We start from the raw sequence: 111,771 nt of genomic DNA on the forward strand, positions 1-111,771 counted from the left end.
GGCCGGCTGTGCATGCGCCGCGTGGTCACCGACTCCACGACGGCGACGACGGTCACCTCGGCGTCGTGCGGCAGCACGGCGATGGGGGTGAGCTCGCCGCGCTCGATCCAGCGGCGCGGCACGTGGTCCAGCAGGTCCCCGACCGTGGTCAGCCCGAGCTCCTTCTCGAGGCGGGCGGGCAGCTTCCCGCCCAGCACCTCGGACAGGGGCAGCTCGGTGACGGGGGCCTCAGCGGCCATGGCACCCGTCCGGTGCGGCGTCGCCGTGCGACGGCCCGGCCAGGTCGGTGACGGCCAGGCCCTCGACGTCGCCGGCGGCCCGCAGGGGGCCGATCGCGTCCTCGGCGCGGGGCACGTGCACGTGGACCCGCCACGGCACCCGGCCGTGCGCGTCACGGGCGGTCCCGACGGGGGCCAGGATCACGGCGTCCCCCACCTCCGTCAGCCGACGGCGCAGCTCGGCCGCGGCGAGCGGGGTGAGCGTCAGGGTGCCCATCACCTCGACGGCCCCCTCGGCCGGCGCCTCCGCCGCGGCGGCAGGCTCGGCCTCCGCGGCGTGGGCGCCCTCGCCGTAGCCGGGGAGGGCGGTGGCCAGCTCCTCGTCCACGGGCGTGCCCGTCACGACGGCGCGCAGCGCCTCGAACACCCAGAGCAGCCCGACGGCGCCGGCGTCCACGACGTGCGCCCGGGTCAGCGGGGCGAGCAACGACTCGGTCTCCTCCACGGCCTGCACGCAGTCGGCCAGCATGAGGGTCACGGCCGGGCCGAGCCGCACGGCCGGGTCCGCGTCCCCGGCCACCGCAGGCGTGTCGGGGGCCTGGGTGGACGAGCGCGCGAGGCTGCGGGCGGCCGCGGAGAGCACCGTGAGGATCGTCCCCTCGCGCGGATCCGACAGGGCCTGTCGGGCGGCCCGGTCGGCGGCTCCGAACGCCGCCGCCAGGGCGAACGCGTCGACGCGCGCCCGGCCGCGCAGGGGCTCGGCCATCCCCGCCAGGCTGACCGCGAGCAGCATGCCCGAGTTGCCCCGGGCGGAGTCCAGCGCGGCCGCGCCCGCGTGCGCGAGCACGGCGCCGGCGTCGTCCTGTGCGGGGCAGGCGTCGGCCGCGGTGCGGGCCGCCGTCAGCGTGGCCAGCATGTTCGTGCCCGTGTCCGCGTCCGGGACCGGGAAGAGGTTCAGGGCGTCGAGCCGCGGCGCGGCCCGGCCCACGAGCTCCTCCGCGAGCGCGAGCCAGTGCGGCACCAGCGACGGCCGGGGCGGCGTGCTCACGGCGCCACGGCCTCCCCCAGGGTGCCGGTGCGGATGCCCTCGCCCAGGCGGGCGATCGCCGCCCAGTCCGGCCACACGACGTCCTCGCCGGTGTCCGTGTAGCCCACGCCCACGGACGGCACCGTGCTGGTCACGATCGGGGCGTCGCGCGCGTCGCGCAGGGACCACGCCAGGTTCGCGAGGGTGCTGGAGTCGAGCTCGTCGTCGAGGGTCAGGAACGGGGCGAACTCCTCGACGGCGGCCTGCACGCGGCTCGGGTCCGAGAGGGTGTCCCGCGAGAGGAACGCGGCCACGATGGCCTTGACCAGGCGCTGCTGGTTCTCCACACGGTCGAAGTCGCTGCGCGGCAGGTTGTACCGCTCCCGCGCGTAGGCCAGGGCCTTGTCCCCGTCCATCTGCACGGTGCCCGCGGGGAAGTCGATGCCGCCGGTCGAGACGAAGGCGCTGGGGTTGTCCACGCTGACGCCGCCCAGGGCGTCCACGAGGCCCTTGAAGCCGGCGAGGTCCACGGCGATCACGTGGTCCACGCGTGCCTGGAACATGTTCTCCGCGGTGGCCACCGTCAGCGGGATGCCGCCGTACTGGTAGGCGGCGTTGACCTTGTGGTCCCCGTGTCCCGGGATCGGCACCCACATGTCGCGCATGATGGACATGACCTGGATCTCGCTGCGGTCCCCGGGCACGTGGACCCACATGAGGGTGTCCGACCGGCCGGCGGAGTCACGGCCCTCCGCGCCCGCGTCCTCGCCGACGAGCAGCACGTCGAGGGCCTGCTCGTCCGCCTTCTCGTCCGCGTCCGGGGCGACGGGGCCCTGGGCGCCTTCGGCGGCCTGGTCCGCGTCCATGCCGGGCGGCGGCGCGGTGGGCTGCTGGGCGGACGCCCCCGCGGCGCCCGGGCGGCCCGACTCGGCGGGGAACGCGCCGCCGTCGAAGCGCTGGGTGTCCTGGTCGATGATCCGGGCGATCCCGCCGACGTACACCGCCGCCGCGATGCCCACGGCCAGCAGCGCCACGAGCACCACCGCCAGGGCGATCAGCCACGGGCGGCGACGACGACGGCGCCGCCCGACGGCGACGTCCTCCTGCGGGGGGCGGGGGCGGGGGTCCGCGGTGCTGCTCACGTGGGCTCCTGAGGCGGGGACGGGAACGGTCCCGCCCATGCTAGGGCACGGGCCCCCGCGGGTCCCGGCGCCGCACGTATCCTGGGCGGATGGAATCCCGCCGTCTGCGTCGTCTCGTGCCCCTCCTGACCGCGATCGCCCTCGGCGCCACGGCCTGCACCGGACGGGTGGCCACGGTGGAGGCCGCGCCCCACGCCGCTGACCCGGCGTGTGCCCCGGCCATGGTGGCCATGCCCGACGCCCTGGGCGACCTCGACCTGCGCCCCACCGACAGCCAGGCGACGGCCGTGTGGGGTGACCCGGCCGCCGTCGTCCTGCGCTGCGGCGCCGAGGTCCCCGGCCCCACCACGGACCGCTGCATCTCCGTGGACGGGATCGACTGGGTCATCCGGGACGAGGACGAGAACTGGCGGATCACCACCTACGGCCGCGACCCGGCCGTGGAGGTGCTGTTCGGCAAGGACCAGGCCAGCTCGGACACCGTGATGGTGGGCCTGTCCTCGGCGGTCGCGCAGATCGAGTCCAGCGGCGGCTGCGTCAGCGTGCAGGACGCCACACCCGTCGGCTGAGACCGGCGCGGGCCGCGTCAGTGCAGGCCGACGCCCCGCTCGAGGGCGAGGTCCAGCAGCTCCGAGATCAGATCGTCGTAGGACAGGCCCGTCCGCTCCCACATGGCCGGGTACATGCTGATGGGCGTGAAGCCCGGCATGGTGTTGATCTCGTTGACCACCCAGCGCCCGTCCGGGGTGAAGAAGAAGTCGCAGCGGCCGAGGCCGGACCCGTCCACGGCCTCGAAGGCGCGGATCGCCAGGGCGCGCAGTCGCTCGATCTCCTCCTCCGGCAGCTCGGCCGGGCAGGACAGCTGGGTGCTGCCGGTGTCCTGGTACTTCGACTCGAAGTCGTAGAACTGCGTCTCACCCTCGTCGTGGGCCACGACGATCTCCCCCGGCAGCGAGGCGCGCGGGGCGGCGGCGCCGTGCCCGTCGAGGACGGCGCACTCGATCTCGCGGCCGACGATGCCCGCCTCCACCACGACCTTGGGGTCGAAGCGACGGGCCTCCTCGACGGCGGCGCGCAGACCCGCGGGCTCGGTGACGCGGGTGATGCCGAAGGACGAGCCGGCGCGGGCGGGCTTGACGAACAGCGGGTAGGCGAGCGCCCCGGCGCGGGCGAGGGCCGCCTCCGGATCGCGCGCCCAGTCGCGGGCGGTGATGGTCTCCCACGGGCCGACCTCGAGGCCGGCGGCCTGGAAGGCGACCTTCATGAAGTGCTTGTCCATGCCGACCGCGGAGGCGAGCACGCCGCAGCCCACGTAGGGCAGACCCAGCGACTCGAACATGCCCTGGAGAGTGCCGTCCTCGCCCCAGGGGCCGTGCAGCAGCGGGAACACGACGTCCACCGGGCCCAGCGAGGAGCCGTCGGCCGCGGTCAGCTCGACGGTGCCGTCCGGCAGGGCGCGCAGGCTCACCGGGGCCTCGGGCTCCGGCACCTCCGGCAGGACGTCGCCGTCCAGGCGGAACGAGGCCACGTCCAGCTCGTCGTGCGACCACAGGCCGGAGCGGGCCACACCCACCGGCACGACGTCCCAGCGCTGACGGTCGGCCGCGTGCAGCACGCCCGCCGCGGTCACGCAGCTGATGGGGTGCTCGCTCGAGCGCCCGCCGAAGAGCAGGAGCACGCGGGGACGCGCGCCGGCGGCGGCCTCCGGGGCGGGGGTGGCGGTCATGCGGTGCGTCCTTCCGACTTCAGGTCACGGGCGAGCAGCAGCTCGGCGAGGCGGTCCACGGCCACGTCCCCGGCGACCACCCGGTCCATCAGCTCGCTGATGGGCATCTCCACACCGTGGGCGCGGGCGGCGTGCACGATGGCGGAGACGGACTTGATGCCCTCGGCCGTCTGGCTCATGGCGGCCACCGCCTCCTCCGCGCTGAGGCCGGTGCCGATGTGGCGGCCGGCCGTGCGGTTGCGGGAGAGGGGCGAGGCGCACGTGGCCACGAGGTCGCCCAGGCCGGCGAGCCCGGCCATGGTGGCCGGGTCGCCGCCGAGCGCGACGGCCAGCCGGGTGGTCTCGGCCAGGCCCCGGGTGATGACGGAGGCCTTGGAGTTGTCCCCCAGCCCCTGCCCGTCGCAGATGCCCACGGCGAGCGCGATGACGTTCTTCACCACACCGCCGATCTCCACGCCCACGACGTCGGTGTTCGTGTAGGGCCGGAAGGTCCGGCCGGCCGTGAGGGCGGCGATGCGCTCCGCCGTCGCGCGCGAGGCCGAGGCGACCACCGTGGCGGTGGGCTCGCCGCGCGCGATCTCGAGGGCGAGGTTGGGTCCGGAGACCACCGCGAACCGGTCCGGGCTGAGGCCCAGCTCCTCCGCGCAGACCTGCGACATCCGCGCGTCGGTGCCGCGCTCGAGGCCCTTGACGAGGGAGACCACGACGGCGTCCGGGGCCAGGTCGGCGCGCACGGCGTGCAGGGTCTCGCGCACGTGCTGCGCGGGCACGGCCACCACCACGACGCCGGCGCCCCGGACCGCCTCGGCGGCGTCGGTGACGGCGCGCACGCAGGTGGGCAGCGTGATGCCGGGCAGGTACTCGGGGTTCTCGTGTCGCTCGGTGATGGCCTCGGCGACCTCGGCCCGCCGGGACCACATCACGATCTCGGACGCGCGGGCGGGCTCGGGGCTGGTGCTCAGGCCCAGGACGCGGGCGAAGGCCGACCCCCAGCTGCCGGCCCCGAGGACGGCGACGGTGCGCGGATCGCTCATGCCCCGGCCACCCGCGCTCCGGCCGTGGGATCCCAGCGGCCCTCCGGGGCCGGTTCTCCGCGCAGCTCGGCGACCAGGTCGGTGATCGCGCCCATCATGCGGCCGGTGCCCTCGCGCAGGGTCCCCGCCGTCACGGGGCGGTCCCGCAGGTCCGCGAGGTCGACGGGCGCGCCGACCCGGATCCGGGCGGTCTTGCGCGGGAGGACGCGGAGGGAGCGGCCGCCGTACGGCAGCAGCTCCTGGATGCCCCACTGACCGACGGGGATGAGCGGGGCGCCGGTCTGCAGGGCGAGGCGCACGGCCCCGTTGCGCCCGGCCATGGGCCAGCCGTCGGGATCGCGGGTGACGGTGCCCTCCGGGTAGACGATGATCGCCCGGCCCGTGGCGACGGCCTCGCGGGCGGCGGCGAGCGAGCGGCCGCCGTCGCGGGTGCGCTCGACCGGGATCATGCGGGTGGCCTCGAGGACCTGCTTGAGCACGGGCACCTTCCAGAGCTCGGCCTTGGCGAGGAAGGTCGGCAGCAGGCCCTGGTTGTAGACCATGTGGGCCACGGAGAGCGGGTCCACCTCCGAGATGTGGTTGACGGCGAGGATCGCGCCGGTCTCGGGCAGGTGCTCGGTCCCCTCCCACACCTGGCGGACGAGGGCCCGCATCGCCGGTCGCACGATCACCCCCGGGATCACGTAGGGGGCCCGCGCGGTACGCGTCGGACGACCCCCCGCGGCGGCAGGGCTCTGCGCGTCCACGCCGCTCACCGGTCGCGTTCGGTCAGCTCGACGTCGGCGCCGAGGCCCTCGAGCTTCGCCATGAAGTGCTCGTAGCCGCGGTTGATGATCTCCAGGCCCGTCGCCGTGGAGGTGCCCTCGGCGGTGAGGGCGGCGATCAGGTGGGAGAAGCCGCCGCGCAGGTCCGGGATGTCGAACTCGACGCCATGCAGCGGCGTCGGGCCGGAGATCACGGCCGAGTGCAGGAAGTTGCGCTGACCGAAGCGGCACGGCACGGAGCCGAGGCACTCGCGGTGCAGCTGGATGGAGGCGCCCATCCGCACGAGGGCGTCGGTGAAGCCGAAGCGGTTCTCGTACACGGTCTCGTGCACGATGGAGACCCCCTTGGCCTGGGTCAGCGCCACCACGAGGGGCTGCTGCCAGTCGGTCATGAAGCCGGGGTGCACGTCCGTCTCGAGCACGAGCGGGTTGAGATCGCCGCCGGCGTGCCAGAACCGGATGCCGTCGTCGACGACGTCGAACTCGCCGCCGATCTTGCGGTAGGTGTTCAGGAACGCCGTCAGGTCGCGCTGCTCGGCGCCGCGGACGTAGATGTCCCCCCGGGTGGCCAGGGCGGCGGAGGCCCACGAGGCGGACTCGTTGCGGTCGGGCAGCGCGATGTGGTTGTAGCCGCGCATCTCGCTCACGCCCTCGATGCGGATGGTGCGGTCCGTCTGCACGGTGATGATCGCGCCCATCTTCTGCAGGACGGCGATGAGGTCGTGGATCTCCGGCTCGACGGCGGCGCCCTTGAGCTCGGTGATGCCCTCGGCCTTCACAGCGGTCAGCAGCACCTGCTCGGTGGCTCCGACGGAGGGGTACGGCAGCTCGAGCTTGGCGCCGTGCAGGCCCTTGGGGGCGGAGATGGAGATGCCGCCCGGGCGCTTGTCCACGACGGCGCCGAAGTTGCGCAGCACGGCCAGGTGGTAGTCGATCGGGCGGTCGCCGATCTTGCAGCCGCCGAGGTCGGGGATGAAGGCCTCCCCGATCGCGTGCATGAGCGGGCCGCAGAAGAGGATCGGGATGCGCGAGTCGCCGGCGTGGGCGTCGATCTCGGCGGTCAGGGCCGACTTCACCCCGGCCGGGTCCATCGTGATCCGCCCGGTCTCCTTGTCCCACTCCACGGACACGCCGTGGATCTCGAGGAGGGAGCTGACGACGTCCACGTCCTTGATCTCGGGGATGTTCCGGAGCACGGACGGCGAGTTGCCGAGCAGGGCGGCCACCATGGCCTTGGGCACCAGGTTCTTGGCGCCGCGCACGGTCACCTCACCGGTCAGCGGCTTGCCGCCATGGATGGTCAAGAGCTTCGCCATGCGCGTCCTTCCTCAGCGCGGCCGCAGGGCCACGGTCTCGGCCACTCCGCCGGAGCGGGGAGGTCTCTGAACGGGACCGCCCGCCGCGTGCGGCGGGCGGTCCCGGAATCGACTCCCAGCATAGGGCGTCGCCAGGCACGCGCGGCAATGGTGCGCTCCCGGCGCCGGCCGGTCAGCCGGCCGTGCGGGCCGGCAGGGTGGTGGGCTTGTACGCGGGGCGGTCCGCCTCATAGGCATCGATCTCGGCCTGGTGCCCCAGGGTGACGGCGATGTCGTCCAGGCCCTCGAGCAGCCGGCGACGGGTGTCGTCGTCGATCTGGAAGGGGGCGGTCACATCCCCGCACTCGACGGTGCGTGTGACGAGGTCCACGGTGACCGTGGTCCCGGGACGGTTCTCCAGCTCCTTCCAGATGCGTTCGACGTCCTCCTGCTCCACCTGGGCCGCGACGAGCCCCTGCTTGGCGGAGTTGCCGCGGAAGATGTCCGCGAAGCGCGGGGAGATCACGGCGCGGAAGCCGTAGTCCTTGAGCGCCCACACGGCATGTTCGCGCGAGGAGCCGGTGCCGAAGTCGGAGCCCGCCACGAGCACGGTGCCCCCGCTGAACGGCTCGGTGTTCAGGATGAAGTCGGGGTCCTGGCGCCAGCCGGCGAACAGGGCGTCCTCGAAGCCCGTGCGGGAGATCCGCTTGAGGTACACGGCCGGGATGATCTGGTCCGTGTCCACGTTCGAGGCGCGCAGCGGCACGCCGACGCCGGTGTGGGTGGTGAACTTCTCCATGGCTCAGGCCTCCTGGGGGGTGAGGGCGGGCAGGTCGGACGGGCTGGCGAGGCGGCCCAGCACGGCGGTGGCCGCGGCGACCACCGGGGACACCAGGTGGGTGCGCCCGCCCTTGCCCTGCCGGCCCTCGAAGTTGCGGTTGGAGGTGGACGCGCAACGCTCCCCCGGGGAGAGCTGGTCCGGGTTCATGCCCAGGCACATGGAGCATCCGGCGAACCGCCACTCGGCCCCGAAGTCCTCGAACACCCTGTCCAGGCCCTCGTCCATGGCCTGCAGACGCACGCGCGCCGAGCCCGGCACGACCATGACGCGCAGCCCCTCGGCCTTGCGCCGGCCCCGGACGACCTCGGCGAACGCCCGCAGGTCCTCGATGCGGGAGTTGGTGCACGAGCCCATGAACACGGTGTCGACCTCGACCTGCTTCATCGGGGTGCCGGGGGCCAGGTCCATGTAGGACAGCGCCTTGCGGGCCGCCTCCTGGGCCACCGGGTCGGCGAAGTCCTCGGGCGCGGGGACGGTGTCGTTCAGGCTCACACCTTGCCCCGGGTTGGTGCCCCACGTGACGAACGGCTCCAGCGTGTCCGCGTCGATGACCACCTCGGCGTCGAACTCCGCGCCCTCATCCGTGGCGAGGGTGCGCCAGTGCTCGACGGCGGCGTCCCAGTCGGCGCCCTCGGGGGCATGGGGCCGTCCCTTCAGGTAGGCGAGGGTGGTCTCGTCCGGGGCGACCATGCCGGCGCGGGCGCCGGCCTCGATGGACATGTTGCAGATGGTCATCCGGCCCTCCATGGAGAGGTTCCGGATGGCCTCACCGCGGTACTCGAGCACGAAGCCCTGGCCCCCGCCCGTGCCGATCTTCGCGATGACCGCGAGGATGATGTCCTTGGCCGTCACACCCGGGCGCAGCGTGCCGTCCACGGTGACCGCCATGGTCTTGAAGGGCTTCAGCGGCAGGGTCTGGGTGGCCAGGACGTGCTCGACCTCGGAGGTGCCGATGCCGAACGCCAGGGCGCCGAACGCGCCGTGGGTGGAGGTGTGGGAGTCGCCGCAGACCACGGTGAGGCCGGGCTGGGTCAGGCCCAGCTGGGGGCCGACGACGTGGACGATGCCCTGCTCGGCGTCGCCCAACGGGTGCAGGCGCACACCGAACTCGGCGCAGTTGGCCCGCAGGGTCTCGATCTGGGTGCGCGAGGTGGGATCCGCGATCGGCTGGTCGATGTCCAGCGTCGGGGTGTTGTGGTCCTCCGTGGCGATGGTCAGGTCGGGCCGACGCACCGGACGCCCGGCCAGACGCAGCCCCTCGAAGGCCTGCGGGCTCGTCACCTCGTGCACGAGGTGCAGGTCGATGTAGAGCAGGTCGGGGGTGCGGGAGGCGCCCTCGCCCTCGCCGCGCACCACCACGTGCTCGTCCCAGACCTTCTCGGCCAGCGTCCTGGGCCGCGTCGTCGCCGTCGTCATGTGCCGCACCTTCCTGCTCACGCACCTGTCGGTCGTCGCCCGGCGCGGGGCGCCGGTGCTCACGGACCACTGTGGGGCGCGGCGGGGCCGTTCTCGACCGCGCGGCGCGATATTCCATATCGTGAGATTTCGTCTCACATGCCGGACCTGACGCCGGCCGGCCCGGTCACATGCGACGCACACCGACACCCCCGGTCCGTCCGAGCAGTGAGACGACTACGATCACCCCATGACCACCGAGCCCGTGCGCCCGCCCACCGAGGACGACCTCATCGGCCCCTCGCTCCACCGGCATCCCAGCGGCGTCGGCGTGGTGGACAAGTCGGTGGCGATCCTCGACGCGCTCGAGTCCGGCCCGGCCACGCTCGCCCAGCTCGTCACTGCCACCGGGATCGCGCGGCCCACGCTGCACCGGCTCGCGGCCGCCCTCACGCACCACCGCATGGTGGGCAAGGACCTGCAGGGCCGCTACGTGCTGGGCACCCGCCTGGCCGAGCTCGCCTCCGCCGCCGGTGAGGACCGGCTCACCACGGCCTCCGGTCCGGTGCTGCTGTGGCTGCGCGACGCCACGGGAGAGAGCGCCCAGGTGTTCCGTCGGCAGGCGGACTCCCGCGTGTGCGTGGCCAGCGCGGAGCGGCCCTGGGGCCTGCGCGACACCATCCCCGTGGGCGCCCGCATGTCCATGAAGGCCGGCTCCGCCGCGCAGGTGCTCCTGGCCTGGGAGGACCACGAGCGGCTCGTCGAGGGACTGGCCGGCGCCGTGTTCACACCCACCGTCCTCGCGGCGGTGCGGCGGCGCGGCTGGGCCCAGTCCCTGGCCGAGCGCGAGCCCGGGGTCGCCTCGGTGTCCGCACCGGTGCGCGGCCCCAGCGGACGCGTCATCGCGGCGGTCTCGATCTCCGGCCCCCTCGAGCGGCTCTCCCGCCAGCCGGGCCGACTGCACGCGGACGCCGTCGTCTCCGCCGCGACGCGACTCACCGAGCTCATCCGCGCCGGCGAGGCCTGAGGCCCGCCCGCGCCACCGACGGGATGCGCCGCGGAGACACCCCGTTCTTCCCGCGTTCACCCGCGGGGCCTAGCGTCAGCCAGGTCCCCGACCGCCGCCCCCCGCACCACCGAGGAGTCCGCCGTGACCGAGACGACCGCGCCCGCCGCCCCCGCCGAGCAGGAGGCCGCGCCGCGGCTGTCCGTGATCGGCACGGGCTATCTGGGCGCCACACACGCCGCCTGCATGGCCGAGCTGGGCTTCGAGGTCCTCGGCGTGGACGTGGACCCGGCCAAGATCGAGCGCCTGGCCCGCGGCGAGGTGCCCTTCCACGAACCCGGCCTGCCCGAGCTGCTGCGCACCCACGTCGCCTCCGGGCGGCTGCGCTTCACCACCGACGTCGCGGAGGCGGCCCGCTGGGCGGACGTCCACTTCATCGGCGTCGGCACCCCGCAGAAGGTGGGCGAGACCGCGGCGGACCTGAGCTACGTGGACGCCGCCGTCGCCTCCCTCGCCGCGGCGATCGACCGCGACGCGCTGATCGTCGGCAAGTCGACCGTGCCCGTGGGCACCGCGCGTCGCCTGGCCGAGCTCGTGCGCACCGTGCGCGCGGAGGCCGGACTGCCGGGCGAGGTCGAGCTCGCCTGGAACCCCGAGTTCCTCCGGGAGGGCTTCGCCGTGAGGGACACGCTCACCCCGGACCGCCTCGTCATCGGCACGCACGGGCCCCGCGCCGAGGGCATCCTGCGCCGCGTCTACGCGCGGCAGCTCGCGGCCGACACCCCGTGGATCAGCACGGACCTCGAGACGGCCGAGTTGGTGAAGGTGGCCGCCAACGCCTTCCTGGCCACGAAGATCTCGTTCATCAACGCGTTCTCGGAGATCACCGAGAACGTGGGCGGGGACATCGGCACCCTCGCGGACGCGATCGGCCACGACGCGCGGATCGGACGCCGGTTCCTCAACGCGGGCGTGGGCTTCGGGGGCGGCTGCCTGCCCAAGGACATCCGCGCGCTCCAGGCCCGCGTCTCCGAGCTGGGCCTGGACCGGACCATGCGGTTCCTGGCGGAGGTGGACGACATCAACCTGCGCCGCCGTGACCGCGTGGTGGACCTGGCGGTGCAGGTGCTCTCCGCGGCTCGCGACGGCCGGATCCGCCGGGCCGAGGCCTCCGGGCCCGCCCCCACCCCCGCGAGCGTGCAGGTGCTCAACGGCACGCGGATCGCCGTGCTGGGCGTCACGTTCAAGCCGGACTCCGACGACGTCCGGGACTCCCCCGCCCTCGACGTCGCCAACCGTCTCTACACGGCCGGCGCCGACGTCCGGGTGTACGACCCCGAGGGCAACGCCAACGCGGCCGCCCGCTTCCCGCGGCTCGACTACGTGGACTCGCTCGAGGCGGCCGTGGACGGCGCCGAGCTGACCCTGCTGCTGACCGAGTGGCGCCAGTTCCGCGAGATGGATCCGGACGCCGTGGGCGCACGCGTGGCCTCCCGCCTGCTGATCGACGGGCGCAACGTCCTGGACGTCGCCGCGTGGCGCGAGCACGGGTGGGACGTCATCGGCCTCGGCCACCGCTTCGACCCGGAGCGACTCCTCCGCGCGGCCTGACCCGCCCGCGGACCCCGGCCCGGGCGTTCAGCCGGCGAACGGGTCCCAGCCGGACTCGGACAGGGGCCGGTGCCCGGCCGGCGGCCGGGCCCCGGCCGGCACGAGCCGGCCGATCCGCGTGAACCCCCGGGGCAGCTCGGTCTCGGGCCACGCCAGCCCCAGGAGGCCGTAGTCCTCGCCCCCGCCGGTCACGAGCGCCTCCGGGCTGGTCCCGGCCAGGGCGGCCACGCGGCGCAGGGGTGCGGCGGCCTCCGCCAGCCAGGCCTCGTCCAGCCACGGTGCCGGCGCGGGGCCGGCCCCGCCGGTGGCGGCCGCCATGCGGTGCGCGTCCTTGCCCAGGCCGTCGGAGACGTCCATGAGGGTGAGCAGGCCGGCCGTCACCGCGGCGGGCCCGAGGGCCAGCGGCGGGCGGGGTCGCAGCTGGGCGCGGACGGCGCGGGCGAGCTCCCGCGGTGACGGCCGGTCGGCGGCGGGGAGGGCGTCCGCCCGCCGCTCCAGCTCCGCGCGGTCGGTGAGCAGCAGGGTGAGCCCGGCGGCGGCCCACCCCGGCCCCGGGGGCGCGGCGGCCCGGGGACCTCCCGGCACCGCCTGGGCATGGACGAGGTCGGCGCCCTCGGCGAGCACGCGGTCCCGGTCCGCCGCGGCCGGCGTGCGGCACAGCACGCCGCCGGGGTGCGGGTCCCCGAGCACCGTCACCGCGGCGTGGACCCGTCCGCCGGTGCCCAGGTCGCCCCCGGCCACCCGGCAGTCCGGCGCGCCGAGGTGACGCACCGCGCCCACGATGCCCGCGGCGAACGACCGCACCCAGGCGACCGACGTCGTCGGCGGCAGGGTGAGGGCGGTGACGAGCGCGGAGGCGGTCCCGCCCATCGCGTTGACGTCCGAGAGGTTCTGGGCGACGGCCTTCCAGCCGGCGTCGTGGCCGCGGGTGCGGGGGCCGGCGGGCCAGCGGTGCAGGAAGTCCGTGCCCTCCCCCATCGCGTCCGTGGAGATGAGCGTCCCGCGGCGGGGCGCGGGCACGAGGGCGGCGTCGTCGCCCGGGGCGACGGTGCCGGCGGGCCAGTGGCCGTCCCGGGCGGCGGGGGCGAGCCCGGTCAGGACGACCTCCAGCAGCTCGGCCTCTGTGAGGTCGCCGACGGTCGCCCCCGCCGTGGCCGCGGGGTCGCACACCGTCATCGGCGGCCCCGCCGGACCGGGACGCCGGAGGCCCGGGCGAGGGCGTCGCGGAAGGCGTGGAAGCGGTCCACCTCGGCGCGCACCGGGTCGACGACGAGCCGTCGGCCGACGTCGGTGGTCGCCTCCTCGAGGCGGCGGCGCGCGCGGCGTCCCCGCGCCGCGGCGGTCCACCGGGTCAGGGGGATCGCCAGCAGGGCCAGCAGCACGCCGAGCGCGAGGCCGCCGACGAGCAGCAGCGTCGGGAGGGGGAAGCCCTCGACCGTGGGCGCGGGCGGCAGGGGGAACTGCAGGTACCCCGCCAGGGCGAGGACGCCCAGCCAGCCGGCGCCGACGACGGCGGTGAGGAGGGCGAGCCACTGCAGCACGTCCAGCACGGGGTGCCACCAGCTGCCCCGACCGGCCCCGAGGTCGGTGGCGGCGATCGCCTGGTCCACGGCGCCGGGGAGCTCCTCGGCGTGCTCCCGGCCCGCGCGGCGGATGGCGGCGGCCCACGGCTCGGAGGCTCCCGCGCCGGCCGCGGCGGCCAGCGTGCGGACCGCGCCGTCGACGACGGCCCGCTGGGTGCCCGAGCGCTCGGGCAGGGAGGTGCGGTGCAGCGCGGGGTCGCGGGCGACCTCGTCCCGGTCGCGGCGGGGGGCGGCGCTCTCGGGCATCAGGTGCAGGCGCCGCAGGGGGTCCGCGCGGAAGGAGTGCATCCAGCGCAGCACGGGCCAGCTGGTGCGCTTGGCCGAACGCAGCCGGTACGAGCCCTCGACCGCCCGGACGACGGCCGGCACGCCGCCGGCCACGGCCAGCTCGCGCCCGAGCCGCTGCTCGTCCCCGGGCCCGACGCCGGCCGGCTCGCCCTCGCCCGAGGCGGCGGCGAGGTCCGCGGCACGGGCCGCGACGTCCGCGCCCAGGCGCTCGGCGGCCGCGCCGCGCTGGGCGACGATCGCCGCGACCTGCCGGCCGACCTCCTCGAGGCCCTCCCCCGTGCGCGCGGACACGGGCAGCACCCGGACGTCGCCGAGGCCGTGGCCGGAGAGCATCCGGCGCAGCGAGGCCAGCACGACGTCCCGGTCCCGCACCGAGAGCCGGTCCACCTGGTTGAGCAGCACGAGGGTCACGGCCGCGTGCGAGCCCATGGTCGCCAGGAACTCGCGGTGCAGCACGGCGTCCGCGTACTTCTCCGGGTCCACGACCCACACCAGCACGTCCACGTGGCCGGCCAGCCGGGAGGTGATCTCGCGGTTGCCCCGCTCGACCGAGTCGATGTCCGGCAGGTCCAGCAGGATCAGGCCGGTGGCGTCGGCGCCGTCACGGCGGCCGAAGCCGAGGAACCCGGGGCGGCCGTCGTCGAGCACGGGGGCCTCGTCCAGCAGGTGGCGGCGGCGCACGCCGAGCCAGTCGAGCAGGGCGGCCGCGCCGCCGCCCTCGCCGGTGCCGTCGCCGTGCTCCGCGTCCGGGTCCAGCCCCTGTCCCCGGCCCACGCCCCAGACCGCGGCGAGCGGCTCGGACGTGGTGGGCCGGGTGGCGGCCACGCGGGCCAGGTCGCGGCCGGTGAGCGCGTTGAACAGGGAGGACTTGCCGGAGCCCGTCGCCCCGAAGAACCCGACCACGGTGTGCTCCGCGGAGAGTGCCTGGCGCTCCCCGGCCGCGCGCACGACGGCGTCGGCCCCGGCCACGACGTCCTCGGGCAGGCGGCCCGCGGCCAGCTCGGCGGCCTCACCGAGGGCGTCCAGGCGGGGGGCCAGGGCGGGGGTGTCGCGGCGGCTCATCGGGGCTCCTCCCCCGCCTCGGCGGCGGACGGGACGTGCTCGGGCCCGGTCGGGCCGTCGACGCCGGCGGCCACCCCTCGGCGCAACACCGGCACGAGGGCGCGCAGCTCCTCGGTGGCCTGCGGCTCGCGCTCGAGGTGGAGCAGCGGCAGGAAGCGGTCCGCGAGCACGGTCTCGAGGAAGGCCCGCACGCGGTGCTCGAGCAGCTCATCGGCACGCCGGGCCATGCGGCGCACGGCGTCCTCGCCGAAGATCGACTCGAGCAGCTTCTGCCCGACGACGGCGGCGCCGCCGGCGATGCCGACCTCGATGCCCGCGAGTCCGCCGGTGGAGGCGAACGAGATGATCATGAGGGCCACGGCCGCGCCGTTCACGCCGGTGGCCGCCAGGCGGGCGCGCGTGCGCTTGCCCGCGCCCTCCTCCTGGACCAGTGCCAAGACGTCCGACTGCCAGTCCCGCACGACGTCGGCCGCCCGCGCCGACGTGTCCGGCGCCAGGGCGCCCAGGTCGCGCCCGGCCACGAGGGCCCGGCCCGCCGGCTCGGACGCCCAACGCCGCTCGATCTGCTCGGCGGCCGCGGCAGCCGCCTCGACCATCACGGCGTGCAGGCCGGTCTCGAGCGCGGTCTCGACCTCTTCGGGCGGGGCCGGGCGCCCGCGCACCAGGGCGCCGAGGCGGTCCCGCAGCCGGCCGATCGTGGTCTCGACGCCGCGGAAGAACTCCCCCGTGCCGACGAAGTCCTGCCAGCGGGAGAGCACCTCGCCGCGCAGCAGCGTGCCGTCCGAGGTGGCCTCACGGACCCGGCCGACGGCCTGGTCCGTGGAGTCCCCCACGATCCGGGCGAGCAGGTCCGCGGCATGCCGCTGCTCCTCCTCGGCGCGGGCCAGGTCGGCGACGCGGGCGGCCAGCTGGCCCAGCACGCCGTCCACGGTCCGGCGGGCGACAGCGCCGCGCGCCTGGGCGTCGGCGGCGAGGGTCTCGAGCCAGGCGCGCAGGCCCGCGACGTGCTCCTGCGGGAGCAGACCGCGCTCGTCGAAGCGGGTCTCGGGGATCACGTGGATCCGGGCGTCGGCGAGGCCGCGCTCGGTGAGCATGCGCCGCAGGTCCGGGGTGATGTCCTCCGCCGCGCCCTCGGGCACGCGGCCGAGCACGACGGCCACGGTGATGTCGCGGGCGGCGGCCTCGTCCAGCAGCTGCCAGGGCACGGCGTCGGCGTAGCGGTGCGCCGTCGTCGTGAAGATCCACAGGTCGGCGGCTTCGAGGAGCTGCCGGGCCAGCGCGCGGTTCTGGTCCGCCACGGAGTCGATGTCCGGGGCGTCCACGAGGGCGATGCCTGACGGCAGTGCGGGCTCGGCCACGAGCGCGACCGTGTCCATCGCGGACTGGTCGGGTTCGACGGGGCCGGCGGCCGCGTCGCGGTGCACGCTGACGCGGGCGAGGTCGGGCAGCACCCGCGGGCCCGTGAACCAGTGGGCGTCGGCGGGGTTGTGCAGCAGCAGAGGCTGCCGCGTGGTGGGCCGCAGGGCGGAGGAGCGGGAGACCTCATGGCCGACGAGCGCGTTCACCAGCGTGGACTTGCCCGCACCGGTGGAGCCGCCGACGACGGCCAGCAGCGGCGCGTCGAGCGAGTCGAGGCGGGGCAGCACGTAGTCGTCGATCTGGTGCAGGGTGCGCTCGCGCTCGGCGCGGTCCTGCCCCGCAGTGACGGTCTCGAACGGCAGCTCGAGCGCGGCGAGGTGCTCGCGCACGCGGCGGACGGCCGTGTCGACACCGAGGTCTGGGGCGTTCTGATCCGTGTGTGGCACGTGGGCCATCGTCTCACGGCGCGCGCCGACCGCCCATCCCGCCGGCCCGGCGGACGGAGACGACGGAAGCCCGGTCCGCAGGGACCGGGCTTCCTGTCACTCGGGTGACCCCAGCGGGATTTGAACCCGCGTTACCGCCGTGAGAGGGCGGCGTACTAGGCCGCTATACGATGGGGCCGAGCGCGCTGTCCGCGTGTAGCGCGCTGTCCGCGTGTGCGGAAGCGATGCCGTGGAGACCTTCTTCTGCGCCTGCGTCTCCTGTTCAGGCGGCGGATGCGTTCATCCGCCCGTGCCGTTCCGGTCCGAGGACCGGGCGGCGACTGCGTGACCCCAGCGGGATTTGAACCCGCGTTACCGCCGTGAGAGGGCGGCGTACTAGGCCGCTATACGATGGGGCCGTGCGCCACGTCCGAGCGTCTCCGCCCGTGCGCGTTCACTGAGTCCGAAGACTCGCTGGGGTACCAGGACTCGAACCTAGAATGACGGTACCAGAAACCGTTGTGTTGCCAATTACACCATACCCCACTGTCGGTCAAGCATGCCTGACCGATGTGCATCATATTCATGAGCTCGGTGTTCCCGGATCTCTCCGGCAACGAGAAAGAACTCTACACCCTCCGGGCGGTGCGTGCAAAATCGGCGGGTCAGGCCGTCAGCCAGGTCCGCAGCCCGCCGATCGCCCGCATCCGCCAGCATGCGTGCTCCTCGTCCCAGAGCGGCTCCTCCGCCCCGCCGTGGGCGGGGGCGTCGGGGCTCATCCACACCGGAACGAGCCCCGCCGACCGGGCCCCCTCGACGTCGTGACGCAGGCTGTCCCCCACCATGAGGGTGCGTCCCGGGTCCGCGCCCAGGCGGGAGCAGCCGGCCAGGAAGGGGGCCGGGTCCGGCTTCGGGGCCCCGGCCGTGTCCGAGCCGATCAGCACCTCGACCCACTCCAGACCGAGGGCGTCGGCCTTGCCGCGCTGGTAGGTCTCCACGTTGTTCGTGACGATCCCCACGCCACGGCCTGTTCCCCGCACCTCGGCGAGCACGTCGGCGGTCGCGGGGAACAGCGTCCAGTGTCCGCGCACGACCTCTTCGTAGTCGGTGGTCCACAGGCCGTCGAGCGGGGTCGCCGCGTCTTCGGGCACGCCGAGCGTGCGCAGGGCGTCGGCCACGCGGGCCAGCCGCTGCTCCTCGAACGTCAGCTCCCCGGCCACGTAGCGCCCGTAGTGGCCGCCGGTGTCGGACGCGAAGGCCTCGGTGGCCTCGGCCAGCACCGCCTGGTCGACGTCGGCGGCCCCGGCCCACTGCCGGCGCACCGTCGCGTCGAACGCGGCGTGCTGGGCGGAGCGCAGATCCAGCAGCGTGTCGTCCAGGTCGAAGAGGACGGCGTCCCAGGCCGGCGGCGCGGGCGCGCCCGCGGACCCGCCGGCCGGCGTCGTGCTGGCGCCCCGGCTCATGCGTCGGTGGGCTGGTCCTGGTCCAGGCCCTGCTCCGCGGCGAAGCGGTCCAGGCGCGCGCGCGCGGAGTCCCGGCCCAGGATCTCGAGCGACTCGAAGAGCGGCGGGGACACCTTGCGGCCGGTCACCGCGACGCGCACCGGGCCGAACGCCTGGCGCGGCTTGAGGCCCAGGCCGTCGATGAGGGCCGCCCGCAGCGCCGCCTCGATGCGCTCGGTGGTGAACTCGTCCTCGGGCAGGGCGGCCAGCGCCTCCCGGGCCGCGGCGACGGCGGCGCCCAGGTCCGCCGGCATGCCCTTGAGGGCGCCCTCGGCGGTCCGGACGTCCCGGTCCGCCGTGAAGAGGAAGGCGAGCATCTCGACGGCCTCGCCGAGCAGCTGCACGCGCTCCTGCACGAGCGGGGCCGCGGCGGTGAGGACCTCCATCTCCCGCTCCGTCAGGTGCTCGCCCACGAGGCCGGCCGCGTGCAGGTAGGGCGCGAGACGGTCACGGAAGTCGGCCACGTCGAGCATGCGCACGTGCGTGCCGTTGATCGCGATCGCCTTCTTCTCGTCGAAGCGGGCGGGGTTGGCCAGCACCTTGTGCACGTCGAAGTGCTCCACGAACTGCTGCGGGGTGAAGATGTCCTCGTCCGCGGAGAGGGACCAGCCCAGCAGGCCGAGGTAGTTCAGCAGGCCCTCCGGGATGAAGCCGTTGTCCCGGTGCAGGAACAGGTTGGCCTGCGGATCGCGCTTGGACAGCTTCTTGTTGCCCTCGCCCATCACGTAGGGCAGGTGGCCGAACACCGGCATGTACCGGGCGACGCCGATCGCGTACAGGGCGCGGTAGAGCGCGATCTGGCGCGGAGTGGAGGAGAGCAGGTCCTCGCCGCGCAGCACGTGGGTGATGCCCATGAGCGCGTCGTCCACCGGGTTCACGAGGGTGTACAGCGGCGAGCCGTCCGCGCGGACCACCACGAAGTCCGGCACGGAGCCGGCCTTGAAGGTGATCTCCCCGCGCACCAGGTCGGTGAAGGTGATGTCCTCGTCCGGCATGCGCAGCCGCCAGACCGGCGCGCGGCCCTCGGCCTCGAAGGCGGCGATCTGCTCGTCCGTGAGGTCACGGTCGTGCCCGTCGTAGCCGAGCTTGGGGTCGCGGCCGGCGGCCCGGTGACGGGCCTCGGTCTCCTCGGGGCTCGAGTAGGACGGGTAGATGTATCCGCCGGCCTTGAGCTTCTCGATCACGTCCGCGTAGATCTGCCCGCGCTGGGACTGACGGTACGGCTCGTGCGGGCCGCCGACCTCGACGCCCTCGTCCCAGTCGATCCCGAGCCAGCGCATCGCCTCGAGCAGCTGCTGGTAGGACTCCTCCGAGTCGCGCTTGGCGTCCGTGTCCTCGATGCGGAACACGAGGGTGCCGCCGGTGTGCCGCGCCCAGCCCCAGTTGAACAGGACGGTGCGGATCAGCCCCACGTGGGGGGTGCCGGTGGGCGAGGGGGCGAAGCGCACGCGCACGGGGGTCTCGGCGTCCACCTGGGGGACGTCGGCGAAGGGGGCGGGGGCGTTCTCGGACACGGGAGCGGTGGCGTCAGTCATGATGTCCCGAGTCTACGCGGGGGCCCGGACGCCGTCGTCGGGCGGGCGCGTCAGCGGCGGACGACGGTGGCGAGGATGCCGATCCCCTCGACCTCGGCCTCGACGCGCTGGCCCTCCTGGACCGTCCCGACCCCGCCCGGGGTGCCGGTCAGGATCACGTCGCCGGGAAGGAGGGTGAACATCTCCGAGGCCGCGGCCACGAGCTCGCGGACGCCGAAGACCATGTCCGCCGTCGTGCCGTCCTGGCGGGTCTCGCCGTCGAGCCGGGACGTGATGCGCAGGCCGCCGGCCGGCTCCACGTCCAGCTCGGTCTCGATCCACGGGCCCAGCGGGCAGGCGCCGTCGAAGCCCTTGGCGCGGGCCCACTGCAGGTCGGTGCGCTGGGCGTCGCGGGCGGTGAGGTCGTTGCCCACGGTGTAGCCGAACACGACGTCGTCCACGCGGCTCACCGGCACGTCCTTGCAGATGGTGCCGATGACGACGGCGAGCTCGGCCTCGTAGGAGACCTCGTCCGACCAGCTCGGCAGGGTCACCGGCTCGTTCGGCCCCACCACGGAGGTGTTCGGCTTGAGGAAGAACTGCGGCGAGGCGGGCACCTCGTTGCCGAGCTCCTTCGCGTGGTCAGCCCAGTTGCGGCCGACGCCCACGATCTTCGAGCGCGGGATGATCGGGGCCACGAGGCGCACGTCCTCGAGGCGGTGGGTCGTGCCGGTCGGCTGGATCCCATGGAAGAACGGGTCCCCCTGCAGGGCGGTGATGCTCAGCTCGGAGAGGTCGGCGTCCGCCGGGCCCTCCACGATGCCGTAGGTCGGTTCGGCCTGGTCCACGAAACGGGCGATGCGCATGGCCGCCAGCCTAGTGGGTGAGCGGCGGGCGCCGTCGCCGGACACCCCACCCGATGCCGACCCCGCTGACGTCGCGAGCCAGACGATTCGGCCGCGCCCGACGGCCTGAGGAGACCGATTCGTCTGGCTCGCGGGCGGATTCGTCTGGCTCAGCGCGGCGCGGTGCGGGGCGGGTCGAGACCGCTCAGCAGCAGCGGCTGCCCGGATTGGCCTCCTGGCGCGCGTACTCGGCCCGCCAGAACTCCCGCTCGGTCATCGGCGCGCGCTCCGGATGGTGGGCCCGGTGGTGGGCCACGTACGCGTCGTACTTCCCCTCTCCGGAGAGCTGGCGGACCCACCAGCGCACCCGGGCCCACACCCCGGACCGAGACGGGCCGGCCGGGCCCTCCGCGGTGGAGGACCCGGCCGGCGTCGCGCGCGGATCGGCCACGTCAGTGACCCCGCACCGGCTGCCGGTCCGCCGGCAGGGCGTCCCACTGCCGCTGCAGCTCCTTCTCCTCGGCCGTGGCGAACAGCCCGGCCGGGGCGAAGCGCTGCGAGGGCACGTACGGGTCCTGGTGATCGATGACCTCGGTACCGCGGAAGGCGCGCACCGTGGCGAGCACCGACGTCGTGATGACGATCAGCGCCAACACCAGGAAGACGACGGAGAGCGTGCCCTGGATGAAGGTGTTGCGGACCACGGCCTCCATGGCCGGCACGGACTTCGCGGCGCCGAAGCTCGTCTTCCCCGCCGCCAGCGCGTCCTGGAACGCGCGATGCTGCGCCCAGTAGCCCACCGCCGGGATGGAGGAGAAGATCTTCTGGAACGACGCCACGGTGGTGACCACGGTGATGAACGCCAGCGGCAGCGCCACGATCCACAGGCCCCGGAAGTCCCGGCGGCGCGCGACGATCGTCAGGACGACGGCGAGCGCGATCGCCGCGAGCAGCTGGTTGGCGATGCCGAACAGCGGGAACAGCGTGTTGATGCCGCCCAGCGGATCGGTGACGCCCATGATCAGCACGGCGCCCCACGCGGCCACCATGATGGCCGTGCAGACCCACGCGCCCACGCGCCACGAGGTGTCCTTGAAGCGCGGGACCACGTTGCCCAGGGAGTCCTGGAGCATGAACCGGGCCACGCGGGTGCCGGCGTCGACGGCGGTGAGGATGAACAGCGCCTCGAACATGATCGCGAAGTGGTACCAGAAGCCCATGAGCGCGTCGCCGCCCACGAGCTGGCCCATGATGTGCGCCAGGCCGACCGCGAGGGTGGGGGCGCCGCCGGTGCGGGAGACCACGGTCTCCTCGCCCACGAGGTCGGCCAGGTGGGTCAGGTCCCCGGGGGTGAGGTTCACGCCGGCCAGGCCGAGGCCCATGACGAAGTCGACGGCGGTCTCCGGGGTGCCGCCGGTGAGGGCGGCCGGGGAGTTCATGGCGAAGTAGATGCCGCGGTCGAGCGAGACGGCGGCCACGAGCGCCATGATGGCCACGAAGGCCTCCATGAGCATGCCGCCGTAGCCGATGAAGCGGGTCTGCCGTTCCTTCTCCACCATCTTGGGCGTCGTGCCCGAGGCGATCAGCGCGTGGAAGCCGGAGAGCGCACCGCACGCGATGGTGACGAACAGGAACGGGAACAGCGAACCGGGCCACACCGGGCCGGTCTGGCCCGAGGCGAACTCGGAGAACGCGGGGGTGCCGATGCGCGGCTGCACGACGACGATGGCCAGCGCGAGACCCGCGATCACGCCGATCTTCATGAAGGTGGACAGGTAGTCGCGCGGCGCGAGCAGCAGCCACACGGGCAGCACGGCCGCGACGAACCCGTAGATGATCACGGCCCAGGCGATGGTGGTGCGGTCCAGGGTGAACAGGGCCGCGCCCCACTCGGTCCCGGCGACCCAGCCGCCGCCGATGATGGCCGCCAGGAGCAGGACGAACCCGATCACGGAGATCTCGGTGATGCGGCCCGGGCGGATCCAGCGCAGGTACGCGCCCATGAAGAGCGCGATCGGGATGGTCATGGCCACGGAGAACACGCCCCACGGGGACTCGCCCAGGGCGTTGACCACCACGAGGGCCAGGATGGCCGTGATGATCACCATGATCAGCAGGGTCGCGACGATCGCGGCGGTGCCCCCGACGCGGCCCAGCTCGTCCCGGGCCATCTGGCCGAGCGAGCGGCCGCCGCGGCGCATCGAGAAGAACAGGACGAGGTAGTCCTGGACCGCGCCGGCCAGGATCACGCCGACGATGATCCAGATGGTGCCGGGCAGATAGCCCATCTGCGCGGCGAGCACGGGGCCCACGAGCGGGCCGGCGCCGGCGATGGCCGCGAAGTGGTGGCCGTAGAGCACGCGGCGGTCGGTGGCCACGTAGTCCCGGCCGTCGGCCCGGTACTCGGCCGGGGTGGCGCGGGTGTCGTCCGGGTGGACGATCATGCGCTCGACGTACTTCGAGTAGAAGCGGTAGCCGATCGCGAACGTCGCCACGGCGGCGAACACGAACCAGATCGCGTTGATCGTCTCGCCGCGGTGCAGGGCGAGCATGGTCCAGGCGACGCCGCCGAGCAGGGCGACGGCCACCCAGACGGCGATCTTCACGGGCGTCCAGCGGGGCCGGCCGGCGGCCTCGGTCGGCGGGAGGTCTTCCGGCGTCGTGGCCGGGCGTGGGGCGCCCTCGGCGGGCGCGGAGGAGCGGTGCGAGCTCACGGGGGTCTCCGTTCGTGGGGTGGGGTCAGACGAGGCGGTGCAGCCAGCCGTGGCGGTCCTCGACGCGCCCGGTCTGGATGCCCTCGAGCTCGGCGCGGATCCTGAGGGTCACGTCGGTCCCGCCGGCGGACTCGATCACGTCGTCGCCGTCGAGCAGACGCCCGATCGGGGTCACGACGGCGGCGGTGCCGCACGCGAAGACCTCGGTGATCTCGCCCGAGCGGACGCCCTCGGCCCACTCGGCGAGGGTGACGCGACGCTCCTCGACGGTCAGGCCCATGTCCCGGCCGAGCTGGAGGATCGAGGAGCGGGTGACGCCCTCGAGGATCGTGCCGGTGAGTGCCGGGGTGACGAGGCGGCCGTCGGCGTGCACGAAGAACACGTTCATGCCGCCGAGCTCCTCGATCGCGTCGTCGTTGTACTGGTCGAGGAACACGACCTGGTCGGCGCCCTTCGCCGCGGCCTGCAGCTGGGGCAGCAGCGAGGCGGCGTAGTTGCCGCCGGTCTTGGCCGCGCCCATGCCGCCCTTGCCGGCGCGGGCGTACTCGCGCGAGACCCAGATGGTCACCGGCTTGAGCTCGCCGCCGAAGTAGTTGCCGGCCGGGGAGGCGATCACCATGTACCGCACCTGCCGGGCCGGGCGGACGCCGAGGAACGCCTCGGAGGCGAACATGAAGGGGCGCAGGTAGAGGGACTGGCCCGGGCCGGTGGGCACCCAGACCCGGTCCGCCTCGAGCTGGGCCCGCAGCGAGCCGAGGAACAGCTCCTCGGGCAGCTCCGGCAGGGCCAGGCGGCGGGCGGAGCGGTTCAGGCGGGCCGCGTTGGCCTCGGGACGGAACGTCCACACCGACCCGTCCTCGTGCCGGTAGGCCTTCAGCCCCTCGAAGATCTCCTGGCCGTAGTGCAGCACCGCGGCCGCGGGGTCCAGGGACAGCGGTCCGTAGGGCTCCACGCGGGCGTCATGCCACGCGCCGCCGTCCTCGTCCCAGGTCCAGTCGATCGAGACCATGTGGTCCGTGAAGACGTTGCCGAAACCGGGGTCCTGGAGGATCTCGATGCGCTGCTGATCGGACATCGGGGACAGATGCGGTTGCCGCGTGAACACGGTCTCGGACACGGTGGGATCACTCCTCGTGACGGGTGGCGGATGGGGACGGCTCCGGTGCCGGGCACGACGCGCGGGGGCCACGGCGCCGGGCGTGGCACACGCCACAGGCCGTCGCCCCATCCTAGACCCGGCGTCGACGCGCCGGGCCCGCGCGTCAGACCCGCGCGACGACGTCGGCGCCCACCTCGGCGGTGGTGCCCCGCGCGCCCTCCACCCGGTCCCTCAGGTGCGCCCACACCGCGGTGCGCACGCGCGCCGCGGCGCCGGTCTCGCCCACGTGCTCGAGCAGCAGGGCGGCGGAGAGGATGGCGGCCACGGGGTCGGCGATCCCCTGGCCCGCGATGTCCGGAGCGGAGCCGTGGACCGGCTCGAACATCGACGGCGCCGTGCCCTCGACGTTGATGTTGCCGGAGGCCGCGAGCCCGATGCCGCCGGTCACGGCGGCGGCCAGGTCCGTGATGATGTCCCCGAACAGGTTGTCCGTCACGATGACGTCGAAGCGGGCCGGGTCCGTCGCCAGGAAGATCATGGCGGCGTCGACGTGCATGTAGTCCCAGGTGACCGCGGGGAAGTCGGCCGCCACGGACTCCACGGTGCGGCGCCACAGGTGGCCGGCGTGGACCAGGACGTTGTGCTTGTGCACGAGCGTGAGGCGCTTGCGCTCGCCCGCGTCGGCGCGACGGAAGGCGTCCTCGACGACGCGGCGCACGCCGAACGCCGTGTTCACGGAGACCTCAGTGGCGATCTCGTGCGGCGTGTCCACGCGGATCGCACCGCCGTTGCCCACATACGGCCCCTCCGTGCCCTCGCGCACCACGGTGAAGTCGATCTCGCCGGGCGCGGCCAGGGGGCTGACGGCGCCGGGCAGCAGGGTGGCCGGGCGCAGGTTCACGCCGTGGTCCAGCGCGAAGCGCAGCTTGAGCAGCATGCCGCGCTCGATCAGCCCGGACGGGATGCGCTCGTCCCCGGGCGCGGCGCCGACGGCCCCGAACAGGATCGCGTCGTGGCGGCGCAGGGACTCGAGGACCTCGTCCGTGAGCGCCTCGCCGGTCTCGAGCCAGTGCTCCGCACCCAGCGGATACGGGGTGAGCCGGGCCTCCGGACGCCCCTCGGCACGCAGCGCCGCCTGCAGGACGGCGGCGGCCTGGTCGGTGACCTCGGGGCCGATGCCGTCGCCGCCGATGACGGCGATGTCCAAAGGGTCTGCGGAGCTGCGTGTGGTCTCGGTCATGGCCCTCAGGCTACGCGCGGCCCGCGTGAGGACCACATCGTGTGACACCCGGTCTCACCCTCCGGACGGGCTCAGTCCTCGGCGGGCTCCTCGTGCCGCGGGAAGACCGGCTGCGGGGCGGGCAGCGGGGTGCCGGGGACCAGGTCTTCGTGGAACGCGGCGAAGGACCGCGGGCCGGTGCCGGACGCGCCGGTGCGGCCGGCGTCGCCCTCGGCGGGGACGCCGAGCAGGTCCAGCAGCCGCGATGCCGAGTCGGGCATCACCGGCTGCGCGAGCAGGGCCACCCGGCGCACGGCCTGCAGCGTCACGTACAGCACCGTGCGCATGCGCGGCTCGTCCGTCTTGCGCAGCACCCACGGGGCCTGGTCCGCGAAGTAGGCGTTGACCTCGCCGAGCACGCGCCAGGTCTCCTCGAGCGCGTCGTGGAAGTCCTGCACCGCGTACGCGGACCGGGAGCGCTCCAGCAGGGCGTCGACCTGGGCCAGGACGGCGCGGTCCGCCTCGGTGAACTCGCCCGGCTCGGGCACGGCGGCGCCGCAGTTCTTGGCCACCATGGACAGCGAGCGCTGGGCGAGGTTGCCGAGGTTGTTGGCCAGGTCCGCGTTCTTGCGGCTCACCACGGCCTCGTGGCTGTAGGAGCCGTCCGCGCCGAACGGGAACTCGCGCAGCAGGAAGAAGCGGATGGCGTCCAGGCCGTACCGGGCCACCCATTCCCGCGGGTGCACCACGTTGCCCAGGGACTTGGACATCTTGGCCCCGTTGTTGTTCAGGAAGCCGTGGATCATGACGCGGCGCGGCAGCTCGAGGCCGGCCGACATGAGGAACGCGGGCCAGAAGATGCAGTGGAACCGGGAGATGTCCTTGCCGATCACGTGCAGGTCCGCCGGCCAGTAGCGCGCGAACGCCTCCGGGTCCTCGGCGGGCCAGCCCGCGCCGGTGAGGTAGTTCGTCAACGCGTCGACCCAGACGTAGGTGACGTGGTCGGCGCGCCGGTCGGCGTCGGCGGCGTCGGGGTCCGCGGGCGCCGGCAGGTCGATGCCCCACTGGAAGGAGGTCCGGGAGATGGACAGGTCCTCGAGCCCGGCCTCCACGAAGCGGATGACCTCGTTGAAGCGGTACCGGGGGGCGGCGAAGTCCGGGTGCTCGCGGTAGTGGTCCAGCAGCGGCTGCTGGTACTTGGACAGGCGGAAGAAGTAGGACTCCTCCTCCGTCCACGTCACCTCGGTGCCGGTCTCGACGGCGCGGCGCACCCCGTCCTGACCCACCTCGGTCTCGTCCTCGCCGAAGTAGCGTTCGTCCCGCACGGAGTACCAGCCGGCGTAGGAGCCGAGGTAGATGTCCCCGTTGGCCTCCATGCGCCGCCAGATCTCGCGGACGGCCTCGGCGTGGTCCGTGTCCGTGGTGCGGATGAAGCGGTCGTAGGAGATGTCCAGGACGTCGTCGTCCATCTCCTTGAAGACGGCGGCGTTGCGCGTGGCCAGCTCGAGGGCGCTCACGCCCTGCTGCTGCGCCGTCTGCTCCATCTTCTGGCCGTGCTCGTCCGTGCCGGTCAGGAAGCGCACGTCCCGCCCGTCGAGCCGCTGGAAGCGGGCCATCGCGTCCGAGGCGATGTACTCGTAGGCGTGGCCGATGTGCGGCTCGCCGTTCGGGTAGGAGATGGCCGTGGTCAGGTAGTACGGGGCGCGGGCGTCAGTCACAGTCGTCGAGTCTACCGGCGGGGCCGGGGCCCGCGCCGAGGACGACGTCGTCCGCGCCGACGTCCGGGACGCCGTCGGCGGTCACCTGCAGATGGCCCGGCGCAGGCCGCAGGTGGAGGTGGGCCCACGGGGCCACCACGAGCACGGACGCCCCGATCATCTCGGTCAGCTCCTCCGCGTGCGTCGCGACGTGGTAGGCCTGGGTGCTGCGGCCGGCGCGCCGAGGATCAGCCACTGGAACGCGGGCAGCGGGTTCTCCCCCGCGAACGGCAGGGCCTCCCACAGCTGGCCGGCCTGCTCGTGGATCTGCGTCGATTCGTCCAGGCTCATGGCCGCCAGCAGGGCCGCGGGGGTCAGCCACGCGAGCAGGCTACGCCGCCGGTCCGCCCCCAGCGCGCGGCGCACGAGACCCACCGTGGCGAAGCCCGCGGCCCCCAGCAGGAGCAGGCCCGAGCTCCACCACGCCGTGAGGTTGGCCTCGTGGTTCACGTCGAAGACCTCGCGCCACCACGGCACCTGCCGCGGGCCCAGCCCGAACACGAAGGGGAGGACGAACGACCAGGCGGCGAGCAGGACACTGAGGCCGATCAGCCCGCCCGCCGCGCGCCGGGCCCAGCGGCCCTGCACACCCGGAGGCGTGGCGGGGCGGGCCGCTGCGGCGCGCGCGGTCGGGGCGGGTGCGGGGCGGGGCTCGGGTGGACGCGACATGGACACCATCTCAACACAGGGCGACGCGCGCCGGCCCCGCGATGCCCGCCCGGGCGTCGACGGGTCAGGCGGAGAGGTCCACCTCGGCCGCACGGGCGGCGCCGATGGCCGCGGCCAGCGTGGCCGCGGTGTCTCCGGACAGCGCCCCGTCCAGGGTCAGCACGGCCAGGGCGGCGCCCTCGTCGTCGCGCGAGACGTCCATGCCGGCGATGTTCACGCCCTGCACCCCGAGGGCCTGGCCCAGGACGCCGATCACGCCCGGGCGGTCCTGGTAGGCGAACACGAGCAGGTGGTCGGCCAGCGGCACCTCGAGCTCGTGCCGGTCCACACCGACGAGCTTCTGCACCTGGCGCGGGCCGGTGAGCGTTCCGGTGACGGCGGTCTGGGTGCCCTGCGCGGTCGCGGCGCGCACCGTGACGGTGTTGCGGTAGGACTCGGACACCGCGGTGGTGGTGAGGCGGCACTCGACGCCGCGCTGCTCGGCCAGCACGGGGGCGTTCACGTAGGAGACCTGGTCCGAGACGATGTCCGTGAACACGCCCTTCAGGGCGGCCAGGCGCATCGCGGAGACGTCGTGCTCGGCGATCTCACCGGCGATCTCCACCTCGACGGCCGTGATGGACTGCTCGCCCACCAGCGCGGTGAGCACGCGGCCCAGCTTCTCGGCCAGCGGCAGACCGGGGCGCACGTCCTCGTGGATCGCGCCGCCGGCCACGTTCACGGCGTCCGGCACGAGCTCGCCGGAGAGGGCCAGGCGCACGGAGCCGGCGACGGCGACGCCCGCCTTCTCCTGGGCCTCGGCGGTCGAGGCGCCCAGGTGGGGGGTGACGACGGCGGAGTCGTGCGCGAAGAACGCCAGGTCCGTGGCCGGCTCGGAGCTGAAGACGTCGATGCCGGCGCCCCCGATGGTCCCGGCCTCGAGCGCGCGGGCGAGGGCGTCCTCGTCCACGAGGCCGCCGCGGGCCACGTTCACGATGATCGCGGTGTCCTTCATGCGGGCGAACTGCTCATCGCCGATCATGCCGACCGTCTCGGGGGTCTTGGGCATGTGGATCGTCACCACGTCGGCGCGCTCGAGCAGCTCGTCCAGCTCGACGAGGCTCGCGCCGAGCTGCTGCGCGCGGGCGGTGGTCACGTAGGGGTCGTAGGCGAGGATCTCCATGCCGAACGCCTTCATGCGCTCGGCCACGAGCGCGCCGATGCGGCCCAGGCCGATCACGCCCAGCCGCTTGCCGTAGAGCTCGACGCCCGTGTACTTCGAACGCTTCCACTCCCCCGCCTTCAGCGAGCCGTGGGCGGCCGCGATGTTGCGGGCGGCGGCCAGGATGTGGCCGCAGGTGAGCTCGGCGGCGGAGATGATGTTCGACGTCGGCGCGTTGACGACCATGACGCCGGCCTCGGTGGCGGCGGGCACGTCCACGTTGTCCAGTCCGACGCCGGCGCGCGCGATGACCTTCAGCTGCGGCGCGGCGGCGATCGCCTCGGCGTCCATCTGGGTGGCCGAGCGGATCAGCACCGCGTCGACGTCGCGCAGGTCCTCGAGGAGGCGGGCGCGGTCGGCGCCGTCCGTGCGGCGGATCTCGAAGTCGGGGCCGAGGGCCTCGACGGTGGCGGGCGAGAGTTCCTCGGCGATCAGGACGACGGGCTGGGCTGCGCTCACGGGTGCTCCTGGAGGTGTGGTGCGGTGGGATGGGAGGCGGGCCGGCCCGCGCTCCGGTCCGAGCCTAGACGCGCGAACGGGCCGTGGCCGGAATGCGACGCCGGCCCCGGAGCGCGATGCCCGGGGCCGGCGTCGGGGGCTCAGGCGGCTCAGCGGGCCGCCGTGCCCTCGGTGTAGTCGTCGTCCGCGTCCTTGAGCCAGGAGAACATCTGGCGCAGCTCGCGGCCGGTCTTCTCGATCGGGTGGGCCTCGCCCCGGGCGCGCAGCTCCTTGAACTCGGGCGCACCGGCCTTCTGGTCGTCCATGAAGCGCTGCGCGAAGGCGCCGGACTGGATGTCGGCGAGGACCGCCTTCATGTTCTCCTTCACGTCGGGGGTGATGACGCGGGGGCCGGAGACGTAGTCGCCGTACTCCGCGGTGTCGGAGATGGACCAGCGCTGCTTGGCGATGCCGCCCTCGACCATGAGGTCGACGATGAGCTTCAGCTCGTGCAGCACCTCGAAGTAGGCGATCTCGGGCTGGTAGCCGGCCTCGGTGAGGGTCTCGAAGCCGTACTGCACGAGCTGGGAGGCGCCGCCGCAGAGCACGGCCTGCTCGCCGAACAGGTCGGTCTCGGTCTCCTCGGTGAAGGTCGTCTCGATGACGCCGGCGCGGGTGCCGCCCACGGCCTTGGCGTAGGACAGGGCGAGGGCGTGGGCCTGGCCGGAGGCGTCCTTCTCGACGGCGATCAGCGCGGGCACGCCGCGGCCGGCCTCGAACTCGCGGCGCACCACGTGGCCCGGGCCCTTGGGGGCGACCAGGGCGACGTCGACGCCCTCGGGGGCCTGGATGTAGCCGAAGCGCACGTTGAAGCCGTGCGCGAAGAAGAGGGCGTCACCCTCCTGCAGGTTGCCGGCGATGTGCTGGTCGTACACGTCGGCCTGGACCTGGTCCGGGGTGAGGATCATGATCAGGTCGGCCTCGGCGGCGGCGGTGGCGACGTCGACGACGCGCAGGCCCTCGGCCTCGGCCTTGGCGCGGGACTTGGAGCCCTCGGCGAGGCCGATGCGCACGTCCACGCCGGAGTCGCGCAGCGACAGGGCGTGGGCGTGGCCCTGGGAGCCGTAGCCGATGACGGCCACGGTGCGGCCCTGGATGATCGACAGGTCGGCGTCGTCGTCGTAGAACTTCTTCACGGTCATGCTGTTCTCCTCACGGGATGGGTGGATCGGGACGGTCAGCGGGCCAGGGCGCGGTCGGTCATGGACCGCGGCCCCCGGGCGAGGGCGAGGGTGCCCGAGCGGACGAGCTCGCGCACACCGTAGGGCTCCATCATCTCGAGGAAGGCCTCGAGCTTGTCACGGGTGCCGGTGGCCTCGAGGGTCAGGGACTCCGGGGCCACGTCGACGACGTGGGCGCGGAACAGGTCGGCCGCCTGGACGACCTGGCCGCGGGTGGCCGCATCGGCGCGCACCTTCACGAGCAGGTGGTCGCGCTGAACGGAGGAGTCGGGCGTGAGCTCGACGACCTTGATCACGTTGATCAGCTTGTTCAGCTGCTTGGTGACCTGCTCGAGCAGGTCCGTGTCGGCGTCGACGACCACGGTGATCCGGGACAGGCCCTCGACCTCCGTGACGCCCACGGCCAGCGAGTGGATGTTGAACGCGCGCCGGGCGAAGAGGCCGGCCACGCGGGTCAGGGTGCCGGGCACGTCCTCGACGAGCACGGACAGGGTGTGGCGTTCCATCGGTTGCCCTCCTCAGTCTTCCTGGTCCCAGTCGGGCGTCATGTCCCGGGCCACCTGGATCGCGTCGTTGCTGACCCCCGCGGGGACCATCGGCCAGACCATGGCGTCACGGGAGACCACGAAGTCCACGATCACGGGGCGGTCGTCGATGGCGAGGGCCTGGCGGATGGTGTCGTCCAGGTCCTCCCGGCGGTCGCAGCGCAGGCCCGCGGCGCCGTAGGCGTCGGCGAGCTTGACGAAGTCCGGCACCCGGGCGGTGTCGTGGCCCGTGTTCAGGTCCGTGTTCGAGTAGCGCCCGTCGTAGAAGAGGGTCTGCCACTGGCGCACCATGCCCAGCGAGGAGTTGTTGATCACCGCGATCTTGATGGGGATGCGGTTGATCACGCACGTGGCGAGCTCCTGGTTGGTCATCTGGAAGCAGCCGTCGCCGTCGATGGCCCAGACCACGCGGTCGGGTTCGCCCACCTGCGCCCCCATCGCGGCGGGGACGGCGAAGCCCATCGTCCCGAGGCCGGCCGAGTTGAGCCACTGGCGCGGACGCTCGTAGGCGACGAACTGGCTGGCCCACATCTGGTGCTGACCGACGCCGGCCACGTAGGTGGCCTCGGGACCGGACAGGGCCGACAGACGCGAGATCACCTCCTGGGGCGCGAGGAGGCCGTCCTCGGTCTCGGTCCAGCCCATCGGGTAGGTGTCCTGCAGGCGCCGCAGCACCGCCCACCAGTCGGCGAGGTCGGGCAGCGCCTCGGGGTCCGTCGCGAGCTCGGCCACCAGGTCCGGGATGATCTCCTTGACGTGGCCGACGATCGGCACGTCCGCGGTGCGGTTCTTGGAGATCTCGGCCGGGTCGATGTCCGCGTGGATCACGCGGGCGCCGGGGGCGAACGAGGGCAGGTGACCGGTCACGCGGTCGTCGAAGCGGGCGCCGAGCGTGATCAGCAGGTCGGCCTGCTGGAGCGCGGCCACGGCGGGGACGCCGCCGTGCATGCCCGGCATGCCCAGGTGCTGGGGGTGCGAGTCGGGGAAGACGCCGCGGGCGGTGAGGGTGGTGACCACCGGGGCGCCCGTGAGCTCGGCGAGGGCGCGCAGCTCCTCGTGGGCCTCGCCGCGGGCCACGCCGCCGCCCGCATACAGCACGGGGCGCCGGGCCTCGCGGATCAGCCGAGCGGCCTCGCGGATCTGCCGGGGGTGGCCGCGCAGGACGGGGCGGTAGCCGGGCAGGTCGATCCGGGGCGGCCACGCGAACTCGAACTCGCCCTGCTGGGCGTCCTTGGTGACGTCCACGAGCACGGGCCCGGGCCGGCCCGTGGCGGCGATGTGGAACGCCTCGGCGAGGGCCTGGGGGACGTCCTCGGGCCGGGTCACGAGCCGGGAGTGCTTGGTGATGGGCATCGTGATGCCCACGATGTCCGCCTCCTGGAAGGCATCCGTGCCGATCGCGGCGGAGGAGACCTGGCCGGTGATGAACACGACCGCCTGGGAGTCCATGTGGGCGTCCGCGATGGCGGTCACCAGGTTGGTGGCGCCGGGACCGGAGGTGGCGATGGCCACGCCGACCTTGCCGGTGGCCAGGTGGTAGCCCTGCGCCGCGTGACCGGCACCCTGCTCGTGGCGCACCAGGATGTGGCGGATCCGATCGGAGTCCATGAGCGGGTCGTAGGTCGGCAGGATGGCGCCGCCGGGCAGCCCGAACACGTCCGTGACCCCCAGCTCCTCCAGGGAGCGGATGATGCCCTCGGAGCCGGTCATCCGGGTCGGCTCGACGCGGGAGCCCTCGCCGGGCACCCGCGGCTCGACGATCTCGGGCCGGGGGGCCGGACGGCGCTCCTGGACCCGGGCGGTCTCCGTCGGGCGGGAGGCCGGCGTCGGGACCTGCGGGACCGCCGCGCGGGCGTCGCGGGGGGTCGTGCTCATGGGGTCACCTCACTGCGTTCGTCGCTGCGTGTCCGTCGCGGGGGCGTCGGACGGTCGTCGTTCGGATCCGTCGGGCGTCGGGGACCGTGGCCGCGTCGATGACGGATCGGGCCGGCGTGGCGGAGTCTGAGGTGGGGACACGGGCCGCCGGGTCCTTCGGGGTGGTCTCAGTATCGACAGCCGTGCGCCCCGTCCGCCATCGACCACCCGCCTGTCTCGCAATGTGAGATAAAGCGTCACATCGTGAGACGACCGGGCGGTCGGGGTCGGATCCCGGGCCTGCGCCCACCCTAGTCAGCCGCCGAGGGGGCGGCCGCGTCCACCCACGTTCCGTGACGGAGCACCCCGCGCACCTCGAGCTCCGGGCCGAAGACGACGGCGTCCGCTCGGCTCCCGGCTCGGAGCCGGCCGACGTCGGGAAGCCCCAGGGCGTCCGCGGGCGCGGCCGTCGCCGCCCGCAGCGCGGCGTCGAGGTCGACCCCGGCGACGACGGCGGAGCGCACCGAGCCGGTGACCGTGGCCGTGGACCCGGCGATGGCCCCGGCTGCGCCGTCCGCGCCGACCACCCGCGCGACGCCGTCGTGGACCCGGACCCGCAGCGGCCCGAGGGGGAACTCGCCGTCGCCGCAGCCGGCGGCGGCCATGGAGTCCGAGACGAGGATCCACCGCTCCCCGGCCTCCCGGGCGACCCGCCGCACCGTGGCCGCATGCAGGTGGACGCCGTCCACGATGGTCTCGATCCCCACGCGCGGGTCCTCCAGCAGGGCGACGGCCGGCCCGGGCTCGCGATGGTGGGTGGGCCGGCACGCGTTGTGCAGGTGCGTGGCCATCCGCGCCCCCGCGTCGATCGCCGCGCGCGTGGTCTCGTAGGAGGCGTCCGTGTGGCCGATCGCGACGACGACGCCCGCCTCCGCCAGCCGGCCCACCGCGTCGAGGGCCCCGGACAGCTCGGGGGCCAGCGTGACCATCGCCAGGTGGCCCGCGCCGACCTCGACGAGGCGAGCGACGTCCTCGGGCTCCGGCGCCCGCAGCGACGCGGCCCGGTGCGCGCCGCGGTGCAGGGGCGAGAGCCAGGGACCCTCGAGGTGCACGCCGGCCAGCACCCCCTCTGCGCACAGGGGCGTCAGGGCCGTCAGCTGCGCCGCGAGCGCGTCGACCTCGTCCGTGACGAGGGAGGCCACCACCGTGGTCGTGCCCGCGCGGGCGTGGGCCGCGGCCGCCGCGCGTGCCGCGGCCGCGCCGGACTCGACGGCGTGTCCGCCGCCGCCGTGGCAGTGCACGTCCACGCAGCCGGGAGCGAGGAGGGCGTCGCCGAGGTCGTGGACGGGGCCGTGGGTGCGCGGCGGGTCCCCGGTCCCGACGGCCACCACCCGGCCCTCGGCCAGGGCGATCCAGCCGGGGCCGCCGAGGCGCTCGCCGTCATGGACGCGGTCCGCGCGCAGCACCGACGGGGACGCGGCGGCCTGCGGCGCCTGCTCGGCGCGCGGCCGGTGAGGGACCGAGGCGGGCACGGATGCACCTTCCGGGGTGGGCGGGTCGATGGACGAGGGGCGCTCAGAGGCCCTGCCAGGACGGCTTGGCCTCCCACATGTGGCGGTACTCCCCCGCGAGCTCGAGTCGCCCTGCGGCGGCCTCGTCCACGAGGACGGTCACATGCGGGTGCAGCTGCAGGGCCGTGACCGGCCAGCGCGCGCTCACGGGGCCCTCCACGAGCTGCCGCACCGCCTCGGCCTTGCCCTCGCCCCGGGCCAGCAGGACCAGGTGTCGGGCGTCGAGGATCGTGCCCACGCCCTGGGTGAGGCAGTGGGTCGGGACCTGGTCGAGGTCGCCGTCGAAGAAGCGGGCGTTGTCCCGCCGGGTCTGCTCGGCGAGCACCTTGATGCGCGTGCGGGAGGCGAGGGAGGAGCCGGGCTCGTTGAACGCGATGTGCCCGTCCGTGCCCACGCCGAGCAGCTGCACGTCCACGCCGCCGGCCTCGCGCAGCGCCTCCTCGTAGGCGGCGCAGGCGCCCGGGACGTCCGCCGCCCCGCCGTCCGGACCGTGCACGGCCTCCGGGGCGATGTCCGTGCGCACGACGAACTCCCGCTCGATCACGGTGCGGTAGGACTCGGGGTGTCCCGCGGGCAGGCCGACGTACTCGTCCAGCAGGAACGCGCGGCAGGAGCGCAGGGACAGCTCCCCGTCCCGGACCCGGCGGGCGAGCTCGTCGTAGACGGGCAGGGGCGAGGAGCCGGTGGCCAGCCCCAGGACGGCCTCGGGACGGGCCGCCACGTGGGCGGCCACCGCGTCCGCGCCGTGCCGGCCCAGGGCGGCGGCGTCGGGCAGGATGACGACCTCCATCAGCGCGCCTCCCGCCCGGGACGCGGCGCGGGTCCCCCGGCCCGGGCGTCGATCGCGTGCATGCTCATCCTCTGCTCGTCTCGGCGTGCGGGCCGACCGGGCCTCAGCCCAGGTAGGCGCCCTCGGCGGCGGAGTGCACCAGCTTGGCGTACTTACCCAGCACGCCCGTGGTGAACTTCGGCTCCACCGGCTCCCAGGACTCGCGGCGGGCGGCGAGCTCGGCCTCGTCCACGAGCAGGTCCATGGTGCGTCCGGCGATGTCCACGCGGATGCGGTCGCCGTCCTGCACCAGCCCGATCGGCCCTCCCTCGGCGGCCTCGGGGGCGATGTGGCCGATGCACAGGCCGGTGGTGCCGCCGGAGAAGCGCCCGTCGGTGATCAGCAGGACGTCCTTGCCCAGACCCGCCCCCTTGATCGCGCCGGTGATCGCGAGCATCTCGCGCATGCCCGGGCCGCCCTTCGGCCCCTCATAGCGGATGACCACCACGTCGCCGGCGGCGATGGTCCCGTCCTCGAGGGCGTCCATGGCGGCGCGCTCCCGGTCGAAGACGCGCGCGGTGCCCTCGAAGACGTCCGCATCGAAGCCGGCGGACTTCACGACAGCGCCCTCCGGGGCCAGCGAGCCGTGGAGGATCGCGATGCCGCCGTTGGGGTGCAGCGCGTCGTCCATGGTCCGGATGACCTTGCCGTCCACCGGGTCCGGATCGAGCGCGGCCAGGTTCTCGGCGAGGGTCTTGCCGGTGACGGTGAGGGTGTCCCCGTGCAGCAGGCCCTCGTCCAGCAGGGCCTTCATGACCACCGGGACGCCGCCGATGCGGTCCACGTCCGTCATGACGTACTGACCGAACGGCTTGAGGTCGGCGATGTGCGGGGTGCGGTCGGCGATGCGGTTGAAGTCGGACAGCTGCAGGTCCACGCCCGCCTCCCGGGCGATGGCGAGCAGGTGCAGCACGGCGTTGGTGGAGCCGCCGAACGCCATGGTCACGGCGATCGCGTTCTCGAACGCGGGCTTGGTCATGATGTCCCGGGCCGTGATGCCCTGGCGGAGCATGTTCACCACGGCCTCGCCGGAGCGGCGCGCGAAGGCGTCGCGGCGGCGGTCCGCGGAGGGGGCGGCGGCGGAACCGGGCAGGGACATGCCGAGGGCCTCACCGATGGAGGCCATGGTGTTGGCGGTGTACATGCCGCCGCAGGCGCCCTCACCCGGGGCGATGGACTTCTCGATGCGGAGCAGGTCCTCCTCGGACATGAGACCGCGGGCGCAGGCGCCGACCGCCTCGAAGGCGTCGATGATGGTCACCTGCCTCTCGGTGCCGTCGGTCAGGCGGGCCACGCCCGGCATGATCGAGCCGGCGTAGACGAACACGGACGCCAGGTCCAGGCGGGCGGCGGCCATGAGCATGCCCGGCAGCGACTTGTCGCAGCCGGCGAGCAGGACGGAGCCGTCCAGGCGCTCGGCCATCATCACGGTCTCCACCGAGTCCGCGATCACCTCGCGGGAGACGAGCGAGAAGTGCATGCCCTCGTGGCCCATGGAGATGCCGTCCGAGACGGAGACCGTGCCGAACTCCAGCGGATATCCGCCGGCGGCGTGGACGCCGTCCTTCGAGGCCTGGGCGAGGCGGTCCAGGGAGAGGTTGCAGGGAGTGATCTCGTTCCAGGACGACGCGATGCCGATCTGCGGCTTGCCGAAGTCCTCGTCCCCCATGCCGACCGCGCGGAGCATGCCGCGGGCGGCGGTGCGCTCCATCCCGTCGGTGACGTCGCGCGAGCGCGGCTTGATGTCGGGAGCGGCGGACGGGGTGCTGGGAGTCGACGCGGCGGAGTCCATGCCGCGGAGTCTAGTGAGCACGGCGCCACCGGGCCGACGCGACGTCCCCGTGTGACGGGTGCCGCAGCATGACACGCGCGGACGGGTCCGCGTACGTTGGGCCCATGGACACGCCCACCCTGCACAGACGGCTGCGCCGCGTCTTCGATGCGCGCGTGTTCAACCACGGCGACTACAACGTCGTCTACGGCCAGCCCTCGGGCTCCTCCTCCCCCCTCGTGATCGGCTACCGCCACCAGCCGCTCGAGATGCTGCTGTGCCCGTTCGACCCCACCTCCACCCCGGACGACCACGACCGCCGCGCGCCGGGCGTGGCCGAGGACGACCCGCACGGCCCGGTGACCGAGGCCTCCACGGACCGCGCCGACGTCGTCGAGGTGGGCCTGGCCAACGTGGCCACCGTGGCGGACACGGGCAGCGGCTATCAGGTGGAGACCGTCACGGGCTTCCGGACGTGGTTCGACGTCCCGGAGCACACGCGGGTGCCGGTGGGCGACCTCACGGAGGACGGCACCGCGGAGCTCGACCAGGCCGAGGACGCCACCGACTTCCACGCCTTCATGACCGCCTTCATGGACGAACTGGACCGCCTCTACGCGACCCCGGAGACGGACGCGACGGACGTCACGCCCCCCGATTTGCGCGGCGTCTGAAACCCCTGGTAGGGTTTCACCTCGTTGCACGGCGCACCGGAGAGATCCGAGAGGCGGTGCGGCACCTGCACCTCTAGCTCAACCGGTAGAGCATCTGACTCTTAATCAGCAGGTTCCGGGTTCGAGTCCCGGGGGGTGCACCCACCGAAGCGAAGGCCCCGTCTCCACGGAGACGGGGCCTTCGTCGTCCCCGCTCCCCGCCCGGGCCCACCGTAGGCTGGGGCCCATGACCGACACGACCCAGCACCGCCTCCAGCCCGGCGACACGGCACCCGCGTTCACCCTCCAGGACCAGGAGGGCCGGCCCGTCTCGCTGCGCGACAGCGCGGGCAAGCACACGATCGTCTACTTCTACCCGGCCGCGTCCACGCCCGGCTGCACCACGCAGGCCTGCGACTTCCGGGACAGCCTCGCCTCCCTGACCGCGGCCGGCTACGTCGTCCTGGGGATCTCCCCCGACCCGATCGGCAAGATCATCCGGTTCGCCGAGCAGGAGGGCCTGACGTTCCCCCTGCTCTCGGACGAGGACCACGCGGTGGCCGAGGCCTACGGCGCCTGGGGTGAGAAGAAGAACTACGGGCGGACCTTCGAGGGTCTGATCCGCTCCACGATCGTCGTCGGCCCGGACGGGAAGGTCACCCACGCGCAGTACAACGTGAAGGCGACCGGCCACGTGGCCCGACTGCGCCGCACCCTCGGCCTCGACGAGGCCTGATCCCCGCCCGCCGCGCCCGGGCGCCGCACGGTAGGATCGGGCCTCGCCCCGCCCGCGCGGGGTGTGCGCGGGCGTGGCGGAACTGGTAGACGCGCTGGATTTAGGTTCCAGTGTCCTGGACGTGGGGGTTCGAGTCCCCCCGCCCGCACTCCCCGGGCCCGCCCGACCCCGACGTCACCCGCCACAGGAGGCCGCCATGCAGCCCACTCGCCGCGCCTTCCTCGGCGGGGGCCTGGGCCTGCTCGGCCTGGGCGTGGCCGGCTGCGCGACGTCGCCCGCGGCGCCGTCCTCCGCCGCCCCGACCTCCTCGGGCCCGAGCCGGCTGCTCGTGGTCGGCGCCCCGGCGCGGGCGCTGACGCGGGATCCGGCCCGCGCGCTGGACGTCGAGTCCTTCCGTCTGATCCGCCAGGTCTTCGAGACGCTGCTCGGCGTGGACGCGGACACCGGCGCCCCCACGCCCCGCCTCGCCGAGCGGCACGAGGAGTCCGACGGCGGCCGCCTCCACACGTTCCACCTGGTCTCCGGGGTGGTGTTCGACGACGGCGAGCCGTGCGACGCCGCCGCCGTGGTCGCGAACATCGAGCGGTGGGCCTCCGCCCCTGCGCCCGTGGACGGGACCGTCGCCCCGCCCTCCTCGTTCGTCTCGGCCTTCGGCGGATACGCCGGGGACGCGGACTCCGCCTTCGCCGGCGTCGAGGCCCGCGGAGAGCTCGAGGTGCGGCTGCGCCTGCACTCCCCCCGCCGTCACCTCGCGGCCGCGCTGGCCTCGCCGGCCTTCGCGATCTCCTCGCCGGCCTCGTGGGACCGCACGGTCGACGTGGACGGCTCCGAGGTCACCACCCCCGCCGGCACCGGCCCCTACCGCTGGGCCGACGCCGCGGAGACCGCCGAGCTCACGCGCGCCCACCCGGGCGCCTCGGGCGCGACGATCCTGGTCCCCAGCGCCCGCCACCGCGGCTCCGATCCGGCGGCGTACCCGGTGGCCGTGCAGGCGTGGGGTCGGGCCTCCGTGCGCCTGCGGGAGCTGCGGCGCGGCACGGCGGATGTGATCGACGTCGTCGCCCCCGGCCAGCTGCGCCCCCTCGTCGAGGCCGGCACCCAGGTGCTGCCCCGGGACCCCCTGGGCGTGCTCTACGTGGGCATGAACCTGGACCACCCGAGCGTGCGCTCGCAGTACCTGCGCCAGGCGATCGCGTACGCGGTGGACCGCCCGCGCATCGCCGGCAGCGACGTCTTCCTCGAGGGCACCCGCCTGGCCCACGACCTCGTCCCCCCCTCCCTCGGCGTCGGCGACGAGGAGGCGCGGCGCTACGACGTCAACCCGGGCCGGGCCCGCGAGTTCCTCGGCCTGGCGGGATACGACGGGGAGCCGTTGGAGTTCCTCTACCCGGCCGGCACGGCCCGCCCCTCCCTGCCCGAGCCGGAGCGGGTCTACGCGATGGTCGCCCGCGACCTCGGCGCGGTGGGGATGCACATCGTGCCCGTGCCCGTGCCGGAGGACCAGGACTACCTGCACGCCGTCGTCTCCCGACCCACCCGAGCCCTGCACCTGATGGGCCGCACCGGCGACTACCGCGACCCGCACGCGTTCCTCGAGCCCTTCGCGCGCTCGGGCCGCGCCGAGACCGGCTACCGCAACCCGCGCGTCGTCGAGGACGTGGACGCGGCCGCGGCCGAGACCGACGACGACGCGCGCCGCGCCCTGTTCCGCCGCGTCGTCCGGGCCATGGCCCTCGACCTGCCGGCGCTGCCGCTGGTCTATCCGATCTCGGCCCTGGCCACCGGCCCGCGCGTGGCCTCCTACCCGACGTCGCCGCAGCTGGACGAGCCCTTCTCGCGCGTCAGGCTGACCGAAGGCTGAACGCACCGGTAGTACAGTGGGAGATCACGGCGCCCGGCCCGACCGCCACTGCTCGGCCTGGTCGCACTGCGCCCACCCGCCGTCGTTCTGCTTCAGGAGTTGACCGTGCCCACCACCTCGTCCACCGCCACCCACGACGTCGTCCTGATCGGCGGCGGCATCATGAGCGCCACCCTGGGCGTGCTGCTGCAGAAGCTCGAGCCCACCTGGTCCATCGCCCTGTACGAGAGCCTCGATCAGGCCGGCCTGGAGTCCTCCGACCCGTGGAACAACGCGGGCACCGGCCACGCCGCCCTGTGCGAGCTGAACTACTCGCCCATGGACAAGAACGGACGGGTGGACGTCACCAAGGCGCTGGGCATCAACGAGCAGTTCTGGACCACCCGCCAGTTCTGGTCCTCCCTGGTGGCGGACGGCACGCTCAAGGACCCCAAGTCCTTCATCAACCCGCTGCCGCACATGTCCTTCGTGTGGGGTGACGACCACGCGGACTACCTCCGCACCCGCTATGAGGCCATGTCCGCCCAGCCGCTGTTCGCCGGCATGGAGCACAGCGAGGACCCGGAGCAGATCCGTGCCTGGGCCCCGCTGCTGATCGAGGGCCGTGAGCCGGGCCAGCGCCTGGCGGCGTCCCGCAACACCGGCGGCACCGACGTCGACTTCGGCTCCCTCACCCGCCAGCTCATCACGGCCATGGCCGGCGCCGGCGCCGAGGTGCGCTTCGGTCACAAGGTCACCGGCCTCACCCGCGGCACGGACGGCCGCTGGGAGGTCAAGGTCAAGAACAAGGCCGCCGGCTCCGAGCTCGTGGACCGCGCCCGCTTCGTCTTCGTCGGTGCCGGCGGCGGCGCCCTGCCCCTGCTGCAGAAGTCCGGCATCCCCGAGGCCAAGGGCTTCGGCGGCTTCCCGGTCTCCGGCCAGTTCCTGCGCTGCACGGACGAGTCCGTGGTCAACCAGCACATGGCCAAGGTGTACGGCCAGGCCGCCGTCGGCGCCCCTCCGATGTCCGTGCCCCACCTGGACACCCGCTTCGTCAACGGCAAGCGCTCCCTGCTGTTCGGCCCCTACGCCGGGTTCTCCACGAACTTCCTCAAGACCGGCTCCTACCTGGACCTGCCGCTGTCCGTGCGCCCGCACAACCTCAGCACGATGCTGGACGTGGCCAAGGACAACATGGACCTGACCAAGTACCTCGTGACCGAGGTGCTGAAGTCCCGGGACAAGAAGATCGACGCGCTGCACGAGTTCTACCCGGAGGCCGACGGCGGCGAGTGGGAGCTGATCACCGCGGGCCAGCGCGTGCAGGTGATGAAGCGCAAGGGCCGCTTCGGCGGCGTCCTGCAGTTCGGCACCGAGGTCGTCACCCACGCGGACGGCTCGCTCGGCGGCCTGCTCGGCGCCTCGCCCGGTGCCTCCACCGCGGCCCCCATCATGGTGAAGCTGCTCGAGCGCTGCTTCCCCGCGAAGATGGCCGGCTGGGACGGCACGCTCAAGGAGCTCATCCCGTCCCTGGGCCACACGCTCAACGACGACCCGGCGCTGCTGGACGAGGTCCGCACCGCCACGGACGCCGCACTGAAGCTGGCCTGACGCCGTGATGGGAGCGCTCGCACGGTTCTCACTCGGCCGGCGGGCGCTCGTGGCGCTCGTCACCGTGTTCATCGCGGTGTTCGGCGTCCTCTCCGCCGGGCAGCTCAAACGGGAGCTGATCCCCCCGCTCGAGCTGCCCGTCATCTCCGTGTCGACGCTCTACCCGGGGGCGTCCCCCGAGGTCGTGGACGCGCAGGTGGGAGAGCCCCTCGAGACGGCCCTGCAGGCCGTGGAGGGGCTCGAATCCTCGCGGTCCACGTCGCAGTCCGGCTTCAACGCGGTCCAGCTGGAGTTCGCCTACGGCACAGACCTGAACCGGGCCCGGTCCCAGGTGGACCGGGTGGTCGCCAACCTCGGGCCCCAGCTGCCGGAGGAGGCGGAGACCTCGTCCTTCGCGGGCTCCGTCTCCGACTTCCCGGTGGTCTTCCTCGCCCTGTCCGGGGACGAGGACCTCAACACCCTGCGCCGCCGCGCCGAGGACGTCCTGGCCCCGCGGCTGCAGAAGATCGACGGCGTCCGGGGCGCCGACGTCCTCGGCGGCACGGACGAGAACGTCTCCGTGGTCCCGGACCCGGCCGCGCTCGCCGCCGCCGGGCTGACCACCTCCGACATCACCGACGCACTCGAGGAGAACGCCGGCCTCTTCCCCGTCGGCCAGGTCACCGAGGGCGCGACCACCTATCCCGTCCAGGCGGGCGCCGCCGTCGAGGACCTCGAGGGCCTGCGCGGGATCGTCGTCGCTCCCTCCGGCGACGGCGAACCGCGCACCCTGGACGAGGTCGCCGACGTCACCCTCGTGGCCGCGGCCCCCACGTCCCTGACCCGCACCGACGGGGTGCCGACGCTGTCCGTCTCCGTGACCGCGACCCCGGACGCCGACCTCGTGGCGGTCTCGCAGGCCGTGCGCGACGCCCTGCCGGAGCTGGCGTCCCTGGTCGGCGGCGGCGCGGACCTGACCGTGGTGTTCGACCAGGCCCCGTTCATCCAGCAGTCCATCGACACGCTGTTCCAGGAGGGCCTGCTGGGCCTGGCGTTCGCCGTGCTGGTGATCGCCGTGTTCCTGCTCTCGGTGCGCTCCACCCTCGTCACCGCCGTGTCCATTCCGCTGTCCCTGCTGGCCGCCCTCATCGGGGTCGCGGCCTTCGGCTACTCCCTCAACACGCTGACGCTCGGGGCGCTGACGATCTCGATCGGCCGGGTCGTGGACGACGCGATCGTGGTGGTGGAGAACATCCGCCGGCACCTCGGCCTGGGCGCCGACCGGCGCACCGCGATCCTCGACGGCACGCGCGAGGTCGCCACCGCGATCACCGCCTCCACCCTGGTCTCCGTGGCCGTGTTCCTGCCCATCGCCTTCGTGGGCGGCCTGGCCGGCGAGCTGTTCCGGCCCTTCGCCGTGACCGCCACGGTCGCCCTGCTGGCCTCCCTCGTCGTCGCCCTGACGATCGTGCCGGTGCTGTGCTGGTGGTTCCTGCGCGCCCCGCGGCGCGGGGCCGAGACCACGGCCGCGCCCGCCGTCCCCGGCGACCGGCCCGTGGCGGCCGGCGGATGGCTCACCCGGGCCTACCGCCCGGTGCTGCGCTGGACACAGCGGCACACCGTGGTCACCCTCGCCGCCGCCCTGGCGCTGCTGGCCGGCACGGCCGCGCTGGTCCCGCTGATCCCCACGAACCTCCTGGGCGACTCGGGACAGAACTCGTTCGTCGTCACGGCGGAGCAGGAGCCGGGGACGTCGCTGGAGACCACGGCCGCCGCCGCCGAGCGCATCGAGCGGGTGCTGCTGGACACCGACGGCGTCGAGACGGTCCAGTGGACGGCCGGCACCACCGCCGGTCCGATGGGGGCCTTCGGCGGCTCCTCGGCGGACCGGGCGCGGTTCACGGTGGTGACCGACCCGGATGCGGACCAGGTGGCCCTCCAGGACGGGGTGCGCGCCGAGCTCACGGGTCTCGACGGCGTGGGCGACGTGTCCGTCTCCACACAGCAGGGGCCGAGCGGCGGCCAGGACATCGAGGTGGCCGTCTCCGCCCCCGACCCGCAGGCCCTCACCGCGGCCGCCGATCAGGTCGCCGAGGCGCTGCGGCCCGTCGAGGGTGCCCGCGAGGTGACGACGCCGGCTTCGGACCTGCGCCCGACGTTCCAGGTGGACGTGGACACCGTCGCCGCCGCCCGGCTCGGCCTGACCGAGGAGGCGGTGGCCGGCCAGGCCGCCGCCGCCCTGCAGGCCGTGCCCGTGGGCGACGTCCGCTTCGGGTTCGAGAGCTTCGCGGTGCAGCTGGGTGACCCGGAGCCGGTCGAGTCCCTCGACGCCCTGCGCCAGGTGCCCGTGGAGACGGCCGAGGGGCCCGTGCCGCTGGGGGACCTCGCCGAGGTCTCGCGAGTGCCGGTGCCCGCCCGGGTGACGTCCTCGAACGGCGAGCGGACCGCCGTCGTCACGGTGACCCCGGACGACGAGGACCTCGGGGCCGTCTCGCGCCGGGTCACGCAGGCCGTGGCGGAGCTGGACCTGCCCGAGGGCGTCACCGCGGCCGTGGGCGGCGCGGCGGAGCAGCAGGCGCAGACGTTCCGGGACCTCGGACTGGCGCTGCTGGCCGCCGTGGCAACCGTGTACGTCGTGATGGTGGCGACGTTCAACTCGCTGCGCCAGCCGCTCGTGCTGCTCGTGTCGATCCCCTTCGCCGCCACGGGCGTGTTCCTGGCGCTGCTGGCCACCGGCACGCCGCTGGGACTGTCCACGATGATCGGGCTGCTCATGCTGGTGGGCATCGTGGTGACGAACGCGATCGTGCTGATCGACCTGATCAACCAGTACCGCCGCGACCGCGGCATGACCCTGGACGAGGCGATCGAGGTGGGCGCGCTCAACCGCGTGCGCCCGGTGGTGATGACGGCCCTGGCCACCGTCCTGGCCATGACCCCGATGGCCCTGGGCATCACGGGGCACGCGGGGTTCATCTCCCAGCCCCTCGCGGTGGCCGTGGTGGGCGGCCTGGTGTCCTCCACCCTGCTCACGCTCGTGCTCGTGCCCGTGCTGTACCGGCTCACCGAGGTCCGCGGGGAGCGCCGCCTGCAGGAGGAGCGCCGTGTCGCGGCCGAGCGGGAGGCGCAGCGCGTCGCGGCCGAGCGCGCGGCCGAGCAGGCGCGCCGGGCTGAGGAGCGTTGGGCGGCCCCGTCCGAGCTCGACGCCGGACGCCTCGGCCGACTCCGGCAGCGCCTCCGCCGGCGGTGGCGCCGGGCCTGACCTCACGCGTGGCGCGGGCCGGGGCGGCGGGGCGCACCCCCGTCGCTCAGGCGCCGTCGTGCACCGCGAGGCTCGAGCCGCGCCGGTCCTTGCGCACCTCGAGGCGCACGCCGATCTCCTGCCTCATCCGTTCGACGTGGGAGACGAGGCCCACGGTCCGGCCACCGGTCCGCAGGGTGTCCACGACGTCCAGGACGTCGTCGAGGGTGTCCGCGTCGAGCGAGCCGAAGCCCTCGTCCACGAAGAGCGTGTCCAGTTCGATGCCGCCGGCTTCGGCCTGCACGGTGTCCGCGAGCCCCAGGGCGAGGGCGAGGGAGGCCATGAAGGTCTCGCCGCCCGAGAGCGTGGCCGGGTGGCGCGTCTCGTCCACGTAGTGGTCCCGGATGACGAGTTCGAGGCCCTTGTTCCCGCGCCCGCCCACGGCGTCGGAGTACTCGATCGAATACCGCTGGTCCGTCATGGCGAGCAGACGCTCGGTGGCCGCGGCGGCGACCTCCTCGAGCCGCCCGGCGAGGACGTAGCTCGTCAGGGGCATCTTGAGCAGGTTCTCCCCGCCGCCGCGGACGAGGTCGAGCAGCCCCCGCACCCGCGTGTGCTCGGCGATGAGCCCGGCGGACCGCTCCAGGACCTCGGTCAGGGCGGCTGACTGGCGGCGCACCGTGGCGACGAGTGAATCGAGTCGCCCGACCGCCGTCGCCCGGGACGAGCTCGCGGCCTCGGCCGCGGCGAGCGCCTCGGCGGCGGCGCGGGTCTGCTCCTCGGTCGGCGGCTCGACGCCCGCCTCGGCGAGGGCGCGGCCCCGGCGGACGGGCTCGCTCGCCTCGAGCTCGGCGAGGCGGGCCCGTTCGGCGTGCCACTCCTGCACGGCGGCCGTGCGCGCGGCGGCCTCCGTCTCCTCGAGGCGGGCCGCGCGCGCCGCGTCGACGTCGTCGAAGTGCTGTTCGGCCAGCGCGGCGGTGAGCGCCTGGTCGGTCTCGTCGGCGACCGCCCGGGCGCGCGCGTCCTCGTCCTGCGCCGCAGCGAGGGCGGCCAGGACCCGGCGTGCGGCGGTGACCTGGTCGCGGCGGGCGTCGAGGGTCTCGGCGTCACCGCGGGCGGCCTCGACGGCGTCCCGCAGCTCGGTCAGCCGGGCGGCACGGTGGGCGGCGGCCTCGGCGAGCCGACCGTCCTCGGCCGCGAGCGCGGCGGCGGTCTCGTCGGCCCCGGCGAGCGTCTTCTCGGCGGCGGTCAGCCGCCGGCGGTCCGCGGCGAGGTCCTTCGCCGCCTGGTCCAGCGCGGCCCGTTCGGCCTCGGCGCGCTCGAGCGCCTCTCGCGCGGCCTCGGGTGCGAGCCCGGCGGCGGCCTCGCGCGCCGTGCGGAGGGTCTGCTCGGCGGCGCGCAGGGCGGTCTCGGCGTCGGTCGCGGCCCGGTCGGCCGCGGTCCGGGCCTGCTCGGCGTCCCGCACGTCCGCCTCGGTCACCGTGGTGTCCGCGGTGGCGGCCGGGGCCGGGTGCTCGGGCGAGCCGCACACGGCGCACGGCTCGCCGGGCACGAGCCGCTCCGCCAGTTCGGAGGCGGCCTGCTCGTACCGGGCACGCAGCAGACCGACGTGCCGTTCGGCGGCCTCGCGTCGCCGCTCCTGTGCCTCCCGGTGGGCCCGGGCCGCGGTCTCTGCCTCGACGGCGCGGGCGGCCGCGGCCTCGGCGGCCGTGCGGCGAGCGGCGGCCTCGGACACGGCGCGGTCCACGGCCTCCCGGGCGCCGAGACGCTCGGTGCCGCGTTCGACGGCCGCGCGGTGTGCCGCGACGGCCGCCTCACGCTCGGGGCGGGACTCGACCAGGGCGGCGCGGTCGCGGCCGATCTCGGCCCGACGCTCCGCCGCGGCGGCCGCCTCCTGCTCCAGCTCGCCCATCCGGGCACGGTCCTGGACGGCGCGTGCCACCGCCTCCGCGGCGCGCTCGGCCTCCCCCAGCGCCTGGCGGGAGGCGGGCGCGTCGGCGGCCCCGTCCGCCCGGGCGGCGGCGAGCCACGCCGCCGCGGTCGGCTCGTCCTCGACGTGCGCCAGGGCCTCCGTCACCGTCTCCGACGCGGTGCCGGCGGCGTCCGCCGCCGCGGTGGCCCGCTGGGCGGCCGCGAGCACCCGCCCGGCGCGCTCATGGGCGTCGACGGCGCGGCGCCGCGCCGCGGCGGTCTCGGCCTCGGCGTCGTGGTCGCGTCGACGGCTCGCCCACGCCTCGGCCGCGGCCAGGTCCCGCCCGCGGGTCTCCAGCTCACGCGCCGTCACCCGGGCCCGCTGCTCCGCGGCGCGGGCCGTGGCGAGGTCGGCCCGCGCGTCCTCGTGGGCGCGACCTGCGCGCTCGGCGGCGAGGCCGAGCAGCCGGTCGTCCGTGTCCGGTGACGGCTCCGGCGCATGCCAGTCCGGGCCGAGCGCCTCGTGGAGCGCCTCGGCCAGCTGTGCCCGCGCGGTCCGGGCCACGTCCGCGTCCACGGCCACCGCGGTGTCCAGCCGGGCCGTCTCGACGCGCAGGTGCTCCTCGACGCCGTCGAAGCGCTGCGTGCCGAAGAGCCGCCGCAGCAGGACGCGGCGCTCATCCGACTTCGCGGTGAGGAACTGGGCGAACTGTCCCTGAGGCAGCAGGACCACCTGCATGAACTGCTCGGCGTCCAGGTGCAGGACGGCCGCGATCTGCTGGCCGACCTCGTCCGCCCGGGTGAGCGGCGCCGTCCATTCCCCGTCCACGCGTTCCCGCAGGGAGACCGTGGCCTGCGTGGTGACGGTGGCGCCGCCCGCCGCGCTGCGTCTCCGGCGGGGCCGCTCGTGCTTGGGCGAGCGGACCACCTCGAAGCGCCGGCCCTGCACGGTGAACTCGACCTGCACCTCGGGGATCACCGCGCCGGGCTCGCGCAGCGTGGTCACGAGCGACTCGGCCGACCGTCCGCCCGGCACGGTCCCGTAGAGGGCGAAGCACAGCGCGGCCAGCACCGTGGACTTGCCCGCGCCGGTGGGCCCGTCCAGCAGGAACAGGCCGCCCGCGTTGAGCCGGTCGAAGTCGACGTCCTGCGCCTGGGCGTAGGGCCCGAGCCCCTCCAGGCGCATCCGATGGATCCTCATGCGCGCACCTCCCCCGCGCGAGCGGCCTCGAGGGCGTCCCGCAGCAGGTCCTGCTCGGCCCCGCTGGCCGGCCGCTGCCGGACGTGGTCCACGAAACCGACCGCGAGCGCGTGGTCCGAGGGTGCCTGCCGCAGGACCTGGGCGTAGGTCCGCTCCCGGGCCCGCCTCCCGCCGGCCGGTTCGTGGCGGAAGACGAGCACGGAGGGGAACCGGGTCTTCAGGCGCTCCAGGGCCCGCTCGGGGCGTTCGTCGTCGGTGACGGTGACCTGCACCCAGCACTGCTCCGCCCACGCGAACTCCGGGGACTCCAGCAGGTCCTCGATCGGCCCGGACAGCACCGCCAGGCGCCGTCCGGCGTCCCAGTCCACGGCCTCGACGTCGGTGACGGCCCCGCCCGTGACGTGGACGAGCCAGCCGCCCTTGCGGTGGCCCGCCTCGGAGAAGGAGTACGGCAGCGGTGAGCCGGAGTACCGCACGTGCTCTGCCAGCCGCTGGCGGCCGTGCAGGTGGCCCAGGGCCGCGTAGTCGAGCCCGTCGAACACGGAGACCGGCACCTGCCCCAGCGTGCCCACCAGCATCTCGGGCGGGGCGTCCGGCTCGACGTGCTCGCCCTCGCCGATGTCCCGTTCGGACTCGGAGCCGTGGCCCCCGGCCGCGAACAGGTGGGCCAGCACGACGGCGGCCACCGGCTCCGGCGTCTCGGCGCGGCGGGCGGCCAGATCGGCGTGGACGCGGCGGACCGCCTCCGTCAGCACGGCCGTGTGGTGGGGCTCCACGCCCCAGGCCGGTCCCTGGTGGCGCGGTTCGAGGTAGGGGATGCCGTAGACGGCCACGGTCTGGCCCGCGCCGCCGTCGACCCCGGGCTCGGTGAGCAGCACGGGGCGGTCCAGCTCCGCCGCGTCCGCGCGCACGTGCACGCCCGCGGCCGCCAGGAGTCCGCCGCCGAAGCCGAGGCGCACCGCCGAGTCGTGGTTGCCGCTCGTGAGCACCACCTGGGCGCCGGCCGCGTGCAGCCGGGTGAGCGTCCGGTCCAGCAGCCGGACGGCGTCCGCCGGCGGCAGCGCGCGGTCGTACACGTCCCCGGCCAGCAGGACGGCGTCCACGCCGCGCTCCGTCACGGTCGCGACGAGGGCGTCCAGGACCTCCTCCTGGGCCTCGAGCAGCCCGGTGCCGTGGAACGACCGGCCCAGATGCCAGTCCGAGGTGTGCAGCAGGATCATGCGGCCCACTCTAGGGAGGGTGTGGACGGGATAAGCACGACGCGGTGCAGCTCGTACGATGGCGGCATGTCCGCCACCGCGCCCGAGCCCACCGCCTCCTCGTCCACGCCCCTGCCCGGCCCCGAGCACGCCGACCGGGTCCTGGCCCTCCTCGCGGCCGGTGCCGCCGGGGACGCGCTGGGCGGCGTCGTCGAGTTCACCCCCGCGTCGGGGATCGCGGCGGTGCACGGCCCCGCCGGCGTCACCGACGCCGCGGACCTGCTCGCCCAGGAGGGCGCCCACGCCCTGCCGATCACCGACGACACGCAGCTGACGCTGTACGTGCTCGACGGCCTGCTCGAGTGGATCGAGTGGCAGAACGACGGCGTCCCGGCCGATCCTGCGGCGTGCGTGTGGCTCGCGTGCCTGCGCTGGTTCGCCACGCAGGACGGCGCGCTGCCCGAGGGCGCTCCCCCGGCCCCGCCCCGCTGGATCGACGCGCACGCGGAGCTGAAGGTGCGCCGCGCGCCGGGCACCGCGTGCCTGACCGGGCTCGCCGAACCGGGGATGGGCCTGCCGGGCGACCCGCACAACCCGGGTTCGAAGGGCTGCGGGACGGTCATGCGCTCGGCCCCGTACGGGATGGTGCCGGGGCTCGAGGACCCGCACGTCGTGTCCCTCGCCCGCCAGGGGGCCGTCCTCACGCACGGCCACCCCACCGCGTGGGTCGCGGCGGGCGCGTACGCCCTCGTCATCGCGGCCCTGCTGCGCGGCCTGGACCTGGCCGCCGCGGTCGCGCACGCCCGCGCGTGGCTCGACGGCCTGGGCGAGGAGGCCGCGGAGACCCGCGCCGCCGTGACCGCGGCGGTCGACCTGGCCGGCACCGTCGACGCCGACCCCGGCGCCCCCGGCGCCCTCCCCACCGCGCTCGGCGAGGGCTGGGTCGCGGAGGAGGCCCTGGCGATCGCGCTGTATGCCGCGCTCACCGCGCAGGCGGTGCACCCGGCCGATCCGGCGGCGGCGCTCGCCCTGGCGCTGCGGATCGGCGTGAACCACGACGGCGACTCCGACTCCACGGCCTCGCTGGCCGGGCAGGTGCTCGGCGTGGCGCACGGCACCGCCGTGTTCGGTGCGCACGACCCCGCGGACCGCGCCGCGGCCGAGGCCTCCGTCCCGGGGTGGGTCGCCGAGCGCGAGGTCGTCCTGGAGGCCGCCCGGCGCTGGAGCGCCGCGACCACCTGAGTGGTTCAGCGCGCGGCGTCCGGCCAGTTCCCGTCGAGCATCTGCAGGAACTCCCCCTCGGAGACCAGGGCGATGGCCTGCCCACGGTCCCGCCGGCGCAGGGCGTCCCGCGTCTTGCGGTGCGCCAGCGCCGTGGTCACGGCCTGCGGTGCCCCGTCCTCGGCGCGCGGGCGGTGCAGGTCCGCGGCCTCGAAGCCGTCCCCCACGACGAGCATCGTGGTGGCCGCGCCCACCCGGTTCGCGGTCTGCGCGCCGTGCGCGGCCGCGCGCGTCTTGGCACGCTGACGCGACATGCCGATGCCGCCCGTGAACACCACGGTCTGGCCGAACAGGGGGTGGCCCGGGTCGGCGGCCGGGTTCGGGAGCGGATTGACGCCCTCGTCCGGCCAGCGCATGAAGTCGGGCATGGCGCGTTCGTCCCGCAGCGGGACCCGCGCGTCGAAGACGCCCTCGGTACGCCGGGCCTGGCGGGTGGCCTTCGACTCGGCGCCCGATCCCGCCGCCCGGGGGGCGAGGACGCTGACGCTCAGCCCCTGGGCCCGCATCAGGCGGTCGACGCCGCGGCCGGCCGGCGCGTCGGTCAGCCCGGGCAGAATCTCCGCGTCGGCCGGCGGCGCCCCCAGCACGCGCCGGCCGATGTCCACGAGGATGGCCGCGCAGGCCTCGGCGTCGGCCAGTGCGTCGTGGTGGCGCCCCGGGGTGAACCCGGCCTCGCGCGCCGCGGAGGGCAGGGCGTACGAGGGCAGGTCGTAGACGCGGCGCGCCAGCACCAGGGTGCACACGAACTCCAGGCCCGGCACGTCCCGGCCGGAGACCTCGAGGCCGGACTCGATGACGCCGACGTCGAAGCCCGCGTTGTGCGCCGCGAGCACGTCCGTCCCCACGAAGTCCGCGAGCTCGTCGTACACCTGCGCGAACCGGGGGGCGTCCAGGACGCGGTCCTCGGTGATGCCGTGGATGCGCACGTTGCGGGGATCGAACCGGTCGAAGCCGACGGGCGGACGGATCAGCCACTCGGCACGGTCCACCATGACCCCGTCCCGCACCCGGACGGCGCCCACGGCGCACGGGGAGCCGCGGAAGCCGTTGGCGGTCTCGAAGTCGATCGCGGTGAAGTCCAGCCCCGGCACGGGGACGCGCCCGCCGCTCACGGGCGCGCGTCGAGCGCGTCCACCAGGTAGGGCAGCAGGGCGCGGAAGGCGTGCCCCCGGTGGCTGATCGCGTTCTTGTCCTCGGGGCTCAGCTGCGCGGTGGACACGTCCCGGCCCTCGGGCCGCAGGATCGGGTCGTAGCCGAAGCCGCCGTCCCCCACGGGCTCGCGCAGCAGCGTGCCGGGCAGGCGGCCGTGCTCGACGTGCTCGACGTGGATGGCCCGGGCGCCCGCGGCGTCCGGGCCGCTGGGGACCGCGAGCGCGGCGGCGCACACGAACTGGGCACCCCGATGCTCGTCCGGCACGTCGGCCAGCTGGGCCAGCAGCAGCTCGAGGTTGGCACGGTCGTCCCCGTGGCGCCCGGCCCAGCGGGCCGAGAAGATCCCGGGGGCGCCGTGCAGCACGTCCACGGCCAGACCGGAGTCGTCCGCGACGGCGATCAGCCCGGTGTGCGCGGCCACGGCGCGGGCCTTCTTCAGCGCGTTCTGGGCGAACGTGACGCCGTCCTCGACGACGTCCGGGGCGCCCACGGCGCCCGCGTCCACCACCGCGGCCTCCACGTCGAGGCCGGGCACGGCGCCGGCGAGCAGCTGCCGCAGCTCGCGCACCTTGCCCGCGTTGTGCGTGGCGAGCACGATGCGGGCGCCCTCCGGCAGGCCCGCCGACGAGGAGGCGGGCGCGCTCACGCCCGGTCCTCCGTGGCGGCGGCCAGGGTCTCGGCCTGGATGCGGGCCAGCTCACCCGTGCCGATCAGGGCCAGGTCCAGCAGGGTGTCCAGCTCGGCGCGGGTGAACGGCGCGCCCTCGGCGGTGCCCTGCACCTCCACGAACTCCCCGGCCCCGGTGACGACCACGTTCATGTCCGTCTCCGCCTTCACGTCCTCCACGTACGGCAGGTCGAGGACGGGCACCCCGTCCACGATGCCCACGGACACCGCGGCGACGGAGTCCTTGAGGACGGCAGCGCCCTTGGCGAGGATCCCCTCGCGCCGCGCCCAGGCCACCGCCTCGGCGAGGGCGACGTAGGCGCCCGTGATGGCGGCGGTGCGGGTGCCGCCGTCGGCGTCGAGGACGTCGCAGTCCAGGACGATGGTGTTCTCCCCCAGGGCGGACAGGTCGATGACGGCGCGCAGGGACCGGCCGATCAGGCGGGAGATCTCGTGGGTGCGCCCGCCGATCCGGCCCTTGACGGACTCGCGCTGGCTGCGCTCGTTGGTGGCCCGCGGGAGCATCGCGTACTCGGCGGTGACCCAGCCGGTCCCCTCGCCCTTGAGCCAGCGCGGCACGCCCTCGGTGAAGGAGGCGGTGCACAGCACGCGGGTGTTCCCGAACTCGATCAGGGCCGAGCCCTCCGCCTGCCGGGACCAGCCCCGGGTGATGGTGATGGGGCGCAGCTCGTCGACGGCGCGGCCGTCCGGGCGGGGGGCGGTGGGGGCGGGAGAGCTCATGGCCTCCAGTCTAGGCACGCCCTCAGACGCCGTAGCTCAGCCCCGAGACGGCGACGGCCAGCGGGCCGTCGTACACCTCGCGGGCCTCCTGGACGGCGCGCTGCGGATCGTTCCACACCGGCAGGTGTGTGAGCAGCAGCTTCCGGGCCCCGGCCTGCGCCGCCGTCTCGCCGGCCCGTCGGCCGGTCAGGTGGACGCCGTCGATGCCGTCGTCCCGGCCCTCGTGGAAGGCGGCCTCGCACAGGAACACGTCCGCGTCCCGCGCGGCCTCGACGAGCCCCTCACACGCGTCGGTGTCCCCGGAGTAGGTGAGCACGCGGGTGGTGACGTCGCCGTCGTCGTCGACGCGGTCCACCTCGACCCGGATCGCGTAGGCCTCGTCGATGGGATGGCGCACGGGGACCGGGGTGAACCGGAACGGACCGAGCCGCTCGGGGCGGCCGGCGGCCCAGCACCGGAACTCGAAGTCCTGGTGCATCCCCGGCTCGGGGTCCATCCCGTACGCCTCGGCGATGCGGTCGGCGGTGCCGGCGGGTCCGTAGACGGGCAGCCGGCCGCGTCCCCAGCCGGCCGGGTTCCAGCGGATGGCCACGTGCATCCCGCACAGGTCCATGAAGTGGTCCGGGTGCAGGTGGGAGAGCAGGATGCCGTCCAGGTCCTCGAGCTCGACGTAGCGCTGCAGCACGCCGAGGGCGCCGTTGCCGAGGTCGAGCAGGATCCGCCACGTGCGCGGGGTGACGCCGTCCTCGGCCACGCCCTCGGCGGTGAGGAGGTAGCACGAGGCGGGCGAGCCCGGGCCGGGGAAGGACCCGGAGGCCCCGATGATGGTCAGCTTCACGTCACACCCTCCTGCTCGGGGCCCGGCCGGACGGAGGCCGCCGAGCGCGTCGGGACCGGCGCGGCCGCGGGGCGGGGCGCGCCGATCGTCTCCAGGCGTCGCACGGACTCGACCTCGGGTCCGAGGAAGCGGCGCGCGAGGGCCTGGAAGTGGTCGGGGTCGCCGGTGGCGGCGAAGCGGTGGCGGGTGGCCTGGCCGGAGCCCGCGGCCGAGTGGGGGTGCTCGAGGCCGAGGCGGACCAGCTCCCGGTAGAGGTCCTTGGCGGTCTCCTCCGCGGAGGAGACGAGCGTGACGTCCTCCCCCATCACGAGGGAGAGCGCGCCGGTCAGCAGCGGGTAGTGGGTGCATCCCAGCACGAGGGTGTCCACGCCCGCCGCACGCAGCGGGGCCGTGTACTCCCGGGCGGTCTCCAGCAGTTCGGGGCCGGTGGTGATGCCGGCCTCCACGAACTCCACGAACCGCGGGCACGCGACCGAGGTGATCTCGAGGTGCGGGGCGGCCGAGAACGAGTCCTCGTAGGCGCGGGACCCGACGGTCGCCTCGGTGCCGATCACACCGATCCGGCCCGTGCGGGTGGCTGCCACGGCGCGGCGCACGGCGGGCTGGATCACCTCGATCACGGGGATGCCGTGGCCTCCCGTGTAGCGCTCGCGGGCGTCGCGCAGCACGGCGGCCGACGCGGAGTTGCACGCGATCACGAGCGCCTTGACGCCGCGCGCGACGAGCTCGTCCATGATCGCCAGGGCGAGGGCCCGTACCTCGGCGATGGGCCGCGGGCCGTACGGCGAGTGCTCCGTGTCGCCCACGTAGAGGATGGACTCGTGGGGCAGCTGGTCCATGATCGCCCGGGCCACGGTCAGCCCGCCCACGCCCGAGTCGAACACGCCGATCGGCGCGGCGGCGTCCACGGCGGCGCGCTGGCCGCTCACTGCTCGCCCTCCGCGTCCCCGGCGCCCGGCGCGGACTCGTCCGCGCCCTCGGGCAGCTCGCTGAGCATCTCCGTCATGAGCGTCTCCAGCAGCCACGAGGTGAAGTTGTAGAGCAGGGCCATGGTGGACTCGACGTCCTCCGCGCTGCGCCAGTCGTCCACGGCGTGCACGCGGGCGGCGTCCTCCTCGGTCTCGACGCCCAGGCGGGCCGCGAGGACGAGGCGCACGTCGTTGAGCGCGCGGCCGAAGGCCGGCGCCTGGTCGTGCGGGACCTCCACGCGCGTCGAGCGCAGCAGCTCGAGTGCCAGGCGCGCGTCCGCGAGCTTCCCCTCCGACAGGGCGTCCTCGGTCAGGGCCCGGTGGGCGCCCTGTTCGGCGGCGCCGGCCTGGGGCATCGCATCCGGCAGGAGGCGTGCGACGGCCGGGTCGGTGGGGGCCGAACGCTGCGGCTCCGGGTCCTGGCTCAGGTGCAGCCCGGAGACCAGCCCCCAGAACGCGGCGTCGGACGCGTCCAGCCCGGCCACGGGGCCCGCGTCCTGCGCGGCGGACACGGACGGCGGCGCCGCCGGGGGATCTTCGGGCGTGTCGACGCCGTCCTCGGCGGCCGGGGCCTCGGCGGGGTCCGCCTCGGCGGGGCGCACGTCCGCGCGTCGGCCCTCGAGCAGGGCGACGACGTCCCTGACCAGCCCGCGCAGCAGGCGCACCTCCGGCAGCTCCAGCTGCGCCGTGTACCCCCGCCGCGTCCAGCGGAACCGTTCTGCCATGCCCCTCCTCAGTCCTCCGCCTGCTCCAGCGTGGCCCACAGCCCGTAGCCGTGCATCGCGCCCACGTGCAGCTCGGCCTTCTCCTTGGTGCCCGTCGCCACCACGGACCGGCCCCGCTCGTGGACCTCGAGCATGAGCCGCTGCGCCTTGGCCGCGGAGTAGCCGAAGTGGGTGCGGAACACGTAGGCCACGTAGCTCATCAGGTTCACCGGGTCGTTCCACACCACCACGTTCCACGGCCGGTCCCGGGCTGTGTCCTCGTGAGGCCGCTCCAGCAGGGCGGTGTCGGTGGCGCCGGCGGGGACGGACTCACCCGGCGCCGGACGCACGGCGCGCGGCGCGGACGGATCGTGGCGGGTCAGCACGGACATGCGCCCCAGTGTACGAGGCGGGCGGGCCAGGACCGGCCCCGCCACGGTCCACTAGGGTGGGGGCGTGAGCCAGAACCCCGTGCCCAGCGCCCCGCGGACCGCCGACGACTGGCAGATCCCCACGGCGCTGATGACCGACCACTACGAGCTGACCATGCTCCAGGCCGCGCTGAAGGCCGGCACCGCGCACCGCCGCTCCCGCTTCGAGCTGTTCACCCGACGCCTGCCCAGCGGCCGCCGCTACGGCGTGGTGGCCGGCGTGGGCCGCGCGCTGGAGGGCCTGTCCCGCTTCCGGTTCGACACGCCCGAGCTCGACTTCCTCGCGGACACCACCGCCCTCGACGACGCCACGCTGGCCTGGCTGGCCGACTACGAGTTCACGGGTGACATCGTGGGCTACGCCGAGGGCGAGGCCTACTTCCCGCACTCCCCCCTCCTGCAGGTGGAGTCGACGTTCGCCGAGGCGTGCATCCTGGAGACCTACCTGCTCTCCATCTACAACTACGACTCCGCCGTGGCCTCCGCAGCCTCCCGCATGACGGCCGTCGCGGACGGCCGCCCGTGCGCCGAGATGGGCTCGCGCCGCACGCACGAGGAGTCTGCCGTGGCCGCCGCCCGCGCCGCGGCCATCGCGGGCTTCACCGCCACCTCGAACCTCGAGGCGGGCCGCCGGTACGGCATCCCGACCGTCGGCACCGCCGCCCACTCCTTCACCCTGCTGCACGACTCGGAGCGCGCCGCCTTCGAGGCCCAGGTCGCCGCGCTCGGGGCGGACACCACCCTCCTCGTGGACACGTATGACGTGGAGCAGGGCGTGCGCACCGCGGTCGAGGTTGCCGGCCCGGCCCTGCGGAACGTCCGGGTCGACTCCGGCGACCTCGTGATCCAGGCTCACCGCGTGCGCGAGCTGCTCGACGAGCTGGGCAACACCGAGACCGGGATCATGGTCACCTCGGACCTGGACGAGTACGCGATCGCCGCCCTGCGCTCCGCCCCCGTCAGCTCGTACGGCGTGGGCACGCGCCTGGTCACCGGGTCCGGCGCGCCCACCGCCTCCATGGTCTACAAGCTCGTGGCCCGCCAGGACGACGACGGCACGTGGGTGGACGTGGCCAAGGCCAGTTCCGGCAAGGCCAGCCGGGGCGGCCGCAAGGAGGCCGCGCGCCGCCGCGACCCGCGGGGCCGGGCCACCGCCGAGGTGATCGGCGTCAACCGCGGCGCCGCGCCCGACGCCGACGACCGTCCCCTGCTGCACCGTTTCGTGCACGCCGGCGAGCTGGCCGAGGGCTGGACCGGCCCCGAGGCCGTCACCCGCGCCGCCGAGCGGCACGCCGCCTCCCTGCGCGAGCTGCCCGCCTCGGTGGGCCGCCTGCAGCCGGGCGACCCCGCCATCCCGACCATCTTCCTGGAGGACTGACCCATGGAGAACCTGAACCGCGCCCTGGTGATCGTGGACGTGCAGAACGACTTCTGCGAGGGCGGCGCCCTCGGCGTGACCGGCGGCGCCGCCGTCGCGGCCGGGGTCAGCGAGCACCTGGCCGAGCACGCGGACGCCTACGCGTCCGTGGCCGCCACGCGCGACTGGCACGTCGACCCGGGCACGCACTTCGCCGCGGCCACCGGCGCCGAGCCGGATTTCCGCACCACCTGGCCGGTGCACTGCGTGGCCGGCACCGCCGGCGCCGAGCTGCATCCCGACCTGGACGCCGAGCACCTCGACGCCGAGTTCCTCAAGGGCCTGCACACGGACGCCTACTCCGGCTTCGACGGCGCCCTCGGCGAGCCCGACGCCGTCCCGACCGGGGCCGCGGGCGAGCGCCCCTCCGGGACCGTCGGCCCGTACGGGGCCACCGCCGTGGCCGCGGCCGCCGTCGAGTCCGGCGCCCCCGGCCTCGACGAGTGGCTCCGTGAGCAGGGCGTGGACGCGATCACCGTGGTGGGCATCGCCACGGACCACTGCGTGCGCGCCACCGTGCTCGACGCCCTCGACGCCGGCTACGAGGTCACCGTGCTGACCGACCTGGTGGCCGGCGTCGACGAGGCGGCCGCCCAGGCCGCGCTCCACGAGATGGAGGCCGCCGGGGCCATCCTGGCGACCTCGTGAGCGGGTTCGGCCCCGAGCGGCACCGGCGTCGCCTCTGAGGCGCCGCACGCCGAGACAGTGACGAATGTCACTCGATGCGGCATGATGGAGGCACGCGGCCCCGGCGGGCGTGCCGGAGCCGGTGCCCGACGTCGACGAGGAGAGCAGCCATGACCGACTCCCCCATCGCCGCAGACCGGGACGGCATCCGCTACCTCTCCGGGGCGATCCCGGCCGCCGACGACGTCCGCGCCCTCTACGACGCCGTGGGCTGGTCCGCCTCCACGGCGGACATGGACACGCTCATGGGCGGGCTGCAGGGCTCGGCCACCGTGGTGACCGCCTTCGACGGCGGCCGTCTGGTCGGCCTGGCCCGCGTGGTCTCCGACGGCCACACCATCGCCTACCTGCAGGACATCCTCGTGGATCCGGGGCACCAGCGCCGCGGCATCGCCTCCGAGCTGCTGCGCCGCGTTTTCGCCCGGTTCGGCCAGGTGCGTCAGCACGTGCTGCTCACGGACACCGAGGAGCGCCAGCGCGCCTTCTACGAGGCCCATGGATTCCGCGAGTCCCGTGACGTGGAGGGTGACGAGCTGCGCGCCTTCGTGCGCTTCCAGTCCCGGGACGGCTGAGCCCGGCGCTCAGGCCGACACGGCCTGCCGCTCCCCCCGGGCGGGGGCGGCGGCGAGATCGCCGAGCCGCTCGGCCTCGTGCGGGCCGGGCTTCATGGCGCGCAGCGCGTTGACGATGGCCACGACGTCCACGAGCTCCTGGAACAGCGCGCCGACCAGAGCCGGGATGGCGCCCGTGGCGGCGATGACCATCAGGACCAGGGAGAGCGCGATGCCGACCCAGATCGACTGCGTGGCCACCTGCAGGGTGCGCTGGCCGGCGGCCACGGCGACGGCGACCTTGGAGACGTCGTCGGCGAGCACCACCACGTCGGCGGACTCGGAGGCGGCGGTCGAGCCGCGGGCGCCCATGGCCACGCCCACGTCCGCGGCGGCGAGCACGGGGACGTCGTTGACGCCGTCGCCGACCATCATCACCGGGCGCTCCGGGCGCTCGGAGAGCAGGCGGACCTTGTCCGCGGGCAGCAGGTCCGCGTGGACCTCGTCGATGCCCGCCTCCCTGGCGATGTGCCGTCCGGTGGCCTCGGCGTCGCCGGTGAGCATGAGGACCTGTCGTGCGCCGAGGCGGTGGAGCGCCTGCACGGTGGCGGCGGACTCGGGGCGGATGCGGTCGGCCAGCAGCAGGACGCCGGCGAAGGCGCCGTCCACGGCCACGTAGACGGCGGACTGACCGGGGGCGAGGTCGGCGGTGACGGTGTCCGGGGCGGCCTGCGTGACGTAGGCGCGCTTGCCGACGACGACGCGCCGACCCTCGAGCACCGCCACGACCCCGTGGGTGGCCTCCTCCGTGGCATCCTGCGCGGTCGCCAGGGACAGCCCGCGCTCCTCGGCCGCCGCGCGGATGGCGTCGGCGAGCACGTGCACGGAGTACTGCTCGGCGGAGGCGGCCAGGCGCAGCAGCTCGTCCTGGGCGAAGCCGGCGGCCGGGCGCACGCCGACCAGCTCGGGGCGGCCGGCGGTGAGGGTGCCGGTCTTGTCGAAGCCCACGGTCTGCACGGAGCCGAGGGCCTCGATGGTCCCACCCGACTTCACGATCACCCCGGACGTGGCGGCGCGGGACATGCCGCCGAGGAAGGCCACCGGAGCGGCGATGAGCAGCGGACACGGCGTGGCCACCACGAGCACCTCGGCGAAGCGGACCGGGTCCTGGGACAGCCACCAGGCCAGGCCGGCGATCAGGTAGGCGACGGCGGTGAACGGCACGGCGTAGCGGTCGGCCAGGCGCACCATGGGGGCGCGGGACTCGGCCGCCTGCTGCACGAGGGAGACGATGGCCGCGTACTGCGAGTCGGCCGCGGAGGCGGTCGCCTCGAGCACGAAGGCGCGGGTGCCGTTGAGCGCGCCGGACATCACGGCCGAGCCGGTGCGGCGCGTGACGGGCAGGGACTCGCCGGTCAGGGAGGACTCGTCCAGGTCCACGGCGACCTCCCCGCCGTCCTCGGCGGAAGCCACGGTGCCGTCCACGGGAAGCACCTCGGCGGGACGCACCAGGAGCCGGTCGCCGGCACGCACCTCCTCCACCGGCACGTCCTCCACGGAGCCGTCCGGGCCCAGGCGATGCGCGCGCTGCGGGGCGCGGTCCAGCAGGGCGGACAGATCCCGCCGAGCGCGGCCGGCCGCGTAGTCCTCGAGGGCCTCCCCACCGGTGAGCATCAGGCAGACGAGCACGGCGGCGAGGTGCTCCCCCACCAGCACGGTGGCGACGATCGCGGTGACGGCGAGGATGTCCACACCCCAGTGCCCGCGCATCAGGTCCCTGACCATGCCCACCGAGGTCCACGCGGCCACCACCAGGGCATACGCCGAGGCGATCCAGCGCGCCGGATCCTCCGCCCCCGCCAGGTGCAGGCCGAGGGTGAGGGCGACGACGACCAGCGTCGCGAGCACCCACGGGTACCGCGCGGCGAAGCCGAGGACGGCGGGACGTGACGGGGACGGGGCGGACACGGGCATGGCGACTCCTGACATCGTGCCCCCATTCCAGCCCGTCCCCGTGCCGGGTGCCAGCCAGGGGAGGCGAACCTCAGACCGCCGCGTGCGGGCCTTCAGGCCAAGTCGGCGGAGCGCCTCGCTGACGGGATGGCATGTCACGCATCGCTTTCGGCAACATGCTCAACCATCTTTGCCCTCCTGAATGCAGAGTAAAATCCCCTCGCGCTATCTGCAAATGATTCATCCGAGTTCCATGAATAGATGAAATAGTCAATATCAAGGAAATCATAGACCTCAGCAATGTCGCACTCATGCGGAGTTAAGCCCACAGGCGCCAGCTGCTTAGCGCGGAACTCTATAGACGTTAGATCATCAATTGGCCGTGATGACGGCCATTGGCCGACACCAAAAGTCCCACCGCCGAAGAGTCGCCCCGCCACGCGCTCCGCCTGCCGGATCCACCGAGGCCGCTGCTGCGCTTCGGCAGCAGCAAGGGCCTTAATGAGGCAAGGGTCAATATTTTCACGCATACATATGGAATCGATTTGAGACCACGTCTTCTGTCCGATGTCCTTAATGGAGTAATCGATTTCCATTTGCACATCCGGACCGGACCGGGTGTTGAATCGCTGGAAAGATATCGCCAAAACGGAAGCGAACAGGGCTGTCCAGAGTGCAATAACAAGCTCCCTGACCGACGGAACCAGGACAGAGAAGTGCGGGTATACCAATACTGCGACACTGCAATAAATCGTTGTGACGACTACAGACGCCGAAAGATAGACAGTATTCACTGTAGACAATTGTCTCAATGCGCCCTTTGGGCTGAAAGTAGACCGAATTTCCGCCAAGGTCGAATAGGTCCAAAATACGAATGCTGACGTCCAATACGGGTCCCCTCCCGACTCCACGGCCAAGTTCAGGGCCAGGACAGTCACGGAAAACGTAGGTATTCCCCTGTATATAAGTAGATACTTTACCGAGCTTCTTCTTGGCATTAAATCAAGAGAGTCCCGAGCTGTCGCATAAACTTCGGGCCATCTAGTACCAATAGCCTGGTAAATTAGCCATAAAAATATTCCCCCTAAAGATCCGATTACGATTGACACACCCGCCCCCTAGAGTCTCGAATCTGAACCTCAGGTCCGGCCGACGAACCACCCGCGCAGGGTGCTCAGCCGCTTCTCCAGCTGCTCCCGGGAGGCCTGGGCCACGGCGGGGCCGCCGGAGATCTCCCGCAGGCGGTTGTGGATCACCCCGTGCGGCTGGCCGGACCGGGCCGCCCAGGCGGACACCGTCTTGGACAGCTCCGCGCGCAGCTCCTTCATCCGCCGGTGGTCCACGACGTCGGCGGGCTCGACCGCCTGCGCACGCGGCCGGCGCTGGATCTGCTCGGCCTGCCGCTGCCGCAGCAGGGCGGAGACCTGCTCGGCGTCCAGCAGGCCCGGGATGCCGAGGAAGTCCTGCTCCTCCTCCGAGCCGACCGCGCCGCCGAGACCGAACTCGCCGCCGTCGAAGAGCACCTTGTCGAAGCTCGCCCGGGACTCGAGGGCCTCGAACTTCTCCCGCGTCAGCGCGTCCGAGCCGCTCTCGGCCCGGTTGGCCTCCGCGATGAGGTCCTCCTCGGGGGCGTCCTCGAGGTCCTCGACGTCGACGGCGCCCTCCTTGCGGTCCAGCGCGTGGTCCCGCTCGAGCTCCATCTCGTTGGCCAGCAGCATGAGCGCGGGCACGGACGGCAGGAACACCGAGGCGGTCTCCCCACGCCGGCGGGAGCGCACGAAGCGGCCCACGGCCTGGGCGAAGAACAGGGGCGTGGACGTGGACGTGGCGTACACGCCCACGCACAGGCGGGGCACGTCCACGCCCTCGGACACCATGCGCACCGCCACCATCCACCGCTCGTCCGACGCGGCGAACTCCTCGATGCGATCCGAGGCCCCCTTGTCGTCCGAGAGGATCACGGCCGGCCGCTGGCCGGTCAGCGCCTCGAGCTGCGCGGCGTACGCGCGCGCGTCCTGGTGGTCCGTGGCGATCACGAGGCCGCCGGCGTCGGGCACGTTGCGGCGCACCTCGCTGAGCCGGCGGTCGGCCGCGCGCAGCACGGACGGGATCCACTCGCCCGCCGGGTCCAGCGCGGTGCGCCAGGCGGAGGCGGTGATGTCCTTCGTGGCGGCCTCGCCGAGCTGAGCCTCCATGACCTCGCCGGTGGAGGTCTTCCAGCGCATCTGGCCCGAGTAGGCCATGAAGATCACGGGGCGGACCACGTGGTCGCGCAGCGCCGGCCCGTAGCCGTACGTGTAGTCGGCCTTGGAGCGCTCGATGCCGTCCTGGCCGAGCTCGTAGCGGACGAAGGGGATGGAGGCGGTATCCGAGCGGAAGGGCGTGCCGGTCAGGGACAGCCGCCGCGTGGCCGGCTCGAACGCCTCACGGATGCCCTCGCCCCAGCTCAGGGCGTCGCCGCCGTGGTGGATCTCGTCCAGGATCACCAGCGTCTTGGCGGCCTCGGTGCGGTTCCGGTGCAGGACGGGCTTGTTCGCCACCTGGGCGTACGTCAGCGCCACCCCGCGGTACTCGGCGCCGTGCCGCCCGTCGGCGTTCTTGAAGTTCGGGTCGATCGCGATGCCGACGCGCGCGGCGTTGTCCGCCCACTGGCGCTTGAGGTGGTCCGTGGGCGCGACGACGGTCAGTCGCTGCACGACGCCGGAGTCCATCAGGATCTTGGCCACGCGCAGCGCGAACGTCGTCTTGCCCGCGCCGGGGGTCGCGACCGCCAGGAAGTCCTGCGGCGCGGTCTGGAGGTAGCGCTCCAGCGCCTCCTGCTGCCACTGGCGCAGCTTGGGGGCCGTCCCCCACGCCGCGCGCTCGGGCATGGCGGGGGGAAGGTCCTCGCCGATGTGGAACAGGTCGTGCTGGACGCTGCCGTCCGGGGTGCCGCTCGTCAGGGAGCGGCCGTCAGCCACGGCCGCGGCCTCCGAACCAGCCACCGCGCTTGCCGTCGCCGTCGCCGCCGTCCTGCGGCTCGCGCAGGCCCTCGTAGATCTCCTTGCACGTGGGGCACACGGGGAACTTGTTCGGGTCCCGGCCCGGCACCCACACCTTGCCGCACAGGGCGATCACGGGGGCACCGGTGACGGCGGACTCCGTGATCTTCTCCTTGCGGACGTAGTGGGCGAAGCGCTCGTGGTCGCCCGGCTCGATCTCCTGGCGCAGCTCCTCACGCTCGAGGACGGACGTGCCGCCGCCGGCGGGCGCGAAGGGGTCGTTCAGGTCGGGTTCGCCGGTCACACTCATGCGGGCCAGTCTAGCCGCGCCCCTCAGAAGGCGGCCACGGCCTGGTAGGTCTCGGCCTGCGCGCGGTCGTACCAGCGCGCCCCCAGGCGCACACCCAGCCACAGCGCGACGGCGCCCCACGCGAGCCCGAGCGCCACCGTCACCCACCCCCACACGGCGGCCCCGGTGACGAGCCGGACGACGAAGGGCACCAGGAACGGCACCGCGAGCGCCAGGCTGACCAGCATCGCGGCGCCCTGGACGAGCATCGTGCGCATGGCCGCGCCCTGCGGCGTCGCGAACGGGCTGTCCCCCGGCTTCGGAACCGGGTAGACGAAGCGGGCGGAGACGAACGCGGACAGCCCGGCGGTCGTCCCGAACAGGCCGAGGGCCAGGCCCAGCATCGGCGCCAGCAGGGACCAGTCCCCCGCCGCCGCCACCGTCGCCGTCGTCACGAGCAGGATCATCGGCACGCCCCAGCCCGCCAGGCCCAGGACCCGGCCCCAGCGGTCGTCCACGCCCCGCACGCCCGAGACGACCTGCAGGTGGAACGCCGTGTGGTCGTAGGCGATGTCCGCGGAGATCGAGTAGGCCAGGGACCAGGCGGTGATCGGCCCGAGGATCAGCAGCAGGCCCAGTCCGGGACCCCCCTCCGCGGCCATGCCCCCGGTGAACCACAGCAGGACGGCCATGAGCGGGATGATGATGAGCCCGGCCGCGTACCGCGGATCGGCCAGCCAGTAGCGCTGGGCGCGGGCCGCGATCGCGGTGCGCGGGCCCGTGGCCCGTCGGCCCAGCCAGCGCAGCGGCATCGGGTCCGCTCCCGCGGCGACGCGGCGGGACCGACCGCCGCCCACGGCCACCGGCTCCACGGTGCGGCGCACGGCCAGGTGCCACAGGGCCAGGGCGGCCAGGCACCAGGCCGCCGCCACCGCGAGGTGGAGCGCGACGGCGGCGCCGCGGCCCTCGGCGGCCGCCCACGCCGCGGCGGGGCCCGCCCCGAACGGGGTCCACGCCGCGCCGCGGGCGACCTGGGGCGCGATCGCCAGGAAGTCCTCGAACGACGCGATGGCCTGCGAGAGGGCGACGCCGCCGAGCATGAGCGGGATGAACAGCAGGACGGAGACGACGTCCCGCACCCGACGCCGGCTCGCGTAGGCGGCCAGGAGGCCGGCGAGGCCGGAGCCGATCGCCACGGCGGTCACCGCGGTCAGCGCGCCCCCGGCCAGGCCCGCCGCCAGCGCGGCCGGCCGGTCCCACCAGCTGGCCCCCAGGCCCACCAGCACGGCCAGCGTGGCGAGCCCGACCGGCGTCGTGAAGGCGCTCAGGACCAGCCCGGCGATGAGGGTGCGGGCCGGGACGGGGAAGAGCACGAAGCTGTGCGGGTCGAGGGTGGCGTCCACGCCCGTGACGAACGGCGGGATGACGAGCCAGGCGAGCACCACGACGGCGGCGGCCAGCACGGTCGTGGCGCCGCGGGCCTCGTCCGGCAGGGCGGGCAGGCCCGTGACGAGCAGCGTCACCGCCACGGCGGCCATGCCGAGCACGTACAGCGCGCCGAGCACGCTCATCACCAGGGTGAACGGGGACCGCCGCCACTGGTTCAGGGTCAGCGTCCAGCGCAGTCGGACGAGCGTCAGAGCCATGCCAGCCCCTCCGAGCCGTGGCGGCCGCCGACGAGGTCCACGAAGCGGTCCTCGAGGTCGTGCCCGTCCCGGACCTCCTCGAGCGTGCCGGCGGCCCGCAGCGTCCCGGCCGCGATCACGGCGACGTGGGTGCACATGCGCTGGACGAGGTCCATCACGTGGCTCGAGACGATCACGGTGCCGCCCCGCTCCACGTACGAGTGCAGGATGTCCCGGATGTTCGCGGCGGAGACCGGGTCCACGGCCTCGAACGGCTCGTCCAGGACGAGCAGGTCCGGGGCGTGGACCATGGCGGCCGCCAGGGACACCTTCTTGGTCATGCCGGCGGAGTAGTCGGCCACGAGCTTGCGGCCGGCGTCCTCCAGGTCCATCACCCGCAGCAGGTCCGCGGTCCGCTCGGCCACGGTGTCCGCGTCGAGGCCATGCAGCAGCCCGGCGTAGGTCATGAGCTGCGTGCCCGTGAGGCGGTCGAAGGTGCGCACGCCGTCGGCGAGCACGCCGACCCGTCGCTTGGCCTCGAGGGGCTGCTCCCACACGTCGACGCCGTGGATCCAGGCGCGGCCGTGGTCCGGGCGCAGCAGCCCGGTGGCCATCGACAGGGCCGTGGTCTTGCCCGCCCCGTTGGGCCCGACCACCCCGAAGAACGATCCGGCCGGGACGTCCAGGTCCAGCGCGTCCAGCGCCAGCTTGTCCCCGAACCGCTGGGTCAGCCCGCGCGTGACGAGGGCGAGGTCCGGATCGGGGGCGTCGGCCGCACGCCGACGGGCGGCGGCCGCCAGGTGGGCGGGGGCAGGCTCGGGCGCATGCGGAGACATGCCTGGGACCTTACCCACCGTCAGGCGGCCACGGCGACCCCCTCAAGGATGAACCGTGGGCCCCTCAGAACAGCGCTGCGGCCAGCCGGCGCCGCGAGGCCTGCACACGGGGGTCGTCCGTGCCCACCACGGTGTAGAGGTCCACGAGGTGGGCGCGCGCCGTCTCCCGGTCGTCGCCGGGGTGGAGGGCGATGAACCGCACGAGCCGGGCGAAGGCGTCCTCCACGTGGCCGCCGAGCACGTCCAGGTCCGCGACGGCGAGCTGGGCGGCGACGTCGTCCGGGCCGTCCGCGGCGGCCGCGCGCACCGCCGCGGCGTCGGCGTCACGGGTGCGCAGCATGAGGCGGGCCGCCGACAGGCCCTGCTGGGCCACGGCATCCGCGGGGCTGTCGGCCAGCGCCGCCTCCCACGCCGAGACGGCCCCGGGCAGGTCATCGGCGGCGAGGGCCTCATGGGCGGCCCGGTGCAGCGGCGGCACGGGCGGAGCCTCCGCAGCCGCGGCGTCGGCGTCCTGGCGCGCCGGGGCGACGGGGGGCACGGTGCCGGCGACGCCGTTCTGACGGGCCACCTCGAGGATCTCCCCCATGAGCTGGCGCAGCGTCTCCTCCGGCACCTCCTGATTGACCAGCGGCACCGGCTGCCCCGCCACCACGGCCATGACCGCGGGGCCGGCCCCCAGGCCGAGCGCCTGCAGCACGGCGGGCTCCTTCGCCACGTCCAGACGCGCGAGCACGAGCCGTCCCGCCTGGGCGTCGGCCGCGTCCGCGAACTGGCGGTAGAGCGCCTCGCTCGCCGCATCCCCGGGCACGTGCAGGTGCAGCAGCACCGGCACCTGGGCGGAGAGCTGGACCAGCTGCTGCAGCAGACCCTGGTCGGCGTCCGCGATCACCCACGAGCCGCCGCCGGCGCCGGCGTCGGCCCCCGGCGCGGTGCGCCCGGCCGGGGCCGGGGTGCCGAGCGAGGACAGGTCGACGGCGCCGCGCAGGTGGGACGGGGCGTCGGAGGGGGGCTGGGCGGTCACGTCGGTCACGATCCTTCCGGTCCGGGGCCGCCCCGTCGCCGGGGCGAGGGGCGTTGTCACTGGGCCCCACGGTAGCCTCCCGGGCGCGGCGCGGTCAGGCCGGGGCCCTGACGTACGCTGAGCGCGTGGAGGAGAAGGAGACCGCATCCGGCCCGGATGCCACCGGCGTCGCCGACGTCCGCGCCCCGGCCGAGCCCGAGGGCGCCGAGCAGCCGCCCGTGGCCGGCGTCCCCGTGGAGCCGGTCGGGGTGGCCGCCGCGCCGCGGTCGCACGGGCCGGCGCCCGCCGGGCGTCGTCGACTGCCCCGCCTGGGCTCGGTCCTGCGGCGGCGCCGTCCCTTTCTCGAGGAGGACCGGGTGGACCCCGAGTCGGTCCCCGTCGACGGCGCCGAGGATCCGGCGGTCGCGGCCGTGGTCGTCGAGTCCCCCGTGCTGACCGGCTTCCTGCTCGCGGTCGGCGTGGCCCTGGCCATCGGCGTCGTCTCGGTGCTGCGCACGAACGGGCAGCTGATCGTGTGGATCGCCGCCGCCCTGTTCATCGCCCTGGGCCTGGACCCGCTGGTGCGCCGGGTCGAGGCCTGGGGCGCGCCCCGCTGGGTCGGCGTGCTCACGGCCGCGCTCGGCCTGGCCGCCGTGGCCGGGGCGTTCGTCGCCCTCCTGGTCCCCACGGTGATCGAGCAGTCCACGCAGCTGGTCCAGGACCTGCCGGCCATCATCGACGGGGTGATGACCGCCGAGTGGTTCGTGCAGCTCGACGAGGAGTTCCACCTCGAGGAGGCCGTCCGCGCCCAGACCGAGCGCCTCGCCGCCGACGGCGTCGCCGTCACCGACCTGTTCGGCGGGCTCCTCGGCTTCGGCCAGACCGTGCTGAACGCCGTCTTCTCGGTGCTCGTGGTGGTCGTGCTGACGCTGTACTTCCTCTCCTCCCTGCCGCACATGAAGTACTGGGCCTACCGGCTCGCACCGCGTTCGCGCCGGCCCCGGATCGAGGCGCTGTCCGAGCAGATCACCTCCTCGGTCGGCCACTACGTGATGGGCCAGTCCTTCGTGGCCGCCCTCAACGGCGCGGTGGCGTTCACGGCGCTGGCCATCGCCGGCGCCCCCTTCGCCGTCCTGCTCGCCGCGATCGCCGCCTTCATGGCGTTCATCCCGCTGGTGGGCGCCGCGATCGGCGGCACGCTGCTGACCCTCGTGAGCCTGCTGACCTCGTGGCAGACCGCCGCCGTGTTCGCGGCCATCTACTTCGTCTACCTGCAGATCGAGGCCTACGTCATCTCGCCGCGTGTCATGGCGCGCGCGGTGTCCGTGCCGGCGGCCGTGGCCGTGATCGCGGTGATCGCCGGTGGCGCGCTGCTGGGCGTCCTCGGCGCCCTCATGGCGATCCCGCTCGCCGCCGCGCTGCTGCTGCTGGTCCGCGAGGTCTTCATCCCCCGCCAGGACGCCCGGTAGGCCCACGACGGCGGCGCGGCCCGGACCGTCGCGGTCAGCGGCTCGGGCGGGTGCGCCAGCACACCGGGTGCCAGTGCCGCCGGTCCGCTCCCGCGTCCTCGTCCCCCATGATCCAGTCGGCGCGCCAGGCCACGAGGTGCGCCTGGCCCTGCCGGATCACCCGGCCGCAGCCGGGGCACGTGTAGTCCTTCACCGCGCGCCACGCGGGGATCTGCCGGACGTGCCAGCCGCCGTCGGACCCGGACTGGCGCGAGTAGCCCGCGTCCAGGCCGAGGAGCTCCTCGAGCGGGTCGGCGCGCCCCGGCGACGGCCGGGACCGCCGGGAGGCGCCGGAGGCCCCGCGCTCGCTCCGCCGAGGCGCGGACGAGCGGCGGGGGCGGTTCGAACGGGGCATGCCTCCATGCTGGCACACGAGCCGGTGGGCGCGGTCCGCCTAGGATGGACCGGTGCGACTCGTCATTGCCCGCTGCTCCGTGACCTATGAGGGCCGCCTGAACGCCCACCTGCCCACCGCCACCCGCCTGCTCATGGTGAAGGCGGACGGCTCGGTGCTGGTGCACTCCGACGGCGGCTCCTACAAGCCCCTCAACTGGATGTCGCCGCCCGCGACCCTGCACGTGGAGGAGCCCTCCCCCGACCAGGCCGACCAGGGAGTGACGCAGGTCTGGCGCGTGCAGGCCAAGAAGTCCGACGACCGGCTCATCGTGCTCATCGAGGAGGTCCTGGCGGACGACTCCCACGAGCTCGGCGTGGACCCCGGCCTCGTCAAGGACGGCGTGGAGGCGGATCTGCAGCGTCTGCTGGCCGAGCAGATCAGCCTGCTCGGCGACGGCCACACCCTCGTGCGCCGCGAGTACATGACGGCGATCGGCCCCGTCGACATCCTGGCCCGCGACGCCGACGGCGGCACCGTGGCGGTCGAGCTCAAGCGCCGCGGGGACATCGACGGGGTCGAGCAGCTCACCCGCTACCTCGAGCTGATGAACCGGGACCCGCTCCTGGCGCCCGTGCGCGGCGTGTTCGCGGCCCAGCAGATCAAGCCCCAGGCCCGCACCCTCGCCGAGGACCGCGGCATCCGCTGCGTCACCCTCGACTACGACGCGATGCGCGGCGTGGACGACGCCGAGTCCCGCCTGTTCTGAGGCGCCGGGCGGGCTCAGCGGCGCCAGAAGGACGACGCCGCGGACGGCCCCGCCTCGCTCCAGGCGCGCAGGGCGCCGGCGTCGTCGGGGTCGACGACGACGCGCACCGGACGTGTGCCGGCGCTCAGCTCCAGGACGGCCCGGCCGGCCTCGTCCGCCGGGAGGCGGTCGATCTGCAGGCGGCTCCGGTCCGCGCTCCAGCGCTCCCGCGAGAGGCGCCAGCCCCCGGTGAGGCGCAGGCGGGACTCGTCGTACACGCCGATCACACGCTCACGCCCCGGGCCCTCCCGCTCCAGGACCGCAGGGAAGGCGGCCGTGACACGGGCGAGGGCCCGGCGCCGCATCACCAGGGCGAGTGCCGACAGCACGATGACTGCCACCACGGTCGCCGAGGCGATGAGCACCGGGCCCTCCACCGTCAGGTCCTGCCGCGCCGCGTCAGGCCGCCGCGGCGTCGCCCAGCCGGGCGGACGTCGCGGCGATCACGACACGGTCGTGGTCCACGGAGAAGAAGCCGCCGCGGGCCTGCGCGGTGACGGTGCCGCCGTCCGTGGTCCGCACCACGACCTCGCCGTCGCCGAGGACGGCGAGCATCGGGGTGTGGCCCGGGAGGATGCCGATCTCACCGTTGACGGTGCGCGCCGACACGGCCGACGCGGCGCCCGACCAGATGGACCGCTCCTCGGAGACGATCTCGACGTTGAGCTCAGCCATGATCGATCAGCCCTCGGCCTGGATCTTGGCCCACTCGCGCTCGACGTCGTCCAGGCCGCCCACGTTGTAGAAGGCCTGCTCCGCGACGTGGTCCAGGTCGCCGTCGGCGATGGCCTTAAAGCCCTCGACGGTGTCCTTGACCGGCACGGTGGAGCCCTCGACGCCGGTGAACTGCTTGGCGGTGTAGGTGTTCTGCGAGAGGAACTGCTCGATCTTGCGGGCGCGGCCCACGGTGATCTTGTCCTCCTCGGAGAGCTCGTCCACACCGAGGATCGCGATGATGTCCTGCAGCTCCTTGTTCTTCTGCAGGATCTGCTTCACGCGGATGGCCACGTCGTAGTGGTCCTGGCCCACGTACTGCGGGTCGAGGATGCGCGAGGTCGAGGCCAGCGGGTCCACGGCCGGGTACAGGCCACGGGACGCGAGGTCACGGGTCAGGTTGGTGGTCGCGTCCAGGTGCGCGAACACGTTGGCCGGGGCCGGGTCGGTGTAGTCGTCCGCGGGGACGTACACGGCCTGCATCGAGGTGATGGAGTGGCCGCGGGTCGAGGTGATGCGCTCCTGGAGCACACCCATCTCGTCCGCCAGGTTCGGCTGGTAGCCCACGGCGGAGGGCATGCGGCCCAGCAGCGTGGAGACCTCGGAACCGGCCTGCGAGAAGCGGAAGATGTTGTCGATGAACAGCAGCACGTCCTGGTTCTGCACATCGCGGAAGTACTCCGCCATGGTCAGCGCGGACAGGGCCACACGCAGACGCGTGCCCGGCGGCTCGTCCATCTGGCCGAACACGAGGGCGGTGTCCTTCAGGACGTCCGCCTCGTCCATCTCGACCCAGAGGTCGTTGCCCTCACGGGTGCGCTCGCCGACGCCGGCGAACACGGAGGTGCCGCCGAAGTTGCGGGCCACACGGGTGATCATCTCCTGGATGAGCACGGTCTTGCCCACGCCGGCGCCGCCGAACAGGCCGATCTTGCCGCCCTTGATGTAGGGGGTCAGCAGGTCGATGACCTTGATGCCGGTCTCCAGCATCTCGGTGGAGCCCTCGAGGGACGCGAAGTTCGGGGCCGGGCGGTGGATCGGCCAGCGGTCCTCGGCCTGCAGCTGCGAGGTCGGCATGTCCAGGGTCTCGCCGAGCACGTTGAAGATGTGGCCCTTCACGGCGTCGCCGACCGGCACCGAGATGGGGGCACCGGTGTCCACGACGTCGGTGCCGCGCACCAGGCCGTCGGTGGACTGCAGGGAGATGGCGCGGACCATGTTGTCGCCGAGGTGCTGGGCGACCTCGAAGGTGACCGTGCGGCGCTGGCCGTTGAAGTCGATCTCGGTGGTCAGCGCGTTGTAGATCTCCGGCATCGCGTTGGCCGGGAACTCGGCGTCGATCACGGGGCCGATGACGCGGGACACGCGTCCGGTGGCACCGCCGGTGGGGGTCCCGGTGCCCTGGTCAGTGATGGTGGCAGTCATCTCTCTCACTTCTATCGTGTGTGGATGGCGAGTCTGGTGAGTCCCGAACGGGCTCAGGAGTTGTTGAGCGCGTCCGCGCCCGCGATGAGCTCGGTGAGCTCCTGGGTGATCTCGGCCTGACGGGCGTTGTTCATCAGGAGGGTGTAGTCCTTGATGAGGCTCGTGGCGTTGTCGCCCGCCGACTTCATGGCGCGCTGACGGTTGGCGAGCTCCGAGGCCGCCGACTGCAGCATCGCGTTGAAGATGCGCGACTCGATGTACTTGGGCAGCAGCGCGTCGAGGACCTCCTCCGCGTCCGGCTCGTACTCGTAGAGCGGCAGCACGTCCTCGGCGGTGGCGGCCTCCTCCTCGACGACCTCGAGGGGCAGCAGGCGCACCACGTGGGGGTTCTGCTTCACGAGCGAGACGAACTCGGTGAACACGACGTGGATCTCGTCCACGCCGCCGTCCGCCGTGTCCGTGAGGAACGCATCCACGAGCACCTCGCCGATCTCGGCGGCGCGCTCGGCGACGGGGGCGTCCGTCTGACCGGTCCACAGCTTCTTGTAGCCGCGGCCGCGGAAGTCGAAGTACGTCTGCGCCTTGCGGCCGACGACGTACACGTCCACGTCCTTGCCCTCCTCGCCGAGGCGGGTGAGGAGCTGCTCGGCCTTGCGCAGCACGTTCGCGGAGTACGCGCCGGCGAGGCCGCGGTCCGAGGACATGATGAGCACGGCCGCCCGGGTCGGGTTCTCGGGCTCCGTGGTGAGGACATGATCGATGTCGTGCTGGCTCGACACGGCCGAGACGGCGCGGGTGATCGCGTTCGCGTAGGGCAGCGACGCGCTGACGCGCTCACGTGCCTTGGTGATGCGAGACGTGGCGATCAGCTCCATCGCCTTGAAGATCTTCTTCATCGACGACGTCGACGCGATCTTCTGACGGTAGACCCGGATCTGGGCTCCCATGGTGGTCCTTTCCCTGGCGGGAGGGCGGCCCGGCGTCGTCCCCGTGGGGTCCGACGCCGGACCGCTCCCTCACCGACCGGCGGTCAGCGCTTCTGCTTGGTGATCTGCTCCTGCGCGACCTGGTCCTGCTCGATCGCGCGGTGCTCCTCGTGGCCGGCCTGCACGCCGCCGTCCTCGGAGGACTGGAAGCCCTTGGAGAACTCGGCGACGGCCGACTCGAGCGCGGACACGGTGCCGTCCTCGAGCTTGCCGGTGGAGGCGATGTCGGTCAGGACGGAGGTGTGGCGACGCAGGTGGTCGATGAACTCGCGCTCGAAGCGCAGCACGTCCTGCACCGGCACCTCGTCGAGGTGGCCCTTGGAGCCGGCCCAGATGGACACGACCTGCTCCTCGACCGGGTAGGGCGAGTACTGCGGCTGCTTGAGCAGCTCCATGAGGCGCTCACCGCGGGCGAGCTGGCGGCGGGTGGCCGGGTCCAGGTCGGAGGCGAACATGGAGAACGCCTGCTGGTCGCGGTACTGCGCCAGGTCCAGCTTCAGCGTGCCGGAGACCTTCTTCATGGCCTTGACCTGGGCGGCGCCGCCCACGCGGGACACCGAGATGCCCACGTCCACGGCGGGACGCTGGTTGGCGTTGAACAGGTCCGACTGCAGGAAGATCTGGCCGTCGGTGATGGAGATGACGTTGGTCGGGATGTAGGCCGACACGTCGTTCGCCTTGGTCTCGATGATCGGCAGGCCGGTCATCGAGCCCGCGCCCATCTCGTCCGAGAGCTTGGCGCAGCGCTCGAGGAGCCGGGAGTGCAGGTAGAAGACGTCACCCGGGTAGGCCTCGCGGCCCGGCGGGCGGCGCAGCAGCAGGGAGACGGCGCGGTAGGCCTCGGCCTGCTTCGACAGGTCGTCGAAGATGATCAGCACGTGCTTGCCGCCGTACATCCAGTGCTGGCCGATGGCCGAGCCGGCGTAGGGGGCGAGGTACTTGAAGCCGGCCGGGTCGGACGCCGGGGAGGCCACGATGGTGGTGTACTCCAGAGCGCCGTGCTCCTCCAGCGTGGCGCGGACGCCGGCGATGGTGGAGGCCTTCTGGCCCACGGCCACGTAGACGCAGCGGACCTGCTTCTCGACGTCGCCCGACTCCCAGTTGGCCTTCTGGTTGAGGATCGTGTCGACGGCGATCGCGGTCTTGCCGGTCTGGCGGTCACCGATGATCAGCTGACGCTGGCCACGGCCGATCGGGATCATGGCGTCGATGGCCTTCATGCCGGTCTGCAGCGGCTCGTGGACCGACTTGCGCTCGGTCACGGTCGGCGCCTGCAGCTCGAGGGCACGGCGGCCCTCGGCCTCGATCGGGCCCAGGTCGTCGATGGGCTGGCCCAGCGGGTCCACCACACGGCCCAGGAAGGCGTCGCCCACCGGGACGGAGAGGATCTCGCCGGTGCGCTGCACCTCCATGCCCTCGCGGATCTCCTGGAACTCGCCGAGGACGACGACACCGATCTCACGGGTGTCGAGGTTCTGGGCCAGGCCCTGGATGCCGTTCTCGAAGCGCAGCAGCTCGTTCGCCATGACGGAGGGCAGACCCTCCACACGAGCGATGCCGTCCGCCGCGGAGATGACACGGCCGACCTCGGTGCGATCGGTGCCCGACGGTTCGTACGATGCCGCGAAATCGTTCAAGGCATTGCGGACATCGTCAGCGTTGATGGTCAATTCGGCCATCTGCAGTCCCTGCTCTCTGTGCTTGGTGATCATCGACGTGACGATGATGCTTACGTTCGTGGGTGTTCCGGATGCGGGCGGGAGCCGGCGTCAGCCGGCCATCCGCCGCTGGAGGTCGTGGAGGCGCGCGGCCATGGACCCGTCGACGACGTCGTCGCCGACCTGGACGCGGATGCCGCCCACCACGTGGGGGTCCACCGTCACGTCCATGACGAGATCGCGGCCGAAGGCGCGGCGCAGGCCCAGGGCCAGCCGCTCCTGCTGCTCGGCCTCGAGCGGCCGGGCCACGGTCACCTCGGCGATCCACTGGCGCTGCCGCTCGGCGACGACGTCCGCGGCCTTGCGGACGGCGGCGGACGGCTTCAGGCCGCGCGGGGCCGAGACGGCGCGCTCGACCAGCAGTCGGCCGGCCGGGCTGGCCGACTCGCCCAGGAGGCGACCGGCCAGAGCGGCCCGTGCCTCGAGGGGTGCGTGCTGGTCGGTGAGCGCCCGCTGCACCTCGTGCGAGTCCTCCACCGTGCGGTTGAAGGCCAGCAGCTCGCCCGAGAGGGCGGCCAGGCCCGCGTGTCCGCCGCGTGCGGCCTCAGCGGCGGCCGCGTGCGCGGCCACCGTCTCGAGGGCGTCCCCGAGATCGCGCTCCGCCGACCAGCGGCGGCCGGCCAGGTCCTTGAGGACCTGCAGTGCACCGGGGGTCACCCGGGCGCCGAACAGCGAGTCGACGAGGCCGTGACGGCGCTCGGTGGTCCAGGCGGGGTCGGTCAGGGCGCGGCGCAGGGCGCCGTGCTCGTCCACCACGTCCAGCGCGCCGAACAGCTCGCGTGCCAGGGCCACGCCGCCCTCGTCCAGCACCGGACCGACGGCCTCCAGGGAGGCGGCCAGGGAGTCCCTCGATGCGCCCGTCATCATTCGGCGACACCTGCGCTCTGGTGACGGTCCAGGTCAGCCAGGAAGCGGTCGACCACGCGCTGCGAGCGGGCGTCGTCCTCGAGGGACTCGCCCACGATCTTGCCGGCCAGGGTCGTGGCCAGCGAGCCGACCTCGCCCTTGAGCTGCGCGGCGGCCTGCTGACGCTCGGCGGCGATCTGCGCCTGCGCCTGCTCGGAGATGCGCGTCGCCTCGGCGGTCGCGCGCTCGCGCGCCTCGGCCACGATCTCGGCGGCCTCGGTGCGGGCATCCTCGCGGATGCGGTTCGCCTCGGTGCGGGCGTCCGCCAGCTGCGACTCGTAGTCCGCCATCATCGCGTTCGCCTCGGCCTGGGCCTTCTCAGCCTTGGCCAGACCGCCCTCGATCGCCTCGACACGGTCCTGGTAGGACTTCTCGAGGGTCGGGACGATGAACTTGATGACGATGAACATGAGCAGGGCGAAGCCCACCACGACGACGAGGATCTCCCACGGGTTGGGGATCAGGGGGTTGGCCCCCTCAGCCGCCGCGAGGATCAGTCCGTTGCTGATCATGTTTCAACCATCCTTCGGTCAAGAGTCCTGTGGAGAGGGAGCACCGACGGTCTCACCGTGCGGGCGCTCCGTGGACGCGGCGCGTCAGGCGCCGATGACGAAGGCGAAGACGAGGCCCAGGATGGCGAGGGCCTCGGCGAGCGCGAAGCCCAGGAGGGCGATCGGCTGCAGGATGCGCTGGGCCTCCGGCTGACGGGCGACGCCGTTGATGTAGGCGGCGAAGATCAGGCCCACGCCGATGGCGGAGCCGATGGCGGCGAGGCCGTAGCCGATCATGTTGAGCGAACCGTGCAGTTCCATGGTGTTCCTTTCACGAGGCCGAGGTGTCCGGCCGGGTTGTGGAGGGTCGGCCTCCCGGGTGGTCCTCCTGCGGAGGGCCGGGAAGACTGGTGGCGGGCTCTCCCGCCGTACCGCAGCCGCCTGGGTCGTGCCCGAGGCGGCCCCGGAAGATCAGTGGTCGTTCGCGTCGATCGCGCCCTGGATGTAGATCGCGGTCAGCAGCGTGAAGACGAAGGCCTGCAGGTACATGATCAGCAGCTCGAGGAAGTACAGGGCCACCGAGCCGAGGATGACCAGGATGCCGGTGCCCTGCAGGGCCAGGCTGCCGGTCTGCGTGATCAGGTAGGCGGCGCCGGCGCCGGCGAGCATCACGATCATGTGGCCGGAGAGCATGGTGGCCATCAGACGCAGGGAGTGGGTCAGCGGGCGCACGATGAAGTTGGAGATGATCTCCAGCGGCACGAGCAGCGGCAGGATCCAGCCGGGCACACCCGAGGGCACGACGGCCAGCTTCAGGTAGCGCACGCCGTGGCGCTTGATGCCGACGCCGATCCAGATCGCGTAGACGATGAGGGCCAGGCCGTAGGCGGCGCCCGCGTGGGAGAAGGTCGGCAGCTGCAGCACCGGGATGGCGCCGAACAGGTTGTTCAGCAGCACGAAGAAGAAGATGGAGAAGAGCAGCGGGACCCACTGCTTGAAGTTCTTCTCGCCCAGGATGTCCTTCGCGATGTCGTTCCGGACGAAGGAGTAGCCGGACTCGGCGAGCCACTGGGCCTTGCCGGGCACGAGCCGGGGACGGCGCATGGCCCACGCGAAGAAGGCGGTGATGAGCACTACGGAGAGCAGGACGAGCAGCATCTGCTTGCCGAAGCCGGTGCCGTACTCCGCACCCCAGGGGAAGATCTCCGGGAGGTGACCATCAGAGATGGTGGGGGGCACGAATGATGCGTTGGCCAGCACGAGGGTCAGCACGCGGTTCCTCTCCGAAGTGATGCAGTCGACGGGACCGCAGCCTCGTCCCCGGACCACAGGCGGGCGCCGCGACATTGCGGGGGGTACCGGTGCGATGCGAGACACGGATGGCGGCAGGTGGGCGCCGTCGAAGTGTTCGCCGCCAACGATACCAAACGGTGACCCGTGCTCCGTACCGCAGAAGGGGCCCACGACATGGCCCCCGGCTCGGTGTCTTCGCCCCTCGGGCGGGTCAGTCGGTGTAGATCCCGCGGCGGGTCCGCGCGAAGACGAGGACCTCCGCGGCCTGCCAGACGAGGATCGTCACGAGGGCGGCGATCGCCGCCGCGTCCGCCCGGACCCAGCCGGGGCGGGGCAGGACCCCCAGCAGCACCGCGAACACCGCGATCTTGAGCACGAACAGCCCCACGCTGACCGGCAGCGCCGCCTCGCGCGCCCGGTCCCACACGAGTGCCGTCGTCGCCCCGGTGAGCGCCGAGAGCGCGAGCACCGCGCCGCCGCCCAGCAGGGCGCTCCCGGCCGCCTCCCCGCCGACGGAGAGCAGCCACGCGGCGCACGTGATCGCCAGGGCAGCCCCCGCCGCGGTCAGGGACCACCCGAGGATCCCCCACCAGCCGCGGCGGTTCTCCCAGCGGCGCCGGCGTCGGCGGCCGCCCGCCCCGGTCACGCGTCCCCCCGCTCGTCCGGGTGGGCCGCGGCGTCGTGCCGGTCCGCGCGACGGCGCTCCACGATCGGATGCAGGGTGAGGTAGCCGGCTCCGGCCAGGGCCACGGCGAGCACGGGTAGGACGATCATGTGGTCCACGAAGTTCAGGGACACCGCGCCCCATGCCACGAGGAACGCCCAGAGCCAGAGCAGCGCGACGGCCTGCGCCTGGGTGTAGCCGCCGTCCACGAGCTTGTGGTGCAGGTGCCCGCGGTCCGCCGAGAAGGGGCTGGTGCCCTTGGCCGTGCGCCGCAGCACGGCCAGGGCGAGGTCCGCGAGCGGCAGGGCGAGGACGGCGACGGGCAGCAGGATCGGCGTGTAGGCGGGGACGTTGCGGAAGCGCATCCCGTCCAGGGCGTTGACGTCGGCGGTCACGGCGACCGCGGCCGCGGCCATCAGCAGGCCGATGAGCATGGCCCCCACCTCGCCCATGAAGATGCGGGCCGGGGACAGGTTCCACGGCAGGAAGCCCACGCACGCGCCGACGAGCAGGGCCATGAGCAGGGTGGCGAGGTTGGCGTAGTCGAACTGGTTGATGGTCCGCGTCAGCAGATACGAGTAGACGAAGAAGGCCGAGCCGCCGATCAGCGCGACGCCCGCCGCCAGGCCGTCCAGACCGTCCACGAAGTTGATCGCGTTCATCGTCAGCACCACGGCGAACACCGTGAGGATGACCTGCGTGGTCTCGTTCCCCACCGGGATCCAGCCCACCGGCATCGCCTCGATGCGGATCCCGCCCAGGGCCACCGCGAGTCCGGCCAGCACCTGGCCGGCCATCTTCACCCACCAGCGCAGGTCCCACATGTCGTCGGCGATGCCCACGACGAGCACGACGGCGACGGCGACCAGGAGCCCGCGCATCGCGGCGTCGTCCGCGTAGATCCCCTGGAGGAACGGCACGACTCCCCCGACGGCGAATCCCACCAGCACGGCCGCGGCCATGGCCACGCCGCCCAGCTTCGGCACGGGGTGCCGGTGCACATCCCGCTGGCGCAGCGGGGTGAACACGCGCGCGCCCAGCCCCAGCCGGCGCATGAGGGGCGTCAGGGCCCCGCAGGCGACGGCCGTGACCATGACCAGGACGAGATACGCGCGCATGGGGGCCGGTCAGGCCTCCCGGTCGGCGGGGCGCGCCGCGGCGGCGTCGTCGGCGGCCGCGATCCGCTCGGCGGCGACCGGCGGCTCCTCGCCCTCGGCGAGCAGGTCCGGCACCACCGCGCGCAGCTCCTCCAGGGGCACGGAGCCCTGCCGGGCCACGCGGAACGGGGTGACGGTGCAGTCCACGATCGTCGAGGGATCCCGGCTCTCGCGGGGGCCGGCGTCGAGGTAGAGGGCCACGGACTCCCCCAGCATCGAGCGGGCGGCGTCGGCGGTGGTGGCGGCGTCCATGCCGGTGCGGTTCGCGCTGGAGACGGCCATGGGGCCGACGGCGTAGAGCAGTTCGCGGGCCACCGCGTCGTCGGGCACGCGCAGGGCGACGGTGCCGCGGGTCTCGCCGAGGTCCCAGGTCAGCGTGGGCTGGGACTTGAGGATGAGCGTGAGGGCGCCGGGCCAGAAGCGCCCGGCGAGGGCCTCGGCCTCCTCCGGCACGTCGTACGCGAGGCCGGCCATGACGCGGCGGTCCGCGATGAGCACGGGCGGCGGCATGGTGCGGCCACGGCCCTTGGCGGCCAGCAGCACGGCCACGGCCAGCGGGGAGAACGCGTCCGCTCCGATGCCGTAGACGGTGTCCGTGGGCAGGACCACGCAGCCGCGGTCCGCGAGGACCTCGCGGGCGCGGGCCACGGCATCCTCGAGGGCGGCCGGATCCGAGACGTCGATGAAGTCACTCACGTCGGTCATTCTTCCACCTCCGCGCCCGCCACGGCGTCGCAGGACCGGCGCGCCGTGAGGAACCGGTCTCGTCCGGTGAGGTCCTGGTGGACTCGGACGCCCGTGAACCGCCGGTCCGCGCCGAGGGCGGCCAGGAGGGCCGGGCCCTGCGTCTCGTGGTGCTCCATGGCGAACAGGCCGCCCGGGACGAGCAGGTCCGCCGCCCGGTGCGCGATGGCGCGCGGGATCCGCAGCCCGGGCGCGTCCCCGCCGTAGAGCGCCCGCGCCGGGTCCAGTCGGGCCTCGGGCTGGGCGGGCACCTCGGCCTCGGGCACGTAGGGCGGGTTGCTCACGACGACGTCCACGCGGCCCTCGAGGTTGGGGCACGCGACAAGGGCATCGGCTTGTCGCAGGTCGACCCCGCGCGGGGCGAGGTTCCGCCGGGCCCAGTCGGCCGCCGTCGGGTCGAGCTCGACGGCGGTGACGGCGAGCGGGCGGCCCCGCGCCTCGCCCCACGCCGCGACGGCCGCGGCGATCGCGCCGGAGCCGGTGCACAGGTCCACCACGGCGCCCGCCGCGGGCCGCGCGGCCAAGTCGGCCACGACGGTCTCCACGAGCAGCTCGGTCTCCGGCCGCGGGACGAAGACGCCTGGGCCGACCGCCAGGTCGAGCCCGTGGAAGTGCGCGACGCCGGTCAGGTGCTGGACGGGCTCGCGGGCGGCGCGGCGCCCGACGAGCGCCTCGAAGGCCGCCGCCTGCGCGGGCTCGGCCACGGCCCCGGCGAACACCCGGGCCAGCAGCGCGCCGCGGTCGAGGCCGAGCACGTGGGCCAGCAGCAGCTCGGCGTCCACACGCGGCGAGTCGATGCCCACCGCGGTCAGGCGGGCGGCGGCGTCGCGCAGCAGCGCGGACCAGGCCGGTGCGCTCACGCGTCCCCGCCCAGCGCGGCGAGCCGCCGCTCCTCGTCGAGGGCGAGGCAGGAGGCGATCACGGCCTCGAGGTCGCCGTCGAGGACCGCGTCGAGGTTGTGCGCCTTGTAGCCGGTGCGGTGGTCCGCGATCCGGTTCTCCGGGAAGTTGTAGGTCCGGATGCGTTCCGAGCGGTCCATGGTGCGCACCTGCGCGGCGCGCGCCGCGGAGTCCTCGGCGTCCTGCTCCGCCCGCTGCCGCTCGAGCAACCGCGACCGCAGCACGCGCAGCGCGGCCTCGCGGTTCTGGATCTGGGACTTCTCGTTCTGCATGGAGACGACGATCCCCGTGGGCAGGTGCGTCAGGCGCACGGCGGAGTCGGTCGTGTTGACGGACTGGCCGCCCGGCCCGGAGGAGCGGAAGACGTCCACCTTGAGGTCGTTCGGATCGAGGTGAACCTCGTCCGGGGCGTCCACCTCGGGCAGCACGAGCACGCCGGCGGCGGAGGTGTGGATGCGGCCCTGGGACTCGGTGACGGGCACGCGCTGCACGCGGTGCACGCCGCCCTCGAACTTGAGCCGGGCGTAGACGCCGTCGGCCGGGTCGGCCGCGCTCCCCCGCACCGCCACGTGGACGTCCTTGTAGCCGCCCAGGTCGGAGTGCGTGGCGGAGAGGACCTCCGTCTTCCAGCCCCGGGACTCGGCGTAGCGCAGGTACATGCGCAGCAGGTCGCCGGCGAACAGGGCCGCCTCCTCGCCGCCCTCGCCGCCCTTGATCTCGAGGATCACGTCGCGCGCGTCGTCGGGGTCGCGCGGGATCAGCAGCCGGCGCAGCCGTTCGGCGGCCTCGGCCTCGGCCGCCTCCAGACCGGGCACCTCGGCCGCGAAGGCCGCCGCATCGTCGTCGCCGGCCGCGGCCAGCTCCCGCGCGTCGGCCAGCTCCTCCGCGGCCGCCGACCAGGCGCGGTGGGCCGTCACCACGGCGCTGAGCTCGGCGAACCGCCGGTTCAGCCGCCGGGCGAGCCCCGGGTCCTGGTGCACCGCCGGGTCGGACAGGCGCGCCGTCAGCTCGCGATGCTCCGCCAGGAGCCGATCCACGGCCTCGCGCCGCTGATCCGAATCGAACACGTGCGTGCCTCTCCTCCTCCGGCCTCAGCGGGCCGGGCTGTCCGACGCGGACGGCCCCGCCCCGTCCGGCGGAGACGAGCTCCCCCGGGCGGGACGGGGCCGTGCGACGGGACGGTCAGTCGTCGCCCTTGGACCCCAGCGTGGTCTTGGAGACCAGCATGAGGAACTCGGCGTTGGACGCAGTGTCCTTGATCTTGTTGGTGAGCAGGTCGAGGGCCTGCTGCTGCTCGAGGCCGGAGAGCACCCGGCGCAGCTTCCACATGATCTTGACCTCCTCCTGCGAGAGCAGGGCCTCCTCGCGGCGGGTGCCGGACGCGTTGACGTCCACCGCCGGGAAGATGCGGCGCTCCGCGAGGTGGCGGGACAGGCGCAGCTCCATGTTGCCGGTGCCCTTGAACTCCTCGAAGATCACCTCGTCCATGCGCGAGCCGGTCTCGACCAGCGCGGTGGCCAGGATGGTCAGCGAGCCGCCGTTCTCGATGTTGCGGGCGGCGCCGAAGAACTTCTTCGGCGGGTACAGCGCCGAGGAGTCCACACCGCCGGAGAGGATGCGGCCCGAGGCCGGGGCGGCCAGGTTGTAGGCGCGGCCCAGGCGGGTCATGGAGTCGAGCAGCACGACGACGTCGCGGCCCATCTCCACGAGGCGCTTGGCGCGCTCGATGGCCAGCTCGGCGAGGGTGGTGTGGTCGTCCGCCGGGCGGTCGAACGTGGAGGCGATGACCTCGCCGTCCACCGACCGCTGCATGTCGGTGACCTCCTCGGGGCGCTCGTCGACGAGCACCATCATGAGGTGGACCTCGGGGTTGTTCGTCTTGATCGCGTTGGCGATCGACTGCAGGATCATCGTCTTGCCGGCCTTGGGCGGAGAGACGATGAGGCCACGCTGGCCCTTGCCGATGGGGCTGACCAGATCGATCACGCGGGGGCCGATCAGCTTGGGATCGGTCTCCAGGCGCAGGCGCTCCTGCGGGTACAGCGGCACGAGCTTGCCGAACTCGACGCGCTGCGGGTGCTCGACGGCGGGCTGACCGTTGACCGAGGAGATCTTCACCAGGGCGTTGAACTTCTGACGGTGGGAGCCGCCGCCGTGGTGCTGCTGCTTCTCGCCGTCGCGCGGAGCGCGGATGGCGCCGACGACGGCGTCGCCCTTGCGCAGACCGTACTTCTTCACCATGGCCAGGGAGACGTAGACGTCGTTCGGGCCCGGCAGGTAGCCGGAGGTGCGGACGAACGCGTAGTTGTCCAGCACGTCGAGGATGCCGGCCACGGGCTGCAGGACGTCGTCCTCGGTCAGCTCGGTCTCGTCGACCTCGGGGCCGCCGCGGCCACGGCGGTTGCGGCCGCGCTCGTTGCGGTTGCGGCGGTTGCGACGGTTGCGGCCGCCCTCGTCGTCGCGGTCGTCGCGGCGGCTGCGGTCCCCGCGTCCGCCGTCGCCCCGGCCGCCGTCCTCGGACTTGTCGCCGCGCTCCTCGCGCGAGCCGTCGCGGCCGTTCTCACGGTCCCGGTTGTTGTCGCGGCCGTTCTCGCGTTCGCGGCCGTTGTCGCGGTCCCGCCCGTTGCGGCCGTTGCGGCCGCGGCCGTTCTCGCGCCCGTTGTCGTCACGGTCCTCCCGGTCGCCGCGGCGGTCCGCGCCGGCGACGTCCTCGCCCTGGGCGCCGTCGGAGCGACGGTCCTGACCCTGCTGGGCGTCGTCGTCGCCGGCGCGGCGGCGGCCGCGGGAGCGACGCTCGGACTGCGGGCGGTCCTCGCCCTCGTCGCGGGCCTCGGACCCCCCGGACCGATCCTGGTCCGAGGCGGTCTCCCGGGGGGCCTGCTCGGTCTGGGCCTCCCGGGCCTCGGCCTGGGGCTGCCCGTCCTGGGTGGCGGCCGGAGCGGAGGTGTCGGCGTCGGCGCGGCGCGAGCGGCGTCGGGCCGGGCGCCCGGCGGCCGGGGCGGCGTCCTGAGAGGGCGCGGCGGCCGGGGCGGCCTCGGCGGCGGGGGCCTGGGCCGTGCGCTCGGCGGGGGCCTGGGCCGCGCGCTCGGCGGCGTCGCGGTCCGCCACGGAGCCGCCGCGCTGGTGGTCGGAGATCGCGGTCACCAGGTCGGCCTTGCGCATGCGCGAGCCGCCGGCGATGCCGAGCTGGGAGGCCAGGGCCTGGAGCTGGGCGAGCTTGAGCGAGGCCAGGCCACCGCCGTTCGTCGGCGTGGTCTGTTCCGTGGATTCGGTCACGAAGGTTCCTTCTCCCTCGAATGCGGCCCGGCGGCGCGTGGCGCGTCGGGCTGCGGTGTGCATCCGGTCGGGCCGCGCAGCGGCGCCCCAGAAAACCGGGTTTCATGGTGTGAACTCAGCAGTGGCGCCTCCCCTGATCGTGCGCAGTCGCTGCGTGACGGGGCGGAGGCGTCCGGACTCGACCGAGCCGGAGCGGATCCCGCACGCCGGCCGTGCGTAGCACGGGATGGATCGCGGCGGGGTTCCGGCCGACGGCGCACGGTGCGTCCGGCCGTCACAGGCCCGGGCACCGGAGACCCGGGCCGCGCGAGGCGGTGGGGTCAGCCGTGGTGGAGTGATTCCACCCTAACACCGTCCACGGCCACGCACGGCACCAGCACGCGCCAGGCGGCCGCCCCGTCCACCGTCAGAGCACGCGCCGCCTCCGCGGCGTGCTCGGCCGCCTGGACGCCGTCGCACAGCGCGAGCACCGTGGGACCCGCGCCGGAGACGACGGCGGCGTGGCCGCGCTCGCGCAGCCCCGCGACCAGTGCGGCGCTGGCCGGCATGGTCACGGCGCGCGGCTCCTGGTGCAGCCAGTCGCGCGTGGCGGCCGGCAGCAGCGCGGGGTCCTCCGCCAGCGCGTGGACGAGCAGCGCGGCACGGCCGGCCTGGGCCGCCGCCACGGCGTGGGGCACCTCGGCGGGCAGCACGCCCCGGGCGACGTGGGTGGACAGCTCGGTGTCCGGGATCGCGACCACCGGCACCACGCGCTCGTGCAGCCGCAGCCGCGCCGTGGCCGGGCCGGGGACGTCGTCACGGGTCCAGGAGACGGTGGCCCCGCCCACGAGCGCGGGGGCGACGTTGTCCGGGTGCCCCTCGAAGCGGGTGGCCGCCTCGAGCAGGTCCGCGGGCGCCCGGCGCAGCGCGGCCGGCAGCAGGGCCTCGGCCGCGGCGTAGGCCGCGACGACGGCGGCCGCGGACGAGCCGAGTCCGCGGGCGTGCGGGATCCGGTTCACGGCGCGCAGGTGCAGCCCCGGCGCGGTGAACCCGCGGTCCCGCAGGTGCTCGTGCGCCAGGCGCAGGATCAGGTGCGCGCCGTCCCGCGGCAGGGTGGCCGCGCCCTCCCCCTCGACCTCCGCGACGTCGGGGCCCGCCACGACCGTGAGCGTCACCTCGTCGCGCAGCTCCAGGGCCAGGCCCATCGAGTCGAAGCCGGGGCCGAGGTTGGCGGAGGTGGCGGGGACGGAGACGGACGCGGCGGTCCCGGGCGCCAGCGGCTGCGGTGCGGCCATGGCTCAGCTCAGGCCGAGGGCCTGGGCGACGGTGACCACGTCGAACGGCACCGAGCGCGGGGTCACGTCGGCGCCGTCGGCGCCGCGCAGGGCCCACTGCGGGTCCTTGAGGCCGTGGCCGGTGACGGTGATGACCCAGCTCTTGCCGGCCGGCACGTTCCCGGCGGCGTGGTGCTTGAGCAGCCCGGCGACGCCGGCGGCGGAGGCGGGCTCGACGAACACGCCCTCCTTCGCGGAGAGCCAGCGATGGGCCTCGAGGATCTCCTCGTCCGTGACGGAGTCGATCATCCCGCCGGACTCGTCGCGGGCGGCCTCGGCCTGCTCCCACGAGGCCGGGTTGCCGATCCGGATGGCGGTGGCGATCGTGTCCGGGTCGGTCACGGGGTGGCCCTGGACGATCGGGGCGGCGCCCGCGGCCTGGAAGCCCCACATCACGGGGGTCTTCGTGGCCACCGCGGGCAGCTCGGCGTCCGAGGCGCCCTCGTGCGGGTTCACGTAGGGGGCGGCGTACTCGCGGTAGCCCTTCCAGTACGCGGTGATGTTGCCCGCGTTGCCCACGGGCAGCAGGTGGTAGTCCGGGGCGTCGCCGAGGGTGTCCACGACCTCGAACGCGCCGGTCTTCTGCCCCTCGATGCGGGCCGGGTTGACGGAGTTCACGAGGAACACGGGGTAGTTCTCGGCCAGCTTGCGGGCCACCTCGAGGCAGTCGTCGAAGTTGCCCTGCACCTGGAGGATCTCCGCGCCGTGGGCCACGGCCTGGGACATCTTGCCCATCGAGATCTTCCCCTCGGGCACGAGCACGGCGCACGTGATCCCGGCCTGCGCGGCGTAGGCCGCCGCCGAGGCGGACGTGTTGCCGGTGGACGCGCAGACGACGGCCTTCGCGCCGTCAGCGACGGCGGCGGTGATCGCCATGGTCATGCCGCGGTCCTTGAAGGAGCCGGTCGGGTTCATGCCCTCGAACTTCACGTGCACGGTGCCCTGCACCAGCTCGGAGAGGTGGGGGGCGTGGATGAGCGGGGTGCCGCCCTCGCCGAGGGTGATCACGCGCGTGTCCTCGGTGACGGGCAGGCGGTCGGCGTACTCGCGGACGACGCCGCGCCACTGGTGGGCCATGGGTCAGTTCCCTTCGACTCGGAGGACGGACGCCACCTCGTGGACGACGTCCAGGGCGGCGAGCGCCCCGACGGTGGCGTCGAGGTCGCGCTGCCGCGCACGGTGGGTGATCAGCCGCAGGGACGCGCCGGGGGCGTCCTCGCGCTCAGATGGGACCTGACGCAACGTCTCGATGGAGACGCCGTGCTCCTCGAACACCCCGGCGACGCGGCGCAGCACACCGGGCTGGTCCGCCGCGCGCAGCACGACCATGAAGGAGGTGTGGGCCTCGGCCGGGTCCAGGGCGGGCAGGGCGGTGACGGGGGTGCGCAGGCGCGCCGGGCCGCCGCGCACGATGCGCTGGGCGATCGAGACGACGTCGCCCATCACCGCGGAGGCGGTGGGGGCGCCGCCGGCGCCGGGACCGTAGAACATGAGCTCGCCGGCGTTGTCGGCCTCCACGAAGACGGCGTTGAACGCCCCGCGCACGGAGGCCAGCGGGTGCTCCCGCGGCAGCAGGGTGGGGTGCACGCGCAGGACCGCGCCCTCGGCGCCGTCGGCGGCGCGGCCGCGCTCGGCGATCGCCAGCAGCTTGATGACGTAGCCCGCCTCCGCGGCGGCGGCGTTGTCCTCGGCCGTGATCGCGGTGATGCCCGCGACGGCCACCTGGTCCAGTGTGTACGGCGCCCCGAACGCGATGGTCGCCAGGATCGCGGCCTTCGCGGCGGCGTCGTGGCCCTCGACGTCGGCGGTCGGGTCGGCCTCGGCGTAGCCGAGCCGCTGGGCCTCGGCGAGGGCGTCGTCGAAGTCCGCCCCCTCGGAGTCCATCCGGTCGAGGATGAAGTTGGTGGTGCCGTTGGCGATGCCCATCACGCGGGTGACGCGGTCGCCGCCCAGGGAGTCGCGCAGCGGGCGCAGGATCGGGATGGCGCCGGCGACGGCGGCCTCGAAGCTGAGCTGCGCGCCGGTGGCGGCGGCCGCGGCGTACAGCTCCTCGCCGTGCTGGGCCAGCAGTGCCTTGTTGCCGGTCACCACGGACGTGCCGGCGGCCAGGGCGCGCAGGATCAGGGTGCGGGCCGGCTCGATGCCGCCCATCAGCTCGATGACGACGTCCGCGCCGTCCACGAGCGCCTCGGCGTCGGTCGTGTAGAGCGCCGGGTCCGCCTGCCAGTCGCGCGTCGCGCCCGTGTCCCGCACCGCGATGCCCGTGAGCTCGAGGTCGGCGCCCACGCGGTCCCGCAGGATGTCGGCGTCCTCGGTGAGGATCCGGGCGGTCTGGGACCCCACGGTCCCGCCGCCCAGCAGGGCGACCTTGAGTGCGGTGGGGGCGTCGGTGTGCTGGGGCATGGTCCTCCGTGATCCAGGGTGGGTCGGGCCCGCGCGACCGCGCGGCCCGGCTGGCCTCGAATCTAGCGCGGCGCCCCGGCCCGTCCCACCGCGCGACACTCGGTGTCCGCAGAGCGGGACGGACCCACCCGGGCCCGAGGCCGACGGCCGGGTGCGCCTCGCCCGCGTCCTCAGCGGGCGAGGCGCGGATCGGCCTCGCGGGCGAACAGGTCCTCCTGCGTCTCGCGGCGGATGATCACCCGCGCCTGCCCGCCGGAGACCGCGACGACGGCCGGGCGGGCCAGCGCGTTGTAGTTCGAGGACATCACGTGCGTGTACGCGCCCGTGGCCGGCACGGCCAGCAGGTCGCCGCGGCCCAGGTCGGCCGGCAGGTACACGTCGCGGACCAGGATGTCGCCGGACTCACAGTGCTTGCCCACCACACGGGAGAGCGCCGGCTCGGCCTCCGAGGTGCGGCGCGCGGAGACGGCGGTGTAGTCGGCGTCGTAGAGCACGGGACGCGGGTTGTCGGACATGCCGCCGTCCACGGCGACGTAGCGGCGGGCCGCGGTGCCGCCGTCGGGGGCGTCCGCGTCCACGGTCTTGGTCACCCCGACCGTGTAGAGGGTCAGCCCCGCGGGGCCCGAGATGGCCCGCCCCGGCTCGAGCGAGACCCGCGGGCACCTCAGGCCGAGGCGCTCGACGGTCTTCTGGACGTCGTCGGCGAGGGCGTCGGCGATCTCCGCGGCCGGGCGCGGCTCGTCCACGGCCGTGTAGGCGATGCCGTGGCCGCCGCCGAGGTCGAGCTCGGCCAGCTCCACCCCGTGCTCGGCCTTGATCTCGGCGAGGAACTCGAGCACGCGTCCGGCCGCCAGCCCGAAGCCCTCGGCCTCGAAGATCTGGGACCCGATGTGGCAGTGCACGCCCAGCAGGTCGATCGACTCGGCCGCCAGGGCCGCGGCCACGGCGACGGCGGCCGGCGAGCGGCCGGCCACGTTGCCGTCCCGGTCGGTGGACGCCGGGGCCAGGGAGAGCCCGAACTTCTGGTCCTCGTGCGCGGTGGCGATGAAGTCGTGGGTGTGCGCGTGCACGCCCGGGGTCAGCCGGAGCATCACGGGGGCGCGGCGGCCGGCCTCGGCCGCGAGCGCGGCCAGGTGGGTGAGCTCGTCGAGCGAGTCCACGATGATCCGGCCCACGCCCGCCTCGAGGGCGGTGCGCAGCTCGGCGTCCGACTTGTTGTTGCCGTGCAGGCCGATGTGGGCCGGGTCGACGCCGGCGGCCAGCGCGATCGCCAGCTCGCCGCCGGAGGCGGTGTCCACGCGCAGGCCCTCCTCGGCCGCCCAGCGGGCGGTGGAGAGGGTGAGCATGGACTTGCCGGCGTAGTAGACGTCCGCTCCCCCGCACAGGTCGGCGAACGCGGTGTCGAAGCCCTCGCGGAACGCGCGGGCGCGGGCGCGGAAGTCGTCCTCGTCCACCACGAGCAGCGGCGTGCCGAACTCCGCGGCGAGCGCGCTCGCGCGCAGGCCCTGGACGGTGAGCTCGCCGTCGGCGGCGCGGTCCACGCCGGCGGCCCACAGGCCGGGCACGAGCGCGTCCGGGTCCCCCGGCGCGGGGAGCCAGGCGGGGGCGAGCGGGGAGGCGGGGGCGGGCTGCGGCGTCGTCATCCGGGCGCTCACATCTTCTCCGGGGCGGTCACGCCGAGCAGGCCGAGGCCGTTGGCCAGCACCTGGGCGGTGGCGTCGTTGAGCCACAGGCGGGTGCGGTTGAGGGTCTCGACGGGACGCGGCGTCCCGTCGTCGGTGGGCAGGGGCACGATGCGGCAGGCTGCGTACCACGAGTGGTAGGCCCCGGCGATCACCTCGAGGTGTCGGGCCACGCGGTGGGGCTCGCGCAGGCGCGCCGCCGCGCCGACGACGGCCGGGAACTCCGCCAGCTGGGCCAGCAGCTCCGACTCGGTGGCGTGGGTGAGCAGGGCGGCGTCGAACTCGGAGCGGTCCACGCCGTGGGCCTGCGCGGTGCGCGCCGCGCCCGAGGCGCGGGCGTGGGCGTACTGCACGTAGTAGACGGGGTTGTCGTTCGTGGCGGAGCGCAGCAGCTCGGGGTCGATCGTCAGGGGCGAGTCCGCGGGGTAGCGGGCCAGGTCGTAGCGCAGGGCGTCGCGGCCGAGCCACTCCACGAGGTCCTTGAGCTCGATGATGTTGCCGGCGCGCTTGGAGAGCTTCGCGCCGTTGACCGAGATGAGCTGGCCGATGAGGATCTCGATGTTCGTCGCGGGGTCGTCGCCGGCGGCGGCGGCGATCGCCTTGAGGCGGTTCACGTAGCCGTGGTGGTCGGCGCCGAGCAGGTACACCTTCTCCTCGAAGCCGCGGTCGCGCTTGTGGAGGTAGTAGGCGGCGTCGGCGGCGAAGTAGGTGGGCTCGCCGTTGGCGCGGATGAGCACGCGGTCCTTGTCGTCGCCGAAGTCGGTGGTCTTGAGCCACACGGCGCCCTCGCGGTCCTCGATGTGGCCCTGCTCGCGCAGCCGCTGCACGGCCTGGTCGATCGCGCCGGAGTCGTGGAGCGTCTGCTCCGAGGTGAACACGTCGAAGTGCACGTCGAAGGCGGCGAGCGTGTCCTTGATGTCCTGCATCTGGAGCCGGTACGCGGCCTCGCGGACCACCGGGCGGGCGGCCTCGTCCGTCAGCTCACGCACGTCCGGGTGCTCGAGGGCGACGGCGTCGGCCAGCTCCTGCACGTACGCGCCCGGGTAGCCGCCCGCGGGGACGTCGCGGCCGTGCAGGCGGGCGAGGACCGAGTCGGCGAACACGTTCATCTGGTTGCCGGCGTCGTTGACGTAGTACTCGGCGGTGACGTCCGCGCCCGAGGCGCGCAGCAGGCGGGCGATCGCGTCGCCCAGCGCGGCCCAGCGGGTGTGGCCGATGTGCAGCGGGCCGGTGGGGTTGGCGGAGACGAACTCCATGTTCACGGTGTGCCCGGCCAGGGCGTCGTTGCGGCCGTACTCCGGGCCGGCCTCGACGATCTCGCGGGCCAGGGCACCGGCCGAGGCCGCGTCCAGGGTGACGTTGAGGAAGCCGGGGCCGGCGACGTCGACGGCGGCGATGCCCGGCTTCCCGGTCAGGCGCTCGGCCACGAGCCCGGCGAGGTCGCGCGGGGCCATCCCGGCCTTCTTGCCCAGCTGGAGGGCGACGTTGGTGGCCCAGTCGCCGTGCTCGCGGCTGCGGGGTCGCTCCACCTTCACGCGCGCGGGGGTGATCTCCTCCCGCAGCGCGGCGGGGAGGTCACCGGCATCGACGGCGTCGGTGAGGACAGCGGACAGCAGGGCGGAGAGGTCTTCGGGCTTCACCCGCGCAAGTCTACGGAAGGGCCGCCGCGCCCGTGCGCGTGCGAACGAACCCTGCGAGATGGCCCCCTCCGGCCCGCGGTGGGGGCCATCTCGCAGGGTTCGTCGGGATGGGGGTCAGGCGGGCCAGGCGGCGAGGCCGCCGGCGAGGGACAGGACGCGCCCGCCGGCGCTCGGGTCGGCCCCGACGACGGCGTCCCGCGCCCGGGCCGAGCGGGCTCCGGCGGCGCAGTAGACCACCAGGACGCGGTCCTGCCCGGGCGCGAGGGCCGCCGGCTCCGCGAGGACGGCCTCGAGCGGGACGTGCCGATCGGCCACCGTCGCGGGGGCCTCGACCCGGCGCAGGCGGCGCTCCCAGTCCTCGCGGACGTCGAGCAGGGTGAGGGACGCGGCCCGGGCGGGGTCGGCGAGCAGGGCGGCCAGCGCGGCGGGGGCGATCTCCCCGCCCGCGGCGCCGCACGCCTCCGCCGAGCCGGGGGCGCCGGCGTCGTCCGGGCGGGGGGCCTGGTCCGCGTGGGCGGACAGGTCCGTCACGGGGGTCCGCTCGGGGTCGGGCACGAGCCGCAGCTCACGGAAGCGCATCGTCAGGGCGTCCACGGAGAGCAGCCGCCCGACCAGGGGCTCACCCACCCCGGAGAGCAGCTTGATCGCCTCGGCCGCCATGAGGGAGCCGATGATCCCGGGCAGCACCCCGAGCACTCCGGCCTGCGCGCACGAGGGCGCCTCGCCGGGTTCGGGCCGCTCCGGGAACACGTCCCGGTACAGCGGCCCGCCCGGGGCGAACACGCTCACCTGCCCCGCGAACCGCAGGATCGCGCCCCACACCACGGGCACGCCCGCGATCTCGCACGCGTCGGCCACGAGGTAGCGGGTCGCGTAGTTGTCCGTGCCGTCGAGCACGAGGTCCACGGCGCCGACCCGTTCGAGCGCGTTGGCCGCGGTCAGGCGTTCGCGGTGCTCGACCACGCGCACCTCGGGGTGCAGGCCGCGCATCGTCGCGGCGGCGGAGGCGGTCTTGGGGCGGCCGAGGTCCGCCTCGGCGTGGATCACCTGGCGGTGCAGGTTGGAGCGGTCCACCATGTCGTCGTCGATCACGTGGACCTCCCCCACGCCCGCGGCGGCGAGGTAGGTCAGCACGGGCGCCCCGAGGCCGCCGGCGCCGACCACGAGGACGCGGGAGCGCAGCAGCGCCAGCTGGGCCTCGGGGCCGAAGCCGTCCAGGCTCAGGTGGCGGGCGAAGCGCTCCAGCTGGGTGTCGGACAGCGCGGTGAGGTCGCGGGGCTCGCGGGCGGCGGTCACCGCTCGTCCTCCTCGGCCGTGACCCGCCCGGCCATCGGCGAGGAGGCCAGGGCGTGCTCGCGGCGCGGGATGCGCCCGGCACGGCGGGCGTGGAAGCCCGCCTCGAGCGCGAGCCGGCACGCGTGGGCCATGCGGGCGGGCTCGGCGGCGCGCGTGATCGCCGAGGCGGCGAGCACGGCGTCGCAGCCGGCCTCCATCGCCAGGGCGACGTCCGAGGCGGTGCCCACGCCGGCGTCGAGCACGATCGGCACGGAGGCGCGGGAGACGATCAGCTCCAGGTGTGCGCGGTTGAGGATGCCCAGCCCCGAGCCGATCGGCGAGCCCAGCGGCATGACGGCGGCGGCGCCGGCCTGCTCGAGGCGCAGCGCCATGGCGGGGTCGTCCGAGGTGTAGGCCAGGACGGTGAAGCCGTCGGCGGCGAGCCGCTCGGTGGCCTCGAGGGTCTCGACGACGTCGGGCAGCAGGGTGCGCTCATCGGCGATGACCTCGACCTTCACGAGGTCGGTCTCGAGCGCCTCCCGGCCGAGCCGGGCGGTGAGCACGGCGTCCCGGGCGGTGTAGCAGCCGGCGGTGTTGGGCAGCACGTCGATGCCGAGGCGGTCCAGCAGCGCGACCAGGCCGTCACGGGTGTCCGCGGACCAGCGGCGCAGCGCCACGGTGGTGAGCGTGGTGCCGGAGGCGACGAGGGCGCCCTCGAGGGCGGTCAGGTCGGTGATGCCGCCCGTGCCCATGATGAGCCGGGAGGCCAGGTCGTAGCCGCCGATCCGCAGCGGCGGGATCGCGGGGGCGGCGGGCGGGGTGCGGTGCTCGGCCATCGCTCAGCCCCCCTGCACCGCGGTGACGACGTCGACCTCGTCCCCGGCGGCCAGCTCCCGGGTGGCCCAGGCCGACCGGGGCACGACCTCGCCGCCGACCGCCACGGCCACGCCGAGCCGCCGCCCGTCCGCGGCGGCGCCGTCCTCGCCGATCGCGCGCCCGGTGACGTGCGCGACGACGTCGCGGACGGTGGCCACGGCCAGCTCGGCGGGCTCTCCGTTGAGGGTCAGGGGGAGGGTGCTCATGCGATCTCCTTCAGGCGGGCGTGCAGCAGCTCGAGGATCCGCCCGGCCGCCCAGGGGGCGAGCAGGATCCCGTGACGGTGGAAGCCGGTGGCGACGACGGCGCCCGGAGCCTCGGGCACGGCGAGCACGCGCGGGGCGTCGTCGGGGGTGCCGGGGCGGGCGGCGGTGGTGATCTCGACCAGCTCGCACTCGCGGACGGCGGGCAGGATCGCGGCGGCGTCGGCGAGCAGGTCCAGCACGGCCCCGGCGGAGGTGCCGGCCAGGCCGTCCTCGCGGGCCGAGGCGCCGACCACGAGGGTGCCGTCCGCGCGGGGCACGAGGTAGACCTGGCGCCCGTGGACGAGGCCGCGGACGGTGCGGGTGATCAGGTGCGACTCCCCCGGCAGCAGCTGCTCGGGGCGCACCCGCAGACGCAGCACGTCGCCGTGGACGGGGCGCAGCGGGACCTCGACGGCGGTGGCCGCGCCGCCGATCCCGCGGTGGCCCAGGCCCGCGGCGAGGACCGCGCCGTCGGCGGTGAGGACGCCCCCGTCGGCCAGCGTGAGGCGCACCCCCTCGCCCTCCGGGCCGGCGGCGGTGACGCGTCCGGCCACGAACCGGGCGGCGGGTCCGGCGCCGACCGGGAGCGGGCCGCCGTCGGGTCCGGTCTCGGCGCGCAGGGCGGCGACGCAGGCGGCGGCGAGCCGTCGCGGGTCCACCTGATGGTCGTCCGGGGCGTCGAAGCCGGCGGCCAGGCCCGGGGCCAGGGCGGGCTCGGCGCGGCGCAGCGCGCGGACGGAGACGGGCTCGACCCGGCGACCGAGGATCGAGGCGTGCTCGAGCACGTGGTCCCAGGCGCGGGCGTCCGAGGGGTCCGCGGCCACGATCCAGGCGCCCTGTGCGAGGAAGCCCGTCTCCACATCGGTGAAGGCGGCGAGCAGGTCCACGAGGGCCGGGTAGGCCTCCCAGCCGGCCTGCAGCAGCGGGGCGAGGTCGTCCTGGCTGAACTGGGTCTCGGCGAGCGGCGCGAGCATCCCCGCCGCGGCGTGGGTGGCCCCGGCCACGGCGTGCGGGCGCCCGGCGGCGTCCAGCTCGGGGGCGATCAGGGTGACGGCGTGGCCTGCGGCACGCAGACGCACGGCGGCGGTGAGGCCGATGATCCCGGCCCCGACGACGGCCACGTGCACGGACCGGTCCTCCTCACGGCGGCATGACCCGCATCGAGTGGTGATGGTCGGCCGCGCCGGCGCGGTGCGCCCCTGCGGCCCTCTCAGCCCGGCGTGTGCGGCCCGGGCTCCCATGGAACAGCGGCCAGTCTGCCACAGTGGGCGCATGCACTCCCCCGATCCGCTCCTGATGACCGCGGCCGGCCGCGACGACGGCGGCACCGGCCCCGGCGCGCGCCGCCGCGCCCGCCTCGCCGCCTCCCGGCTGTACGTCTGCACCGACCTGCAGCGGTTCCTGCGCCCGGACGGCACGCTCGACACGGCCGCGTTCGCCGACTTCTGCGCGGCGGCGTTCCGCGGCGGTGTGGACGTGATCCAGGTGCGGGACAAGGCCGTGGACGTGGCGGTCGAGCTGGCCGCGTTCGCCACGCTCGTCCCGCTGGCCCGGGAGCACGGGGCGCTCTCGGCCGCCAACGACCGCGCCGACGTCGCCGCCCTGGCCGGGGTGGACGTGTTCCACACGGGCCAGACCGACCTGACCACCGCGCAGTGCCGCGCCCTGCTGGGCCCGGACGTGGTGCTCGGCCGCTCGTGCCACACCGAGGCGCAGGTGCGCGGCGCCCGCGCGGAGGACGGCCTGGACTACTTCTGCACGGGGCCGGTGTGGGCGACGCCCACGAAGCCGGGTCGGGCCGCCGTCGGACTGGAACTGCCGACCCTCGCCGCACGCCTGGACGCGGAGGACCCGGCGGGGGCGCGGCCGTGGTTCGCCATCGGCGGCGTCGACGCGGACCGGCTGCCCGAGGTCCGCGCGGCCGGGGCGGAACGGATCGTGGTGGTCCGCGCCGTGACGCAGGCCGAGGACCCCGAGGCCGCGGCCCGGACCCTGCGCGCGGGCCTGCCCGGCTGACGCGCCCCGCGGGGAGGTCACGGACGGGCCGTCCTGATGGTGTAGAGTCGACGAGTCCGCAACGCGCTCGACGCGTCGCGACCCCCGCCTCCGTAGCTCAGGGGATAGAGCGTCTGCCTCCGGAGCAGAAGGCCGCAGGTTCGAATCCTGCCGGGGGCACGAGCGAACAGAGCCGGACCCCCGTGGCGACACGGTGGTCCGGCTCTTCTGGGTTCTGCGGACCCGGACGCTCGAGCGGAGCGGGAGGTCCGGGTCACCGGCATTCGAGGCGGGAAATCGACCTCATGGGACGTCCCGAGGTGCGTATTCGCCGGATTTCCCGCCTCGAACGTGTCGAAGCCCGGAGGTCCCGCCCTCAACCCCGCTGCGCATGACCGTGGTCGACGGGCCCGTGCCACGTCGGCCGCGAGGCGTCCCCGACCGCGAGCGCCTCCCCCGCCCGCATCGCGTCGGCCAGCCACGGCTTGGCTCGCTCGAGTGCGTCCTCCCAGCTCAGGCCCGCGCCGGCCAGTGTGGCCAGGGCCGAGGAGAGGGTGCAGCCGGTGCCGTGCGAGGCGCGGGTCGTCACGCGCGGGCCGCGCACCTCGTGCACGGCTCCGTCCACGCGCATGACGGCGTCCGGCACCTCCGCCGCCTCGGCCTCGTCCAGGTGCCCGCCCTTGAGCAGGACGGTCACGTCGTGCTCGGCTGCCAGGCCCCGGGCCGCGTCGAGGGCGGCGTCCCAGCCCGTCGCGTCCCGCCCGGTCAGCCGGGCCAGCTCGGGCAGGTTGGGGGTCACCAGGTGCGCCGCCCGCAGCAGCCGGGACCACGCGGCGCGCCCGTCGTCGTCGCCCACCGCGGTGAGGGCGTCCCCGCTCGAGGCCACCATGACCGGGTCCAGCACGACGACGGCGGGCAGGGTCTCCTCGAGCCAGTCGGCGACGGCCCGCATGAGCTCCACCGTGCCGAGCATGCCGATCTTCACGGCGTCCACGGCGATGTCGGCGGCGACCGAGTCGAGCTGGGCGCGCACCACGTCCACCGGCAGCGGGTGGACGGCCTGCACGCCCTGCGTGTTCTGGGCGGTGATCGCGGTGATCGCGGTCATCCCGTAGCCGCCCCACGCGGCGATGGTCTTCAGGTCGGCCTGGACACCGGCGCCGCCGCCGGAGTCAGAGCCGGCGATGCTGAGCACACGGGGGACGGCGGAGGTCATGCGGGGGCTCCTTCGGGTCGGGGCGGATCGGCCGCCCGGGCCGGGCCGATCCCGCCCATGAGAATGTAGTCGCATGTCCCACGTCACAGAGAGCTCTCCCGCGCACCCCGGCCGAGCCGAGGAGTCGGCGCCGCTGCGGCCGACCTCCCCGCTCGGGATCGCCGCCACGTTCATCGGCACCACCATCGGCGCCGGGTACGCCTCGGGCAACGAGATCCTGCAGTACTTCGTGAGCTTCGGCCTCTGGGGCGGCACGGGGGCGCTCGTGATCGCCGGCGCGCTGTTCTTCCTGCTCGCGGTGATCGTGCTGCGGCTGGCGCAGAAGCTGCGGACCACGGACATCCACCGGATCGTGAACCCCACGACGTCGCGCGTGCCCACCTGGTTCGCGGACCTGTGCATCACCACGTCCCTGCTGGGGACGCTGGTGATCATGCTGGCCGGGGCCGGGGCGGCGGTGCACACCGCGTTCGGGCTGCCCTCGCTCGTGGGCTCGCTGGTGATGGCCGCCGTCTGCGTGGTCTCGGTGCTGGCCGGCATCACGGGCCTCGTGCGCGTCCAGGCCGTGGTGGTCCCCCTGATCATCGTGGTCGCCGTCGGCGTCGCGGTGTGGGGGTTGGCGAACCCGGGGGCCGCGGTGGACGACGTCGCCGCGCTCGTGACCTCGTCCCCGCTGATCAACCAGTGGTGGCTCTCGGGCGTGCTGTACGTGGCCTTCAACATCCAGCTGGCCTACGCGGTGCTCGCCCCGATCGGGCAGGAGAGCTCCTCGTCGGGCCGCTCCCTCGTCGCCGGGGCCGGGCTCGGGGCCCTGGGCCTCGTGGTGATGGCCGGCGCGGTGATGGCCGCGATGACCGCCCACGCCCAGCTCATCGGCCGCGCCGAGCTGCCCATGGTCGAGCTGGCCGCGATGATCGGCGGCTGGGCCGCCCTGCTGTACACGGTCGTCCTGCTGCTGGCGCAGTTCACGACGGCGGTCTCGTGCCTGTACGGCGGGGTGGAGCGCATCGCCCTGCTGTCCTCGATGCGCCGCGTGCCGGGCTGGGTCATCGCCGTCGTCACGGCCCTGGCCGCCACCCTGCTCTCGAGCGTCGGCTTCTCCGACCTCGTGGGCACCGTCTACCCCGTCCTCGGCTACGCCGGCATCGTCATCATCGTGATGCTGGTCGTGACGTGGATCGTCGAGCGCACCACGGTGCGCCGCCGGGCGGCCCGCGCGGCGCGCGCCTGAGCGCCCGGCCGCATGGCCGGACGGCGGCGGTGAGACCCCGCGGGGGACGTGCTAGGGTCGCTCGCATCCCACGGGAGCCCCACGGCACGGGGCTGAGACCGGGCTGACGCCGCCCGGAGACCGTCTGAACCTGTCCGGGTCATTCCGGCGAAGGAAGAAGGAGCCGCGGCCATGTCCGTTTCCGAGCGCACCCCCCTGCCCGCAGCCGAGTCGACGGCCGAGGTCGTCGCCGAGGAGAACTACCCCACGCACCGTCTGGGCTGGCTCGAGGATGCCGAGCACGGCATCCGCGTGCCCGTCACCGAGGTCCACCAGGACGACTCCCCCGACGGCACGCCCAACCCGCCCCTGACCGTCTACCGCACCATGGGCCCGGGCTCCGTGCCCGAGCGCGGCCTGCCCGCCCAGCGCGCCGAGTGGATCCGCGCCCGCGCTGACGTCGAGGAGTACGAGGGCCGCGAGCGCGACCTGCTCGACGACGGCCGCTCGGCCGTGCGCCGCGGCGCCGCTTCACAGGAGTGGGCCGGCGAGCGCCGCCCCCCGCTGCGCGCCAAGGAGGGCGCGCGCGTCACCCAGATGCACTACGCCCGGCGCGGCGAGATCACCCCGGAGATGCGCTACGTCGCCCTGCGCGAGGGCGTGGACGTGGAGCTGGTGCGCTCCGAGGTCGCGGCCGGCCGCGCCATCATCCCGGCGAACGTGAACCACCCCGAGTCGGAGCCGATGATCATCGGCAAGGCGTTCGCCGTGAAGGTCAACGCGAACATCGGCAACTCGGCGGTGACGTCGTCGATCGCCGAGGAGGTCTCGAAGCTGCAGTGGGCCACCCGCTGGGGCGCGGACACCGTGATGGACCTGTCCACGGGCGACGACATCCACACCACCCGCGAGTGGATCCTGCGCAACTCCCCGGTGCCGATCGGCACCGTGCCGATCTACCAGGCCCTTGAGAAGGTCGGCGGCGACCACCAGGCCCTGACCTGGGAGATCTTCCGCGACACCGTGATCGAGCAGTGCGAGCAGGGCGTGGACTACATGACCGTGCACGCCGGCGTGCTGCTGCGCCACGTGCCGCTGTCCGCGGACCGCGTGACCGGCATCGTCTCCCGCGGCGGCTCGATCATGGCCGGCTGGTGCCTGGGCCACCACAAGGAGAACTTCCTCTACGAGAACTACGACGAGCTCTGCGAGATCTTCGCGCGCTACGACGTCGCGTTCTCCCTGGGCGACGGCCTGCGACCGGGCTCCGTGGCGGACGCCAACGACGCCGCCCAGTTCGCCGAGCTCGACACGCTGGCCGAGCTGACGGAGCGGGCGTGGGCGTACGACGTCCAGGTCATGGTGGAGGGCCCCGGCCACATCCCGCTGCACCTGGTGCGGGAGAACGTGGAGCGCCAGCAGGAGCTGTGCAAGGGCGCCCCGTTCTACACGCTCGGCCCCCTCGTCACGGACATCGCCCCGGCGTATGACCACATCACCTCGGCCATCGGCGCCACCGAGATCGCCCGCTACGGCACCGCGATGCTCTGCTACGTCACGCCCAAGGAGCACCTGGGCCTGCCGGACCGGGACGACGTGAAGACGGGCGTGATCACCTACAAGATCGCCGCGCACGCCGCCGACGTCGCCAAGGGCCACCCCGGCGCCCGCGACCGCGACGACGCGCTGTCCAAGGCGCGCTTCGAGTTCCGCTGGCGCGACCAGTTCGGCCTCGGCCTGGACCCGCAGCTCGCCGAGGAATACCACGACGAGACGCTGCCGGCCGAGCCCGCCAAGACCGCCCACTTCTGCTCGATGTGCGGGCCGAAGTTCTGCTCCATGCGCATCAGCCAGGACATCCGCAGCGAGTTCGGCGGCGCGTCCGAGCAGGCGCGGATCGCCGAGGCCGGCATGGCCGCCAAGTCCGCGGAGTTCCGGGCCGCCGGCGGGTCCGTGTACCTGCCGGAGCCGACGATCCGCACCGCCTCGGACGCCTGAGGCCGGGACGCGGGGTGAGGTGGGGCGGGATGGCCCGCCCCTGCGCCACCTGACGATCGCGTCATGACCTGAGGACCGCCAGCAGGTCATGACGCGATCGCCAGGACAAGGCCCTCCGGGACGGCGAAGGCGCGGCCCCACGGACGGGGCAGTGCGCTCGGTGGTCGATCGAGTGGTGATGCCTCTTGACTCACACCCACACTGGGCTCACTATTCCGGCAGGCCCCTGTGATGCGTGTCCCATCCGCCCACAGGAATTGCGTGGAGGGAATATGACGTGAAAGTCGACATGACCCCGCCGGTCCGCACCCCAGGGGCACTTCCCAGGTGAGGCATCATCCAGCCGCTCAGCTCTCCTCGGGCCAGCCGTGATGACCCGGATGCTCGTCTCGAGATTCCTCCTTCTCCTGATCACGCTCGGAACAGCAGCGCTCCTCGCGTCCTACGTCGGGGTGGAGAAGGAGGACCGCTGGCGCATGGACGGCACGGTGTACGAGATCTCGGCATTCCCCGCTGGCGAGGCCTGGCCCATGATCCGGACGTCGCTGACGGGACCGGACTCCGGTTCTGCGGCCACGTCCACGAGCCCCCACGTGACGGCCCTCGCCGGCCGGCCTGCCCTGGACGTGCTCCCGGATGGCGTCGCCCCGACCGCGGTCGTCCCCAGCACCTCCCCCTTCGCCGCACGTGCCGCTGCGGGCGAGCTGAGCTGGCCGGACGTCGATCGGGTCGTCGTCCGAGACCTCTCCTCCGCGCCGGATCGCGCCACCGAAGCAGACCTCCTGGTCCCGTTCCTCTCCACCGACAGTTCGTCCCTTGCCGGCGTGATCGGCGGCTCACCGGCCCAGGTCGACGAGCTCGTCCAATCGCTGCGGCGGGCCGGTGTCGTCGTCGACGTCGTCCCGCTCCCGCCGCCGTGGGAGGCAGCGATGCGACGCAGTGTCCACGTGCCCCTGCTCGCCGTGATCGCCGGCTTCGCCCTGCTGGGCGCACAGGTCGTCTGGCGCACGACCCTGCGCAGTCGACTGCTCCCTGCCGTCACCTCGCACCGCCTCGTCGGTGCCTCCCCGCTGCGAGCGGCCCGGCTCGGTGTCCGGCCCGCCATGCTCGCATGGGCGACCGCCGCCGCGAGTGCCGGCGGAGTCTGGCTCGTGGCATGGCCCCGGTGGGACGCGGAGATCGGGCTCACGGGGGACACCGCTCTCCTCTGGTCCGCCGTGCTCGTCGTGGACGCCATCCTCATCCTCGGCACGACCCTGTCCACCCTCTGGGTCCGAAGGGCACACGCATGATGGCAGCCATGCGGACCGTTGCGGACGGCCTCCGCGACCTGTTCGACACGCCCGGACTGCTGTTCCTGTCCCTGCTGCACACGACCGTGGCGTCGGTCGTGTTCGGACTGGCCCTGGGCGTCGCCGGAGGGGTGACCACGGCGCTCGAGGTGCTCGAGGACGCCGAGTCGTCGGGCCTGGTGACAGCCAGGATTCTGGACCCCGCCGTCACGACCGACCTCCGCCCCCGCGCCGTCGACACCGTCTCCCGGGCGTTCGCCGCCCATGTCGACGGAGTCGACCCCCGTGCCTTTCTCGTGACGGACGCCATCGGAATCGAGGACCCCCGGCTGCAGGGGGCGATCATCGCCACGCCTGGTCTGGCCCGGGAGTTCGGCGCTGCCGCTGCCGTCAGTCCCGCCGAGGGTGTGTACTTCGCTCCCGCCGCGATCACCTCCGGGGGGCCGGGCGGCACCGTGTATGTGGGGTCCACACCCCACAGCTATGCCGGCCCACTCCCCGGGGACGCGGCCGCGCCGCGGGCCGACGGATCCCTCTGGCCCCTGGGTGAGTCGCCCGTCATCGTCACCAGCACCACGACCATGGCCGGCCTGATCGAACCGGCCCAGCTCGCGGCGGTCTACGGTTCCGTCGTGGCACGCCAGGACGCGGCCTCCGAGGTGAGAGCGGCACTCGACGTCCTCGAGGACGAGACGGGCGTGGTCGCCGAGTTGGCCCCGATCGCCTCGGCCAGGTCTCCGATCGCCCGAGAAGCCCGCGGTGCCGCGCTCATGGTCACCGCCTACACCGCCGGGCTTGCCAGCGCCGTCGTGACGGTGGTGAGCCTCCTGACGACCATGACCCGTCGACTCACGCCCACGTGGCTGGCGCACCTGACGGTCGGGGCGCCCAGACGACTGATCCGGCTCCGGATCGCCACATCCGTGGCCGCGGTGTGGGGCATTCCGGCCGTGCTCGGATCGTTGCTCGGCCTCGGCATCGCCTCGGAAGCGGGCGGACTGCGTCCGGCGCCTGCCGTCGTCGTGGTCGGGCTGGCGGTCGTCTTGGCGATCGCCGCTGCGTGCACCCGTCATCCCCTCCGCCAGCTGCACCGGGCCGTCCGCACGGCGGCACTCGTCGAAAGGACCGTGTGATGTCCCTGCTCACCGTGCACGACGTGCACCGCTCCTACCGCGGCCCCGCCGGGGATGTCCCCGTGCTCCGCGGCGTCTCGCTCCAGGTCCCCGGGGGCGGCGTCCACGCGATCATGGGACCCTCCGGGTCCGGCAAGTCGACCCTGCTGCGGCTCCTCGCCTGCCTTGACACACCGGACGCCGGGAGCATCCGTGTGGCCGGGCGGAGCCTGCCGGCACCGTGGTCGTCCGACGGCGACGCCTACCGGAACCGGACGTGCGGCATCGTGCTCCAGGACCATCTGCTCATCGATCGGGCGACCGCCGTGGACAACGCGGCCCTGCCGCTGCTCTACGCGCGGCCGCGCCCGGCGAAGCGCGAGCGTCGCACCATGGCCGCCGAGCTTCTGACGCGGCTCGGGCTCGGAGACCGTCTCCACCACCCCGTCGGCCGACTCTCCGGCGGCGAGCGCCAGCGCGTGGCCATCGCCCGGGCCGTGATCATGGGGCCCTCCCTGCTGCTCGCCGACGAGCCGACGGGCGCCCTGGACGAGGAGCGCACCGACGAGGTGATGGGGCTCTTCCGCTCCATGTCCCAGCCGGAGCGGGCGATCGTGATCGTGACGCATGACCCCGCCGTGGCGGCCCGGTGCGACCACACGTGGCGGCTGCGGGCCGGGCGGCTCGAGTGACGAGGTCCGGCCGTGCCTCCTGCACAGGTGTCCGCAGACGGGGCTGCGTCCCCGGGCGTCGCGTTCCGGCTCCGGATGTCCGGGGCCGCTCCTAGGCTCGGGTGCATGAGCGCGCACCACGCCGACGACGGCCTCCCCGCCCCCGTCTCCACCCCCGCCGAGGATCCACCGGCCGACGGGCGACAGGCACCGCCGAGTGGCGTCGTCGTGGGTGAGGACGGGCGGGCCCGCCCGCCGTGGGCGGCACGGGATCCGCTGCTGCGGGAGTACTACGACACGGAGTGGGGCCTGCCCGTCACGGACGAGCGGGGCCTGTTCGAGCGCCTCGTGCTCGAGGCGTTCCAGTCGGGCCTGAGCTGGCGGACCGTCCTGGCCAAGCGGCCGCAATTCTGGGAGGTGTTCGCGGGCTTCGACCCGGACGCCGTCGCGGCGTTCGGGGACGCGGAGGTCGAGGCGTTGCTGGCGGACCCCGGCATCATCCGGAACCAGCGCAAGATCGAGGCCGCGATCGCGAACGCACGAGCCGTCGTCGGGATGCGCGGCGAGCGGTTCGCCCCGCTGCACCCGGGCTCCCCCGGCGCGGGCCCCGCCTGGCACGGCGACGGCGACCGGCCGGTCCGCGGTCTGCCGGGGCTGGTCTGGGCGCACCAGCCTGCCGCGACCCCACGGCCGGAGACGGTGGCGCAGGTCCCCTCGACCTCGGACGAGTCGCGCGCGCTCGCGAGGGCGCTGAAGGCGCACGGCTGCCGATTCGTGGGGCCGACCACGTGCTTCGCCCTGATGGAGGCCGCCGGGATCGTGGACACCCACCTTCTCGGCTCGTGGCGAAGAGGGGCGTCCGGGATCTGGGAGTGAGCGGGGGCCTCCGGCAGGATGGGGAGCTCAACGCAGGACGTCCACACGAAAGGGTGACGACTGATGACCACCACCTCCGCCTCTCAGGGCTACCGCACGATCAACCCGGCCACCGGGGAGCTGCTGAAGTCCTTCGACAACGCCACGGATCAGCAGATCGCCGACGCCCTCGACGCCTCGCAGGCCGCCTACGAGCAGTGGTCCCGGAAGTCGGTGGCCGAGCGCGCCGCCGTCGTGAAGCGGATCTCCGAGCTGCTGGCCGAGCGGTCCAAGGACATCGCCGCGGTGATCACCACGGAGATGGGCAAGTCCCTCGGCGCGGCGGTCGGCGAGGTGCGCTACGGCGCCCAGATCTTCGGGTACTACGCGGACGAGGCCGAGGAGCTGCTCGCGGACCAGCCGATCAAGCAGTTCTCCGGGCAGGAGGCGTTCGTCCAGCGGCTGCCGCTCGGCCCGCTGCTGGGGATCATGCCGTGGAACTTCCCGGTGTACCAGGTGGCCCGTTTCGTGGCGCCGAACCTCGTGCTCGGCAACACCATCCTGCTCAAGCACGCCGAGATCAACCCGCAGGTGGCGCAGCTGCTGGAAGAGCTCTTCACCGAGGCCGGACTGCCGGAGGGCGTGTACCAGAACGTGTTCGCCACCCACGACCAGATCTCCACGATCATCGCCGATCCGCGCGTGCAGGGCGTGTCCCTCACCGGTTCGGAGCGGGCCGGCGCCGCCGTCGCCGAGCAGGCCGGCCGGCACCTCAAGAAGGTCGTCCTCGAGCTCGGCGGCTCCGATCCGTACATCGTGCTCTCCGCGCCGGACGCCCGCGCCGCCGCCCGCGACGCACTGGCCACCCGGATGGGCAACTGGGGCCAGGCCTGCAACTCGAACAAGCGCATGATCGTCATGGAGGACCTCTACGACGACTTCGTGGACGAGCTGGTCCAGCGCTCCTCGGAGATGAAGCCCGGCGACCCGACCTCGCGCGACGCCGACGTCTACGGCCCGCTGTCCTCCGAGTCCGCGGCCGACGGGCTCGCCGAGCAGATCGCCGAGGCCAAGCAGGCCGGCGCCACCGTCCACGTGGGCGGCGAGCGCACCTCCGGCCCCGAGGGCGAGGGCTTCTACGTCTCCCCGGCCGTGATCACGGACGTGGACCAGGAGAACCCCGCCTACACGCAGGAGCTGTTCGGCATGGCCTCCGTGGTCTACAAGGTGTCCTCCGCCGAGGAGGCCGTGGCGCTGGCCAACGACTCCCAGTACGGTCTCGGCGGCGCCGTGTTCTCCACGGACCTGGACGAGGCCAAGCGCGTGGCCGACCAGCTCGAGGTGGGCATGGCGAACGTGAACCTCGCCTCCGCCGCCGGCGCGAATCTGCCCTTCGGCGGCGTGAAGCGCTCGGGCTTCGGCCGCGAGCTCGGCCCCCTGGCCCTGGACGAGTTCGCCAACAAGCGCCTGTACGCGGTGCAGGGCCCCCTGGAGGGCTGACCCGGGGCCGGGTCGGCCGGGCGGGTCTCCCGCTCCGGCCGGCCCGTCGGCCCCTCAGCCGCGCAGCGGGACGGTCGCCAGCACCTCGTGCAGCGGCCCGCCGGACCGGCCCTCGCCGAGCCGGGACGCCACGACCTCGACCTCGTCCGCGGTCCACTCCGGCCCGCGGTACACGGCGAGCGCGTGCACGGCCTCGGCCAGCAGGACGGTGGCCGGCGCCGGCGGACGGGGCTCGCCCCGCCTCCGACCCCGAGGTCGGGGCGCGGCGCCCGAGGCCCGCGCCACGGTGAGGTGGGCGCGCCGGCGGTCCCGGCCGTCGTCGTCGGCGAGCCAGGGCTCCGCCAGGAGCGCGCCGAGCTCCCGGACCTGCCCACCCACCCCCACCCAGAGCGTGCGGTGCGAGAACTCCCCCGCTCCGGCCAGGTGCAGGTCCAGCGGGCCATGTCCCGCCGCGATGCGGCCGGCGTCGGCGACGACGTCGTCCACGGCGCCGGCGGGCACCTCCGGGTGGAACGCCAGCGTCAGGTGCCGCTGCTCCGGCTCGGTCCAGCGCAGCGCGCGTCCGGCCCGGTCCCGGACGCCGTCGAGGGCCGGCTCGAGGTGGTCGAGCACGGCCCTCGGCGGACGGATCGCGAGGAAGAGCCTCACGCCTGCGCGCGCGGATCTGCGGCGGCTGCGGTCGAGCCCCCGGCGGCGTCCCGCGTCATGGCGGCCGGGGCCACGTCCGGGTGCGGCTCGCGGCCGGCCACGATGTCGATCGCGCCGGTGAACTCGGCGTCGATCCGCCGCTGCACCCGGCGCGAGCGCTGGGTCACGAGGGACACCACCACACCCATCACGAAGGCGGCGACGAAGCCCGGCAGCAGCTCGTACAGGCCGAACCACTCCCACGTCTCGGCACTGGCCTCGGACCACACCCAGGCGACGGCGGCGCCGGTGACCATGGCGGCCATCGCCCCCCACGAGGTGAACCGCGGCCAGTACAGGGCAAGCAGGATCACGGGGCCGAAGGCGGCGCCGAAGCCGGCCCACGCGAAGGAGACGAGCTCGAGCACGGAGGAGTCCGGGTTGAGGGCGAGCAGACCCGCCACGAGCGCCACCACCAGCACGCCGATGCGGCCGAGCCACAGGGTGAACGTCGGGGAACCGGTGCGCCCGCGCAGCATGTAGAGGTCCTCCACCAGGGCGGAGGAGCACACGATCAGCTGCGAGGAGAGCGTGGACATGATCGCGGCGAGGACGGCGGCCAGCACCAGGCCGGCCACGAACGGGTGGAACATGATCGAGGCCAGCACGAGGAACACGGTCTCCGGGTCCTCGAGCGTGGTGCCGGGGTTGGCCTGGAAGTAGGCGATGCCCACGAGGGCCACCATCACGGCGCCGAACACGGACAGCGCCATCCAGCCGATGCCGACGCGCCGGGCGACGGCCGCGTCGTGCGGGGTGCGCAGGGCCATGAAGCGGACGATGATGTGCGGCTGGCCGAAGTAGCCCAGGCCCCAGGCGAGGGAGGACAGGACGCCGATCAGCGTCGCGTTCTCGAACATCGAGAAGTGGTTCACTCCGCCGCCGGCGGCGTCGGCGGCGCGGATGCCCTCGACGACGGCGTCCCAGCCTCCCATGGTCAGGATCACGACGATGGGTACGGCCAGCAGCGAGAGGAACATGAGGACGCCCTGGGCCACATCCGTCAGCGAGGCGCCGAGGAAGCCGCCGAACAGGGTGTAGAGCACCGTGATGCCCGCGACCACGAGCATGCCGGTGAGGTAGTTGATGCTGATGCCCTGGGCGTAGAAGGACTCGGGGCCGAAGGTCGACTCGACGAACTTGCCGCCGGCCACCATGCCCGAGGAGACGTAGAAGGTGAAGAACACGAGGATGATCAGGCCGGCCACGATCCGCAGGATGTGCGTGCGGTCCTTGAACCGGTTCTCGAGGAAGGACGGGATCGTGATCGAGTTCCCGGCCACCTCGGTGTAGGAGCGCAGGCGGGGGGCGACCACGCGCCAGTTCACCCACGCGCCCACGGTCAGGCCGACCGCCATCCAGCCCTCGACCAGGCCCGCGGCGTAGATCGCGCCGGGCAGGCCCATCAGGAGCCAGCCGGACATGTCGGACGCACCCGCGGAGAGCGCCGCGACGGACGGCTTCATGTCGCGTCCGGCGAGCATGTAGTCGTCGAGGTCGGTGTTCTTGCGGGAGGCGTACAGGCCGATCGCGATCATCGCGAGGAAATAGAGGCCGATCGCCGCCAACAGGAAGACGGTGTTCGTGTCCATGGGCTCCAGAGAATCACATCCGGACTCTCAGCCCCAGTCCCAGGTCCGTCCCAGATTCGCCCCGTCCGGGTCGGCCCGGGCCCCCGCGCGCCTAGGATGGAGGCCGTCATGACGCAGACTCCCCCGCCCTCCATGCCCGCCGCGCAGCCGTCCGCGACGCCCCACGACGCCGCCGCGATCACGTTCCCCGAACACCTGCCGGTGGCGGAGCGTCGCGAGGAGATCATGGCCGCGATCCGCGACCACCAGGTGGTGATCGTCGCGGGTGAGACCGGCTCGGGCAAGACCACGCAGCTGCCGAAGATGTGCCTGGCCCTCGGGCTCGGGGAGGCCGGCTCGATCGGCCACACCCAGCCCCGGCGCATCGCCGCCCGCTCCGTGGCCGAGCGCATCGCGCAGGAGCTGGGCGAGGAGATCGGGCAGACGGTCGGCTACCAGGTCCGCTTCACGGCGCAGACCTCGAAGGCGACCCGGGTCAAGGTCATGACGGACGGCATCCTGCTGGCCGAGATCCCCCATGACCCGCAGCTGCGCCGCTACTCCGTGATCATCGTGGACGAGGCCCACGAGCGCAGCCTCAACATCGACTTCCTCCTGGGCTACCTGCGCAACCTGCTGCCCCAGCGCCCGGACCTGAAGGTGATCATCACCTCGGCCACCATCGACCCGGAGCGCTTCGCCCGGCACTTCGGCCGGCCGCTGGCCGAGGGCGAGGACCATGCGGACGCGGTGGAGGCCGACGACGGCGGCCGCGTGGTCCCGGCGCCGATCATCGAGGTCTCGGGGCGCACCTACCCCGTCGAGGTCCGCTACCGGCCGCTGACCGACGAGCCCTCCCCGGACGACCCCGAGGACGACGCGGACGACGCCGCCGAGACGCGCGACCCCCTCGACGCGATCGGCGACGCCGTCCTCGAGCTGGCCGCCGAGCCGCCGGGCGACATCCTCGTGTTCCTGCCGGGCGAGCGGGAGATCCGCGAGGCCGCGGACCACCTGACCGGCGTCGTCGCCGGCACCACGCGCCTGGCCGGCACGGAGATCCTGCCGCTGTTCGGCCGCCTGTCCATGGCGGAGCAACACCGCGTGTTCGGCCGCGCCGGGGCCGGGGTGCGCCGGCGGATCGTGCTGGCCACGAACGTCGCCGAGACCTCCCTGACCGTGCCGGGCATCAAGTACGTGATCGACACGGGCACCGCGCGCATCTCGCGGTACTCGAACCGCACCAAGGTCCAGCGCCTGCCGATCGAGCGTGTCTCCCAGGCCAGCGCGAACCAGCGCTCGGGTCGGTCCGGCCGCACCTCGGACGGCATCGCGATCCGCCTGTACTCGGAGGAGGACTACCTCTCCCGCCCCGAGTTCACGGACCCGGAGATCCTGCGCACCTCCCTGGCCTCGGTGATCCTGCAGATGCTCTCCCTCGGCGTGGCCCGCACCCCGGGCGACGTCAAGGAGTTCCCCTTCGTCCAGCCGCCGGACGGCCGTCAGGTCACCGACGGCGCCACCACGCTCACCGAGCTCGGCGCGCTCGAGGCCGGCGGCGCCCGCGCGGGCACCATCACCCGGGTCGGACGCCGCCTGGCCCGCCTGCCCGTGGACCCGCGGCTGGGTCGCATGATCCTCGAGGCCGGTGAGCGCGGCTGCGTCCGGGAGGTCATGGTGATCGCCGCGGCCCTGACCATCCAGGACCCCCGCGAGCGCCCCACGGAGCAGCGTGAGGCCGCGGACGAGCTGCACCGCCGGTTCGCGGACGAGAACTCGGACTTCTCCGCGATCCTGAACCTGTGGGCCTACCTGCGCGAACGGCAGCAGGAGCTCTCCGGCTCCCAGTTCCGCAAGCTGTGCCGCCGTGAGCACATCAACTGGCTGCGCGTGCAGGAGTGGCAGGACCTGGTGCGCCAGCTGCGCCAGCTCGCCAAGGACGTGGGCCTCACCGTCGAGTCCGGACCCGTGGACCCGGTCGGCCGGCACGAGGCGGTGCACAAGTCCCTGCTCACGGGCCTGCTCTCGCAGATCGGCGCCTACGACGAGCGCCGTCGCGAGTACGTGGGCGCCCGCGGCACCCGCTTCGCCGTGTTCCCCGGCTCCGCCCTGTTCAAGAAGCGCCACCCGTTCGTCATGGCCGCCGAGCTCGTGGAGACCTCCCGGCTGTGGGCGCGCACGGTGGCCCGGATCGAGCCGGAGTGGGCCGAGGAGGTCGCCGGCCACCTCGTCAAGCGGACCTACAACGAGCCGCACTGGTCGCGGCGGGCGGGTTCCGTCGTCGCGCGCGAGAAGGTGACGCTGTTCGGCGTCACTCTGATCCCGGACCGCTCGGTCCGGTACGGCCGGATCGACCCGGAGCTCTCCCGCGAGCTGTTCATCCGGCACGCCCTCGTGGAGGGCGACTGGCGCACGCGTCACCGGTTCTTCGCCCGCAACCGGGCTGCGCTCGAGGAGGTCGACGCCCTCGAGACGCGCCTGCGCCGCCGCGACCTGCGGATCGGGGACGAGGACCTGTTCGCCTTCTACGACGCGCGGATCCCGGGAAACGTCGTCTCCGAGCGGCACTTCGACGCGTGGTGGAAGAAGGCGCGCCAGGATCAGCCGGACCTGCTGGACCTCGACGTCGCCGCCCTGCTCACCGCCGACGCCGAGGACCTGGACACCGACGCGTTCCCCACCACGTTCACGTATCCGATGCCCGGCGGCGACGTGGAGCTCGACCTCGAGTACACGTTCGACCCGACCGGCGCGGCCGGCACCGACGGCGTGACCGTGGCCGTGCCGATCCTGCTGCTCAACCAGGTCTCCCCCGGCCCCTTCGCGTGGCTGGTCCCCGGCCTGCGGGTCGAGCTCGTCACCGCCCTCATCAAGGCGTTGCCCAAGGCCGTGCGCAAGAACCTCGTGCCCGCCCCGGACGTGGCCCAGCAGCTCGTCGCGGACCTCGAGGCCCACGCCGACCCGCTGCGGGACGAGCTGCCGGACGCGCTGTCCGCGGCCGTGCGCCGGGTGCGCGGCGTGGTGGTGGAGCCCGGACTGTGGGCCCTGGACGCGGTGCCCCTGCACCTGCGGATGGACTACCGCGTCGTGGACGCCCGCGGCGCCGTGATGGGCGCCGGCCAGGACCTGCCCGCGCTGCAGGCCCGGCTCGCGCAGGCCAACCGCTCCGCGATCGCCGCCCGGCTCGCCGGCACCGACGATCCCGCCTCGGCCCGGCCGGGGCCGCGCGGCACGGGCCGCGGCGGCCGGGCACCGTCGGGGGGTTTCAGTG

General features: G+C 74.0%; 96 protein-coding genes and 6 tRNA genes (1 of these 102 only partly in view). 26 read left to right on the forward strand and 76 right to left on the reverse strand.

Annotated features, from left to right (window positions below):
* The 3 genes in view from MF605_RS01960 to MF605_RS01970 are tightly spaced (each overlapping or abutting the next) and all read right to left on the reverse strand, a layout consistent with a single transcriptional unit that may run on beyond the window.
* A protein-coding gene (locus MF605_RS01960) for an ATP-dependent DNA helicase RecG (RefSeq protein ID WP_134416639.1) crosses the window boundary here: on the reverse strand, nucleotides 1-239 show its beginning. 1,954 nt of this gene lie to the left of the window's left edge; only the first 239 of its 2,193 coding nucleotides appear in the window; its start codon is at nucleotides 237-239; the stop codon falls past the left edge of the window.
* Complete coding sequence (locus MF605_RS01965; RefSeq protein ID WP_134416637.1) at nucleotides 229-1,266, reverse strand: DAK2 domain-containing protein; 1,038 nt, start codon at nucleotides 1,264-1,266, stop codon at nucleotides 229-231. The genes MF605_RS01960 and MF605_RS01965 overlap by 11 nt, the downstream gene beginning before the upstream one ends.
* Entirely contained in the window at nucleotides 1,263-2,387 is a 1,125-nt protein-coding gene (locus MF605_RS01970; protein WP_036338094.1) for an LCP family protein, read from the reverse strand. Before MF605_RS01970 ends, MF605_RS01965 begins: the two co-directional genes overlap by 4 nt.
* Before the next feature lie 89 nt (nucleotides 2,388-2,476).
* Between MF605_RS01970 and MF605_RS01975 the strand changes: the two genes are divergently transcribed.
* Nucleotides 2,477-2,956, forward strand: a complete 480-nt coding sequence (locus MF605_RS01975; protein WP_036312910.1) for a DUF3515 family protein — start codon at nucleotides 2,477-2,479, stop codon at nucleotides 2,954-2,956.
* 17 nt (nucleotides 2,957-2,973) lie between these two features.
* Here the strand turns inward: MF605_RS01975 and MF605_RS01980 are convergent, their stop codons facing one another.
* From MF605_RS01980 to leuC, 6 genes are all read right to left on the reverse strand, one after another.
* Nucleotides 2,974-4,113, reverse strand: coding sequence for a D-alanine--D-alanine ligase family protein (locus MF605_RS01980; RefSeq protein ID WP_134416635.1), 1,140 nt, complete (start codon nucleotides 4,111-4,113; stop codon nucleotides 2,974-2,976).
* Entirely contained in the window at nucleotides 4,110-5,147 is a 1,038-nt protein-coding gene (locus MF605_RS01985; RefSeq protein WP_036312916.1) for an NAD(P)H-dependent glycerol-3-phosphate dehydrogenase, read from the reverse strand. The genes MF605_RS01980 and MF605_RS01985 overlap by 4 nt, the downstream gene beginning before the upstream one ends.
* The gene (locus tag MF605_RS01990; protein WP_036313115.1) at nucleotides 5,144-5,818 is read right to left on the reverse strand and encodes a lysophospholipid acyltransferase family protein; all 675 of its coding nucleotides are present in this window, start codon (nucleotides 5,816-5,818) and stop codon (nucleotides 5,144-5,146) included. Before MF605_RS01990 ends, MF605_RS01985 begins: the two co-directional genes overlap by 4 nt.
* Before the next feature lie 80 nt (nucleotides 5,819-5,898).
* Nucleotides 5,899-7,227: a UDP-N-acetylglucosamine 1-carboxyvinyltransferase gene (gene murA, locus MF605_RS01995; RefSeq protein ID WP_002856412.1), complete on the reverse strand. Its 1,329-nt coding sequence runs from the start codon at nucleotides 7,225-7,227 to the stop codon at nucleotides 5,899-5,901.
* A 172-nt stretch (nucleotides 7,228-7,399) separates the two neighbouring features.
* Nucleotides 7,400-8,005, reverse strand: a complete 606-nt coding sequence (leuD, locus tag MF605_RS02000; RefSeq protein ID WP_010078962.1) for a 3-isopropylmalate dehydratase small subunit — start codon at nucleotides 8,003-8,005, stop codon at nucleotides 7,400-7,402.
* A gap of 3 nt (nucleotides 8,006-8,008) precedes the next feature.
* Nucleotides 8,009-9,463: a 3-isopropylmalate dehydratase large subunit gene (gene leuC / locus MF605_RS02005; RefSeq protein ID WP_134416633.1), complete on the reverse strand. Its 1,455-nt coding sequence runs from the start codon at nucleotides 9,461-9,463 to the stop codon at nucleotides 8,009-8,011.
* A 229-nt stretch (nucleotides 9,464-9,692) separates the two neighbouring features.
* Between leuC and MF605_RS02010 the strand changes: the two genes are divergently transcribed.
* Together MF605_RS02010 and MF605_RS02015 are read left to right on the forward strand one after the other, a co-directional pair.
* Nucleotides 9,693-10,469, forward strand: a complete 777-nt coding sequence (locus MF605_RS02010) for an IclR family transcriptional regulator (protein ID WP_002856418.1) — start codon at nucleotides 9,693-9,695, stop codon at nucleotides 10,467-10,469.
* Nucleotides 10,470-10,592: 123 nt separating this feature from the next.
* Nucleotides 10,593-12,059, forward strand: a complete 1,467-nt coding sequence (locus MF605_RS02015) for a UDP-glucose dehydrogenase family protein (RefSeq protein ID WP_134416631.1) — start codon at nucleotides 10,593-10,595, stop codon at nucleotides 12,057-12,059.
* A gap of 27 nt (nucleotides 12,060-12,086) precedes the next feature.
* On the opposite strand, the gene MF605_RS02020 is transcribed toward MF605_RS02015, so the two are convergent.
* The 23 genes from MF605_RS02020 to ilvD form a co-directional block, all read right to left on the reverse strand.
* A complete protein-coding gene (locus MF605_RS02020; protein WP_134416629.1) occupies nucleotides 12,087-13,235 on the reverse strand; it encodes a thiamine-phosphate kinase in 1,149 nt (382 codons plus the stop codon).
* Nucleotides 13,232-14,992 (reverse strand): GTPase, encoded by a 1,761-nt coding sequence (locus MF605_RS02025; RefSeq protein ID WP_036312928.1) that lies wholly within the window; start codon nucleotides 14,990-14,992, stop codon nucleotides 13,232-13,234. Before MF605_RS02025 ends, MF605_RS02020 begins: the two co-directional genes overlap by 4 nt.
* Complete coding sequence (locus MF605_RS02030; RefSeq protein WP_134416627.1) at nucleotides 14,989-16,797, reverse strand: dynamin family protein; 1,809 nt, start codon at nucleotides 16,795-16,797, stop codon at nucleotides 14,989-14,991. The genes MF605_RS02025 and MF605_RS02030 overlap by 4 nt, the downstream gene beginning before the upstream one ends.
* A gap of 105 nt (nucleotides 16,798-16,902) precedes the next feature.
* Nucleotides 16,903-16,975 (reverse strand) — tRNA-Glu (locus tag MF605_RS02035).
* Nucleotides 16,976-17,122: 147 nt separating this feature from the next.
* Nucleotides 17,123-17,195: transfer RNA gene (locus MF605_RS02040), tRNA-Glu, on the reverse strand.
* Nucleotides 17,196-17,250: 55 nt separating this feature from the next.
* Nucleotides 17,251-17,322: transfer RNA gene (locus MF605_RS02045), tRNA-Gln, on the reverse strand.
* Nucleotides 17,323-17,441: 119 nt separating this feature from the next.
* A complete protein-coding gene (locus MF605_RS02050; RefSeq protein ID WP_134416625.1) occupies nucleotides 17,442-18,239 on the reverse strand; it encodes an HAD family hydrolase in 798 nt (265 codons plus the stop codon).
* Nucleotides 18,236-19,813 carry a glutamate--tRNA ligase gene (gltX, locus tag MF605_RS02055; RefSeq protein ID WP_134416623.1) on the reverse strand — a complete coding sequence of 526 codons (1,578 nt, stop codon included), beginning with the start codon at nucleotides 19,811-19,813 and terminating at the stop codon, nucleotides 18,236-18,238. Before gltX ends, MF605_RS02050 begins: the two co-directional genes overlap by 4 nt.
* Nucleotides 19,814-19,863: 50 nt before the next feature.
* Nucleotides 19,864-20,658 (reverse strand): fumarylacetoacetate hydrolase family protein, encoded by a 795-nt coding sequence (locus tag MF605_RS02060; RefSeq protein ID WP_134416621.1) that lies wholly within the window; start codon nucleotides 20,656-20,658, stop codon nucleotides 19,864-19,866.
* 184 nt (nucleotides 20,659-20,842) lie between these two features.
* Nucleotides 20,843-21,088: a YbdD/YjiX family protein gene (locus MF605_RS02065; protein ID WP_036382088.1), complete on the reverse strand. Its 246-nt coding sequence runs from the start codon at nucleotides 21,086-21,088 to the stop codon at nucleotides 20,843-20,845.
* Between the two features lies 1 nt (nucleotide 21,089).
* Nucleotides 21,090-23,351 (reverse strand): carbon starvation CstA family protein, encoded by a 2,262-nt coding sequence (locus MF605_RS02070; protein WP_036382090.1) that lies wholly within the window; start codon nucleotides 23,349-23,351, stop codon nucleotides 21,090-21,092.
* A gap of 25 nt (nucleotides 23,352-23,376) precedes the next feature.
* Complete coding sequence (locus MF605_RS02075; protein WP_036382093.1) at nucleotides 23,377-24,468, reverse strand: branched-chain amino acid aminotransferase; 1,092 nt, start codon at nucleotides 24,466-24,468, stop codon at nucleotides 23,377-23,379.
* A gap of 145 nt (nucleotides 24,469-24,613) precedes the next feature.
* The gene (locus tag MF605_RS02080) at nucleotides 24,614-25,690 is read right to left on the reverse strand and encodes a 3-isopropylmalate dehydrogenase (protein WP_134416619.1); all 1,077 of its coding nucleotides are present in this window, start codon (nucleotides 25,688-25,690) and stop codon (nucleotides 24,614-24,616) included.
* Nucleotides 25,691-25,761: 71 nt separating this feature from the next.
* Nucleotides 25,762-27,387: a methionine--tRNA ligase gene (gene metG / locus MF605_RS02085; RefSeq protein ID WP_036382100.1), complete on the reverse strand. Its 1,626-nt coding sequence runs from the start codon at nucleotides 27,385-27,387 to the stop codon at nucleotides 25,762-25,764.
* On the reverse strand, nucleotides 27,380-27,547 hold the full coding sequence (locus tag MF605_RS02090) for a hypothetical protein (protein WP_242821226.1): 168 nt from the start codon (nucleotides 27,545-27,547) through the stop codon (nucleotides 27,380-27,382). Before MF605_RS02090 ends, metG begins: the two co-directional genes overlap by 8 nt.
* Nucleotides 27,548-27,552: 5 nt before the next feature.
* Nucleotides 27,553-28,095, reverse strand: coding sequence for a DUF8692 domain-containing protein (locus MF605_RS02095; RefSeq protein ID WP_242821227.1), 543 nt, complete (start codon nucleotides 28,093-28,095; stop codon nucleotides 27,553-27,555).
* Nucleotides 28,096-28,159: 64 nt separating this feature from the next.
* Nucleotides 28,160-29,755, reverse strand: a complete 1,596-nt coding sequence (serA, locus tag MF605_RS02100) for a phosphoglycerate dehydrogenase (RefSeq protein ID WP_134416617.1) — start codon at nucleotides 29,753-29,755, stop codon at nucleotides 28,160-28,162.
* A 149-nt stretch (nucleotides 29,756-29,904) separates the two neighbouring features.
* Entirely contained in the window at nucleotides 29,905-30,936 is a 1,032-nt protein-coding gene (gene ilvC, locus MF605_RS02105; protein ID WP_010078979.1) for a ketol-acid reductoisomerase, read from the reverse strand.
* A 35-nt stretch (nucleotides 30,937-30,971) separates the two neighbouring features.
* Nucleotides 30,972-31,481, reverse strand: coding sequence for an acetolactate synthase small subunit (gene ilvN / locus MF605_RS02110; RefSeq protein ID WP_002854209.1), 510 nt, complete (start codon nucleotides 31,479-31,481; stop codon nucleotides 30,972-30,974).
* A 12-nt stretch (nucleotides 31,482-31,493) separates the two neighbouring features.
* Nucleotides 31,494-33,395, reverse strand: coding sequence for an acetolactate synthase large subunit (locus MF605_RS02115; protein ID WP_134416615.1), 1,902 nt, complete (start codon nucleotides 33,393-33,395; stop codon nucleotides 31,494-31,496).
* A 290-nt stretch (nucleotides 33,396-33,685) separates the two neighbouring features.
* A complete protein-coding gene (locus tag MF605_RS02120) occupies nucleotides 33,686-34,906 on the reverse strand; it encodes an N-acetylglucosamine-6-phosphate deacetylase (protein WP_134416613.1) in 1,221 nt (406 codons plus the stop codon).
* A gap of 43 nt (nucleotides 34,907-34,949) precedes the next feature.
* Nucleotides 34,950-35,735 carry a glucosamine-6-phosphate deaminase gene (gene nagB, locus MF605_RS02125; protein ID WP_036382115.1) on the reverse strand — a complete coding sequence of 262 codons (786 nt, stop codon included), beginning with the start codon at nucleotides 35,733-35,735 and terminating at the stop codon, nucleotides 34,950-34,952.
* Between the two features lie 103 nt (nucleotides 35,736-35,838).
* On the reverse strand, nucleotides 35,839-37,566 hold the full coding sequence (gene ilvD / locus MF605_RS02130) for a dihydroxy-acid dehydratase (RefSeq protein ID WP_036382119.1): 1,728 nt from the start codon (nucleotides 37,564-37,566) through the stop codon (nucleotides 35,839-35,841).
* Between the two features lie 104 nt (nucleotides 37,567-37,670).
* On the opposite strand from ilvD, the gene MF605_RS02135 reads away from it, so the two are divergent.
* From MF605_RS02135 to MF605_RS02165, 7 genes are all read left to right on the forward strand, one after another.
* Nucleotides 37,671-38,219 (forward strand): hypothetical protein, encoded by a 549-nt coding sequence (locus tag MF605_RS02135; protein WP_095353806.1) that lies wholly within the window; start codon nucleotides 37,671-37,673, stop codon nucleotides 38,217-38,219.
* Nucleotides 38,220-38,286: 67 nt separating this feature from the next.
* Nucleotides 38,287-38,359: transfer RNA gene (locus MF605_RS02140), tRNA-Lys, on the forward strand.
* A gap of 86 nt (nucleotides 38,360-38,445) precedes the next feature.
* Nucleotides 38,446-38,934 carry a thioredoxin-dependent thiol peroxidase gene (bcp, locus tag MF605_RS02145; protein ID WP_010078986.1) on the forward strand — a complete coding sequence of 163 codons (489 nt, stop codon included), beginning with the start codon at nucleotides 38,446-38,448 and terminating at the stop codon, nucleotides 38,932-38,934.
* 67 nt (nucleotides 38,935-39,001) lie between these two features.
* A tRNA-Leu gene (locus MF605_RS02150) sits at nucleotides 39,002-39,082 on the forward strand.
* Between the two features lie 48 nt (nucleotides 39,083-39,130).
* Complete coding sequence (locus MF605_RS02155) at nucleotides 39,131-40,795, forward strand: ABC transporter substrate-binding protein (protein ID WP_134416611.1); 1,665 nt, start codon at nucleotides 39,131-39,133, stop codon at nucleotides 40,793-40,795.
* A gap of 99 nt (nucleotides 40,796-40,894) precedes the next feature.
* On the forward strand, nucleotides 40,895-42,385 hold the full coding sequence (locus tag MF605_RS02160; RefSeq protein WP_220478808.1) for a malate:quinone oxidoreductase: 1,491 nt from the start codon (nucleotides 40,895-40,897) through the stop codon (nucleotides 42,383-42,385).
* Nucleotides 42,386-42,392: 7 nt separating this feature from the next.
* Nucleotides 42,393-45,626: an efflux RND transporter permease subunit gene (locus MF605_RS02165; RefSeq protein WP_134416607.1), complete on the forward strand. Its 3,234-nt coding sequence runs from the start codon at nucleotides 42,393-42,395 to the stop codon at nucleotides 45,624-45,626.
* 46 nt (nucleotides 45,627-45,672) lie between these two features.
* Here the strand turns inward: MF605_RS02165 and MF605_RS02170 are convergent, their stop codons facing one another.
* Both MF605_RS02170 and MF605_RS02175 read right to left on the reverse strand, forming a co-directional pair.
* The gene (locus tag MF605_RS02170) at nucleotides 45,673-48,717 is read right to left on the reverse strand and encodes an AAA family ATPase (RefSeq protein WP_119217399.1); all 3,045 of its coding nucleotides are present in this window, start codon (nucleotides 48,715-48,717) and stop codon (nucleotides 45,673-45,675) included.
* Nucleotides 48,714-49,937, reverse strand: a complete 1,224-nt coding sequence (locus MF605_RS02175; RefSeq protein ID WP_069941941.1) for an exonuclease SbcCD subunit D — start codon at nucleotides 49,935-49,937, stop codon at nucleotides 48,714-48,716. The genes MF605_RS02170 and MF605_RS02175 overlap by 4 nt, the downstream gene beginning before the upstream one ends.
* Before the next feature lie 66 nt (nucleotides 49,938-50,003).
* On the opposite strand from MF605_RS02175, the gene MF605_RS02180 reads away from it, so the two are divergent.
* Nucleotides 50,004-51,158 carry an ADP-ribosylglycohydrolase family protein gene (locus tag MF605_RS02180; RefSeq protein ID WP_134416605.1) on the forward strand — a complete coding sequence of 385 codons (1,155 nt, stop codon included), beginning with the start codon at nucleotides 50,004-50,006 and terminating at the stop codon, nucleotides 51,156-51,158.
* Between the two features lie 5 nt (nucleotides 51,159-51,163).
* On the opposite strand, the gene MF605_RS02185 is transcribed toward MF605_RS02180, so the two are convergent.
* The 7 genes from MF605_RS02185 to clpS are packed head-to-tail and all read right to left on the reverse strand — an operon-like array spanning nucleotide 51,164 to nucleotide 56,658.
* Entirely contained in the window at nucleotides 51,164-52,309 is a 1,146-nt protein-coding gene (locus tag MF605_RS02185) for a 3'-5' exonuclease (protein WP_134416603.1), read from the reverse strand.
* On the reverse strand, nucleotides 52,306-52,995 hold the full coding sequence (locus MF605_RS02190) for a non-canonical purine NTP pyrophosphatase (RefSeq protein ID WP_044659188.1): 690 nt from the start codon (nucleotides 52,993-52,995) through the stop codon (nucleotides 52,306-52,308). Before MF605_RS02190 ends, MF605_RS02185 begins: the two co-directional genes overlap by 4 nt.
* Nucleotides 52,992-53,756: a ribonuclease PH gene (gene rph, locus MF605_RS02195; RefSeq protein WP_036382145.1), complete on the reverse strand. Its 765-nt coding sequence runs from the start codon at nucleotides 53,754-53,756 to the stop codon at nucleotides 52,992-52,994. Before rph ends, MF605_RS02190 begins: the two co-directional genes overlap by 4 nt.
* A gap of 22 nt (nucleotides 53,757-53,778) precedes the next feature.
* Nucleotides 53,779-54,594, reverse strand: a complete 816-nt coding sequence (locus MF605_RS02200) for an MBL fold metallo-hydrolase (protein WP_119217400.1) — start codon at nucleotides 54,592-54,594, stop codon at nucleotides 53,779-53,781.
* Nucleotides 54,591-55,523 carry a glutamate racemase gene (gene murI / locus MF605_RS02205; protein ID WP_041103213.1) on the reverse strand — a complete coding sequence of 311 codons (933 nt, stop codon included), beginning with the start codon at nucleotides 55,521-55,523 and terminating at the stop codon, nucleotides 54,591-54,593. The genes MF605_RS02200 and murI overlap by 4 nt, the downstream gene beginning before the upstream one ends.
* Nucleotides 55,520-56,287, reverse strand: a complete 768-nt coding sequence (locus MF605_RS02210; protein ID WP_044659192.1) for a DUF2017 family protein — start codon at nucleotides 56,285-56,287, stop codon at nucleotides 55,520-55,522. The genes murI and MF605_RS02210 overlap by 4 nt, the downstream gene beginning before the upstream one ends.
* Before the next feature lie 8 nt (nucleotides 56,288-56,295).
* Nucleotides 56,296-56,658, reverse strand: coding sequence for an ATP-dependent Clp protease adapter ClpS (gene clpS / locus MF605_RS02215; protein WP_002857236.1), 363 nt, complete (start codon nucleotides 56,656-56,658; stop codon nucleotides 56,296-56,298).
* A gap of 64 nt (nucleotides 56,659-56,722) precedes the next feature.
* Here clpS and MF605_RS02220 point away from each other — a divergent pair, with 64 nt between their 5' ends.
* From MF605_RS02220 to MF605_RS02230, 3 genes are all read left to right on the forward strand, one after another.
* Complete coding sequence (locus MF605_RS02220; protein ID WP_036313014.1) at nucleotides 56,723-58,075, forward strand: nicotinate phosphoribosyltransferase; 1,353 nt, start codon at nucleotides 56,723-56,725, stop codon at nucleotides 58,073-58,075.
* Nucleotides 58,076-58,078: 3 nt separating this feature from the next.
* A complete protein-coding gene (locus tag MF605_RS02225; RefSeq protein WP_036313018.1) occupies nucleotides 58,079-58,762 on the forward strand; it encodes an isochorismatase family protein in 684 nt (227 codons plus the stop codon).
* A 149-nt stretch (nucleotides 58,763-58,911) separates the two neighbouring features.
* A complete protein-coding gene (locus tag MF605_RS02230; RefSeq protein ID WP_134416601.1) occupies nucleotides 58,912-59,373 on the forward strand; it encodes a GNAT family N-acetyltransferase in 462 nt (153 codons plus the stop codon).
* Nucleotides 59,374-59,382: 9 nt separating this feature from the next.
* Here the strand turns inward: MF605_RS02230 and MF605_RS02235 are convergent, their stop codons facing one another.
* The 7 genes from MF605_RS02235 to MF605_RS02265 all read right to left on the reverse strand — a co-directional run bounded on the left by MF605_RS02235 (nucleotide 59,383) and on the right by MF605_RS02265 (nucleotide 68,057).
* Nucleotides 59,383-61,326 (reverse strand): heavy metal translocating P-type ATPase, encoded by a 1,944-nt coding sequence (locus tag MF605_RS02235; protein ID WP_134416599.1) that lies wholly within the window; start codon nucleotides 61,324-61,326, stop codon nucleotides 59,383-59,385.
* Nucleotides 61,327-61,460: 134 nt separating this feature from the next.
* Nucleotides 61,461-61,901 (reverse strand): hypothetical protein, encoded by a 441-nt coding sequence (locus tag MF605_RS02240; RefSeq protein ID WP_134416597.1) that lies wholly within the window; start codon nucleotides 61,899-61,901, stop codon nucleotides 61,461-61,463.
* A 543-nt stretch (nucleotides 61,902-62,444) separates the two neighbouring features.
* A complete protein-coding gene (locus MF605_RS02245) occupies nucleotides 62,445-64,175 on the reverse strand; it encodes a DEAD/DEAH box helicase (protein WP_242821230.1) in 1,731 nt (576 codons plus the stop codon).
* An 82-nt stretch (nucleotides 64,176-64,257) separates the two neighbouring features.
* Nucleotides 64,258-64,596 carry a DUF3039 domain-containing protein gene (locus MF605_RS02250; RefSeq protein WP_044659196.1) on the reverse strand — a complete coding sequence of 113 codons (339 nt, stop codon included), beginning with the start codon at nucleotides 64,594-64,596 and terminating at the stop codon, nucleotides 64,258-64,260.
* Nucleotides 64,597-64,619: 23 nt separating this feature from the next.
* Complete coding sequence (locus MF605_RS02255; protein WP_036313027.1) at nucleotides 64,620-66,221, reverse strand: Tat (twin-arginine translocation) pathway signal sequence; 1,602 nt, start codon at nucleotides 66,219-66,221, stop codon at nucleotides 64,620-64,622.
* Nucleotides 66,212-67,036 (reverse strand): ABC transporter ATP-binding protein, encoded by an 825-nt coding sequence (locus MF605_RS02260; RefSeq protein WP_044659201.1) that lies wholly within the window; start codon nucleotides 67,034-67,036, stop codon nucleotides 66,212-66,214. Before MF605_RS02260 ends, MF605_RS02255 begins: the two co-directional genes overlap by 10 nt.
* Before the next feature lie 64 nt (nucleotides 67,037-67,100).
* Nucleotides 67,101-68,057 carry a co-chaperone YbbN gene (locus tag MF605_RS02265; RefSeq protein ID WP_223247526.1) on the reverse strand — a complete coding sequence of 319 codons (957 nt, stop codon included), beginning with the start codon at nucleotides 68,055-68,057 and terminating at the stop codon, nucleotides 67,101-67,103.
* Nucleotides 68,058-68,182: 125 nt separating this feature from the next.
* Between MF605_RS02265 and MF605_RS02270 the strand changes: the two genes are divergently transcribed.
* Nucleotides 68,183-69,505 (forward strand): AI-2E family transporter, encoded by a 1,323-nt coding sequence (locus MF605_RS02270; protein ID WP_134416593.1) that lies wholly within the window; start codon nucleotides 68,183-68,185, stop codon nucleotides 69,503-69,505.
* Between the two features lie 34 nt (nucleotides 69,506-69,539).
* Here MF605_RS02270 and MF605_RS02275 read toward each other — a convergent pair whose 3' ends face one another.
* The gene (locus MF605_RS02275; RefSeq protein ID WP_049145255.1) at nucleotides 69,540-69,899 is read right to left on the reverse strand and encodes an Rv1322 family protein; all 360 of its coding nucleotides are present in this window, start codon (nucleotides 69,897-69,899) and stop codon (nucleotides 69,540-69,542) included.
* A 52-nt stretch (nucleotides 69,900-69,951) separates the two neighbouring features.
* On the opposite strand from MF605_RS02275, the gene nucS reads away from it, so the two are divergent.
* Complete coding sequence (gene nucS / locus MF605_RS02280; protein ID WP_002857250.1) at nucleotides 69,952-70,647, forward strand: endonuclease NucS; 696 nt, start codon at nucleotides 69,952-69,954, stop codon at nucleotides 70,645-70,647.
* A 14-nt stretch (nucleotides 70,648-70,661) separates the two neighbouring features.
* Here nucS and MF605_RS02285 read toward each other — a convergent pair whose 3' ends face one another.
* The 24 genes from MF605_RS02285 to MF605_RS02400 all read right to left on the reverse strand — a co-directional run bounded on the left by MF605_RS02285 (nucleotide 70,662) and on the right by MF605_RS02400 (nucleotide 95,520).
* Nucleotides 70,662-71,051, reverse strand: a complete 390-nt coding sequence (locus tag MF605_RS02285; protein ID WP_230259842.1) for a DUF2550 family protein — start codon at nucleotides 71,049-71,051, stop codon at nucleotides 70,662-70,664.
* 34 nt (nucleotides 71,052-71,085) lie between these two features.
* Nucleotides 71,086-71,361, reverse strand: a complete 276-nt coding sequence (locus MF605_RS02290) for a F0F1 ATP synthase subunit epsilon (RefSeq protein WP_036313044.1) — start codon at nucleotides 71,359-71,361, stop codon at nucleotides 71,086-71,088.
* Between the two features lie 6 nt (nucleotides 71,362-71,367).
* Nucleotides 71,368-72,825 carry a F0F1 ATP synthase subunit beta gene (gene atpD, locus MF605_RS02295; protein ID WP_041103230.1) on the reverse strand — a complete coding sequence of 486 codons (1,458 nt, stop codon included), beginning with the start codon at nucleotides 72,823-72,825 and terminating at the stop codon, nucleotides 71,368-71,370.
* Nucleotides 72,826-72,878: 53 nt separating this feature from the next.
* Nucleotides 72,879-73,772, reverse strand: coding sequence for a F0F1 ATP synthase subunit gamma (locus tag MF605_RS02300; protein WP_041103232.1), 894 nt, complete (start codon nucleotides 73,770-73,772; stop codon nucleotides 72,879-72,881).
* A gap of 83 nt (nucleotides 73,773-73,855) precedes the next feature.
* The gene (atpA, locus tag MF605_RS02305) at nucleotides 73,856-75,490 is read right to left on the reverse strand and encodes a F0F1 ATP synthase subunit alpha (protein WP_036334989.1); all 1,635 of its coding nucleotides are present in this window, start codon (nucleotides 75,488-75,490) and stop codon (nucleotides 73,856-73,858) included.
* Nucleotides 75,491-75,580: 90 nt separating this feature from the next.
* The gene (locus MF605_RS02310; protein ID WP_049145267.1) at nucleotides 75,581-76,396 is read right to left on the reverse strand and encodes a F0F1 ATP synthase subunit delta; all 816 of its coding nucleotides are present in this window, start codon (nucleotides 76,394-76,396) and stop codon (nucleotides 75,581-75,583) included.
* The gene (locus tag MF605_RS02315) at nucleotides 76,393-76,947 is read right to left on the reverse strand and encodes a F0F1 ATP synthase subunit B (protein WP_002857262.1); all 555 of its coding nucleotides are present in this window, start codon (nucleotides 76,945-76,947) and stop codon (nucleotides 76,393-76,395) included. Before MF605_RS02315 ends, MF605_RS02310 begins: the two co-directional genes overlap by 4 nt.
* Before the next feature lie 84 nt (nucleotides 76,948-77,031).
* A complete protein-coding gene (locus MF605_RS02320) occupies nucleotides 77,032-77,247 on the reverse strand; it encodes an ATP synthase subunit C (RefSeq protein ID WP_002857264.1) in 216 nt (71 codons plus the stop codon).
* Between the two features lie 150 nt (nucleotides 77,248-77,397).
* Nucleotides 77,398-78,198 (reverse strand): F0F1 ATP synthase subunit A, encoded by an 801-nt coding sequence (atpB, locus tag MF605_RS02325; RefSeq protein WP_036382182.1) that lies wholly within the window; start codon nucleotides 78,196-78,198, stop codon nucleotides 77,398-77,400.
* Between the two features lie 232 nt (nucleotides 78,199-78,430).
* Nucleotides 78,431-78,865, reverse strand: a complete 435-nt coding sequence (locus MF605_RS02330) for a hypothetical protein (protein ID WP_036382185.1) — start codon at nucleotides 78,863-78,865, stop codon at nucleotides 78,431-78,433.
* The gene (locus MF605_RS02335) at nucleotides 78,862-80,001 is read right to left on the reverse strand and encodes an MraY family glycosyltransferase (protein WP_041103236.1); all 1,140 of its coding nucleotides are present in this window, start codon (nucleotides 79,999-80,001) and stop codon (nucleotides 78,862-78,864) included. The genes MF605_RS02330 and MF605_RS02335 overlap by 4 nt, the downstream gene beginning before the upstream one ends.
* Before the next feature lie 9 nt (nucleotides 80,002-80,010).
* Nucleotides 80,011-80,745, reverse strand: coding sequence for an L-threonylcarbamoyladenylate synthase (locus MF605_RS02340; RefSeq protein WP_036313064.1), 735 nt, complete (start codon nucleotides 80,743-80,745; stop codon nucleotides 80,011-80,013).
* Nucleotides 80,742-81,644 carry a peptide chain release factor N(5)-glutamine methyltransferase gene (gene prmC, locus MF605_RS02345; RefSeq protein WP_036382189.1) on the reverse strand — a complete coding sequence of 301 codons (903 nt, stop codon included), beginning with the start codon at nucleotides 81,642-81,644 and terminating at the stop codon, nucleotides 80,742-80,744. The genes MF605_RS02340 and prmC overlap by 4 nt, the downstream gene beginning before the upstream one ends.
* The gene (prfA, locus tag MF605_RS02350) at nucleotides 81,641-82,750 is read right to left on the reverse strand and encodes a peptide chain release factor 1 (RefSeq protein WP_134416591.1); all 1,110 of its coding nucleotides are present in this window, start codon (nucleotides 82,748-82,750) and stop codon (nucleotides 81,641-81,643) included. Before prfA ends, prmC begins: the two co-directional genes overlap by 4 nt.
* A 115-nt stretch (nucleotides 82,751-82,865) precedes the next feature.
* Nucleotides 82,866-84,959, reverse strand: coding sequence for a transcription termination factor Rho (rho, locus tag MF605_RS02355; RefSeq protein ID WP_036382193.1), 2,094 nt, complete (start codon nucleotides 84,957-84,959; stop codon nucleotides 82,866-82,868).
* A gap of 320 nt (nucleotides 84,960-85,279) precedes the next feature.
* Nucleotides 85,280-86,233, reverse strand: a complete 954-nt coding sequence (gene thrB, locus MF605_RS02360; RefSeq protein WP_134416589.1) for a homoserine kinase — start codon at nucleotides 86,231-86,233, stop codon at nucleotides 85,280-85,282.
* A gap of 3 nt (nucleotides 86,234-86,236) precedes the next feature.
* The gene (thrC, locus tag MF605_RS02365; protein ID WP_036313078.1) at nucleotides 86,237-87,349 is read right to left on the reverse strand and encodes a threonine synthase; all 1,113 of its coding nucleotides are present in this window, start codon (nucleotides 87,347-87,349) and stop codon (nucleotides 86,237-86,239) included.
* A 3-nt stretch (nucleotides 87,350-87,352) separates the two neighbouring features.
* On the reverse strand, nucleotides 87,353-88,675 hold the full coding sequence (locus MF605_RS02370; RefSeq protein WP_049147165.1) for a homoserine dehydrogenase: 1,323 nt from the start codon (nucleotides 88,673-88,675) through the stop codon (nucleotides 87,353-87,355).
* A 170-nt stretch (nucleotides 88,676-88,845) separates the two neighbouring features.
* A complete protein-coding gene (lysA, locus tag MF605_RS02375) occupies nucleotides 88,846-90,318 on the reverse strand; it encodes a diaminopimelate decarboxylase (protein ID WP_134416587.1) in 1,473 nt (490 codons plus the stop codon).
* Between the two features lie 8 nt (nucleotides 90,319-90,326).
* On the reverse strand, nucleotides 90,327-91,997 hold the full coding sequence (gene argS, locus MF605_RS02380; protein WP_134416585.1) for an arginine--tRNA ligase: 1,671 nt from the start codon (nucleotides 91,995-91,997) through the stop codon (nucleotides 90,327-90,329).
* A 114-nt stretch (nucleotides 91,998-92,111) separates the two neighbouring features.
* The gene (gene moeB / locus MF605_RS02385) at nucleotides 92,112-93,293 is read right to left on the reverse strand and encodes a molybdopterin-synthase adenylyltransferase MoeB (protein ID WP_134416582.1); all 1,182 of its coding nucleotides are present in this window, start codon (nucleotides 93,291-93,293) and stop codon (nucleotides 92,112-92,114) included.
* Nucleotides 93,290-94,108 carry a thiazole synthase gene (locus MF605_RS02390; protein WP_036316581.1) on the reverse strand — a complete coding sequence of 273 codons (819 nt, stop codon included), beginning with the start codon at nucleotides 94,106-94,108 and terminating at the stop codon, nucleotides 93,290-93,292. Before MF605_RS02390 ends, moeB begins: the two co-directional genes overlap by 4 nt.
* A gap of 3 nt (nucleotides 94,109-94,111) precedes the next feature.
* Nucleotides 94,112-94,354, reverse strand: coding sequence for a sulfur carrier protein ThiS (thiS, locus tag MF605_RS02395; RefSeq protein ID WP_041105270.1), 243 nt, complete (start codon nucleotides 94,352-94,354; stop codon nucleotides 94,112-94,114).
* Nucleotides 94,351-95,520: an FAD-dependent oxidoreductase gene (locus MF605_RS02400; RefSeq protein ID WP_036316589.1), complete on the reverse strand. Its 1,170-nt coding sequence runs from the start codon at nucleotides 95,518-95,520 to the stop codon at nucleotides 94,351-94,353. Before MF605_RS02400 ends, thiS begins: the two co-directional genes overlap by 4 nt.
* A gap of 145 nt (nucleotides 95,521-95,665) precedes the next feature.
* On the opposite strand from MF605_RS02400, the gene thiE reads away from it, so the two are divergent.
* Both thiE and MF605_RS02410 read left to right on the forward strand, forming a co-directional pair.
* Nucleotides 95,666-96,409, forward strand: a complete 744-nt coding sequence (gene thiE / locus MF605_RS02405) for a thiamine phosphate synthase (protein WP_036316591.1) — start codon at nucleotides 95,666-95,668, stop codon at nucleotides 96,407-96,409.
* Nucleotides 96,410-96,495: 86 nt separating this feature from the next.
* Nucleotides 96,496-96,568: transfer RNA gene (locus tag MF605_RS02410), tRNA-Arg, on the forward strand.
* A gap of 196 nt (nucleotides 96,569-96,764) precedes the next feature.
* Here the strand turns inward: MF605_RS02410 and thiD are convergent.
* Nucleotides 96,765-97,604: a bifunctional hydroxymethylpyrimidine kinase/phosphomethylpyrimidine kinase gene (gene thiD, locus MF605_RS02415; RefSeq protein ID WP_134416580.1), complete on the reverse strand. Its 840-nt coding sequence runs from the start codon at nucleotides 97,602-97,604 to the stop codon at nucleotides 96,765-96,767.
* A gap of 73 nt (nucleotides 97,605-97,677) precedes the next feature.
* On the opposite strand from thiD, the gene MF605_RS02420 reads away from it, so the two are divergent.
* The 7 genes from MF605_RS02420 (at nucleotide 97,678) to MF605_RS02450 (ending at nucleotide 106,242) form a co-directional block, all read left to right on the forward strand.
* Nucleotides 97,678-98,835: a YkvI family membrane protein gene (locus MF605_RS02420; RefSeq protein ID WP_134416578.1), complete on the forward strand. Its 1,158-nt coding sequence runs from the start codon at nucleotides 97,678-97,680 to the stop codon at nucleotides 98,833-98,835.
* 171 nt (nucleotides 98,836-99,006) lie between these two features.
* Complete coding sequence (gene thiC, locus MF605_RS02425; RefSeq protein ID WP_095695548.1) at nucleotides 99,007-100,812, forward strand: phosphomethylpyrimidine synthase ThiC; 1,806 nt, start codon at nucleotides 99,007-99,009, stop codon at nucleotides 100,810-100,812.
* A 371-nt stretch (nucleotides 100,813-101,183) separates the two neighbouring features.
* Nucleotides 101,184-102,104, forward strand: coding sequence for a hypothetical protein (locus tag MF605_RS02430; RefSeq protein ID WP_044659220.1), 921 nt, complete (start codon nucleotides 101,184-101,186; stop codon nucleotides 102,102-102,104).
* 8 nt (nucleotides 102,105-102,112) lie between these two features.
* Nucleotides 102,113-103,237 carry a hypothetical protein gene (locus MF605_RS02435; protein ID WP_044659221.1) on the forward strand — a complete coding sequence of 375 codons (1,125 nt, stop codon included), beginning with the start codon at nucleotides 102,113-102,115 and terminating at the stop codon, nucleotides 103,235-103,237.
* The gene (locus MF605_RS02440) at nucleotides 103,237-103,908 is read left to right on the forward strand and encodes an ABC transporter ATP-binding protein (RefSeq protein ID WP_134416576.1); all 672 of its coding nucleotides are present in this window, start codon (nucleotides 103,237-103,239) and stop codon (nucleotides 103,906-103,908) included. Before MF605_RS02435 ends, MF605_RS02440 begins: the two co-directional genes overlap by 1 nt.
* Before the next feature lie 105 nt (nucleotides 103,909-104,013).
* A complete protein-coding gene (locus MF605_RS02445; protein ID WP_134416574.1) occupies nucleotides 104,014-104,763 on the forward strand; it encodes a DNA-3-methyladenine glycosylase I in 750 nt (249 codons plus the stop codon).
* Between the two features lie 63 nt (nucleotides 104,764-104,826).
* The gene (locus MF605_RS02450) at nucleotides 104,827-106,242 is read left to right on the forward strand and encodes an NAD-dependent succinate-semialdehyde dehydrogenase (protein WP_078026015.1); all 1,416 of its coding nucleotides are present in this window, start codon (nucleotides 104,827-104,829) and stop codon (nucleotides 106,240-106,242) included.
* A gap of 54 nt (nucleotides 106,243-106,296) precedes the next feature.
* Here MF605_RS02450 and MF605_RS02455 read toward each other — a convergent pair whose 3' ends face one another.
* Together MF605_RS02455 and putP are read right to left on the reverse strand one after the other, a co-directional pair.
* Nucleotides 106,297-106,854 (reverse strand): 2'-5' RNA ligase family protein, encoded by a 558-nt coding sequence (locus MF605_RS02455; protein ID WP_242821228.1) that lies wholly within the window; start codon nucleotides 106,852-106,854, stop codon nucleotides 106,297-106,299.
* A gap of 32 nt (nucleotides 106,855-106,886) precedes the next feature.
* Nucleotides 106,887-108,521 (reverse strand): sodium/proline symporter PutP, encoded by a 1,635-nt coding sequence (gene putP, locus MF605_RS02460; protein ID WP_134416570.1) that lies wholly within the window; start codon nucleotides 108,519-108,521, stop codon nucleotides 106,887-106,889.
* Between the two features lie 108 nt (nucleotides 108,522-108,629).
* On the opposite strand from putP, the gene hrpA reads away from it, so the two are divergent.
* Nucleotides 108,630-111,771 (forward strand): ATP-dependent RNA helicase HrpA (gene hrpA, locus MF605_RS02465; protein ID WP_242821229.1); only part of this gene is annotated, 3,142 nt, incomplete at its 3' end.

Source organism: Micrococcus luteus (assembly GCF_022664405.1).
GTDB classification, from domain to species: Bacteria; Actinomycetota; Actinomycetes; order Actinomycetales; family Micrococcaceae; genus Micrococcus; species Micrococcus luteus.

Excerpts from the sequence above, each read along its gene's own strand:
- atpD (WP_041103230.1), bottom strand. The coding sequence starts at position 72,825 with ATGACTGCCACCATCACTGACCAGGGCACCGGGACCCCCACCGGCGGT.
- MF605_RS02165 (WP_134416607.1), top strand. The coding sequence starts at position 42,393 with ATGGGAGCGCTCGCACGGTTCTCACTCGGCCGGCGGGCGCTCGTGGCG.
- MF605_RS02060 (WP_134416621.1), bottom strand. The coding sequence starts at position 20,658 with ATGCGCATCGCCCGTTTCGTGGACCAGGCCGAACCGACCTACGGCATC.
- thiC (WP_095695548.1), top strand. The coding sequence starts at position 99,007 with ATGTCCGTTTCCGAGCGCACCCCCCTGCCCGCAGCCGAGTCGACGGCC.
- MF605_RS02025 (WP_036312928.1), bottom strand. The coding sequence starts at position 14,992 with ATGAGCCGCCGCGACACCCCCGCCCTGGCCCCCCGCCTGGACGCCCTC.
- MF605_RS02010 (WP_002856418.1), top strand. The coding sequence starts at position 9,693 with ATGACCACCGAGCCCGTGCGCCCGCCCACCGAGGACGACCTCATCGGC.
- MF605_RS02175 (WP_069941941.1), bottom strand. The coding sequence starts at position 49,937 with ATGATCCTGCTGCACACCTCGGACTGGCATCTGGGCCGGTCGTTCCAC.
- MF605_RS02240 (WP_134416597.1), bottom strand. The coding sequence starts at position 61,901 with ATGGAAATCGATTACTCCATTAAGGACATCGGACAGAAGACGTGGTCT.
- MF605_RS02260 (WP_044659201.1), bottom strand. The coding sequence starts at position 67,036 with ATGTCTCCGCATGCGCCCGAGCCTGCCCCCGCCCACCTGGCGGCCGCC.
- rph (WP_036382145.1), bottom strand. The coding sequence starts at position 53,756 with ATGAGCTCTCCCGCCCCCACCGCCCCCCGCCCGGACGGCCGCGCCGTC.
- MF605_RS02435 (WP_044659221.1), top strand. The coding sequence starts at position 102,113 with ATGCGGACCGTTGCGGACGGCCTCCGCGACCTGTTCGACACGCCCGGA.
- MF605_RS02390 (WP_036316581.1), bottom strand. The coding sequence starts at position 94,108 with ATGGCCGAGCACCGCACCCCGCCCGCCGCCCCCGCGATCCCGCCGCTG.
- gltX (WP_134416623.1), bottom strand. The coding sequence starts at position 19,813 with ATGACTGACGCCACCGCTCCCGTGTCCGAGAACGCCCCCGCCCCCTTC.
- MF605_RS02255 (WP_036313027.1), bottom strand. The coding sequence starts at position 66,221 with ATGGCTCTGACGCTCGTCCGACTGCGCTGGACGCTGACCCTGAACCAG.
- MF605_RS02090 (WP_242821226.1), bottom strand. The coding sequence starts at position 27,547 with ATGATCGGGGCGTCCGTGCTCGTGGTGGCCCCGTGGGCCCACCTCCAC.
- bcp (WP_010078986.1), top strand. The coding sequence starts at position 38,446 with ATGACCGACACGACCCAGCACCGCCTCCAGCCCGGCGACACGGCACCC.
- MF605_RS02245 (WP_242821230.1), bottom strand. The coding sequence starts at position 64,175 with ATGCCCGAGCGCGCGGCGTGGGGGACGGCCCCCAAGCTGCGCCAGTGG.
- MF605_RS02450 (WP_078026015.1), top strand. The coding sequence starts at position 104,827 with ATGACCACCACCTCCGCCTCTCAGGGCTACCGCACGATCAACCCGGCC.
- MF605_RS02445 (WP_134416574.1), top strand. The coding sequence starts at position 104,014 with ATGAGCGCGCACCACGCCGACGACGGCCTCCCCGCCCCCGTCTCCACC.
- MF605_RS02080 (WP_134416619.1), bottom strand. The coding sequence starts at position 25,690 with ATGACCGAGACCACACGCAGCTCCGCAGACCCTTTGGACATCGCCGTC.
- MF605_RS02290 (WP_036313044.1), bottom strand. The coding sequence starts at position 71,361 with ATGGCTGAGCTCAACGTCGAGATCGTCTCCGAGGAGCGGTCCATCTGG.
- thiE (WP_036316591.1), top strand. The coding sequence starts at position 95,666 with ATGCACTCCCCCGATCCGCTCCTGATGACCGCGGCCGGCCGCGACGAC.
- MF605_RS02320 (WP_002857264.1), bottom strand. The coding sequence starts at position 77,247 with ATGGAACTGCACGGTTCGCTCAACATGATCGGCTACGGCCTCGCCGCC.
- murA (WP_002856412.1), bottom strand. The coding sequence starts at position 7,227 with ATGGCGAAGCTCTTGACCATCCATGGCGGCAAGCCGCTGACCGGTGAG.
- MF605_RS01975 (WP_036312910.1), top strand. The coding sequence starts at position 2,477 with ATGGAATCCCGCCGTCTGCGTCGTCTCGTGCCCCTCCTGACCGCGATC.
- MF605_RS02180 (WP_134416605.1), top strand. The coding sequence starts at position 50,004 with ATGTCCGCCACCGCGCCCGAGCCCACCGCCTCCTCGTCCACGCCCCTG.
- MF605_RS02420 (WP_134416578.1), top strand. The coding sequence starts at position 97,678 with ATGTCCCACGTCACAGAGAGCTCTCCCGCGCACCCCGGCCGAGCCGAG.
- MF605_RS02135 (WP_095353806.1), top strand. The coding sequence starts at position 37,671 with ATGGACACGCCCACCCTGCACAGACGGCTGCGCCGCGTCTTCGATGCG.
- MF605_RS02430 (WP_044659220.1), top strand. The coding sequence starts at position 101,184 with ATGACCCGGATGCTCGTCTCGAGATTCCTCCTTCTCCTGATCACGCTC.
- ilvN (WP_002854209.1), bottom strand. The coding sequence starts at position 31,481 with ATGGAACGCCACACCCTGTCCGTGCTCGTCGAGGACGTGCCCGGCACC.
- MF605_RS02225 (WP_036313018.1), top strand. The coding sequence starts at position 58,079 with ATGGAGAACCTGAACCGCGCCCTGGTGATCGTGGACGTGCAGAACGAC.
- thiD (WP_134416580.1), bottom strand. The coding sequence starts at position 97,604 with ATGACCTCCGCCGTCCCCCGTGTGCTCAGCATCGCCGGCTCTGACTCC.
- thrB (WP_134416589.1), bottom strand. The coding sequence starts at position 86,233 with ATGGCCGCACCGCAGCCGCTGGCGCCCGGGACCGCCGCGTCCGTCTCC.
- MF605_RS02050 (WP_134416625.1), bottom strand. The coding sequence starts at position 18,239 with ATGAGCCGGGGCGCCAGCACGACGCCGGCCGGCGGGTCCGCGGGCGCG.
- nagB (WP_036382115.1), bottom strand. The coding sequence starts at position 35,735 with ATGGAGGTCGTCATCCTGCCCGACGCCGCCGCCCTGGGCCGGCACGGC.
- MF605_RS02095 (WP_242821227.1), bottom strand. The coding sequence starts at position 28,095 with ATGTCGCGTCCACCCGAGCCCCGCCCCGCACCCGCCCCGACCGCGCGC.
- thrC (WP_036313078.1), bottom strand. The coding sequence starts at position 87,349 with ATGGCCCACCAGTGGCGCGGCGTCGTCCGCGAGTACGCCGACCGCCTG.
- MF605_RS02210 (WP_044659192.1), bottom strand. The coding sequence starts at position 56,287 with ATGGCAGAACGGTTCCGCTGGACGCGGCGGGGGTACACGGCGCAGCTG.
- MF605_RS02300 (WP_041103232.1), bottom strand. The coding sequence starts at position 73,772 with ATGGGAGCCCAGATCCGGGTCTACCGTCAGAAGATCGCGTCGACGTCG.
- MF605_RS02370 (WP_049147165.1), bottom strand. The coding sequence starts at position 88,675 with ATGCCCCAGCACACCGACGCCCCCACCGCACTCAAGGTCGCCCTGCTG.
- MF605_RS02250 (WP_044659196.1), bottom strand. The coding sequence starts at position 64,596 with ATGAGTGTGACCGGCGAACCCGACCTGAACGACCCCTTCGCGCCCGCC.
- MF605_RS02020 (WP_134416629.1), bottom strand. The coding sequence starts at position 13,235 with ATGACGGTGTGCGACCCCGCGGCCACGGCGGGGGCGACCGTCGGCGAC.
- MF605_RS02440 (WP_134416576.1), top strand. The coding sequence starts at position 103,237 with ATGTCCCTGCTCACCGTGCACGACGTGCACCGCTCCTACCGCGGCCCC.
- MF605_RS02315 (WP_002857262.1), bottom strand. The coding sequence starts at position 76,947 with ATGATCAGCAACGGACTGATCCTCGCGGCGGCTGAGGGGGCCAACCCC.
- MF605_RS02235 (WP_134416599.1), bottom strand. The coding sequence starts at position 61,326 with ATGCCCGTGTCCGCCCCGTCCCCGTCACGTCCCGCCGTCCTCGGCTTC.
- thiS (WP_041105270.1), bottom strand. The coding sequence starts at position 94,354 with ATGAGCACCCTCCCCCTGACCCTCAACGGAGAGCCCGCCGAGCTGGCC.
- ilvC (WP_010078979.1), bottom strand. The coding sequence starts at position 30,936 with ATGACCGTGAAGAAGTTCTACGACGACGACGCCGACCTGTCGATCATC.
- MF605_RS02335 (WP_041103236.1), bottom strand. The coding sequence starts at position 80,001 with ATGCGCGCGTATCTCGTCCTGGTCATGGTCACGGCCGTCGCCTGCGGG.
- MF605_RS02310 (WP_049145267.1), bottom strand. The coding sequence starts at position 76,396 with ATGATGACGGGCGCATCGAGGGACTCCCTGGCCGCCTCCCTGGAGGCC.
- MF605_RS02275 (WP_049145255.1), bottom strand. The coding sequence starts at position 69,899 with ATGCCCCGTTCGAACCGCCCCCGCCGCTCGTCCGCGCCTCGGCGGAGC.
- MF605_RS01985 (WP_036312916.1), bottom strand. The coding sequence starts at position 5,147 with ATGAGCGATCCGCGCACCGTCGCCGTCCTCGGGGCCGGCAGCTGGGGG.
- lysA (WP_134416587.1), bottom strand. The coding sequence starts at position 90,318 with ATGACGACGCCGCAGCCCGCCCCCGCCTCCCCGCTCGCCCCCGCCTGG.
- putP (WP_134416570.1), bottom strand. The coding sequence starts at position 108,521 with ATGGACACGAACACCGTCTTCCTGTTGGCGGCGATCGGCCTCTATTTC.
- atpA (WP_036334989.1), bottom strand. The coding sequence starts at position 75,490 with ATGGCCGAATTGACCATCAACGCTGACGATGTCCGCAATGCCTTGAAC.
- leuC (WP_134416633.1), bottom strand. The coding sequence starts at position 9,463 with ATGACGACGGCGACGACGCGGCCCAGGACGCTGGCCGAGAAGGTCTGG.
- clpS (WP_002857236.1), bottom strand. The coding sequence starts at position 56,658 with ATGTCCGTGCTGACCCGCCACGATCCGTCCGCGCCGCGCGCCGTGCGT.
- MF605_RS02115 (WP_134416615.1), bottom strand. The coding sequence starts at position 33,395 with ATGAGCACGACCCCCCGCGACGCCCGCGCGGCGGTCCCGCAGGTCCCG.
- leuD (WP_010078962.1), bottom strand. The coding sequence starts at position 8,005 with ATGGAGAAGTTCACCACCCACACCGGCGTCGGCGTGCCGCTGCGCGCC.
- MF605_RS01980 (WP_134416635.1), bottom strand. The coding sequence starts at position 4,113 with ATGACCGCCACCCCCGCCCCGGAGGCCGCCGCCGGCGCGCGTCCCCGC.
- MF605_RS02155 (WP_134416611.1), top strand. The coding sequence starts at position 39,131 with ATGCAGCCCACTCGCCGCGCCTTCCTCGGCGGGGGCCTGGGCCTGCTC.
- MF605_RS02230 (WP_134416601.1), top strand. The coding sequence starts at position 58,912 with ATGACCGACTCCCCCATCGCCGCAGACCGGGACGGCATCCGCTACCTC.
- MF605_RS02340 (WP_036313064.1), bottom strand. The coding sequence starts at position 80,745 with ATGACCGACGTGAGTGACTTCATCGACGTCTCGGATCCGGCCGCCCTC.
- MF605_RS02170 (WP_119217399.1), bottom strand. The coding sequence starts at position 48,717 with ATGAGGATCCATCGGATGCGCCTGGAGGGGCTCGGGCCCTACGCCCAG.
- ilvD (WP_036382119.1), bottom strand. The coding sequence starts at position 37,566 with ATGGACTCCGCCGCGTCGACTCCCAGCACCCCGTCCGCCGCTCCCGAC.